This is a genomic window from Actinomadura miaoliensis (assembly GCF_039536785.1).
Taxonomy (GTDB): Bacteria; Actinomycetota; Actinomycetes; order Streptosporangiales; family Streptosporangiaceae; genus Spirillospora; species Spirillospora miaoliensis.
On the sequence record NZ_BAAAZG010000047.1, the window covers coordinates 1 to 115,336 of the forward strand.

Annotated in this window: 87 protein-coding genes; 56 read left to right on the plus strand and 31 right to left on the minus strand. The window is 72.5% G+C overall.

Going from position 1 to position 115,336, the window contains the following annotated elements; genetic code table 11:
* Positions 1-193: 193 nt before the first annotated feature.
* The 3 genes from wecB to ABD811_RS29435 are packed head-to-tail and all read left to right on the plus strand — an operon-like array spanning position 194 to position 4,207.
* Positions 194-1,273 carry a non-hydrolyzing UDP-N-acetylglucosamine 2-epimerase gene (gene wecB / locus ABD811_RS29425; protein WP_344954965.1) on the plus strand — a complete coding sequence of 360 codons (1,080 nt, stop codon included), beginning with the start codon at positions 194-196 and terminating at the stop codon, positions 1,271-1,273.
* Complete coding sequence (locus tag ABD811_RS29430) at positions 1,257-1,949, plus strand: hypothetical protein (RefSeq protein WP_344954270.1); 693 nt, start codon at positions 1,257-1,259, stop codon at positions 1,947-1,949. Before wecB ends, ABD811_RS29430 begins: the two co-directional genes overlap by 17 nt.
* A gap of 23 nt (positions 1,950-1,972) precedes the next feature.
* A complete protein-coding gene (locus ABD811_RS29435) occupies positions 1,973-4,207 on the plus strand; it encodes a glycosyltransferase (protein WP_425549474.1) in 2,235 nt (744 codons plus the stop codon).
* Here the strand turns inward: ABD811_RS29435 and ABD811_RS29440 are convergent.
* Complete coding sequence (locus tag ABD811_RS29440) at positions 4,204-7,629, minus strand: bifunctional glycosyltransferase/CDP-glycerol:glycerophosphate glycerophosphotransferase (protein ID WP_344954969.1); 3,426 nt, start codon at positions 7,627-7,629, stop codon at positions 4,204-4,206. The two genes, ABD811_RS29435 and ABD811_RS29440, sit on opposite strands and share 4 nt — an antisense overlap.
* Positions 7,630-7,682: 53 nt before the next feature.
* A complete protein-coding gene (locus tag ABD811_RS29445; RefSeq protein WP_344954272.1) occupies positions 7,683-9,941 on the minus strand; it encodes a bifunctional glycosyltransferase/CDP-glycerol:glycerophosphate glycerophosphotransferase in 2,259 nt (752 codons plus the stop codon).
* Between the two features lie 223 nt (positions 9,942-10,164).
* On the opposite strand from ABD811_RS29445, the gene ABD811_RS29450 reads away from it, so the two are divergent.
* Both ABD811_RS29450 and ABD811_RS29455 read left to right on the plus strand, forming a co-directional pair.
* Positions 10,165-11,565 (plus strand): hypothetical protein, encoded by a 1,401-nt coding sequence (locus ABD811_RS29450; protein WP_344954274.1) that lies wholly within the window; start codon positions 10,165-10,167, stop codon positions 11,563-11,565.
* A gap of 66 nt (positions 11,566-11,631) precedes the next feature.
* Positions 11,632-13,542 carry a glycosyltransferase family 2 protein gene (locus ABD811_RS29455; RefSeq protein ID WP_344954276.1) on the plus strand — a complete coding sequence of 637 codons (1,911 nt, stop codon included), beginning with the start codon at positions 11,632-11,634 and terminating at the stop codon, positions 13,540-13,542.
* Here the strand turns inward: ABD811_RS29455 and ABD811_RS29460 are convergent.
* Positions 13,484-15,073, minus strand: a complete 1,590-nt coding sequence (locus ABD811_RS29460; RefSeq protein WP_344954278.1) for a glycosyltransferase family 39 protein — start codon at positions 15,071-15,073, stop codon at positions 13,484-13,486. The genes ABD811_RS29455 and ABD811_RS29460 overlap by 59 nt on opposite strands.
* A gap of 162 nt (positions 15,074-15,235) precedes the next feature.
* Here ABD811_RS29460 and ABD811_RS29465 point away from each other — a divergent pair, with 162 nt between their 5' ends.
* Positions 15,236-16,789, plus strand: a complete 1,554-nt coding sequence (locus ABD811_RS29465) for a hypothetical protein (RefSeq protein WP_344954280.1) — start codon at positions 15,236-15,238, stop codon at positions 16,787-16,789.
* Positions 16,790-17,029: 240 nt separating this feature from the next.
* A complete protein-coding gene (locus ABD811_RS29470) occupies positions 17,030-17,509 on the plus strand; it encodes a hypothetical protein (protein WP_344954282.1) in 480 nt (159 codons plus the stop codon).
* A gap of 455 nt (positions 17,510-17,964) precedes the next feature.
* On the opposite strand, the gene ABD811_RS29475 is transcribed toward ABD811_RS29470, so the two are convergent.
* Entirely contained in the window at positions 17,965-18,630 is a 666-nt protein-coding gene (locus tag ABD811_RS29475; protein ID WP_344954284.1) for a hypothetical protein, read from the minus strand.
* Positions 18,620-20,005, minus strand: coding sequence for a protein kinase domain-containing protein (locus ABD811_RS29480; RefSeq protein WP_344954286.1), 1,386 nt, complete (start codon positions 20,003-20,005; stop codon positions 18,620-18,622). Before ABD811_RS29480 ends, ABD811_RS29475 begins: the two co-directional genes overlap by 11 nt.
* A gap of 596 nt (positions 20,006-20,601) precedes the next feature.
* On the opposite strand from ABD811_RS29480, the gene ABD811_RS29485 reads away from it, so the two are divergent.
* Entirely contained in the window at positions 20,602-20,853 is a 252-nt protein-coding gene (locus ABD811_RS29485) for a hypothetical protein (protein ID WP_344954288.1), read from the plus strand.
* A 119-nt stretch (positions 20,854-20,972) separates the two neighbouring features.
* Here ABD811_RS29485 and ABD811_RS29490 read toward each other — a convergent pair whose 3' ends face one another.
* The 5 genes from ABD811_RS29490 to ABD811_RS29510 all read right to left on the minus strand — a co-directional run bounded on the left by ABD811_RS29490 (position 20,973) and on the right by ABD811_RS29510 (position 30,548).
* Entirely contained in the window at positions 20,973-21,986 is a 1,014-nt protein-coding gene (locus ABD811_RS29490; RefSeq protein WP_344954290.1) for a CDP-alcohol phosphatidyltransferase family protein, read from the minus strand.
* Between the two features lie 296 nt (positions 21,987-22,282).
* Positions 22,283-25,768, minus strand: coding sequence for a CDP-glycerol glycerophosphotransferase family protein (locus ABD811_RS29495; RefSeq protein WP_344954292.1), 3,486 nt, complete (start codon positions 25,766-25,768; stop codon positions 22,283-22,285).
* Positions 25,769-25,886: 118 nt separating this feature from the next.
* Complete coding sequence (locus ABD811_RS29500) at positions 25,887-27,137, minus strand: acyltransferase family protein (RefSeq protein ID WP_344954294.1); 1,251 nt, start codon at positions 27,135-27,137, stop codon at positions 25,887-25,889.
* A 1,082-nt stretch (positions 27,138-28,219) separates the two neighbouring features.
* Complete coding sequence (locus ABD811_RS29505; protein ID WP_344954296.1) at positions 28,220-29,662, minus strand: LCP family protein; 1,443 nt, start codon at positions 29,660-29,662, stop codon at positions 28,220-28,222.
* Between the two features lie 58 nt (positions 29,663-29,720).
* Positions 29,721-30,548, minus strand: coding sequence for a TIGR03089 family protein (locus tag ABD811_RS29510; RefSeq protein WP_344954298.1), 828 nt, complete (start codon positions 30,546-30,548; stop codon positions 29,721-29,723).
* A gap of 134 nt (positions 30,549-30,682) precedes the next feature.
* Here ABD811_RS29510 and ABD811_RS29515 point away from each other — a divergent pair, with 134 nt between their 5' ends.
* The 3 genes from ABD811_RS29515 to ABD811_RS29525 are packed head-to-tail and all read left to right on the plus strand — an operon-like array spanning position 30,683 to position 34,826.
* Positions 30,683-32,701: a hypothetical protein gene (locus ABD811_RS29515; RefSeq protein ID WP_344954300.1), complete on the plus strand. Its 2,019-nt coding sequence runs from the start codon at positions 30,683-30,685 to the stop codon at positions 32,699-32,701.
* Between the two features lie 43 nt (positions 32,702-32,744).
* Entirely contained in the window at positions 32,745-33,689 is a 945-nt protein-coding gene (locus ABD811_RS29520) for a glycosyltransferase family 2 protein (RefSeq protein ID WP_344954302.1), read from the plus strand.
* Positions 33,690-33,743: 54 nt separating this feature from the next.
* Positions 33,744-34,826: a glycosyltransferase family 4 protein gene (locus tag ABD811_RS29525; RefSeq protein WP_344954304.1), complete on the plus strand. Its 1,083-nt coding sequence runs from the start codon at positions 33,744-33,746 to the stop codon at positions 34,824-34,826.
* A gap of 4 nt (positions 34,827-34,830) precedes the next feature.
* Here ABD811_RS29525 and trxA read toward each other — a convergent pair whose 3' ends face one another.
* Positions 34,831-35,154, minus strand: a complete 324-nt coding sequence (trxA, locus tag ABD811_RS29530) for a thioredoxin (RefSeq protein ID WP_344954306.1) — start codon at positions 35,152-35,154, stop codon at positions 34,831-34,833.
* Between the two features lie 2 nt (positions 35,155-35,156).
* Positions 35,157-36,188 (minus strand): lysylphosphatidylglycerol synthase transmembrane domain-containing protein, encoded by a 1,032-nt coding sequence (locus tag ABD811_RS29535; protein WP_344954308.1) that lies wholly within the window; start codon positions 36,186-36,188, stop codon positions 35,157-35,159.
* Positions 36,189-36,348: 160 nt separating this feature from the next.
* On the opposite strand from ABD811_RS29535, the gene ABD811_RS29540 reads away from it, so the two are divergent.
* From ABD811_RS29540 to ABD811_RS29565, 6 genes are all read left to right on the plus strand, one after another.
* Complete coding sequence (locus tag ABD811_RS29540; protein WP_344954310.1) at positions 36,349-37,053, plus strand: class I SAM-dependent methyltransferase; 705 nt, start codon at positions 36,349-36,351, stop codon at positions 37,051-37,053.
* A 217-nt stretch (positions 37,054-37,270) separates the two neighbouring features.
* Positions 37,271-38,428, plus strand: a complete 1,158-nt coding sequence (locus tag ABD811_RS29545) for a glycosyltransferase family 4 protein (protein ID WP_344954312.1) — start codon at positions 37,271-37,273, stop codon at positions 38,426-38,428.
* A 101-nt stretch (positions 38,429-38,529) separates the two neighbouring features.
* Complete coding sequence (gene manB / locus ABD811_RS29550; protein ID WP_344954314.1) at positions 38,530-39,597, plus strand: mannose-1-phosphate guanylyltransferase; 1,068 nt, start codon at positions 38,530-38,532, stop codon at positions 39,595-39,597.
* 43 nt (positions 39,598-39,640) lie between these two features.
* Positions 39,641-40,528 carry a DNA-3-methyladenine glycosylase family protein gene (locus ABD811_RS29555; protein WP_344954316.1) on the plus strand — a complete coding sequence of 296 codons (888 nt, stop codon included), beginning with the start codon at positions 39,641-39,643 and terminating at the stop codon, positions 40,526-40,528.
* A gap of 337 nt (positions 40,529-40,865) precedes the next feature.
* Positions 40,866-41,837 (plus strand): LysR family transcriptional regulator, encoded by a 972-nt coding sequence (locus tag ABD811_RS29560; protein WP_344954318.1) that lies wholly within the window; start codon positions 40,866-40,868, stop codon positions 41,835-41,837.
* Positions 41,838-41,960: 123 nt separating this feature from the next.
* Entirely contained in the window at positions 41,961-44,519 is a 2,559-nt protein-coding gene (locus tag ABD811_RS29565) for a bifunctional FO biosynthesis protein CofGH (RefSeq protein ID WP_344954320.1), read from the plus strand.
* 45 nt (positions 44,520-44,564) lie between these two features.
* Here the strand turns inward: ABD811_RS29565 and ABD811_RS29570 are convergent, their stop codons facing one another.
* Entirely contained in the window at positions 44,565-47,429 is a 2,865-nt protein-coding gene (locus ABD811_RS29570) for an ATP-binding protein (RefSeq protein ID WP_344954322.1), read from the minus strand.
* Between the two features lie 256 nt (positions 47,430-47,685).
* Between ABD811_RS29570 and ABD811_RS29575 the strand changes: the two genes are divergently transcribed.
* The 6 genes from ABD811_RS29575 (at position 47,686) to ABD811_RS29600 (ending at position 53,313) form a co-directional block, all read left to right on the plus strand.
* On the plus strand, positions 47,686-49,845 hold the full coding sequence (locus ABD811_RS29575; protein WP_344954324.1) for a hypothetical protein: 2,160 nt from the start codon (positions 47,686-47,688) through the stop codon (positions 49,843-49,845).
* Positions 49,846-49,847: 2 nt separating this feature from the next.
* The gene (locus tag ABD811_RS29580; protein WP_344954326.1) at positions 49,848-51,557 is read left to right on the plus strand and encodes a hypothetical protein; all 1,710 of its coding nucleotides are present in this window, start codon (positions 49,848-49,850) and stop codon (positions 51,555-51,557) included.
* A 2-nt stretch (positions 51,558-51,559) separates the two neighbouring features.
* A complete protein-coding gene (locus ABD811_RS29585) occupies positions 51,560-52,006 on the plus strand; it encodes a hypothetical protein (RefSeq protein WP_344954328.1) in 447 nt (148 codons plus the stop codon).
* Positions 52,007-52,016: 10 nt separating this feature from the next.
* On the plus strand, positions 52,017-52,466 hold the full coding sequence (locus tag ABD811_RS29590) for a hypothetical protein (RefSeq protein ID WP_344954330.1): 450 nt from the start codon (positions 52,017-52,019) through the stop codon (positions 52,464-52,466).
* Positions 52,463-52,822, plus strand: a complete 360-nt coding sequence (locus ABD811_RS29595; RefSeq protein WP_344954332.1) for a hypothetical protein — start codon at positions 52,463-52,465, stop codon at positions 52,820-52,822. Before ABD811_RS29590 ends, ABD811_RS29595 begins: the two co-directional genes overlap by 4 nt.
* 128 nt (positions 52,823-52,950) lie before the next feature.
* On the plus strand, positions 52,951-53,313 hold the full coding sequence (locus ABD811_RS29600) for a hypothetical protein (RefSeq protein ID WP_344954334.1): 363 nt from the start codon (positions 52,951-52,953) through the stop codon (positions 53,311-53,313).
* Between the two features lie 32 nt (positions 53,314-53,345).
* On the opposite strand, the gene ABD811_RS29605 is transcribed toward ABD811_RS29600, so the two are convergent.
* From ABD811_RS29605 to cofD, 4 genes are all read right to left on the minus strand, one after another.
* Positions 53,346-54,275, minus strand: a complete 930-nt coding sequence (locus ABD811_RS29605; RefSeq protein WP_344954336.1) for a hypothetical protein — start codon at positions 54,273-54,275, stop codon at positions 53,346-53,348.
* A gap of 668 nt (positions 54,276-54,943) precedes the next feature.
* A complete protein-coding gene (locus ABD811_RS29610) occupies positions 54,944-56,083 on the minus strand; it encodes a M48 family metalloprotease (protein ID WP_344954338.1) in 1,140 nt (379 codons plus the stop codon).
* A gap of 68 nt (positions 56,084-56,151) precedes the next feature.
* On the minus strand, positions 56,152-57,438 hold the full coding sequence (locus ABD811_RS29615; protein WP_344954340.1) for a coenzyme F420-0:L-glutamate ligase: 1,287 nt from the start codon (positions 57,436-57,438) through the stop codon (positions 56,152-56,154).
* The gene (gene cofD / locus ABD811_RS29620; RefSeq protein WP_344954342.1) at positions 57,435-58,385 is read right to left on the minus strand and encodes a 2-phospho-L-lactate transferase; all 951 of its coding nucleotides are present in this window, start codon (positions 58,383-58,385) and stop codon (positions 57,435-57,437) included. The genes ABD811_RS29615 and cofD overlap by 4 nt, the downstream gene beginning before the upstream one ends.
* Positions 58,386-58,512: 127 nt before the next feature.
* Between cofD and ABD811_RS29625 the strand changes: the two genes are divergently transcribed.
* From ABD811_RS29625 to ABD811_RS29640, 4 genes are all read left to right on the plus strand, one after another.
* Entirely contained in the window at positions 58,513-59,466 is a 954-nt protein-coding gene (locus ABD811_RS29625; RefSeq protein WP_344954344.1) for a hypothetical protein, read from the plus strand.
* Between the two features lie 207 nt (positions 59,467-59,673).
* A complete protein-coding gene (locus tag ABD811_RS29630) occupies positions 59,674-59,937 on the plus strand; it encodes a WhiB family transcriptional regulator (protein ID WP_067907771.1) in 264 nt (87 codons plus the stop codon).
* A gap of 184 nt (positions 59,938-60,121) precedes the next feature.
* Positions 60,122-64,012, plus strand: a complete 3,891-nt coding sequence (locus ABD811_RS29635; protein WP_344954350.1) for a glycosyltransferase — start codon at positions 60,122-60,124, stop codon at positions 64,010-64,012.
* Positions 64,013-64,014: 2 nt separating this feature from the next.
* A complete protein-coding gene (locus ABD811_RS29640) occupies positions 64,015-65,457 on the plus strand; it encodes a DUF5719 family protein (RefSeq protein ID WP_344954971.1) in 1,443 nt (480 codons plus the stop codon).
* A gap of 14 nt (positions 65,458-65,471) precedes the next feature.
* Here ABD811_RS29640 and ABD811_RS29645 read toward each other — a convergent pair whose 3' ends face one another.
* Positions 65,472-65,900 (minus strand): metallopeptidase family protein, encoded by a 429-nt coding sequence (locus tag ABD811_RS29645; RefSeq protein WP_344954352.1) that lies wholly within the window; start codon positions 65,898-65,900, stop codon positions 65,472-65,474.
* Positions 65,901-66,059: 159 nt separating this feature from the next.
* Between ABD811_RS29645 and ABD811_RS29650 the strand changes: the two genes are divergently transcribed.
* The 9 genes from ABD811_RS29650 to ABD811_RS29690 all read left to right on the plus strand — a co-directional run bounded on the left by ABD811_RS29650 (position 66,060) and on the right by ABD811_RS29690 (position 75,618).
* Positions 66,060-67,340 carry a sensor histidine kinase gene (locus ABD811_RS29650; RefSeq protein ID WP_344954354.1) on the plus strand — a complete coding sequence of 427 codons (1,281 nt, stop codon included), beginning with the start codon at positions 66,060-66,062 and terminating at the stop codon, positions 67,338-67,340.
* Positions 67,337-68,023 (plus strand): response regulator, encoded by a 687-nt coding sequence (locus ABD811_RS29655; RefSeq protein WP_344954356.1) that lies wholly within the window; start codon positions 67,337-67,339, stop codon positions 68,021-68,023. Before ABD811_RS29650 ends, ABD811_RS29655 begins: the two co-directional genes overlap by 4 nt.
* A 136-nt stretch (positions 68,024-68,159) precedes the next feature.
* The gene (locus ABD811_RS29660) at positions 68,160-68,546 is read left to right on the plus strand and encodes a DUF3499 domain-containing protein (protein ID WP_344954358.1); all 387 of its coding nucleotides are present in this window, start codon (positions 68,160-68,162) and stop codon (positions 68,544-68,546) included.
* Positions 68,547-68,740: 194 nt separating this feature from the next.
* Positions 68,741-70,090 (plus strand): phosphomannomutase/phosphoglucomutase, encoded by a 1,350-nt coding sequence (locus ABD811_RS29665; RefSeq protein ID WP_344954360.1) that lies wholly within the window; start codon positions 68,741-68,743, stop codon positions 70,088-70,090.
* Positions 70,087-70,269 carry a Trm112 family protein gene (locus ABD811_RS29670; protein ID WP_344954973.1) on the plus strand — a complete coding sequence of 61 codons (183 nt, stop codon included), beginning with the start codon at positions 70,087-70,089 and terminating at the stop codon, positions 70,267-70,269. Before ABD811_RS29665 ends, ABD811_RS29670 begins: the two co-directional genes overlap by 4 nt.
* 413 nt (positions 70,270-70,682) lie before the next feature.
* Positions 70,683-71,819, plus strand: coding sequence for a bifunctional phosphoglucose/phosphomannose isomerase (locus ABD811_RS29675; RefSeq protein WP_344954362.1), 1,137 nt, complete (start codon positions 70,683-70,685; stop codon positions 71,817-71,819).
* Positions 71,820-71,862: 43 nt separating this feature from the next.
* Positions 71,863-72,834, plus strand: a complete 972-nt coding sequence (locus tag ABD811_RS29680; RefSeq protein WP_344954364.1) for a cation diffusion facilitator family transporter — start codon at positions 71,863-71,865, stop codon at positions 72,832-72,834.
* A 439-nt stretch (positions 72,835-73,273) separates the two neighbouring features.
* Positions 73,274-74,845, plus strand: a complete 1,572-nt coding sequence (locus ABD811_RS29685) for a sensor histidine kinase (protein ID WP_344954366.1) — start codon at positions 73,274-73,276, stop codon at positions 74,843-74,845.
* 92 nt (positions 74,846-74,937) lie between these two features.
* Positions 74,938-75,618, plus strand: coding sequence for a response regulator transcription factor (locus ABD811_RS29690; RefSeq protein ID WP_344954368.1), 681 nt, complete (start codon positions 74,938-74,940; stop codon positions 75,616-75,618).
* 47 nt (positions 75,619-75,665) lie between these two features.
* Here ABD811_RS29690 and ABD811_RS29695 read toward each other — a convergent pair whose 3' ends face one another.
* Positions 75,666-76,121 carry a MerR family DNA-binding transcriptional regulator gene (locus ABD811_RS29695; protein WP_344954370.1) on the minus strand — a complete coding sequence of 152 codons (456 nt, stop codon included), beginning with the start codon at positions 76,119-76,121 and terminating at the stop codon, positions 75,666-75,668.
* A gap of 213 nt (positions 76,122-76,334) precedes the next feature.
* Between ABD811_RS29695 and ahcY (ABD811_RS29700) the strand changes: the two genes are divergently transcribed.
* From ahcY (ABD811_RS29700) to ABD811_RS29715, 4 genes are all read left to right on the plus strand, one after another.
* Positions 76,335-77,765, plus strand: a complete 1,431-nt coding sequence (gene ahcY, locus ABD811_RS29700) for an adenosylhomocysteinase (RefSeq protein ID WP_344954372.1) — start codon at positions 76,335-76,337, stop codon at positions 77,763-77,765.
* A gap of 490 nt (positions 77,766-78,255) precedes the next feature.
* Positions 78,256-79,509 carry an adenosylhomocysteinase gene (gene ahcY / locus ABD811_RS29705; RefSeq protein WP_344954374.1) on the plus strand — a complete coding sequence of 418 codons (1,254 nt, stop codon included), beginning with the start codon at positions 78,256-78,258 and terminating at the stop codon, positions 79,507-79,509.
* Between the two features lie 21 nt (positions 79,510-79,530).
* Entirely contained in the window at positions 79,531-80,133 is a 603-nt protein-coding gene (locus ABD811_RS29710; protein ID WP_344954376.1) for a hypothetical protein, read from the plus strand.
* Positions 80,134-80,416: 283 nt separating this feature from the next.
* Positions 80,417-81,703 carry a M14 family metallopeptidase gene (locus ABD811_RS29715; RefSeq protein WP_344954378.1) on the plus strand — a complete coding sequence of 429 codons (1,287 nt, stop codon included), beginning with the start codon at positions 80,417-80,419 and terminating at the stop codon, positions 81,701-81,703.
* A 202-nt stretch (positions 81,704-81,905) separates the two neighbouring features.
* Here ABD811_RS29715 and ABD811_RS29720 read toward each other — a convergent pair whose 3' ends face one another.
* Positions 81,906-83,186, minus strand: a complete 1,281-nt coding sequence (locus ABD811_RS29720; RefSeq protein WP_344954380.1) for an RDD family protein — start codon at positions 83,184-83,186, stop codon at positions 81,906-81,908.
* An 81-nt stretch (positions 83,187-83,267) separates the two neighbouring features.
* Here ABD811_RS29720 and ABD811_RS29725 point away from each other — a divergent pair, with 81 nt between their 5' ends.
* Positions 83,268-84,263, plus strand: coding sequence for a stage II sporulation protein M (locus ABD811_RS29725; protein WP_344954382.1), 996 nt, complete (start codon positions 83,268-83,270; stop codon positions 84,261-84,263).
* Here the strand turns inward: ABD811_RS29725 and ABD811_RS29730 are convergent, their stop codons facing one another.
* The 6 genes from ABD811_RS29730 to ABD811_RS29755 form a co-directional block, all read right to left on the minus strand.
* Complete coding sequence (locus ABD811_RS29730; RefSeq protein WP_344954384.1) at positions 84,264-84,839, minus strand: Uma2 family endonuclease; 576 nt, start codon at positions 84,837-84,839, stop codon at positions 84,264-84,266.
* A gap of 293 nt (positions 84,840-85,132) precedes the next feature.
* Positions 85,133-86,425: a DUF58 domain-containing protein gene (locus ABD811_RS29735; protein ID WP_344954386.1), complete on the minus strand. Its 1,293-nt coding sequence runs from the start codon at positions 86,423-86,425 to the stop codon at positions 85,133-85,135.
* Positions 86,426-86,498: 73 nt separating this feature from the next.
* Positions 86,499-87,500: an AAA family ATPase gene (locus ABD811_RS29740; RefSeq protein ID WP_344954388.1), complete on the minus strand. Its 1,002-nt coding sequence runs from the start codon at positions 87,498-87,500 to the stop codon at positions 86,499-86,501.
* A complete protein-coding gene (locus ABD811_RS29745) occupies positions 87,497-88,804 on the minus strand; it encodes a DUF4350 domain-containing protein (protein ID WP_344954390.1) in 1,308 nt (435 codons plus the stop codon). Before ABD811_RS29745 ends, ABD811_RS29740 begins: the two co-directional genes overlap by 4 nt.
* A complete protein-coding gene (locus ABD811_RS29750; RefSeq protein ID WP_344954392.1) occupies positions 88,801-89,577 on the minus strand; it encodes a DUF4129 domain-containing protein in 777 nt (258 codons plus the stop codon). Before ABD811_RS29750 ends, ABD811_RS29745 begins: the two co-directional genes overlap by 4 nt.
* On the minus strand, positions 89,574-90,596 hold the full coding sequence (locus ABD811_RS29755) for a hypothetical protein (protein ID WP_344954394.1): 1,023 nt from the start codon (positions 90,594-90,596) through the stop codon (positions 89,574-89,576). Before ABD811_RS29755 ends, ABD811_RS29750 begins: the two co-directional genes overlap by 4 nt.
* Positions 90,597-91,454: 858 nt before the next feature.
* Between ABD811_RS29755 and mtrA the strand changes: the two genes are divergently transcribed.
* From mtrA to ABD811_RS29785, 6 genes are all read left to right on the plus strand, one after another.
* Positions 91,455-92,132 carry an MtrAB system response regulator MtrA gene (gene mtrA / locus ABD811_RS29760; protein ID WP_344954396.1) on the plus strand — a complete coding sequence of 226 codons (678 nt, stop codon included), beginning with the start codon at positions 91,455-91,457 and terminating at the stop codon, positions 92,130-92,132.
* A gap of 155 nt (positions 92,133-92,287) precedes the next feature.
* Positions 92,288-93,913, plus strand: coding sequence for an MtrAB system histidine kinase MtrB (gene mtrB / locus ABD811_RS29765; RefSeq protein WP_344954398.1), 1,626 nt, complete (start codon positions 92,288-92,290; stop codon positions 93,911-93,913).
* Between the two features lie 56 nt (positions 93,914-93,969).
* Positions 93,970-95,751 carry an LpqB family beta-propeller domain-containing protein gene (locus ABD811_RS29770; protein WP_344954400.1) on the plus strand — a complete coding sequence of 594 codons (1,782 nt, stop codon included), beginning with the start codon at positions 93,970-93,972 and terminating at the stop codon, positions 95,749-95,751.
* A gap of 89 nt (positions 95,752-95,840) precedes the next feature.
* Complete coding sequence (locus tag ABD811_RS29775) at positions 95,841-96,533, plus strand: ComF family protein (protein WP_344954402.1); 693 nt, start codon at positions 95,841-95,843, stop codon at positions 96,531-96,533.
* 896 nt (positions 96,534-97,429) lie between these two features.
* On the plus strand, positions 97,430-98,095 hold the full coding sequence (hpf, locus tag ABD811_RS29780; protein ID WP_344954404.1) for a ribosome hibernation-promoting factor, HPF/YfiA family: 666 nt from the start codon (positions 97,430-97,432) through the stop codon (positions 98,093-98,095).
* 237 nt (positions 98,096-98,332) lie between these two features.
* On the plus strand, positions 98,333-99,085 hold the full coding sequence (locus ABD811_RS29785) for a response regulator (protein WP_425549475.1): 753 nt from the start codon (positions 98,333-98,335) through the stop codon (positions 99,083-99,085).
* Positions 99,086-99,632: 547 nt separating this feature from the next.
* Here ABD811_RS29785 and ABD811_RS29790 read toward each other — a convergent pair.
* The gene (locus ABD811_RS29790; RefSeq protein WP_344954406.1) at positions 99,633-100,010 is read right to left on the minus strand and encodes a hypothetical protein; all 378 of its coding nucleotides are present in this window, start codon (positions 100,008-100,010) and stop codon (positions 99,633-99,635) included.
* 777 nt (positions 100,011-100,787) lie between these two features.
* Here ABD811_RS29790 and ABD811_RS29795 point away from each other — a divergent pair.
* Entirely contained in the window at positions 100,788-101,966 is a 1,179-nt protein-coding gene (locus ABD811_RS29795; RefSeq protein ID WP_344954408.1) for a winged helix-turn-helix domain-containing protein, read from the plus strand.
* A gap of 26 nt (positions 101,967-101,992) precedes the next feature.
* On the opposite strand, the gene ABD811_RS29800 is transcribed toward ABD811_RS29795, so the two are convergent.
* A complete protein-coding gene (locus ABD811_RS29800) occupies positions 101,993-102,343 on the minus strand; it encodes an HGxxPAAW family protein (protein ID WP_344954410.1) in 351 nt (116 codons plus the stop codon).
* 183 nt (positions 102,344-102,526) lie between these two features.
* On the opposite strand from ABD811_RS29800, the gene secA reads away from it, so the two are divergent.
* The gene (gene secA / locus ABD811_RS29805) at positions 102,527-105,391 is read left to right on the plus strand and encodes a preprotein translocase subunit SecA (RefSeq protein WP_344954977.1); all 2,865 of its coding nucleotides are present in this window, start codon (positions 102,527-102,529) and stop codon (positions 105,389-105,391) included.
* A gap of 668 nt (positions 105,392-106,059) precedes the next feature.
* Here secA and ABD811_RS29810 read toward each other — a convergent pair.
* From ABD811_RS29810 to ABD811_RS29820, 3 genes are all read right to left on the minus strand, one after another.
* Positions 106,060-106,656 (minus strand): Rv3235 family protein, encoded by a 597-nt coding sequence (locus ABD811_RS29810; RefSeq protein ID WP_344954413.1) that lies wholly within the window; start codon positions 106,654-106,656, stop codon positions 106,060-106,062.
* A 403-nt stretch (positions 106,657-107,059) separates the two neighbouring features.
* Positions 107,060-108,475, minus strand: a complete 1,416-nt coding sequence (locus ABD811_RS29815; RefSeq protein WP_344954415.1) for a PTS transporter subunit EIIC — start codon at positions 108,473-108,475, stop codon at positions 107,060-107,062.
* 30 nt (positions 108,476-108,505) lie between these two features.
* Complete coding sequence (locus ABD811_RS29820) at positions 108,506-109,246, minus strand: GntR family transcriptional regulator (protein WP_344954417.1); 741 nt, start codon at positions 109,244-109,246, stop codon at positions 108,506-108,508.
* A gap of 343 nt (positions 109,247-109,589) precedes the next feature.
* On the opposite strand from ABD811_RS29820, the gene nagA reads away from it, so the two are divergent.
* From nagA to ptsP, 7 genes are read left to right on the plus strand one after another with little or no spacing between them, the layout of a single operon-like run.
* Complete coding sequence (gene nagA / locus ABD811_RS29825; protein WP_344954419.1) at positions 109,590-110,771, plus strand: N-acetylglucosamine-6-phosphate deacetylase; 1,182 nt, start codon at positions 109,590-109,592, stop codon at positions 110,769-110,771.
* Positions 110,768-111,811: an SIS domain-containing protein gene (locus ABD811_RS29830; RefSeq protein ID WP_344954421.1), complete on the plus strand. Its 1,044-nt coding sequence runs from the start codon at positions 110,768-110,770 to the stop codon at positions 111,809-111,811. The genes nagA and ABD811_RS29830 overlap by 4 nt, the downstream gene beginning before the upstream one ends.
* A gap of 58 nt (positions 111,812-111,869) precedes the next feature.
* Positions 111,870-112,103, plus strand: a complete 234-nt coding sequence (locus ABD811_RS29835; protein ID WP_344954423.1) for a PTS sugar transporter subunit IIB — start codon at positions 111,870-111,872, stop codon at positions 112,101-112,103.
* Positions 112,104-112,120: 17 nt separating this feature from the next.
* Positions 112,121-112,570 carry a PTS sugar transporter subunit IIA gene (locus ABD811_RS29840; protein WP_344954425.1) on the plus strand — a complete coding sequence of 150 codons (450 nt, stop codon included), beginning with the start codon at positions 112,121-112,123 and terminating at the stop codon, positions 112,568-112,570.
* Entirely contained in the window at positions 112,561-113,316 is a 756-nt protein-coding gene (locus tag ABD811_RS29845) for an HAD family hydrolase (RefSeq protein WP_344954427.1), read from the plus strand. The genes ABD811_RS29840 and ABD811_RS29845 overlap by 10 nt, the downstream gene beginning before the upstream one ends.
* A gap of 2 nt (positions 113,317-113,318) precedes the next feature.
* Positions 113,319-113,591, plus strand: a complete 273-nt coding sequence (locus ABD811_RS29850; RefSeq protein WP_344954429.1) for an HPr family phosphocarrier protein — start codon at positions 113,319-113,321, stop codon at positions 113,589-113,591.
* Positions 113,584-115,299, plus strand: a complete 1,716-nt coding sequence (ptsP, locus tag ABD811_RS29855) for a phosphoenolpyruvate--protein phosphotransferase (RefSeq protein WP_344954431.1) — start codon at positions 113,584-113,586, stop codon at positions 115,297-115,299. Before ABD811_RS29850 ends, ptsP begins: the two co-directional genes overlap by 8 nt.
* The last annotated feature ends 37 nt before the right edge of the window (positions 115,300-115,336 follow it).

Sequence of the window (115,336 nt, forward strand, 5' to 3'; positions counted from 1 at the left end):
CGGCGCGCAGCGCGGGCAGCAGCAGCCGCACGGCCAGCCGGGGCGCCCGGCGCGGGTCGGCGCGCAGCTGCCGCCAGGCGAGCCCGGGCAGGTAGACCGCCGCTTTCAGCGGCGGGAGCAGGGGATTTCGGATGAGCACGGCGGGCGAGCGTAAGCAACCCGGATGAACAGAAGGGAAATTGTGTTGGGGTCGATCGTTCATGTCCTGGGGGCCCGGCCGAACTTCGTCAAGGCCGCCCCGGTGATCGGGGCGCTGCGCGCGGCGAACGCCGAGCAGGCCGTGGTGCACACGGGCCAGCACTACGACGAGCGGATGTCGGAGATCTTCTTCCACGAGCTGGGCCTGCCGGAGCCCGACGTCAACCTCGGCGTCGGCTCGGGCAGCCACGCGGCGCAGACCGCCGCGCTGCTCACCGGACTGGAGGGGGAGTTCACGAGCCGTTCACCCGCGCTCGTCATCGTGTACGGCGACGTGAACTCGACGATCGCCGCCGCCCTCGTCGCGGCCAAGCTGCACATCCCGGTCGCCCACGTGGAGGCGGGGCTGCGCAGCTTCGACATGACCATGCCGGAGGAGGTGAACCGGCGCCTCACCGACCAGCTGTCGGACCTGTGCTTCGCCACCAGCCCCGAGGCCGTCGGGCACCTGGCCCGCGAGGGCGTCCCGGTGGAGCGGGTGCACCTGGTCGGCAACCCGATGATCGACACCCTGCTGGCCAACCTCGACAAGTTCGACACCGCCAGGGTGCGGGCCGAGCACGGGCTGCCCGAGCGGTACGTGCTGGCCACCATGCACCGCCCCGCCAACGTGGACGCGCCGGAGACGGCCGCCGCGCTGGTCCGGCACCTGCACGGCGTCGCCGACCTGGCCGACCTGGTCATCCCGGTGCACCCGCGCGGCCGCGCCAACCTGCTGGCCGCCGGGCTGGACGACCACCCGGGCGTGCACGTGCTGGAGCCGCTGGGCTACATCGACTTCGTCGCGGCGGTGCGCGGCGCGGCGGCGGTCGTCACCGACTCCGGCGGCCTCCAGGAGGAGACCACGATCCTCGGGGTGCCGTGCCTGACCGTCCGGCCCAACACCGAACGGCCGATCACGATCACCCACGGCACCAACCGGCTGGTCGGCTTCGAGGAGCTCGTCCCCGCCGCGCGGAAGGTGCTGGAGGCGGGGCACGTCGACGCCTCGCGCAAGCCGCCGCTGTGGGACGGCCAGGCCGGACCCCGCATCGCCGACGTGATCATGGAGTATCTCGGTGACCAACCCGCGTGACGCCAAAGCCAACCGCCAGGTGGCCCGCCTCCGTGCCCAGCTGCGCGAGAGCCAGGCCCGCGTGCAGGAACTGGAGCAGCGGCTGACCGCCCTGGAGACCTCGGCGGCGCTGCAGTTCGGGCGGCTCGTCGCCGGCGCGGCCCGCAACCCGCGGCGCCGCGCGCCGCGCCTGCCGCGCGAGCTGTACCGGCTGTGGAAGAAGCGCAACGCGCCCACGGCCGCCTCGGCGACCGCCACCGACGCCAAGGACCGCGTCCAGCTCGACCATGTCGACCGGGCCGAGGACCGGCTGCTGGTGGCGGCCCCCTACGACGGCCCGCTGATCGCCGGGATCCTCGGCCGGCCCGCCGCCGCGGCGCTGGCCGGGCACGCCAAGATCGTCCCGCTGTACCCGCACGACGCCGTCACCGCGCTGGAGACCGCCGACGTCGACATGCTCGTGGTGGACGCGGCGGCGGGCGAGCCCGGCGGCCCGTGGGCCTACCTGGGCACGCCCGGCATGTACGACCGCGAACGCGTCCTGCACGACGCGCGCGAGCTGGCCCGCGTCCGCGGCCTGCCGCTGGTGCTGTGGGGCGAGGCGCCGCCGCCGGGCCTGGCGATCCTGGAGTGGGACGCCACCGTCACCGCGCCCGCGCGGCTCGCCGAGCTGGTCCCGACGTTCGAGCCCGCCTGACCGAAACGCAACGCCCGAAAGGAATGCCCGTGCGACCACGCGCGCTCGTGTACGGCGACGTCGATCTCAACCTGATCGACGGCTCGGCGATCTGGGCCCAGGGAATGGTGCAGTCGCTGGCCCGCGCCGGCTGCGCGGTGACCCTGGTGCTCAAGGCCCCGGTCCGCACCGGACGGCTGGTCGACCCGCTGCGCGCCCTGCCCGGTGTGACCGTGCGCAGCCCGCACGCCGAGGGACGGGTCGAGGGCGACCGCGGCATGCCCGCCAAGCAGGCCGCCGTCGTCCTGACCGAGATCGACGCCGAGGACCCGTTCGACCTGGTGGTGGTGCGGGGACGGCGCCTGGCCGGCAAGCTGGCGGCCGGGCCGCTGGCGGGACGGCTGTGGACGTACCTGACCGACGTGCCGCAGTCGGCGGGCGAGTTCGACCGGGCGGCCAAGGGCGAGCTGCGCCGCATCGCCGACGCCTCCCGGATGCTGCTGTGCCAGACCGAGGAGCTGCGCTCGTTCCTGGAGAGCGCCGTTCCGGCCACGGCGGGCAAGAGCGTGCTGTTCCCGCCCGTGGTCGTCCTGCCGGACGGGCTGACGCCGCGCGGCGGGGAGCCGCCGCGGGGCCGGGCGCTGCGGCTGGTCTACACGGGCAAGTTCGCGCCGCGCTGGAACACCTACGAGATGACGGGGCTGCCGCGCATGCTGGCGCTGCGCGGCGTGGACGCCGAGCTGCACATGGTCGGCGACAAGATCCACGACGACCCGAAGGACCCGGGGTTCTCCACCCGCATGCGCACCGCCCTGGAGAGCGCGCAGGGCGTGGTGTGGCACGGCGGCCACCCGCGCGCCGAGGCGATGCGGCTGACCGCCGAGTGCGACGTGGGCCTGTCGTGGCGGCACCCGGAGATGGACGCCAGCCTGGAACTGTCCACCAAGGTGCTGGAGTGCGGCGCGCTGGGCGTGCCGGTGCTGCTCAACCGCACCCCCATGCACGAGCGGCTGTTCGGCGCCGACTACCCGCTGTTCGTGGCGTCCGAGACCGACGTGGTCGACGCGCTGACGCTCATCGGCAAGAACCCCGACCTGTACGCGCTGGCCGCCGAGCGCTGCCGGGCCGCCGCGCGCGACTACACGCTCGACGCGGCCGCCGAACGGCTCGGCGCCTACCTGGCGCAGGCGTTCCCGGACCCGTCGGAGGCCGTCCTCGCCGCCGCCCGTCAGGCCGCCGCGCACGGCGCGGGCGCCGCCCCGGCGGGCGCCACCGGCGAGCGGAAGCTGCGCGTGGGCGTCGCCGGGCACGACCTGAAGTTCTTCACCCGGCTGCTGGACTACCTCCGGTCGCGCCCCGACATGGAGGTGCGCGTCGACCACTGGGCCGCGCTGAAGGTGCACGACCCCGAGCGCAGCCAGGAACTCGTCGAGTGGGCCGACGTGGTCGTGTGCGAATGGTGCGGGCCCAACGCGCTGTGGTACGCCAAGCACAAGCGGCCCGGCCAGCGCCTGCTGGTGCGCCTGCACCGGTTCGAGCTGTACGCCCGGTGGCCGCAGCACCTGGACATCGACGCGGTCGACCAGGTGATCTGCGTCAGCCCGCACTACGCCCGGCTGACCCGCGAGACCACCGGCTGGCCCGCCCACAAGGTCACCGTCGTCCCGAACTGGGTGGACGACCGGCAGCTCGACCGGCCCAAGCTGGCCGGCGCCGAGCACCACCTCGGCATGATCGGCATCGCGCCGTCCCGCAAGCGGCTCGACCTGGCGCTGGACGCCCTGGAGGAGCTGCGCCGCGACGATCCCCGGTTCACGCTGTTCGTCAAGTCCAAGCTGCCGTGGGAGTACTGGTGGATCTGGCAGCGCGACGAGGAGCGCGCCCACTACGAGCAGGTGTTCCGCCGCATCCGCCGCTCCCCGCTGCTGGCGGGCGGCGTGGTGTTCGACACCTACGGCCGGGACGTGGCCGCGTGGCTGCGCCGCATCGGGTTCGTCCTGTCCACCAGCGACGACGAGAGCTTCCACCTGGCCCCGGCCGAGGGCATGGCGTCCGGCGCGATCCCCGTGCTGCTGGGCTGGCCCGGCGCCGACACCATCTACGACACCCGCTGGATCCACGCCGACGCGTCCGCGATGGCCGCGTCGATCGCCACGACGGTGCGCGACGGCCACTGGGAGGCCGACCGGCAGGTGGCCCGCGAGCAGGTCACCCGCGCCTACGGCCTGGCCGAGGTCTGCCGCCAGTGGACCGAACTGCTGGCGGGCGCCCGCCCCTAGGAGCCGGGGAAAAGGTGATCGACGACGCGGGCGGCGGCCCTGCCGTCGTCCAGCGGGCAGAACCGCTCGACGAACGCGTCGTAGTTGTGCCGGTACTCCTTGGCGATCGGCTCGATGTCGCGGATCGCCTCGATCACCGCGTCGGAGGTCTCCAGCAGCGGACCCGGCGCCTCGGCCTGGAAGTCCAGGTAGAAGCCGCGCAGCCGGTCGCGGTAGTCGGCCAGGTCGTAGGTGAAGAACAGCATCGGCCGCCGGGTGTTGGCGTAGTCGAACATGACCGACGAGTAGTCCGTGATCAGCACGTCGGCGATCAGGTACAGGTCGGTGATGTCGGGGTAGAGCGAGACGTCCATGACGAACTCGCCGTCCTCGGGCACCCCGTCCACGACGTTGCTGTGCAGCCGGACCAGCAGCACGTGGTCCTCGCCGAGCGCGGCCCGCGCCCGCTCCAGGTCCAGGCGCAGGTCGAACTTGTAGCGGCCCCGGCTGTAGTACTGGTCGTCGCGCCAGGTCGGCGCGTACAGCACGACCCGCTTGCCCGCCGGCACGCCGAGCCGGGCCCGCACCTGCGCCGCGACCCGGTCGGCCTCGGGGTGGTACAGCAGGTCGTTGCGCGGATACCCGGCCTCGATGATCTCGCCCTTGAACGAGAACGCACGGCGGAAGATCTCGGTGCTGAACGGGTTGGGCGACAGCAGGTGGGTCCACTCCGGCAGTGCCGGCGCGGCCTGCGCCTCCTCGCCCTTGCCCTTCCCGCCCTTCGCCAGGGAGCGGTATGCCTGCTTCATGCCGGGCGCGTAGGCGAAGTGCGCCTCCTTGACGTCCCGGCCGACCTTCTTCAGCGGCGTGCCGTGCCAGGTCTGCAGCACCACCTGGTCGGGGTGGCGCTGGAACCAGTCGCCGAGCCGGTGGTTGGTGATGATGTACCGGGAGCTCGCGATCGCCTCGTGCCACTCGCGGCCGTTGAGCCGCACCGGCGTGAGCGTGCCGGGCAGCTCCACCTGCGCGTCGTTGACGACCCACAGCTGCTCCAGGTCGCCCGCCAGGCCGCGCGCCACCATCTCCTGGTGGATGGCCTTGGGGCTGTCGGAGTACTGGCGTCCGTTGAAGCAGGAGAACACCACCGCGTCGCGCAGCCCCTCCTTGGCCACGCGCTGGCGCGCCTCGGACCGCAGCGTCGTCGCGGCCGAACGCTCCTCGGGCGGGACGTCGCCGGACACCCGCACCACCAGGCCGACGCGCTGCAGCTCCAGCGCGTAGCCGCGCCGCGCGACCTCCAGGGCCGGGGGCAGCGCGGACGACACCGCCGGGTCGGTGCGCACGGCCAGGGCACGGCCGCCCGGGGAACGGAACAGCACGTCCCACTGGCCCGCGCGCAGCGGCAGCACGCCCGCCACGCTCGGCACCGCCGCGGCCGGGACCTCGGCGCGCAGCACGCCGTCGTCGCCGCGGGTCACGCCGAACGCGTACTCCTTGCGGCGGCCCCGGCTGCGCAGCACGATCTCGCCGGTGTCGCTCGCCCGGTGCGTCCCGGCCAGGACCAGGGTGCCGTCCGGACGCCACGCGCACTCGGTGACCGTCAGCCGCGCCGTGCGCGACTGGACCCGCAGGTAGCCGGACGCGTCGCGGCCGGCGAACAGCTCCCGGCCGCCGGTGAGCCGCTCGATGCCGTCGACGCCCTCGGCCAGCACCAGGGGACGCCCGTCGATCAGCACGGCCCAGTCGCAGGTGTCGTCGACGGCCCGCGGATCGGTCACCTCGTTCGGCTCGGGCAGCGGGACGCGCGCCACGAACCGGGTGCCGACCACCGTGACCGGCACCGGGACGACCTCGTCGCCCACCGCCAGCGCCAGCGCGGCCTCGCCGGCGCAGGCGCCCTCGACCGCCAGCTCGTCGCCGTCCCAGCGCAGCGACGTCGCCTTGGCGGTGACGGTCTCCACGTCGATGCGCAGGGTGCCGTCCACCACCTGCGGGACGATCCGCACGTCGGCGTCGACGTAGTGGTACGGCGGACGGGCCGCGCTGCCGCTGGTGCCGCCGCGCAGCCGCGCCGAACGCAGCACGCCCGCGTTGAACACCACGGCCTCCACGTCCCAGGACCCGTCGGCCCAGGCACCGCCGCGCCGCAGCTTCTTGGGGTCGAGGACGAACTCGAAGCCGGTCCACGGCCCGGAGTTCTTGCCGGGCTTGCGGGTCTGCCGGGCCCGCAGCACCACGCGCCGCCGCCCCGACCGCAGCACCACGCTCTTCACCGACGTCCAGCGGCGCCGCATGCTGACCGAGTTGATGTACGCCTCGCCGGACACGAACAGCCGCCCGTCCCGCCAGGCCACCTCGTGGGTGCGGCTGCGCAGCGCCACCTCGGTGCGCGCCAGGTACACCTCGTCGGGGATGGCGAGGTTGTCGTCCTTCCAGTACGGGTGGACGACGTAGCGGCGCAGCCCGCTGCGCACGATGCTGGGGTGCGGCTTGCCGCGCGCGTACCGCACCACCTTGACCAGTTCGGTGCGGCGTTCGCGGCTGGCCAGGTGCCACTTCAGGCGGGTGATCGACGGCAGGTCGGCGAGCGTCTCGGGCTCCAGCCAGGACGCGTGCGCCGCCGCCTGCTCCACCACGGCGGCGCGCTCGTCGTCGGTGGCGTCGGGCAGGGCGTCCAGGAACGCCCGCAGCTCGCCGTTCAGCACCGACGCCAGGAAGTCGCGGCGGTCGCGGGGCGTCCAGCGGCCCTCCAGCGCGTCCAGCGCGGCGGCGACGGCGGTGAAGCCGTCGGCGACGGCCTGCGGCTCGGCGGTCGGCTGGGGCGCGGTGGGACGGGCGCGGCGCAGCACCACCTCGGGCAGCACGTCCACCGCCTCGGCCAGGAAGTGCGCCTGCACCGCCACCGCCAGGTCGTCGTCCCGGTTGATGTCCGGGAAGGTCAGGGCGTGCCGGTCCCAGAACGCGCGGCGGAACAGCTTGGCGGTGACCAGCCGGTCGTCCAGCAGCGCCGGGTGCCGGCGCACGTGGGTGCGTGACAGGGCCGACGCGAACGCCTCGCGGTGCCGCCGCGACGGCTGCGACCCCTGTTCCCGCCGGACGGCCACGTTGCCGGCCGCGAAGTCCGATCCGCTGGTGGTGAGCGCGGAGTGCAGCGCGGCCAGGGCCCCCTCGGGCAGCACGTCGCCGTCGTCGGCGAACGCCAGGAACTCGCCGCCGGCCTCGGCGACGCCGATGCCGCGGGCCGCGCCGCGGCTCGGCGCCCCCCGGCGGATCACCCGGAACCGCTCGTCGGGCAGGTCGGCCTCGGCCGCCGCCCCGGTCCCGCCGTCGACCACCAGGACCTCCAGCGAGCCGTACGACTGCACGGCCAGTGACCGCAGCGTCTCGTTCAGCTCCGTGGCGGTCCCGTGCGCGAGGACGACGACGCTGATCCGGTGTGGCACCAAGGCGATCTCCTTCTGCCGGGGGGGTGGCGGGAGCCTGGGTGGCGGGGAGTCTAGGGGGCTTCGGGCGGGTTGGGCACCTGTTCGCCGAGGAATATGCGGCGCACCGCCCGCTCGGCGGCGTGCCCGTCGTCCCACGGGCAGAACCGGGCGCGGAACGCGGCGCGGGCCCGCGTCACCGCCTCGTCCTGCCAGGGCGCGCCCGACCGGAACGTCTTGATCAGTTCCTCTTCGTCGTGGGCGACGGCGCCGGGCGGGAAGGCGGTGACGTCGAAGTTGGTGCCCCGGGTGAGCTGGTAGGTCTCCCAGTCGGGCACGAACAGCACGATCGGCCGGTCGGGCAGCACCGCGTAGTCGAACATGATCGAGGAATAGTCGGTGAGCAGCGCGTCGGAGGCGATGCACAGCTCCTCGACCGAGCGGTGCCCCGACACGTCGATGACCCGCTCGGGGTCCCACTGGCCGGCGCCCGGCTTGTAGAAGTAGTGGGCGCGCATCAGCAGCACGTACTCGTCGCCGAGTTCGCGGGCGAACCGCCGGATGTCGAACGTGGGCCGGAACGAGCGCTGGTACTCGCGGTGCGTCGGCGTGTAGAGGACGGCCTTCTTGCCCTCGGGGATGCCCAGCTTCTTGCGGAGCTCGGCCTTCTCGGCGTCGGTGGCGCGCGCCAGCCGGTCGTTGCGCGGGTAGCCGACCTCCAGCATCTCGTACTTGCAGGGGAAGCCGCGCTCCCACGCCTCGGTGGACAGCGGGTTGGACGACACCACGAAGTCCCACCGGTCCGCCCGGGAGATCATCAGCTTGAAGTCCATGCCCTTGGCGCTGGCCGGGTACTTCATCTGGTCCAGGCCCATGCTCTTGAGCGGGGTGCCGTGGTGGGTCATCACGTGCACCTGGCCGGGCCGCTTGACGATGTCGTCGACCCAGTTGACGTTGTTGACGAAGTACTTGCCGCGGGCCATGACGCGCCAGAAGTCCTTCGACCCGCGCACCACGTAGTCCACGCCCTTGGGCACGGACTTGACGTTCTCGCGCTTGACCACCCACACGCCGTGGATGTCCGGCGCCAGCTCCCTGAGCTTCTCGTAGATGGCGGCGGGGTTGCAGGAGTAGCCGCGGTGCCAGTACGCGGCGAACACCGCCAGGTTCTCGTCGATGGGCATGCGCAGCTGCGCCTTGTAGTACTGGCGCAGGCCGGTGCGCTTGGCGACGTTGACGGCGGCGCGCTTGCGCTTGCGGAACATCGACGTCGCGGCCTTGGCCGGCTTGCGGGACGGCGGCTTGCGGGCCAGCAGCCGCTGGTAGCCCCTGTAGTCGTTCTTCTCGATGAGCTGGTACTTCTTGGCCGCCTGCTCCCCGTCGGGAAGCTCGTGCCCCGCGGGCCGGTACCTGGCGTAGGTCTGCGCCATGCGCTCGAAGTAGCGCGGGGCGTCCTCCTCGTGCACCCGGTCGCCGCGCTCCAGGATGAGCTGCATGTGCCACATCGCGCGGTCGAACATCGGCGCCCGGAACCGCTCGCCGTCCGCGCCCATCGCGTCGATGAACGCGAACACCCGGTCGTACTGGTCGAAGACGTCGAAGTGCTTGGCGCTGGCGGTACGGGTGACCGCACCGCGCCGCCGCTGCCGGTAGATGTAGCAGACCTGGTCGAGCAGGCTGATCCGCTCGGCCGCCAGCAGCACCGGGTAGGTGACGTTGACGTCCTCGTAATAGCCGGCGCCGAACCGCAGCCCGAGGTCCACCAGGTACTGGCGGCGGATCGCCCGGTTCCAGGCCGTCATCATCATCTTCAGCACCGACGGCCGCTCGGCGCAGGTGAACACCTCGGGCGCGGGCGGGTCGCGGAACAGGTCGTTGCCGGTGCCGCGCTTGACCTTGCCGTGCCAGTACTCGCGGGCGTGGTCGAACAGCAGCACGTCCGGGCGGGTCTCGGCCAGCCGCTCCAGGACCGCGGGGACCGCGTCGGGCGTGAGGTAGTCGTCGCTGTCGACGAACCACACGTAGTCGCCGGTGGCCATGTCCAGGCCGATGTTGCGGGCCTCGCCCAGCCCGACGTTCCGCTCCAGGTGGCGGACCCGCACCCGCGGGTCGCGGGCGGCGTACTCGTCGAGGATCTGCCCGCAGTGGTCGGGGGAGGCGTCGTCCACCGCGACCACTTCGAGGTTCGGCACGTCCGGCACCAGGATCGAGTCCAGGCACTGGCGCAGGTACCCCTGCACCAGGTGCACGGGGACGACGACGCTGAGCGATACGGGCGCGCCCGGGCGCGGGGCGGTCTGTCCGTCTCCGGTGTGAGCGGGGGTGTCTGCCATGGCTCCGAAAGGGTCTCGTCCTGCGGTCGGCCTGTAGAGGGGCTGTACGGACTTTAGTCGTTGTTTACCGGGCATACGCCGCTGATTCGATAGGACGCCGCCCACATCACCGGCCCCCTCCCGTCGCTGCCCACCGTCGCGCCGCGGTTACGGTGGGACATGTTTGGCATATAAGGGATGTCCGACATGCGGGTGTCAGAGGGAGGCAAGCGGGACGTTGGTTGTGGTCGACCACAGACTCAAGATCGGTGAACGTCTGGGAAGACCGGGGGCAAGGGCCACGGCGGCGCACGCGCCGTTCGCGGTGGTCCTGACGGCGGGGATCGCGCTGCGGGTGCTGGCGGTGCTGGGCTACCCGTCGGTGCTGTGGTTCGGGGACTCGGAGGGCTACCTGCGGGGCGCGCTGCGCCCGGAACCCTCCGAACTGAGGCCGAGCGGCTATTCGCTGATGCTGTGGCTGCTCAAGCCGTTCGGCGATTTCACGCTCGTGGTGGCCGTCCAGCACCTCATGGGCGTGGCGGTCGGGGTGATGCTGTACGCGGTGGCGTGGCGCGCGGCCCGCGCCGCATGGCCGGACCGCGCCCTGGCACCGGGCCTGGTCGGGGCGGCCGTGGCGGCACCGTCGCTGCTGGACGCCTACCAGATCGAACTCGAACACCTGCTGATGTCGGACACGGCGTTCACCTTCCTGGTGACGGCGGCGCTGACCGTGCTGCTGTGGCGTCCGGGGCTGACCTGGCGGACGGGCGCGGCGGCCGGGCTGATGCTCGGTGCTGCTGCGCTGACCCGTTCGGTGGGGCTGCCGCTGATCGCCGTGGTCGTGGTGTGCCTGGCCCTGCGCCGGGTGTCGTGGCGGGCGGTGGCCGCGTCGGTGGCGGCGTTCGCGATGTGCGTCGGCGCGTACGCGGGCTGGTACCGGGCCGTGCACGGGGAGTTCGCGCTGTCCAGCTCCAACGGGGCGTTCCTGTACGGACGCACCGCCGCGTTCGCCGACTGCCGGGAGATCCGTCCGCCGGCCGACCTGAGGGTGCTGTGCCGGGAGCAGACACGTCACGTCCCCGGGGTGGCACCCGCCTTCGCCGCCCTGTGGACGAAGTATTCGCCGTTCCGCGACCTGCCGGGCGGGGTGACGGGCCGGTACGCCAACGAACTGGCCACCCGTTTCGCCCTGCGCGCGGTGAGGGCGCAGCCCGCCGACTACGCGTGGACCGTGGCGCGCGACACCTCCCGGTCGTTCGCCTGGACCCGTAGCGACTACCCCCGCAGGTGGACGGCCTCGCAATACCGCTTCCCCGAACACGGGTGGATGCCGAAGAAGGCCGTCCCGGAGGCGCGGGCATACGGCCGCGACTCGGCCGATCCGCGCGTCGTGGAGCCCTACGCGGGCTGGATGCGCGCCTACCAGAAATGGGGCTACCTGCCCGGGACGCTCCTGGGCGTCATCCTGGCGGCGGGCCTCGCCGGCATGGCCGTCAGGCGGCGTCCCTGGGGAGGGGCGGCGCTGCTGCCCCGGACCCGCGTCGCGGAGCCGCATCGAGCACGCACGGCGGAGCCGCCCCGGACCCACGCCACGGACGCAGACGACCCCGGCAAAGGCGACGCGGCAGTGCGGGGCGACAGATAGCCTGGTGAAGTTCTGCAGGTGACCGATTTGCGGACACGCGGGGTGGGTGTGGAACAAAGGCCGAAAGTGACCGTCGTCATGCCGGTCTACAACTGCCGGGCATCGCTGGGGCGGGCGCTGGAGTCGGTGTACGAGCAGTCGCTGGGCCGCTCGGCCGGCGCGGGCGCGATCGAGATCATCGCGGTCGACGACGGATCGACCGACGGCAGCGGCGAGGAACTGGACCGGATGGCGGCCGCGCGGCTCGGGCTGACGGTGGTGCACCAGCCCAACTCCGGCGGTCCGGGCGCGCCGCGCAACACCGGCATCGACCGGGCGTCCGGCGAGTACGTGTTCTTCCTCGACGCCGACGACCACCTGGCGCCCGAGGCGCTGGAGCGCATGTGCGCGATGGCCGACGCCAACGGCACCGACGTGGTCGTCGGCCAGTACGTCGGCGTGGGCCGCCAGGCGCCGGTGTTCCCGCGCGACCTGCCGCGCACCACCGTCGCCGAGACGCCGCTGCTCTACAACACCCTGTCGCCGCTGAAGCTGTTCCGCCGGTCGCTGCTGGAACGGCTGGGGCTGCGGTTCGTGGAGAACCTGTTCTCGCACGAGGACATGCTGTTCACCGCCCAGGCCTACTTCGGCGCCGACGGCATCTCGGTCGTGGCGAGCTACGACTGCTACTACTGGATCGACCGGGAGGACGGCACCAGCAGCCTCCAGCAGGGCGGCGCGCCCGCCGAGCAGTACTTCCCGGCCATCTCCGAGGTGATGAGCTTCCTGGCGGGACGGGTCGAGCCGGGCCCGCTGCGCGACCGGCTGATGCTGCGGCACTTCCGGCACGAGATCGCCACCCGGTTCGGCGCGCGCTACCGCGAACTGCCGGAGGAGGAGCAGGCGCTCACCCGCGTCGGCGCCCGCCGGCTCGTCGACGCCTGGTACACGCCCGGCGTCGAGACCGGGCTGTGGCCCCGGTCCCGGCTGGTGATGCACTGCCTGCGGTACCGGCTGGACGACGTGCTCGCCGAGATCGTGGCGACCGACCCCGACGGCCCGCCGCCGCCCACCGTCGTGGAGAAGGACAAGGCGTTCCAGGCGTTCCCCCGCTTCCGCGACCCCGCCACGGCCCTGCCCGACCACCTGTACGACATCACCGACCGGATCGGCACCGAGAACCGGCTGACCGAGGTGTCCTGGACGCCGTCCGGCCTGCGCGTCATCGGCCGTGCCGCGCTGTCGGGCGTCACCGAGCGGCAGGAGACGACGCTGCTGCTCAGGCGCCGGGGCGAGCCGTCCGCCGAGCGCCGCCTGCCCGCCCGCGCGCTGCCCCCCGACAGGTTCCGCGCCGACATCGACCTGGTCGCCGACGAGACGCTGGACGACGGCGCCTGGGACCTGTACGTGGAGATGCGGGTGCAGGAGCTGACCGTGGTCCGGCAGCTCAGGCCGGCCGACGACCTGGAACCGCCGGAGCGGCGGCTGGTGCGCGGCGGGCGCGCGGCCGTGCCGGCTCGTCGCGGGCAGGGCCTGGAACTGCGGGTGACCGCCGCGCAGCCCGGTGTCGTGATGACGCTGGAGAGCGCCGACTGGGCGGCGGACGGGGTGCTGCGGATCACCGGTCACGTGCCGAGCGCGCTGCCGTCCGGTCACCCGGTGGAGGCCTCCGCCGAGCTGCTGCGCCGCCAGGACGGCACGGTGGTGCCGGCGAAGGCGCGGGCGTCGTGCGTTCCCGAGGCGCTGAACCTGACCGCCGAGTTCGACCTGCGCGGCTGCGACCCGGGCCGGTGGACGCCCTGGGTGCGGTTCACCGTCGACGGCGTCACGATCCGGGTGCGCCCCCCGGCGCCGCCCTCGCCGCCGCGGCCCGGCCCGGCGGGCAGGCTGCGGCAGGCCACGCCGTACCGCACCGAACGCGGCGGGCTGTCGGTGAAGATCACACCGGCGCGGGCCGCGCAGGCCGCGCGGCGCTTCGCCCGCCGCCTGCGGGGCTGAGCGCCTTCGGGACGGCGGCGGCGCTCCGTGCGCCGCCGTCTCCGTCTCCGGGCACGGTGCCGGGACGCAGGTTCTCGTACAGGGTCACGGTGCCGCCCTTGAAACGCCAGCGCTTCACCTTGCGGAAGGCGCCGGACCGGCGGACGAGCCGTTCCTTGGCGCGGTCGGGGGCGTCCGGCGCCTTGGCGTTCCGGTGGACGTACCAGAGGCGCTCGACATCGGCCAGGCGTCGCGCCAGTTCGGCCGAGGGGACCTCCTCGCCGTCGATGGTGCCCGACCGCGTGCCCGTCCGTCCCAGGGCGATGTCGCGCAGCCCCGCGTAGGCGTCGGCGTAGGCGCCCATGGCGCGCCGGTAGTACTGCTGGTGGAACAGCAGCGCGTCGCCGGGCCGCTTGCCGGTTCGGATGATCGTGCTGAGCGTCCGCAGGTCGTCGGCGCGCGCGTCGGGCTCGCGGACCTGCCGGTGCGCCGGGACCAGCGCCACGACGAGCACCGCCAGCACGGCCGCCGCGGCCCACGCGGGCAGCCGCCGCAGGCCCAGCGCGACGAGCAGCGCCAACGCCGGGAAGCAGAACAGCACGTAGCGGAACAGGTACGTCGGCACGACGAGCGAGGCCGCCAGCAACGCGACGGGCGGAACCACCAGCCACGCCAGCAGTCCCCAGCGCGTGTCGTCTCCCGCGCCCTCGCCGGGACGCGTGGATGGGCGCCAGAGCGCGACGACCACCAGGGCGAGGGTCGGCAGGATCAGCCAGTGCGTGCCCGCCAGCATGTCGAGCAGGTACCACAGGTCGTCGCGGCCGGGCCTGGTGATCCAGTTGACCTGCGCCCGCTGCGTGACCGACAGGAGCGCCAGCGGCAGCACCGCCGCCAGCGCGCAGCCCGCCGCCACCGCCCAGCGCCGCAGGTCGCGCCGCGCCGCCACCGCGTGCGGCAGCACCAGCAGCAGCGCGAACATGTGCAGCCAGCCCATCAGCGCGACCACCGCGCCGTAGGCGGCCCACTCCCGCCGTCCGCCGCCGTCGCCCCGCCGCTCCAGGGCGCGGAGCAGCAGCAGCGTCGCCGCCACCGCCAGTGCCGTCACCCACGTGTACTGGCGGGCCTCCTGGGCGTACCGCGACATCGCGGGCGACACCGCGACCAGCAGCCCGGCGACCAGCCCGGTCCGCGCGTCCGCCAGCCGCATCCCGAGCCACGCGGTGAGCCCGGCCGCGGCCGCGGCGCCCAGCACCGACGGCAGCCGCACGGCCGTCTCGCCCGCGCCGAACACCGCCACCACCGGATGCATGACCAGGTAGTACAGGCCGTGTACGGCGTCGATGTCGGACAGCAGCCGCAGCGCGTCCCACGGCGAACGCCGCGCCACCCCGATCGTGACGGCCTCGTCCCGCCACAGCGCCGGCCTCGCCAGCGCCCACAGGCCCACCGCGAACGACAGCGCCACCGGGATCGTCACCGTGAGCGCGCCGGCCCCGCGAAAACCCCCGGCGGCTCTCCCGATCGCGCGCACCGACAGGACGCGCCTCGGCATGAAGACCCCCGTCCCCGCACAAAGGTGGATGTTTCGATCCTAGGTGGAATTGCGCATTTGATCTCAGCCGTCCGCGGGCGGGCTATGCTTCGCGGGGGCGGTGCCGGGGGGTTCGCGTACATGGCCGGATGCGGCCGCATGGACGGAGAGCGCGGAGCTGGAGTGAGCGACGAGGCCACCAACGTGCAGGGCTCGAGCCGATCGACGCGTGGCCTGGCGCGTGGGCTGATGGGCGGCCTGAGCAGGTTTCTTCTCGGGCACGGCCTGTTCCTGGTCGTGCTGGCCGGAGCGGTCGTGACCCGCTGGATCGCGGTGCGGGGTTTCCCTTCGGTGCTGTGGTTCGGCGACTCCAACACCTACCTGGAAGGCGCGCTGCACTTCGAGCCGTCCCCGCTGCGGCCCGGCGGCTACTCGATCTTCCTGTGGCTGCTCAAGCCGTTCCACAGCTTCCTGGTCGTGCTGGCGGCGCAGCACGCGATGGGCGTGCTCACCGGGGTCATGGTGTACGCGCTGGTGTGGCGGGGGATCCGCGCCGCCTGGCCGCGCCGCGGCGTGTGGCTGCCGGGCCTGGTCGCGTCCCTGCTGTCGGTGCCGGTGCTGTACGACGCGTACCAGATCCAGCTTGAGCACATGCTCGTCTCGGACGAGCTGTTCACCTTCCTGCTCGCCGCCGGCGTCACCGCGGTGCTCTGGAAGCCCCGCCGGATGAGCTGGTGGGTCGGTGCCCTGGCGGGCCTGCTGATCTCCTCTGCGGCCATGGTGCGGTCGGTGGGGCTGCCCATGCTGATCGTGGTGCTGGTGTGCATGCTCGTGATGCGCTCGGGCTGGCGGGCCATGGCCGCGACGGTCGTGGCGGCCGTCATCCCCGTCGCGCTCTACATGTCGTGGTTCCACTCCGCGCACGGCAAGTACGCCATCACCACCACCGACCGCATCTGGCTGTACGGCCGCACCGCCGACTTCGCCCGCTGCGACATCATCAAGCCCGACCCCGACGTCGCCATCCTGTGCCGGGACCACCTGACGCCCGTGCCCGGGACGGCGCCGGCCTTCCAGGCCCTGTGGGGCGACGACTCGGGCTTCAAGAAGGTGCCCGGCTGGATGTACAACCCCAAGGCCAACGAACTCGCCGGGGAGTTCGCCATGGCCGCGATCACCAAGCAGCCCGGCGACTACGCCCGCGTGGTCGTGCGCGACACGTTCCGCTCCTTCGAGTGGGAGCGCAAGCCCTACCCGCGCAAGAGCACCGTCGAGGAGTACGAGTTCCCGGTGGGCGCGTCACTGCGGGACGACCACGCTCTGCGCGCCTACCCGTACGGCGGCAAGACGGCCCAGGCGCGCGTCGTCGAGCCCTACGGCGACTGGATGCGCGACTACCAGGACTGGGCGTTCGTGCGCGGCCCGTACCTGGGCGTCCTGATGGCGGTGGGACTGCTGGGCGTCCTGGTACGGGTGCGGCGGCTCGGCGGCGAGGTGCTGCTGCCGTGGTCGATCTCGCTGGCCCTGCTGGTCGTCCCGGCCGCCACCGCCGACTTCGACTACCGCTACGTCCTGCCCGCCATCCCGTTCGCCGCGCTCGCCGCGGGCCTGACCTTCGCCCGCCGCCCCCGCCCCGCCGTCGCGCCCCCGGCCGCCGCCGAGCCGTCGTCCCCCGAGCCCGGCGAACTGTCCGACGACTCCGAACCGACGGAGAACCGCGAAAAAGTCGGCCGGTAAACGCCTCTCGGCGGCACGGCCACTTTCCGGCGATTACTGAAAGTGTTCAAATGAACACTCTCCGCTGTCGTTGTATGGCTGAACATCAGTCTTGCCGACATCGATCAGAATCGCGGTAATCTTGCTTCTCTTTGCTGATCTGGAGGTATTCGCACAAGAAGGCTCGGGCATCTCCTCATTTGGCGAGAAAACGGAAATTCCCGTCTCTCGCCACGGTCGAAAACCCAGATGGGGGGAGACATGCGAATCGACATTCGCACGGGAGCTGCCCTGGGCATCTCCGGGCTCGTGCTGAGCGGCGCGGCCGTGCTCACGCCCGCCGCCCAGGCGTCCACCGTCGCCAACAACACCACCGCCGTCACCGGCCAGGCGACCTCGACCACCGCGGCGATTCCCGTCCGGTGCGCCGCCAAGAAGGGCTGCAAGCGCATCGGCCGCCAGGGGCGCAAGGACTGGGGCTGGGGCTGGGGTCGCCGCGGCTTCCGCCACCACCGCTTCTTCCGCCACCACCGCTTCCACCACCACCGCTTCCACCACCACCGCAAGTTCGGCCACGGCCGCGGCGGCGGCTACGGAGGCAACTTCGGCGGCGGCTACGGAGGCAACTTCGGCGGCGGGGGCTTCGGCGGCGGCCAGGGCTTCGGCGGCGGGGGCTTTGGTGGCGGCCAGGGCTTCGGCGGCGGGGGCTTTGGTGGCGGCGGCTTCGGTGGCGGCCGGTAGGGCCTCGGGCGCGACGGCCTTGGCTGCGGTCGGGGCCTAGGCCTACCAGCGGGCCTCGGTCCGTGACCACCGCACACGGGCGTCTCCTGTCAAACGGCAGGGGACGCCCGTCCCATGCGCGGCCTCGGCCGACACCTATCCGCCCGCTACTGCGTGCCCTTCTCGACGCGAGTGCCCAGCCAGCCCTGGAGATCACGTACGTAGGCGGCGGCAGGCCAATCACCTCCGTTCGGCGGCATTATCGACCTCCTCCAAAGGGGCTAATTCTCCACCCCTTGGGGGACCCGGTTCTCCACCCGAATAACGTGCCACCGGCCAAAAACAATTGCGCCCCGGCCCGGCGGTTGCCCACCAGTCCGCGCCACTCCGCGTCACCGCGGCGAAAGGCCGTCCCCGCACAGGGACTGACCGGGGCGTACGGACGCCGGGACCGAACCGTGCGCTCAGCGTGCCGTCTAGTACTGGGCGTCGGCGTCGTCCAGGAGGCGGTGCAGACGCTGGGCGCGTCCGCCGGTGATGGTGTCCTCGCGGGTGCGGGTGACGACCTTGGCGCGGAGCTGGTCGATGCGGACGTTCACGAGGCGGCGCTCGCCCTCGCGGGCCTCCCGGATCGCGGCGTCGATGAGGTTGGTCAGGTCAAGGCCCACGTCGGAGCGGATCTCGTGGGCGCGCACGCCGTTCTCGACCGACGTGCGCAGGATCCGGAGCACGTCGCCGCGCCCGGGGGTGCGGCGATTCGGCGGCGGGGCGGGCGGCGGCGCCTTGCCGGTGGACGGCGGGTCCGGGACGGGCGTGGTGGCCGGGGCGGACCCGGTCGCGGGCAGCCGGGACGAGGTGTTGGGAGTTCCGGGCGCCGAGGCGCGGGGCGGGGCCAGGGTGGGCCGGTCGTCCAGGGGCGTCATGTCGATCCCGGCGTACAGGATCGTCGCGGCGGTGGCGGTCGACGCCAGGCTGCCCGCGACCGGCCAGAGGATCCGCAGCCCGCGGCGGCCGTGCGGACGGGGTGCGGCCGGACGACCGGTGGCCTGCGGACGCGCGGCGCGGTCGCCGAGAGGGTCGACGATCTCGTCGGCCGGCGTCCCGCGCCGGCCGTCGCCCCGGAGGTCCGGCTCACCCGCCATGCTGGTCCAGGACACCGGTCAGCTCGGCGGCCGCGTCCGCGGTCAGCGCGCGTTCCCGGAGCCGCGTGTCGATCTTGCGGCGCAGCTCGGCGACCCGGGCGTCCACGTCGACGGCGCGGCCCGTGGCGAGTTCGCCGCGAAGGTTGTTGATCAGGTTGGTGAGGTCGACGGCCACGTCGGACCGGATCCGGCCGCTGGCCCGGCCGCCGTCCACGAGCGGTTGCAGCCGTCCGAGGACGCCCAGGGTGCTGGTGTCCACGGCCCGGCGGGTGGCAGTGGGCCTGGACGGCGCGGCGTCGGTGGGCTCGGGGGCCGGAGCGGACGGTTCGGTGGGCGTGGTGGTGGCCGGGGGCGGTTGCGGGGCGGCGACCTCCCCGGACGGGGGCGGCGGGCGGTTCAGCGCGACGAGCACCGCTGTGATCACCGCGGCGGCCGCGATGACGACGGCCGTGACGAGGACGGGCCGCCGGTCAGGGGGCGGTTCCTCCGGCGGGGGAGGGGCGGGCAGGAACTCCGTCCGCCCGTCGTCGTGTAGCGAGTCGGGGTCCGGGTCCGGCGGGGCGGGGTCGTCGCCGCCGAACAGGCTCGCCAGGGTCATCTCGTTCCGGGCGGACGCGGACGGTGCCGTCACGCGGGCGAGCACGTCGGCGACGCGGCTCATGGGCGGCCGGTCCAGGGGATCGGACGCGCGGCACTCGTAGCCCAGGATCGTCACCTCGTCCGGCACGCGCGCGGCCGTCGCGCCCGCGTCCAGGCAGGCGGTGAGCAGCGCGCCGAACGCCAGGACGTCACCGGCCCTGTCGATGGCCAGGCGGTCGGACGGTGTGGCGGGCGCGGCGTCGGCGGCCCGACCGGGCGGCTCGGAGGTGGGGCCCGCCGCGGCGGCGCGCAGCACCGCCCCGATGCCCACATCTACGATCTTGACGCCGCCGGGCGTGAGGAAGATCCGGCGAGGCGTCAGGTCGCCGTGCGCCACGCCGTCGCGGTGCGCGACAGCCAGCGCGGTGGCGACCCGGGCGCAGATCTCCAGGGCCTCGGCGGTGGGCAGCGGGGCCCGGTCGACGCGCGCGGCCAGCGTCTCGCCCTCCAGGTACTCGGTGACCAGGTAGGGAGTGGCGCGTCCGGCGGAGTCGCGGGTCTGGTCGCAGTCGTAGATGGCGGCGAAGGCGGCGTGCCGCAGGCCCGCGGCGCGGCTCGCCAGCTCGTGGAACGCCCGGCCGCGGACGGTGTCCGCCAGCCGGGACGGGTCGGGCAGCTTGACGGCGACGGACCGGCTCAGCGCCTCGTCCCAGGCCCGCCACACCTCCATGGCGTCCCCGTCGTCCAGGCGCTCCATCAGCCGGTAGCGCTCGGTGAGCCGCAGGCCCGGCCTCACCGGACCGGCCTTCCGCGCGTGCGGGCCGTACATCCAGGCACGTCCAGCAGTACGCGGCACACCACCCCGAGGGTTCGACGCCGTGCGGCGGCCTCGGCTGCGGCGCCGTTGGCAGATGGAAACGCCGTCGTTGCCGGAGAGGTTTCCGCAAACGGCGGTGTTCACGAAAAGGCGGGCGCCCGCCCGGCTGCGCGCACGCCGGATCCCGCCGGAATTCCCCGAGGGTTCGTCCCGCGCGCCCTCCGGCCGTCGTCATCTCCGACGCCTACGGCGGGATACGTAATGCCACTATTGGGACTCTTCCGGCAAAGCCCATCATTTCACCCGCTGGAGTTCATGGCGTCTATCGGCGATAGCCGCCATCCCCGTCGAATCCGGAGGAATCCCTGGGGGAATATCCCTGCCACCACCCCTCGTACGGCCACCGCCCCCACTGCGGCTGCTGCCGGTCCTGTGGAGACTGCCACGACCGCCACGGGTGGTAGGGGTAGGGGTATCCGGGCATCGGTGTCAGCGGGCCCGCCATCCAGCTCGGCGGGGCGATCCCCAGCCTCGGCGCGGCGTGCGGGGCGGGCTCGGACGGCTCCGGCAGGGCGATGGGCCGCTCCGACGGCGGCGTGGACGGTCTCGACGGCGCGGACGGCTCCTGCCCGCCGGGCTCGCCGGGCTTTTCGGGCTGGTCGGCGGGCGTGCCGGGAGACTTCGCCGGTGCCGTCTCCGGCCGCTCGGCCGACGGCTCAGGACGCGGCGTCCGCTACGCTCACCGGCCGATCACCGTCAAGAGGAATCGGAGGACTATTTCGATGCGCTTCGACCCGCGCGGCCGCCGGGCGGTGAACGGCGAATGAACGCGCGCCCGCGCACCCGCCGGTTCGATCACGTCCTGATCACCGGACATGGAAAAGCCCGTCCGCGTTGACGCGGACGGGCGGTGCGAAACGCGCCGGGTGAGCGGCGCGCCCGCCGGTCAGACCCGGTCGGCGACCGTCACCTGCTCGGGAAACCGGGCCCGGTGCTCGGCGATCTTGCGCTCCAGCTTGGTCAGCGTGCGGCTGTAGTCGCGGCTGGACAGCCAGAACTTGTAGATGATCACCAGCTCGAAGGCCAGCATCCCGGCGGCGGCGAGGGCGGTCACCGGAATGATCGCGCCCGGCACCGCGGCCGCGACCAGCGGGGCGACGATGAACACGCCCATCTGGAACTCGATGCCGCTGACCAGGTGCGGGCGGATCCGGCCGCGCAGCAGCGCGTTGCGGATCCGGGCGTACCAGGGGAAGCGCCGGTTGAACTCCTGCTGCATGGCCAGGTTGGCCTGCTGGTCGGGGTTGTCGCCGACGACCCGCTCCTCCATGTCGGCCTCCGGGTCGGGACGCAGCGCGCCCGCCGCCGACCGCAGGTCGTCGCCCATCTGCGCGGCCTCGGCCCCGCCGTCGGCGCGCCGCGCGGCCTCCTCCAGGGTCCGCGCCTCCTCCTGCATCTGCCGCAGCTTGTTGCGCATCTGCGAACGCACCTTGTAGATCTCCAGGGCGTCCATGTAGCGCAGCATGTCCAGGAACACCACGGCCAGCGCCGTCCACACGTACGCGACGTTGCCGGTGGCCGCGTACTGCCCGCCCATCAGCGCGATCGCGCAGGCCAGCACCCGCACCCGGTCGAAGATGTAGTCCAGCCAGGCGCCGAACACCGATCCGGTGCCCTTCAACCGGGCGATCTTGCCGTCCATGCAGTCGAGCGTGAACGACAGGTGGTACAGCAGCGCGCCCACCAGCAGGTACGGCCACTCGGCCACCGCGAAGCAGGCCCCCGCGCCCAGCCCCAGGATCAGCGCCCCCACGGTGAGCTGGTTGGGCGTGATGTTGGTGCGGTTGGCCGTGAAACGCACCAGACGGGATGCCAGCGGGTCGACCAGCAGCACGGTCCACCATGCGTCACGCGCCTTGTACGTCCGTTCTCGAACGTCCGCGAGCGTGAAGTTCGCCATGGAGAGCTGTCCTTTCAACTTTGTGGCTGGAGGCTTCCCGCCGTCGCTGGGCACGAACCCACGAGGACGCCGCGGTTCGCGGTCCTGGTGGCTCGCCCTGGCGGCTCCGAGCGCCGTCGGCCGCGGGACTCGGGCGCGCGCGCCCGTCGGCCGAGAGGCTCGATGCTACCGCTCCAACACGGGGTGTCCGCCGGGTGAACGCGCGATTTGTCATCTTATGGTGATCAAGTCGGCCCCGTGCGCACCCGGCGCGTCCCCCCGGAGCACCTGGACGGACCCGGGGGGACCCGGAACGATCAGCGCGACAGCAGCCGGTCGACGACCCGGGCGGCGGCCTGCCCGTCGTCCATCGGGCAGTACTTGTCGCGGAAGGTCCGGTAGGCGGCGGCGTGCTCGACGGCGAGGGAGTCGACGCGGCGCAGCGCGTCCACCACCTCGTCCGGCTCGGTCAGCAGCGGCCCCGGCGCCTCCTCGGCCAGGTCGAAGTACACGCCGCGCAGCTCGTCCCGGTAGAAGTCCAGGTCGGGGGTGTAGAACAGGATCGGCCGCCCGGTCGCGGTGAAGTCGAACATGGCCGACGAGTAGTCGGTGACCAGCACGTCCGCGACCAGGAACAGCTCGGCGACGTTCGGGTAGTCCGTGACGTCCACCACCTGGTCCCCGATGCCGATCGTGCGGTCGGCCACCATGTGGTGCTGGCGGACCAGCACCACGTGGTCGTCGCCGAGGGCGGTGGCGAGCCGCCCGGTGTCCAGCACCAGCTCGGCCTGCCGGCCGCCGGTCTGCCACACGTCCTCCCGCCACGTCGGCGCGTACAGCACCACGCGGCGCCCGGCCGGCAGCCCGAGCCGCTCGCGCACCCGCAGCGCCCGCTCGTGCCGGTCCTCGGCGAACAGCAGGTCGTTGCGCGGGTAGCCGGTCTCCATCACGTCGCCGTCGTAGCGGAACGCGCCGCGCAGAACCTCCGTGACGTGCGGCCCGGACGACAGCAGGTGGTCCCAGAACGGCACGTCCTCCACGAACCGGCCGAGCGTCGCGATGCCGCCCGCGATCCGGCCGCCCCGCAGCAGGTCGTAGCCGACGTGCTTGTAGGGCGTGCCGTGCCAGGTCTGCAGGTACACCTGGCCGGGACGCTTCTCGTACCCCTGCATCTGCGGGCCGTTGTTGACGACGAACCGCGCCGCCGCCGTCAGCTCGTAGTACTCGCGGCTGCCGCGCAGCACCGCCCTGCCGCCGTCCGGCACCCGGAACTGCCCGTCGGAGGTGCACCACACCAGCTCCAGGCCCAGGTCGCGGCGCTTGAGCTCCTCGTAGATCGCCTGCGGGTTGCACGCGTACTTGCGGCCCGAGTAGCTCTCGAACACCACCAGGTCGCGCAGCGGCGCGGTGTTCGACGACGAGAAGTGCCGCCGCTGCAACGTGCGCTGGGCGTAGGGGCCGCGCTCGTCGTCCGACAGCGCCGTGCGCACCCACAGGTGCAGCAGGTCCCGGTTGACCTGCAGCGCCAGCTCGTGGACACCGACGAACCGCGGCTCGGGCAGCGCGGCGCGGGTCTGCCGGTCGATGCCGACGGCCACGTCCCCGTTCGGGCCCGGCGCGTACAGGTCCCACCGGCCGCTCGGCAGCGGCAGCGCCCCCTCGAACGACTCCCACCGGGCGTCCAGCAGCGCGGTGAACTCGGGCCCGTCCCACGTCAGCGGCACCTCGTGCCTGCTGGTCGTGCGGCGCCGCCGCATGACGAGCCGGTCCGGCCGGGTCTCGGGGTCGGCGCACGCGCCGGTCAGCTCGATCGTGGCGCCCTCCAGCCAGCGCACGCCCGTCACCACCAGCCGCGGCGCCCGCTCCACCAGCGTCAGGTTGCCGTACTTGGTGCTGATGACGTCGTACTCGCGGCCCGCCACGGTCTCGCGCAGCCCCAGCAGGTCGGCCTCCACGCCCAGGCGCAGCTTGCCGCGCCCCTTGGCCTTCAGCGACACGTCCCAGTCGATGCTGTCGCCGGTCACCGTCGCCTCGGCCGAGCCGGTCTGCTCGGCGAGCTTGGCCAGCTCGATGGACGCGGTGAACTCCACCCGCCCCCCGGTGCCCGACCCGGTGTGCTTCACCGGGAACTTCACCGTGGTCTTGCCCTGCCGGAACGACGCCAGCAGCTGCCCGCCGGTCACGTACACCGCGTCCTCGCGCCGCACCCACCCGGTCAGTTTGACCGTGCCCTTGCCGCCGCGCACGTCGGTGACCTGCGCGCGGATCGGCTGCACGCCGATGAGCAGCTCGCGCGCCTGCGTGTACTTGGGCTTGACCTGGCGGCCCGGCGCCACCTCGTGCGCCGGGGGCCACCACCCGGCGCCCTTGGGACCGGCGAGCCTCGCGCGCCGCTTCTCCCCGTGCGTGGTCACGGTGACGTACACGTGCCAGTTGCCGTGCCCCGAGCCCAGCTTGGCCGGGTCCAGCTCGAACGCGAACCCCGACCAGTCCAGGTCGGCGGTGGCCTGCCCGCTGCCCGCCGTCACGTCCGGGCGCCGCACCCGCTCCACCTTGGGACGGATCACCTTGGGGAACAGCCGCAGCATCCGGCGGCGCAGCTCGATCTCGATCACCGAGTCCTCGGCGGACGCCACGTTCAGCCGGTCGACGTAGGCGTGGCCCTCGATGCGCAGCCGCCCGTCGCGCCACAGCACCTCGTCGATGCCGGTCTTCAGCTCCAGCTCCTTCTCCGACAGCTCGAACAGCCGGTCGGGGAAGCGCGGGTCGCCCAGGAACGGGTAGTCGCCGTACCAGCCGGACGCGCCGTCGCGGCGGATCGCGCTGGTGCGCTCGGGATGCCGCTTGGAGAACGACACGATCTCCACCAGCTCGGGCATCATCCGCTGCCGCACCGCGTGGAACTTCAGCCGGTCGATGGCGGGCAGGTCGTCGTACAGCTTCGGGTCGACGGTGTCGAGGAACTCGTTGACGATGTCGAAGAACGTCTCGCGGTACTGGTCGTCGCCCTGGTCGACGATGTTGACGTAGATGCGGATGTCGTCGCGCAGCGTCGAGGCGTCGTAGCGGTCCTTCAGGTCCGGCGCGTGCTCGGCCAGGAACTCCGACGCCGACCGCACCGAGCGGATGCGGTCGCCCAGGTTGCCCGGCTCGGTGCGCCGCTGCGTGATGGACCGGGCGCCGGTCTCGCGCACGCGCCAGTGGTAGACGACCTCGTGCAGCACGTCCACCCGCTTGGCCAGCACGTGCGCGGGGATCGTCACCGGCGCGTCCTCGTACAGGCCGGCCGGGAACTTGAAGTCGTGCTGGTTCCAGAACGAACGGCGGAAGACCTTGTTCCACGCCGTGCGGTCGCGCAGCAGCTCGGGGAACTCGCGGACGTGGGTGCGCTTGCGCTCCACCGGGAAGATCTTCATGTGGACGCCCGAGTGCGTCAGCCCGTCCACCCCGAACCGCCGCACCGCGCCGGCCGCGATGTCCGATCCGGTCTCCTCCAGGGACGACACCATCAGGTCGTAGGCGTAGCGGGGAATGATGTCGTCGCTGTCGGCGAACGCCAGGTACTTGCCGGAGGCGTGCGGGACGCCCGCGTTGCGCGCCGGGCCCAGCCCCTGGTTCTCCTGCTGGACGAGCCGGAACCGCGCGTCGCGCTCGGCGAAGTCCTTGGCGATCGTCGCGCTGCCGTCGGTCGACCCGTCGTCGACCATGATGACCTCAAGGTCGCGCAGGGTCTGCCCCGCGATCGACTCCAGGCAGGGCCGCAGGTACATCTCGACGTTGTAGAACGGAACGACGACGCTCAACAGTGGTGACAAGGTTCTCTCGGCTTTCCCGACGAAGGTGCGCCCGACGCTGGACGCGGAGGGATGACCCGGGCCGGAGGAACGGCGCACGGGGACTTTGGCAGCGTAGCCAACCGGGCTAACGAACGACCGGTTCGGCGGGTTTCGCGTCCGGCGCCGCGAAGCCCGCCGGGCTCGGCGGACCCTGCGGGCCGTGCGGGCCCTGCGGCGGCCGCGGCGCTCTGCCCTTGGCCTTGGCGGCGGCCCCGCCCAGGCGGCGGAACCGCGTGAACGCCCACGTCATCTTGGGCTCCAGTGCCCAGCTCATGCACCGCACCACTGGCTTGGTGCACAGCAGCGTGCCCACCACCAGCCCGAACACGATCACCGCCAGCACGCCCGGGGTGGTGTTCATCCAGTCCAGGTCCCACCAGCCGAGGAAACTCAGCAGCCGCGTGTAGAAGCCGTGCAGCAGGTAGGCGTACAGGGTGTAGGCGCCGAGCTTGGTGAACCACGTCCGGCGCCGCGGCACGATCGCCAGGAAGGCGAACACCAGCACCATCGCACAGGCGAACATGGCCAGCCGCATGGCGGTGCCGGTGACGTTGTCCACCCCCAGCTTGTCGTGGGGGTCCTTCCAGTAGAGCCACTTGCGGGACATGTGGTCCATGGCCAGGTAGGCGCAGCCGAGCCCGCCCGCCAGCACGAACAGGCCCACCACCCGCGACACCGGCCGCTTGACTATCTCGAAGTGCTCGGGCCGCAGCATCAGCCCCAGCACGTAGAACGGCAGCAGCCCGATCACCCGGTGGATGTCGAACGTGCCGCCCATCGGGCTCATGTACGACATCAGCGAGAAGCCCACCGCCACCGCCAGCGGCCAGCGGATCTGCTGCCACACCGGGGTGGACAGCCGCCACATGAACAGCGCGCACAGGAACCAGGTCAGGTAGTACGGGTTGAGCAGGCTGATCTCCAGCTCGTTGCGCCCGACCAGCCAGTCGTAGGTGGAGTAGGCCGTCTCGAACACGACATATGGCACGCCGACGTTGGTGATGAGCTTGCGCGCCTTGCCCGGCGAGGCCGACCAGTTCCGCGAGAAGTAGCCGGTGATCACGATGAACAACGGCATGTGGAACATGTAGATGAAGACGTACAGCGCCTTGGCCAGCGGCACGTCCATCAGGCCCGCGATCGAGTGGCCGACCACCACCAGCAGGATCGCCAGGAACTTGGCGTTGTCGAAGAACGGGTCGCGCTCCTTGCGGCGCGGCGCCGCCCCCGTCTTGCCCCCGCCCGGCGCACCGGCCGCGTCCGCGGACACCACCGCGTGACCGCCCGTGGACACCACCGGGTACCCGCCCGAGGACGCGGCGTCCCGTGAGGCCACGCCACCATACCCACCGGCCTGGGCGAACGCCCCGTGCCGGCCGCCGCCCGCGCCCTGGTCAGAAGGCGCAGGATAGGCCCCGGAGGAATCCTCGACCGCGGTCTGTCCGAACGCCGCCCGTGGTGTCGTGCCTGTGTGTGGCGTTGCGGGGGTGGTGGTGTCGCGGTGCCGGCCGCCGCCCAGGGGCTGTTCGGAAACCGCGGGATGGGCTCCGGAGGAATCCTCGACCGCGGTCTGCCCGAATGCCGCCCGTGGTGTCGTGCCTGCGTGTGGCGTTGCGGGGGCGTTGGCGGTGTCCCGGTGTCGGCCGCCGCCGGGGGTCTGTTCGGAGAGTGCGGTATGGGCTCCGGAGGAGTCCTCGACCGCGGTCTGTCCGAACGCCGCCCGTGGTGTCGTGCCCGCGTGTGGCGTTGCGGGGGTGGTGGTGTCGCGGTGTCGGCCGCCGCCTGCGGTCTGGTCGGAAAGCGTGGGATGAGCCCCGGAGAAGCCGTCCTGTGTGGTCTGAGCGGACGCCGCCGCGCCGCCACGTCGCAGCGTCGCGCCTGCGTGGGTGAACCCCTCGTATTCGCCACCTGCCGGGGCCTGCTCAGCGCTCGTGGGTGCGTGTTCGCCACCCGCAGCGGTCTGGTCGGAGACCGTGGGGAGAGGGCTGGAGGCGATGTCCGCCGTGGTCTGGGGAGACGTCTGCGGACCACCGTGTGAGGTACCGGCGGCGTGGGCGAAGGCCACGTCCGGTGGGAGCTCGACCGTACGGTCGGGGGCCGCCGGGGGAGCGGTCGCTGTGGGCGGGGCCATTTGGAGCGGTCCCGTGGCCTCGGTCGGCGTCGCGGCGGAGGCGGGCGCGTCGGCGCCGGCGGGGGGCGTGCCGTACGGGGGCGTGTGGCCGGTCACAGGTGGCACGGCGTGACCGGGCGGGGTGCCCGGCGCGTCGGACGTCGCGTCGCCGAACTGGCCGGGCGCGGGCGGGCCGCCCCCGGTGTCCGGTGTCGCGGTCGGGTCGGGGTCGGTCTGCGGAGCTGCGCTCGGCCTGGTCGGATCAGTCATGAGCCGGGGTGCGGGGTCTCCCTAGTACCGTGCGGAGGTCATTCCTTGCAGATGTCGTCGGTCGCCCGGACCTCGCCCTGCTGGCGCGGGATGCCGGTCTGGACGCCCTGGGCGGTCTTCAGCGCCTCCCAGTCCGAACCGACCACCAGGTCGACCACGCCGGGAACGGCGCCGCTGGTGCGCGGGCCGGGCTTGGGGTTGGTGGCGATGAGGCCCGCCACCGTCTGGGCCTGCTGGTCGGCACCGGAACCGTACAGCACCTTGGTGGTGCGCGAGGTCGTCTCGTTGCCGCCCACGCTGACCTGGAAGCCCTGTTCCTCCAGGTCGTCGGCGACTCGGCGGGCCTGGCCGTCGATGCCGCTGGCGTTGTAGACGCGCACCCGGATCTGGCTCGGCGGGATCTTGGGCGCGGCGGAGGGCTGCTTGCGCTGCTGGGTCGGCACGGTCTTGTCGTTGCGCAGCGCGCTGAACAGCTGGTTGGCGGCGGGCTGGCTGAGCGCCAGCCGGTTGGGGTCGGGCGCGTACGCGCCGGACGGCACGGTGACGAAGCGCAGCTTGCCGGACGTCATGCCCTGCATGCCCTGCGCGATCTGCATCATCACCTGCGGGGTCAGGTCGCTGTCGGTGGTCAGCGACTTGGTGCTCGCGCTGATCAGCGACCACAGCCGGCTCGGGTTGGTGAGCACGCCCGCGCTCATCGCCTTGTTGGCCAGCGAGCCCATGAACTTCTGCTGGCGCTTGATGCGGTCGGTGTCGGAGCCGTTGCCGAGGCTGTAGCGGGCGCGCACGTACGCCAGCGCGTCCTCGCCCTGGATGGTCTGCTTGCCCGCGGGCAGCCGGAGCTTGGCCTTGGGGTCGTTGACGGCCTTGGGCAGGCACACCTCGACGCCGCCGACGGCCTTGGTGATGGCCTTGAATCCGTTGAAGTCGACCTGCACGAAGTGGTCGATGTGGATTTTGGTGAAGTGCTCGATGGTCTTCACCGTGCAGGACGCGCCGCCGAAGGTGAAGGAGGAGTTGATCTGCCCGATCGACTGGGCCGGGGTCGTCTGGCCGTCCTTGGTCTTGCAGGACGGAATGGGGATCATCAGGTCGCGGGGGAAGCTCACCCCGATCGCCTGGCCGCCGCCCGGTGACAGGTGCAGCAGGATCATGGTGTCCGAGCGCGGCGGCTCCTTCTGCATGCTGCGGCCGTACTTGGCGTTGGCGCCCTCGCGGGTGTCCGACCCGAGCAGCAGGATGTTCATCGCGTTGTTGAGCTTCTTCGGCCTGTTCGGGCCGACCAGCGCGTCGGTGTCCTCGTGCGCGATGTTGCCGAACGCCTTGCGGTAGAAGCCGTACGCGGTCAGGCTTCCGACGACCATGGCCACCGACATTCCGATGGACACCCAGCCCAGGACGCGCCAGCCGCGTCGACGCGCCGGCTCGGGCTGCAGCTCGGCGTCGTCGACGTACTCCATGTACATCGGGTTGCTGTTCATCGGCTCCGTGGTGGGGCTCTGCCGCCCCTCAGGGGTCGGAAACTAGGGAGAGGTTAGGTCAAAGGAGGCGGCGTACGGACCCGGTTGCGTCATTCCATCCGGAGAGGCCGGCCACCGCCGTCACATGCTCCAGGATCACTCGGCGATCTACGGCTGCTTCGTCGAAGTTTCGTTGGATTATGACGGAAGCACCCGAGGCTAGTGGGGCGACCAGCCCGCACAGAACCCCCTGCAGTGTGGTGAAGGGCATGTCAACCAGGATCCTGTCGCCCGCGTCGAGCCCCCATTTCTCCGCCGCCGCCAGCGCCTCGTATGTCACGCCTGCCCCACTGAGTGTGGTTTTTGTCACACGCCTCCCGGGTATGGTGAGTGCCGGGTGGTCAGGAGTGACCGACGGGTCAGGCGTGAACCGGTCGCCGTACGCGCGCACCTCGACCGCGTAGTCGAGCACGCCGGGCGGGCAGTCGGCCAGCGGGCCGCCGAGCGCGTGCAGCGACAGCCCGACGATCTCCTCGGCGTCCGTGTCGTCGAGCACCTCCCCGGCGGCCACCAGGATGTACGGCCCGGACGGGGCGGCCGGTTCGGCGTCCGGCGGTTCGGCCCCCGGCATCGGGACCGGCTCGGCCACCACGCCCGCCGACCAGCACGCCATCAGCCACACGGCGGTCTGCCAGTGCGCCGGCAGCATCAGCACCGCGCGGTCGCCCGGCTGCGCGCCCAGCCCGTCGACCAGCAGGTTCGCGGTCTTGGCGACCCAGTTGTCGAACGTGCGGGCCGACAGTTCGACGCGCTCGCCGGTGCCGTCGTCGTAAAAGGTCACCAGGGGACGCGACGGGTCGTCGTCCACGCGCCGCCGGAGGAGTTCCACGGGTCCGATCTCGGTCATGTGACCCGAGCGTAGAACCAGCGGCGCCGAACACCCGGCTGTTCGGTGATCACGGCGTGCCCGTCCGGTTCGTTCCGCCCCGGTACGACCGCCCCGCTACGCTCCGCTCCGATGAACCCACCAAGGAGAACCCGATGAGCGCCGGCCGCGTCCTTGCGCGGGTCAGCGTGGTCCCGGCGCTGCTGGTCGTGGCCTGGCTGGCGGTGTCCCTGCCGTTGCTGCTGGCGGGGATCTTCCGTCCGGTACCGGCCATCGCGCTGTTCGCGGCGGCCGCGGCGGCGGTGCTGTGGTTCGGCCTGCGCGCGCCTCACGAAGAGACGGACGAGGCGCGCCCGGTGTCCTGGTGGGCGGCCGGGGGCGTGCTCGCGGTCGGCGTCGTCTTCCTGGTCTTCCAGATCGTCATGAACGCCGAGCAGATCATCGTGCGCCGCGACCCCGCGTCGTACGTGCAGTTCGCGACCTGGCTGAAGGACCACGGGTCCCTGCCGATCCCGCAGATGCGGTGGGCGTTCGGCGGGGGAGACCCCGCGCTGCGCTACGACAGCCCCGCCTTCTACCAGAGGGGCGACGACGTCGTCCCTCAGTTCATGGCGGGCCTGCCGTTGATCCTGGCGCTGGGCGGCTGGATCGCCGGGACGCACGGGATGCTGCTTATGGCCCCCCTTCTCGGCGCCTGCGCGGTGGTGGCGTTCGGGGGGCTGACGGCCCGTCTGGTGGGGCCGAACTGGGCGCCGCTGGGCGCGGCGGCGCTCGCGTTGAGCCTGCCCATGCTGTGGGTGTCGCGCTCCACCTACAGCGAGCTTCCCGCCCTGGTGCTGCTGCTCGGCGGCCTGGCGCTGCTGCACGACGCGCGGCGCCGCCAGGTGCGGACGCAGGCGTTCCTTGCCGGGCTGGCGTTCGGTCTCATCGTGCTGGTGCGCATCGACGCGCTGCGGGACGTGCTGCCGGTGGTCGTGTTCGCCGGGCTGCTGATGGGCTGCGCGCGCCGCACCGGATGGCCGCTGGGGCTGGGGCTGCTCGCCGGGGTCGGCGCGGGGCTCGTCGAAGGGTTCGTCCTGTCCCGCCCCTACCTGAAGTACCTGCACGCGTCGCTGAACCCGCTGCTGTTGATGGCGACGGCGCTGGTGGGCGCCACCCTGCTCATGGTCGTCGCGCTGCGCTGGGACGTCACCGGCCGCCGGCTGCGGCACGCCGGCGCGGCGGTGGCGCGCGGACGGCTGCCGGACGCCGCCGCCGTGCTCACCGTCCTGGTCGTGGTCGCGTTCGCCGCCCGCCCGCTGTTCCAGACCGTCCGCCGCGAGCCGCGCAACGCCGACGACCGGCTGAACGTCCACTTCATCGAGCAGGTGCAGCGCATCAACCACCTGCCCATCGACGGCACCCGCCAGTACTCCGAGCTGTCCTACCACTGGGTCGTCTGGTACATCGGCGTGCCCGCGGCGCTGCTGGCCGCCTTCGGCGCGGCCCTGCTGGTCCGCCGCCTGCTGCGGGGGCGTTCGCCCGAGTGGGTGCTGCCGTTCGCGGTCCTGGCGTGGACGACCGTGACGACGCTGCTGCGTCCCGCCATCACCCCCGACCATCCGTGGGCGTCGCGGCGTCTCATCGCCGTCGTCATCCCCGGGATGCTGCTGCTCGCGCTGTGGGCGGCCGCCTGGGGGCTGCGCCGCGTCCGCCGCGTCGGATACGGGCCGCGCGCCGTCCGGGCGTTCGCCGCGGGGACGGCGGTGCTCGTTCTCGCCCCCATCGTGATCATGTCGGCGGGGTACATGGTGGCGCGCACCGAGCAGGGCGAGGTGGCGGCCGTGCGCGGGATGTGCGAGCGGATCGGCCCGGGACGCTCGGTGGTGATCGTCGAACGCGCCACCGCCGACCGTTTCTCGCAGGTCGTCCGCGGCATGTGCGGGCTGCCCACCGCGCGGACGGTGCCCGACGCCGGTCCGGGCGACGTCGCCCGCGTCGTGCGGAAGATCTACGACGCGGGACGGCGGCCGGTGGTCATCGGCGGCGAGGCCGCGAACGTGACGCCGTACGGGCAGGCGGTCCACGTGCTGGAACTGCGCACCCGCCAGGACCAACGCACCCTGACGCGGGGGCCGACGGGCACCTGGGGCCTGACCGTCAACGTGTGGATGGCCGTGCCGGACCGGCCGTGACGGCGGTGCCGCGCACACGCGTGATGGCCGCCGCGCACCGCCCATGGGAGTATCCTCGCCCTGCGTGAGCACCGAGCCCGAGCCCACGGTCCCTCCCGAACGCGTCCACGTGACGATCGTCCTGCCGTGTTACAACGAGCAGGACCACGTCATCGACGAGGTCGAACGCATCTGCAAGGCGATGGACAACAGCGGCCAGTCCTACGAGCTGCTGGCCGTCGACGACTGCTCCACCGACGCGACCCTGGAACGCCTGCGGGAGGCCGAGCCCCGCTTCCCGAACATGCGCATCATGGCGTTCCAGCACAACAGCGGCTCGGGCACCGTGCGGCGCATCGGCACCCAGCAGGCGCGCGGCGACATCGTGGTGTGGACCGACGCCGACATGTCCTACCCGAACGAGCGCATCCCCGAGCTGGTCGAGATCCTCGACTCCGACCCGGCCGTCGACCAGGTGGTCGGCGCCCGCAAGACCGAGGAGGGCACGCACAAGCTGCTGCGCGTGCCCGCCAAGTGGTTCATCCGCAAGGTCGCCGAGCGGCTCACCAACACGAAGATCCCCGATCTGAACTCGGGGCTGCGGGCGTTCCGCCGCGAGGTGTCGCTGCCCTACCTGCGGCTGCTGCCGCCCGGGTTCTCCTGCGTCACCACGATCACGATCGCGTTCCTGTCGAACCAGCACCCGGTGCGGTACGTGCCGATCGACTACGCCAAGCGGGCCGGCAAGTCCAAGTTCCACTTCACCAAGGACGCCTACCGCTACATCCTGCAGGTGCTGCGGATGGTGATGTACTTCAACCCGCTGAAGGTGCTGATGCCGCCCGCGCTGTGGCTGCTGGGCATCGGCTTCGTCAAGGGCGTGTTCGACATGGTCGTGCACTTCGGGTACTTCGCCAACAACACCGTGATGATTTTCATCACCGGGTTGCTCATCGCCTCGCTGGCGCTGCTGGCCGACCTGATCGTGCGTTCGCGCGGCGACACCTGAGAGCGGCGGCGCATGAGGACCGGCGCGTGAGGATCGGCGCATGAGGATCGCCATATGAGGATCGCCATCGTGGGGCCCGCGTTCCCCTACAAGGGGGGCGGCGCCCACCACACCACCGAGCTGGCGCACCGGCTGTCCGCGGCCGGGCACTCGGTCGTCATCGAGTCGTGGCGCGCGCAGTACCCGGCGTTCCTGTACCCGGGGCAGCAGACGATTTCCGAGCCCGAGGGCGAGCCGTTCCCCGGCACGCGCCGCCGTCTCGACTGGCGGCGCCCCGACGGCTGGTGGCGTACGGGCCGGACCCTGCGTGCCTGCGACCTGGTGGTGCTGGCCGTGCTGAGCCCCGTGCAGGTGCCGTCGTACCTGGGCATCCTCAAGGGTCTGCGGGGGCGGGCGCGTGTGGTGGCGTTGTGCCACAACGTGCTGCCGCACGAGCGCAAGCCCTACGACCGTCCACTGATGAAGGCGTTGCTGCGCCGTGTGGACGGGGTGCTCGTCCACTCCGAGCAGCAGGGGGTGCTGGCGCGTGAGCTGGCGTCCCGTCCCGTGCGCGTGGCGGAGATGCCCGCGCACCTGCCCACGCCCACGGTCGCGGTCGCGCAGGACGACGGCGTGCGCCGCCGGTTGCTGTTCTTCGGGATCGTCCGTCCCTACAAGGGCCTGGACGTGCTGCTGAGGGCGCTCGCCAACGGCCCGGACGACGTGTCGCTGACCGTGGCCGGGGAGTTCTGGGGCGGGCTGGAGGAGACCCGTGCGCTCATCACCGAACTGGGGTTGAGCGGGCGGGTGGAGCTGCGTCCCGGGTACGTGCCCGCCGCGGACGTACCGGCCCTGTTCGCCGCGTCCGACGCGCTCGTCCTGCCCTACCGGTCGGCAACGGCGTCGCAGAACGTGTGGATGGCCTACGAGCACGGCGTCCCCGTCATCGCCACGCGCGTGGGCGGTTTCGCCGACCAGGTACGCGACGGTGTGGACGGGCTCGTCTGCGAACCCGACGACCCGGGCTCCCTGGCCGACGCCCTCAAACGCTTCTACGCGCCGGGGGAGCCGGAGCGGTTGCGCTCCGGCGTCCGCCCGGTCGACCACGAACCCGTGTGGGCCGCCTACCTGGAGACGCTCACGGGCACGTGGTCCTGAGCCCTCACAGGTGCGGGTCGATGGCCTTCAGCAGCGCGCGCTTGGGCTTGGCGCCGACGATCTGCTCGACGACCTCGCCGTTCTTGTAGAGGTTGAGCGTCGGCAGGCTCATCACGCCGTACTTGATCCCGGTCTGCGGGTTGGCGTCGGCGTCGATCTTGGCGATCGTCAGCCGGCCGGCGTACTCCTTGGCGATCTCGTCCAGCACGGGAGCGACCATCTTGCACGGACCGCACCAGTCGGCCCAGAAGTCCACCAGCACGGGCAGGTCGCTCTTGAGGACCTTCTCCTCGAACGTGTCGTCGGTGACGGTGATGGGCGCGGTCACGATCACTCCTTAGTCGGTTGCGTACCCGGCACAAGACGCTCCGGGCGAGATTCATTCCCGTTACCTCCGTCACGCGGAGGGATGTGCGGCCGCTCCTCGGCGGCCGCGGCCGACCCCGCGGCCGGACCCGCCGCCGGACGGGCCAGCAGCAGCGCGACACCGGCGTTCACCAGGTCGGCGACGGTCAGCAGCACCCGGGACGCGATCGCCACCACGATCGGCGCCCCGGCGGGCAGCGACGACGACAGCGCCAGCACCAGCGCGGCCTCGCGGGCGCCGATGCCGCCCGGCGCGATGAAGACCAGGAACCCGGCCACGAACGCCAGCGCGTAGGCGCCCGTCGCCGCGAACGGCAGGCCCGCCCCGTCGCCGCCCACGGCCGCGCACAGCAGCCAGGTGTGCACGCCGAACAGGGCCCAGGCCAGCATCGTCCAGGCGATGGCGCGCAGCGTCACGCCCAGGCTGACCGGGTGCTCCAGCGGCGGCCTGCGCACCAGGCGCAAAGCCGTGTTCAGGCACCAGGTGACGATGCGCGGGTGCAGCGCGCCCAGCAGCACGGGCGCCAGCAGGAACAGCCACCAGTAGCGGTCGCGCGCCGCCTGCGAGGTCAGCGGAAGCGTCACCGACGCGACGGCCAGGCCGCACGCGCACGTCGTGGCGACCGCCAGCAGCACGGAACTGAAGTTGCGCAGCCGCGGCACCTGGTAGGCCCGGCCCATCTCCACCTGGGTGACGATCGCCCACACCTTGCCCGGCACGTACTTGCCGAGCTGGGACACGGCGTTGATGCGGAAGGCCGCCCGCAGCGGCAGCGGCGACCCCAGCCCGCCCAGCAGCGCCCGCCAGGCCACCATCCAGGCGAACAACCCGGCCAGGCCGACCGCGAACGCGCCCGCCAGCGTCGCCCACGACATCTGCCGGAACGCCTGTACGGTCTCGTCCCACCGGGAGACGAGGCTGTACGCGCAGAAGCCCAGGGCGAGCAGCACGAGCAGGACCCGCACCACCCGCGTCGCGGCGGCCTTCACATTCACCCGGCCCAGATTAGGCGAACCGGGCGGCGGACCCGACGGGTCCGCGCTCGCGGGCGCGTTCCCACGAAACCCTTGGGCGACCGGAGTCTGTGCTGGCCGCCAGCGCGTTTCTCCTGGCCGCACCCCGGGCGCCGCCGAGGCGCCCTATTGTGGGCTGACGATGAAACTCTCCGATGTGGTCGCCTTCATGGGGCACCAGGTGCACGTGTGCCGGTACCGCGAGGCGGGGACGCTGCTCGACTGGATGGGCGGCGACCTGCGCGGCAGGCGCGTCCTGGACGTGGCCGGCGGTGACGGCTACTGGGCCGGACGGGCCCGCAGGCGCGGCGCCCAGGCCGTGTCGATCGACCTGTCCCGCAAGAAGATGCTGTACGGGCGGACCCTCGCCGACGCCCCCGCGCTCGTCGAGTGCGACGCGCTGCGGCTGCCGTTCGGCGACGGCACCTTCGACGCGGTCCTGTCCGTCTGCGCCATCGAGCACTTCGACGACGGCGGGACGTCCCTGGACGAGATGGCCCGGGTGCTCAAGCCCGGCGGCGAGATCTTCATGTCCGCCGACGTGCTCAGCCGCGCCGACGCCTGGCCCAAGCTGCGCGACGCGCACAAGGCCAAATACCACGTCCAGCACACCTACACCCACGACACGCTGCGCCGCCTGATGGACGAGCGCGGCCTGGACCTGGTGCGGCACTCCTACCAGTTCCGCACCGCCGCCGCCGAGCGGCTGTACCTGTCGCTGTCGGCCTACGGCGGCCGCGTGGGCTTCAACGCCGCCGCGCCGCTGGCCCCGCTGGTGGCCCTGGCCGACCGGCGCGCCCCCAACGAGCGCGGCAGCATCGTGCTGATCCACGCGCGCAAGCGCTGATCCGCCCCGGGTCCGCGCTACGTTGATCCATGAGGGCGTGGTGAACCGGCCGGTCGCTCCCGGCGTCGGAGAGGGAAGCCGGGACCGGTGCGGTGCGCCGGGCCCGCGACGGATGTCCACAGGCGGCGTGGGAGCCGTCCCGCGCCGCGGTGGGCGTAGGCTTTCGGGGGAGGAGTGATCCCCGTCACTTCCACCGAACCGGAATAGGGGTGGACCCGTGACGCATCGGATTCTGCTCGACGCCACCGCAGTGCCCGCGGACCGCGGCGCGCTCAGCCGGTACGTCGACGGCCTGCTCGGGGCGCTGCACACGCTCGGCGCCGATCTCGCGGTGGCCTGCCAGCGCGCCGACGAGCGCCGCTACGCCGAGCTGGTGCCCGGCGCCCGCATCGTGCCCGGGCCCGCGGCGCTGGCGCACCGGGCGTCCCGCCTGGCCTGGGAGCAGAGCGGCCTGCCGTACGTGGCGCGGCAGGTGGAGGCCGACGTGCTGCACGTCCCGGCCTACACCATTCCCATGTCGGCGGGCCTGCCGACGGTGGTGACCATCCACGACGTGACGCTGTTCGCCGAGCCGGGCGTGGACGACCCGATCCGCGCCACCTACATCAAGTCGGCGACCCGCACGGCGGCCAAGCGTGCCACCCGGCTGGTCGTGCCGTCCCGCGCCACCCGTGACGAGCTGGTGCGGGTGCTGGACGCCGACCCGTCCCACATCGACGTGGCCTACCACGGCGTCGACCACGAGCTGTTCCACCGCCCGTCGGAGCAGGAGACCAAGCAGGTCTCCGACCGGCTCGGCCTGCACGGCCGCCCGTACGTCGCCTACCTGGGCGCGCTGGAGCCGCGCAAGAACGTGCCGAACCTGATCCGCGGCTGGGTCAAGGCGTGCGCCGACCGCGAGGAGCCGCCCGCGCTGGTGCTGGCGGGCAGCGGCGGCTGGGACGACGAGGTGGACGCCGCCCTGGCCACGGTCCCGCAGCACCTCAAGCTCGTCCGCCCGGGGTATCTGCCGTGGTCGGCGCTGCCGGGGTTCTTCGGCGGCGCGCTGGCGGTGGCCCTGCCCAGCCGCGGCGAGGGCTTCGGCCTGCCGGTGCTGGAGGCCATGGCCTGCGGCGCGCCGGTCCTGACGACGCGGCGCGGCCCGCTGCCCGAGGTCGGCGGCGACGCCGTCGCCTACACCGAGCCCGACGCCGACGGCATCGCCGAGGCGCTGGCCGCGCTGATCGACGACCCGGCGGGCCGCGCCTCCCTGGCCGAGGCCGCGTTCGCGCGCGCCCGCCGCTTCACCTGGATCTCCTCCGCCGAGGCCCACCTGGCGTGCTACCGGCGCGCCGTCGAGCAGTACGCCGACGCCCGGGGCGCCTCCTCCACGTGAAAATGCCGACCTCGCCCTTCGCGCGCGGTGCCACTAGGCTCGCTCGGACCTGACGCCGTGGGAGCCGGGACGCGGAACCGGCCTGTTTGGGGAGGAGCCTGTTGGAAGCCATTCTGCTGGTCGGGGGGCAGGGCACCCGGCTGCGTCCGCTGACCATCTCCACGCCGAAGCCGCTGCTTCCCACGGCCGGGGTGCCGTTCCTCGCCCACCAGCTCGCCCGCGCGCACGCGGCGGGCGTCGAGCGGATCGTGTTCGCCACCTCCTACCGCGCGGAGATGTTCGAGGCCGCGTTCGGGCACCGCGCCCACGGCGTCGACCTGGTCTACGTCAGCGAGGACGAGCCGCTGGGCACGGGCGGGGCGATCCGCAACGCGGCGCGGGCGCTGACGTGCGGGCCCGGCGATCCCGTGCTGATCCTCAACGGCGACATCCTGTCCGGGCACGACATGCGGGCGCAGGTCCAGCTGCACGAGAAGACCGACGCCGTCGTCACGCTGCACCTGACCGAGGTCGACGACCCGTCCCGGTTCGGGTGCGTGCCCACCGACGACGAAGGCCGGGTCACCGCGTTCCTGGAGAAGACCCCGCATCCGGTGACGAACCGGGTCAACGCGGGCTGCTACGTGTTCCGCCGCTCGGCGATCGACACCATCCCGGCCGACACCGTGGTGTCGGTGGAGCGCGAGACGTTCCCCGGCCTCATCGCGTCCGGGGCCGTGGTCATGGGCTACGTCGAGCCCGGCTACTGGCTGGACGTCGGCACGCCCCAGGCGTTCGTGCAGGGCTCGTGCGACCTGGTGCTAGGGCGCATGGCCTCGTCCGCCATGCCGGGCGCGCCGGGCGAGCGGCTCGTCCTCGACCGGGCGGTCGTGTCGCCGGGCGCGGTGGTGCGCGGCGGCACCACCGTGGGGCGCGGCGCGGTGGTGGAGGCGGGCGCCACGGTGTCCGGCAGCGTCCTGCTGGACGAGGCCTTCGTCGCCGAGGGCGCCACGGTGCGCGACTCGGTGCTCAGCCGCGGCGCGCGGGTCGGGCCGGGCGCGGTGCTGGACGGCGTCGTCCTCGGCGACGGCGCCGTCGTCGGGCCGGGCAACGAGCTGCGCGGCGGCCTGCGGGTCTGGCCGGGCATCGAGCTGCCGCCCACCGCGGTCCGCTTCTCCACCGACGCCTGAGCCGGTGGTTGCGCGTGCCCCGGCCGGGGCGTTGGCTGGAAGGGTGCGTCACTGGCGGCCGCCGTGGCCGCTCGACCTGCGGACGACGCTGGATCCGCTCCGGCGCGGCCCGCACGACCCCGCGTTCCGCGTCGACGCGGACGGCGCGGTCTGGCGCGCCTCACTGACCCCTGACGGGCCGGGCACGCTGCGCCTGCGCATGCGGCACGGCGTCGTCGACGCCACGGCCTGGGGGCCGGGCGCGGGATGGCTGCTCGACGGCGTGCCCGACCTGCTCGGGGCGGGCGACGTCACCGAAGGGTTCGAGGCCCGGCACCCGGTGGTGCGGGAGGCGGTCCGGCTCCGGCCGGGGCTGCGCATCGGCCGGACGGGACGGGTGTTCGAGGCGCTCGTCCCGGCGGTGCTGGAGCAGAAGGTGCTGGCCGCCGAGGCGTGGCGGGCCTGGGGCTACCTGCTGCGGCGGTTCGGGGAGCCCGCGCCCGCCACCGAGGGGCTGCCGGGCGGGCCCATGCGCGTCCCGCCGCCGCCGGAGGTCTGGGCCCGGATCCCGTCGTGGGAGTGGCACCGCTCCGGCGCCGAGCCGGTCCGCGCCCGGACGATCATCGGGGCCGCCCGCGTCGCCGCCCGGCTGGAGGAGGACCCCGCCGAGCGGCGGCTGTGCTCCCTGCCGGGCATCGGGCCGTGGACGGCCGCCGAGGTGCGCCAGCGCGCCGTGGGCGACGCCGACGCCGTCTCGGTCGGCGACTACCACCTGCCCGGGCTGGTGGGCCGGGCCCTGACGGGCCGCGAGGTCGACGACGCCGGCATGCTCGAACTGCTGGAACCGTACGCGGGGCACCGCCATCGCGTCACCCGGCTGCTGGCGCCGTTCGGCGGCGGTCGGCCGCGACGCGGTCCCCGTCTGCCCGTACGGGACTACCGGCGGTTCTGAGGGCGCGGGCGGTGCGGCGCCGCCGCAGCCAGAAGTTGTCCGGGGCCCAGTCGAGCCCGTCCCTGCTGTCGGCGCCGAACCGCGAGCCGGCCACTCCCAGGACGGCGATGGCGATGAACACGTAGAGCATCGGAAGACCCTTCGATCGTTGCGGGGGGATACGTGGGCCCTGGCCGGGGGCTCGTTCGCGCGCAGGCCCGGGTGGACGGGGTCGGCCGTCCCAGCGGTTCCGGTGGCGGGTCTCGCCGTCCTTTCCGGGCGCACCATCAGTTTGACTGAGTCCAACATTCAGGTCCAGCGACTATTTCTGCAGCGTTTATGTAAGAATCTCTTCACTATGTTGGATCTGGGGCGGCTGCGGGTGCTGCGGGAGCTCAAGCTGCGCGGGACCGTCAGCGCGGTCGCCGACGCCCTCGGCTACAGCCCGTCCGCGGTGTCCCAGCAGCTCGCGCAGCTGCAGCGCGAGGTGGGCGTGCCCGTGGTGGAACGGGCCGGACGGCGGCTGCGGCTGACCGAGGCGGGCGAGGTCCTGGCCGGGCACGCCGAGACGCTGCTGGCCAGCGCGCAGCGCGCCGAGGAGGAGGCCCTGGCCGCCAGCGGCCGGGTCGCGGGCACCGTGCGCGCCGTGGCGTTCCAGACGGCGCTGCTGCACGTCGTCGCCCCCGTCCTGCCGCGCCTGGCCGCCGACCATCCCGAGCTGATCGTCGAGGTGGTCGACGAGGAGTTCGCGCGGGTGCTGCAGGCGCTGGTGCTGCGCGAGATCGACCTGGTGCTGACCGACGAGTACACCCACCTGCCCCGGCCCCGCCGCCCCGAGCTGAACGCCGAGGTGCTGGTCAGCGAGCCGATGCGGATCGCGCTGCCCGCCGGGCACCCGCTGGCGGCCCGTCCCGGCCCGGTGCGCATGGCCGAGCTCACCGAGCAGGTGTGGGCGACCGGTCACGTCGGCACCAACCACGCCGACCTGCTGGAACGCACCTGCGTGGAGCTCGGCGGCTACCGGCCGGTGGTGCGGTACCGGTCCAACGACCTGCTGGTGATCTTCGCGGTGATCGCGCACGGCGGCGCGGCGGCGATCGTGCCCGACCTGGCGCTGGCCGAGGACCAGGCGGGCATCGTGGTGCGCGACATCGCCGACGCCCGGGTGAGCCGCCGCATGGTGATGTGGACGCGCGTCGGCGCGGACGTGCGACCCTCGGTGCGGGCCGTCCTGGCGGCGCTGCGGGATTCGGCGGACGCGCTGGTCGCGGGCCGTCCCGGGCTGGTGCGCGGCGTCCCGGACGCCGATTCCGCGCCCGCGGCGCCCTGACCGCCGCCGGATCGTCGCGGCGGGCGGGAATAAGCGCGGGCCCCGCGGGGCTGCCCACTTCGTCGCGTCTTTTCGCCCCGCCCCCATGGGCGTGAAATATGACGATTGGCATAGAGTGCCTGCATGGACGCTGGTGCTGTAACGGACTCCGCGCTCCGCCGGGCCCTCGCCCGGGCACGCGACGGCAAGACGCTCGACCTCGACGAGGCCACCACCCTGCTGCACGCCCGTGGCGCGCGGCTCGACGACCTGCTCGACCACGCCTCCCGGACCCGCGACGCCGGCCTGGCCGCCGCCGGACGGCCCGGGATCATCACCTACAGCCGCAAGGTCTTCATCCCGCTGACCCGCCTGTGCCGGGACCGCTGCGGCTACTGCACGTTCGCCACCGTGCCGCACCGGCTGGACGCCCCGTACCTCAGCCCCGACGAGGTGCTGGAGATCGCCCGCCAGGGCGCCGCGCTCGGCTGCAAGGAGGCCCTGTTCACCCTCGGCGACAAGCCCGAGGACCGCTGGCGGCAGGCCCGCGAGTGGCTCGACGCGCACGGCTACGACGACACCCTGTCGTACGTGCGGGCGATGGCCATCCGGGTCCTGGAGGAGACCGGGCTGCTGCCCCACCTCAACCCCGGGGTGATGTCCTGGCGCGACTTCCAGCGGCTCAAGCCGGTCGCGCCGTCCATGGGCATGATGCTGGAGACCACCGCGACACGGCTGTTCAGCGAGAAGGGCGGCCCGCACTTCGGGTCCCCGGACAAGGACCCCGCCGTGCGGCTGCGCGTGCTGGAGGACGCCGGCCGCACCAACGTGCCGTTCACCACCGGGATCCTCATCGGCATCGGCGAGACGCCCGCCGAACGCGTCGACGCGATCTTCGCGATCCGCCGGACGATGCGCGAGTACGGGGCGATCCAGGAGGTGATCGTCCAGAACTTCCGCGCCAAGCCCGACACCAAGATGCGCGGCACGCCCGACGCCGAGCTGGAGGAGCTGGCCGCCACCATCGCGGTCACCCGGCTCGTCCTCGGGCCCAAGGCGCGCATCCAGGCGCCGCCCAACCTGGTCGACGACCAGTACGCGCTGATGCTGCGCGCGGGCATCGACGACTGGGGCGGCGTGTCACCGCTCACGCCCGACCACGTCAACCCCGAGCGTCCCTGGCCGCAGATCGACGAGCTGGCCGCCAGGACCGCCGCCGCGGGCTTCGAGCTGCGCGAACGCCTGACCATCTACCCCGAGTACCTCAAGCGCGGCGAACCGTGGCTCGACCCCCGCCTGAGCGCGCACGTCGCCGCCCTCGCCGACCCCGCGACCGGCCTGGCCCGCGAGGACGCGGTGCTCCAGGGCCGTCCCTGGCAGGAACCCGACGGCGGGCTGGAGTCGTCCGGCCGCACCGACCTGCACGTGGAGATCGACACCACCGGCCGCACCGGCGACCGCCGCGAGGACTTCGACTCGGTCTACGGCGACTGGGACGCCCTGCGCGAGCGCATGAACGCCCCGCAGCGCTTCGACGCCGACGTCAAGGCCGCGCTCGCCGCCGCCGAGACCGACCCCGCCGGCCTGTCGGACGACGAGGCCCTCGCCCTCCTGCACGCCGACGGCCCCGAACTGGACGCGCTGCAGAAACTCGCCGACGACCTGCGCCGCGAGGCGGTCGGCGACGACGTCACCTACGTCGTCACCCGCAACATCAACTTCACCAACGTCTGCTACACCGGCTGCCGGTTCTGCGCGTTCGCCCAGCGCCGCACCGACGCCGACGCCTACACGCTGTCGCTGGCGCAGGTCGGCGACCGCGTCGACCAGGCGTGGGAGGCCGGCGCCACCGAGATCTGCATGCAGGGCGGCATCCACCCCGACATGCCCGGCACCGCGTACTTCGACCTCGCCCGCGAGGTCAAGCGCCGTGCCCCCGGCATCCACCTGCACTCCTACAGCCCGATGGAGGTCGTCAACGGGGCGTCCCGCACCGACATGTCGATCCGCGAGTGGCTCCAGGAGGCCAAGGCCGCCGGGGTCGACTCGCTGCCCGGCACCGCCGCCGAGATCCTGGACGACGACGTCCGCTGGGTGCTCACCAAGGGCAAGCTGCCCACCGACCAGTGGATCGAGGTCGTCACCACCGCCCACGAGATCGGCCTGCCGACGACGTCCACGATGATGTACGGCCACGTCGACACGCCCGCGCACTGGGTGGCCCACATCAAGCTGATCCGTTCCATCCAGGAACGGACGGGCGGCTTCACCGAGTTCGTGCTGCTGCCGTTCGTCCACCACAACTCGCCCATCTACCTGGCCGGGCTCGCCCGTCCCGGCCCCACCGCCCGCGAGAACGTCGCGGTGCACGCGCTGGCCCGCATCCTGCTGCACGGCGCCATCCCCAACATCCAGACCTCCTGGGTGAAACTGGGCGACGAGCTGTGCACCCGCGTCCTGCAAGGCGGCGTCAACGACCTGGGCGGCACCCTCATGGAGGAGACCATCAGCCGCATGGCCGGCTCCGAGAACGGCTCCTTCAAGACCATCAGCTCCCTGGAGGCCATCGCCGCCCAGGCGGGCCGCCCCGCCCGCCAGCGCACCACCCTGTACGGCGAGGTCCCCGAAGAACGCATCGAGGCCGCCCGCCGCACCGACGGCGTAGGCCACTTCGGCAAGGGCCTCCCCCTCATCGGCGCCTGACCAGTCCGGCCGGGGGCGCCCTTGGACGGCGCCCCCGGCCGGAGGTCAGGACACGTCGCCGGCCTCCGGCACGGGGGGCGGAAGATACGACCCGAGCAGACCGTCGGCGTTGCTCAGCGCGGCGGTGGCCTCCCGTAGCCGCTCGGCCCAGTCGGCGTCGTCGCGGCGGGCGCCCACGGCGGTCTCGATCGCCGACGGCGTGGTCGTGCCCCACAGCGCGGCGGCGCGGGTGGCCTGGTCGCGCTGGTCGCGGTTCCACCAGGCGGTGACGTGTCCGAGCTGCTCGGCGAGCGTCGCGCCGGGGACGGCCCGTCCGTAGACGGCCTCCCATTCGTCACTGCGGGGATGGCGCCCGGCGCCGGGTGACCGGCGGTGGGCGCGCTCAAGGTCCTCCAGCACCACGCACCACCGGTACGGGGTGGCGAAGTACTCGGCCTCCTCACCGACGCAGACGCTCTTGCCGTCCAGACGGCCGCGCAGCACCTCCGCCAGGTGATCGGCGAACCCGCGCGGGTCGCACGTCGGCGGGATCGCCGTGGAGCGGGCGGCGATGGCGGCGTCGACGGCGTGGGAGATCGCGCAGTCGCGCACGCGCGCGGGCAGCGCCCGCAACGCGCCCAGGGCGGCGGCGTCGGGAACGGGACACCCCCACCCGGTCAGGTGCGCCGCCGTCGCCAGCTCCGCCCACAGCACGTAGTCCGGTCGATCGCCCAGGACGCGCTGGGCGGTCCGCATGTCCCGCAGCGTGCAGGGAGAGTCGCGGCAGTCGGCCCCGCACGTACCACTACGAGGAGACACCAGCACCCCGGGCGAGGCCGCCGTCGCCGTGGACGTGCTCTCCAGGCGCGTGCCGTCCGGCATGCGGACCAGATGCGGGTAGTCCATGCCGTCGGTGAACACCGCGCCCTCCCCGGGCGTGAGGGTGACCAGGAACTGCGACTGCCGTTCGGTGATGTTCATGGTGGCGCCGACCGCGTCCCGGTCGTCCTGGGCGGGCAGCCGATGCACGATCTTGACGGCGGTGTTCTTGATGACGTCGGGGACGAGCTTGGACGGGATCTGCTCGGCGATCACCAGTCCCTCCCCGTAGGCGCGGATCTCGGCCAGCAGGCTGGCGAACGTCTCCACCGCGTGGGCGGCCGGCCCCGCCTGCTCGCTGCGGCGCAGCAGCCGGTGCGCCTCCTCGAAGACGCTCAGATGCCGCAACCCCCCGGCGGCGACGCCGTCATGCCGCTGCCGCAACCGCAGATGCTCCACCAGACGCACCAGGACCGTCCCCATGAGGAACGCCTTGTCACGGTCGTCCCCGACGTCCTCGATCTCCAGCACCACGTTGCGCGCCAGCAGCCGGTCGAAGTCGATCGGATGGCCGCCCTCGAAGAACCGCCCGGTGGTGCCCAGCCGCAGGCTCGACAGCCGGACACGGATGAAGCCGCGGACGTTGTCGGTGATCTCCTGCCCGTAGCCGATCTCGTCCACCACCTGCTCCGCGACGGCCTGCAGGTCGGCCAGCGTCGGATAGCGGGGCCGCGTGCCCGGGACGACCGGCTCGCCCAGCGCCAGATCCCAGCCGAGCCGCTCGTAGCAGCGGGTCAGCGCGGCCGACAGAACCTGGGGAAAGGGCTCGTCGGCCTCGAACGCCGCCAGGAACAGCGCGCGCACCAGATCGGCATGGGTCTGCAAGGGAAAGGGCCGCCCGTCGGGCCCGGCCGCGGGCTCCAGCGGATTGATCCCCGCCGCGATCGCCTCGGCGTCGCCGGGCCGGATCGCCACGACCTCCGCCTCCCCGGCCAGCCGGGCGGCCATCAGCCGGTACTCGGCCTTGGCGGGCTCCACCACCAGCCAGGGCAGCCCGGCCAGGCTCGCGGCCGTCAGCAACGCCCGCACGGTCTGGGACTTACCGGCACCGGTGGCACCGCACACGAAAGTGTGCCTGTTCAGGCTCGTCAAAGGCAGGACCAACGGCCCCACTTCGCGGCGATTGCGGTCCAGCACCTGCCCCAGCCGCACCGCGGCCGCCGGGTCGGGCACGGATTCGGGCGTGACGTCGAATTCCGGCCGCATGACGAACCGGACCCCCGCGATTTCCCTGATCGGAGGACGCGCCAACGCCGCCACCAATTGCGTGCTCGCCTCGAACGGGAAAACCGCCGCGTCGTCCGCGGGCTCCGGCACCAGCGCATAAGGAAGCCGGTCAAGGTCGGCGGACGCGCACACCAATGCCGCCACCCGCGCGGCGTCCCGCGCCGTAGCGGCCCCCGCCATCAGATGAACCCGCCACAGACCCGACGTGACGGCCTGCCGCAGCTCGCGGTGCCGGCGCTCCAGCCGATCGGCCGCCACCGCGTTCTCGGGCGACATGTCCGCCATCGAACGGGCATGCTGCTGCCGGTCGGCCAGATCATCGGCCAGGCTCGCCGCCTCCACCGGACCCACCGGTTCGGCCACCATCATCCAGGCGAACGGCCGCATCCAGACCGACAGCAGCCCTTCCTCCAACGACGGCCGCGCCGACTCACCCAGGCCCGGCACGGCGGCGTCCGCCAGCAGCCCGTCGGCGATGCCGCCGATCCGGACCCAGTACGGCAGGGCGCCCATCGCGGCGTCGACGGCCCCGTCCGGCAGCATGACGCCGCGTCCACCCGCCGGCAGGCTGAGCGTCACCGAACCGGCCGGAGCCTCCGCGCCGGCCTGGCCCGCGATCAGCGCGTCCCCGCCGACGAACACCTCGGTCGGCCCGAACGCCTGCGCACGCCGCCACCCCAGCAGCACCGCACCGTCCCCCGAGTGGTAGGCCGACACCAGCGCCGCCACCCGCTGATCCCGCCATTCGTCACGTCCCTCGGCCTCGGGCTCGTCACCGGACCGCCGCGGCACCTCCAGCAGCCGGCACACCGGCAAGCCCCGCACGACATCCCAAACCGACCCACCGGTCATCGCTGCCTGGATCCTCCTTCGGTCGTCGCGGCCCGGTCAGGCTATTGAGCAAGGATTCCAATGTGAACCCCCGTTTCTGATCGGGCGTGGTGACAAGTTCCGTGTCAATCTGCTTGGGTTGTTTGCGGTAATCGCTCCCGAAGCCGGAGCAACGCCGCGTGATCGAGACGGGAGAACGGGGAAACGGGGGCTCAGCGTGGTGACCGGCGAACCGATCGATCATCAGCGCGTGCTGACCCGCCGCGCCGCACTCTTCCATCCCGACCCCCGCCTGGGCTGGGTGTTCCGGGACCGCTGGTGGTTTCTGCGGCCCTTTTCCGAACCCCCGCCGCAACAGCGTCACCTGCCCGAATACCTGAAACGCCGGGTCGCCGAGACCGAGCGGCTCGCGCGTCGCCGGCTGCGCCGCACCCTGCCGCTCGGCCTTCTCGGCGCGGCGGTCCTGGCGTCGCTCTCCGCCGTCATGGGCGGCTCCACGACGCTGTGGGTGCTCGCCCTGCTGGCCGCGATCCCCTGGCCGGCCCTGACCCTGCTCGCCGTCCGGCAACGCGAACAGGCACGTCAGGCCTACGAGCTGGCCCAACACCAGACCACCGGCGGCTACCAGGCCGAAGCCCGGCAGTGGCGGGAACGCAAGCAGGCGCACGAGGCCGCCGAACAAGCCCGCGTCAACGCCCTGCCGGAATGGAGCGCGGTCCCTCGCCCCTCCCGCCGCCTGGACGTGTTCGGCGGCACACTCTGGTCCTGGGAGGCCCTGCTCACCACGTACGGCGCGTCCGCCCTCGCCACCCAACCCCTCCTGGTGCTCGACCTGTCCCGCGAACTGGTCAGCGGGGAACTGGTCGCACTCGCCGAAGAGGGCGGGATCGACGTGGACGCCCAACTGCTCCCCAGCCGCCAGGCGTCCTCCACGTTGCTGTCCGGCCTGCCGCCCCGGGACCTCGTGGACGCGATCGTGGAATCCATGCACGGCGGCACCCCGGACGCCGCCCGCGCCGACCGCAGCATGGACGACCGCATCCTGACCAAGGTCTGCGACGCCCTCGGCGACCAGGTCACCCTCGGCCGGATGGCCGCGGCGCTCCGCGTCCTGATGGGCGAACCCGAAACCTCCGAGACCCTCACCCGCGACGAACGCCGGCGCATCGCCGGCGAGCTGTTCTCGGTGGAGTACCGGCGCCAGGCGCACACGAACCTGTCAAGGATCGAGTCCTACATCCACCCCCTGGAGAACCTCGGCACCGAGGCCCGCTCTGGCTCGACGCGGGCCGACTCGGGGCGGGCCGGCTCGGCGCGGGCCGGCTCGGGGCGGGCCGGCTACCTCACCTGCATCGCCCTAGACAGCCAGGCCCGCAACGTCCGCGCCGACCTGCTGACCGACCTGATCGTCCAGTGGGTCACCCAGCGCATCACCGCCTCCCACGACTCCACCCCGGCACTCGTCGTCGCGGGCGCCGACGAACTGGCCCGCCGCCACCTGGAACGCCTGTCGGACGCCTGCGAACGCCGCGGCGTGCCGCTGACCTTCATGTTCCGGCGCCTGCGCGAGACGTCCGCGGAGCTGATCGGCGGCGGCGCGGTGGCGTTCATGCGGCTGGGCAACCACGAGGACGCCACCCGCGCCGCCGACTTCATCGGCCGCGACCACCGCTTCGTCCTCTCCCAGATCACCAAGAACGTCGGCGGCAACGAGTCCCACACCACCACCGACACCACCGGCGAAGGCGACTCCGACAGCCACAGCACCAGCCACACCACCGGAACCTCCACCAGTTGGGGCACGTCCCGCTCGTCCGGCGCCAACTACTCCGGCGGCGGACTGTTCCCCGACCGCTCCACCTCCCGCGGCAAGGGCAGCAACCGAGGCGGCTCCACCAGCCACAGCGACACCGAGGGACGCACCGTCTCCACCTCCCGCAACTGGTCCGCCGCCTACGCCTACGCGGAGGGCACCAACTGGAGCGACTCCGACAGCATCCAACGCGTCTACGAGTACGCCGTCGAACCGGTCACACTGCAGCACCTCCCCGACCACGCCCTCCTCCTGGTGGAGTCCGCCCCAGGCGGCGGCCGCACCCTCACCCCCGTCGAGTGCGACCCGGCCATCATCACCCTCGACCGCGTAAGCACAGCCCCGCTCCCGCCTCCCCAGCAGGCCATCACCCCGTCCGCCGCCGCCCCAACCCCCCAGTGGCTGACCCCACCCACCCCAGCCGCTCCCAGACCACCCCTGCCCTACGCGCCAGGCCCCCCGCCCGGCTACCAAACCGGCCCACGCCAGCAAGACGACCACTCAAGCCAGGCGCGACCGACACCCCCTCGCCGACAGCCACCCGGCGAAACCCCACCACGCCAAGGCCCCCCACCCCTGTTCGGCGGAAAGGAATAAGCATGGCCGTCGAGCACACCAACAACGACACCCGCCCCGAAACCACCGAGGCCCCACGCACCCCCGAAAAGCCTCCACCGCCCCCACCCGACAGGCCGGGCGCCCCAGGCCAACCCTCCCGAGCCGAAAGCCGCGCCGCCGCCCAGGCTCCTGAAACCGCCCAACGCGACGACAAGCCGTCCGTGGACAAGCCCCGCCCCACACCGCAAGAAAAACCGACCACCGCACCGGAGCAACCCACCGACTGGAGCCCCCGCCGCGCCTCCAGAGAAGCCACCACCCAGCCCCAAGACAAGCCGTCCACCACCCCTGCGGACGAGCACACCCCCACCCCAACCGACTGGAGCCCCCGCCGCACCTCCCGAGAAGCCACCACCCGCCCCCAGGACACCGCCACCCCCGAACGCGCCCCGAGCACCAAGGACGACGAAGGCACGGGTAAGCAGCCTCCAGAGGTGACGGACCTGGGCCCACGCCGCGCGTCCGAGGAAGCCGCCACTTCGGAACCACGAGCCGAGGGCGGCAAGGAGGCCACCCGCGGCCGGGAGTCCCAGCGCGTCCGCGAAACGAACACGGAAGGCACCACGTCCAAGCCTCAGTCACCCGAGACAACGGACCGACACTCCAGCGCCGAAGGAGGCGAGACCAAACCAGACCGCACCCCGCCGGCAGAAGGCACCACCCACCGCCCGTCCGAGGCCACTGACACAGCTCTCCTCGACGATCCAGCCAAGGCCGCCAAGGACCCCACCTCCACCAGCGACGCCCCCTCCGGCAAAGCTCCTGCCGACCAACCACCCCGCCAAGACCAGCGGCAACCCCCCACCCTCGCCGTCGCCGACAGCCCCCAGGCCACAACCCCGAATGCCTCACCCGACGCCCCTTCAAAGGCACCCGGCCCCACCGACCAGCCACCGCCGCCCGAGCCCGTCGCCGCCGCCAAAGCCCCGGACTCCCCGTTCGACGCTCCTCCCACCACCGAACCTTCGAAGCCCAACGCCGACCAGCCGACCAACAACACCGGCGAGTTGGACACGAATGCACCGGCCCAGTCGCGCGACGCCACCGACCCAGGCAAGACTGGCCCCAATGAAGTCGCCACAGCCGAGGACCCCACCGACCGCGCGGACACCCAGCCGCCAGTCGGCGATGCCGACGCGCCCGAACCCGAGGGTGACGCACCAACTCCGGTCATCGAGCCCGCCCGCCAACAACCCGAGCCCGCAACAGCCGAGGCCCTACCAGCGCCCGTCACCGAGCAGGCCCCGGCGTCAAACGACGCCTCCACGCGCTTCCAACTCACGATCAATGGCCGTCCCCTTCGGGAGTACCTCGACCCCGCCGGTGCATACGGCGGTTGGGGAGATGTCGGTGATCCAGTTCCGGACCCCACTGACCGGACAGGGGACCGGATTGCGAAGCTGGAGAATGAGAAACAATCTCGAAGTGAAGCCTTCCGCAGAGGTTTCCATCGAGAAGGCGAACGACTGGTTGATCGTGCGGGCAAGACGGCTGGCAAAATACAGGACGTGCTCAAAGGTCGCCCCCCGACAGGCAAGGCTGAGACGCGGACTGGCGCTGACATCGCCCCTGCACCCCATCAGGGGCTTGATGCTGGGAACGTGGTGACTTCAGCTCTGGTTACGGGTGTGCTGGCAGGTGAGGGTGTCCGATGGCTTCGGCGAAAAGTGCGTAGTAGAAAGGGTGGATGACAATGGCTGTTACCGACCAGGAGGTCGCGGTTCTTCGTGCCCATCTGGCGAGGGACTTTGAAGAATACGAGCGTCTGTGGCCCCAGCTTGATCGAGGTGCCGCCGCTAGGGGCTATACCGCCTTGATCGCCGCTGCATTCTTCGAGGCAGTCGATCGACGATTCTCTGGGCAGCTCAACAAGGCCGACGTGGTCGAATATGTTGGCGAGGTGCGTGCACGTTTCGACGAGCAAGGGACGGAGATCGACCCGCTTGCTGCCGAGGTCATGATACGAGCTGCACTCGGTGATGAGGTCGATGCAGACCTCGACGACGAGACCGTAATCAGCACTCAACTTTTCGTGCTTACCGCATTGGTTCTCGACGAGGAACTCGATGGCGCAGCGCTGGACGAGTTTCTCGCCGAAGCGCGTAAGACGGCTGACCATTGGCTCAGTCAGCCCTCTTGACATGTCGAGCATGCAAGTGACCGATGAGCACGTCAAGGCATTGCGGTCCTATCTCTTGGAGGAACCCGAAGTATGGATTCCGTTGCACAAGAGGCTGCTGGAATCCGGGCGGGCCCAAGGGTATGAGTTGCTGATCTGGGCCGCGTTCGTCCTGCTGGTTCGCAGGATGTTTTCGCCGACCTGGTCGCTCGACAAGGTGATTCGGTACGTGGCCGGCGTGCGTGCCTCATTTGGTGAACAAGCTGGTCTGATCGATGCCCGAGTGGCCGAGAGCCTGATGCGTCGCGCGCTCGGCGACGAGGCGAACACCGGCGAGGCGCTCGACAGGGCGGGCGACGAGTCAAAGGCGCATGCCCAACTCATGATGCTGATGGCGTTGGCTTCAGACGCGAATTTTGACGACTCCGCGCTGGATGATCTCTTGAACTCTGCTCGGGAATTGGCTGAACAGTGTCAGTGACCTACGAGGAGGCTCAAGAGGTCGTCCGCGAACGCTTCGAGCGTGGATGGGCTCATGGCACCTTCTGCCTGGACGATCGGGTGATCGTCGAGAACGAGGAGTTCTACGTCTTCAGTATCGGCGCACGAGAGTTCATTATTGACGGCGACGATTCATATGCGATAGTGGGCGGAGTTCCCATCGCGTATAAGAAAGGCGGGCAGATCGGGTCGCGGCCGTCCGTCGGGATTGCCACCGACCCTTCCATTCGAAGCAGGCCTGACCTGATCCGACTCTACAGCTCTGACCCCTGGCCAGACGGTTCAGGCTTTATACAGCGCCGTCGGTGCGACTGGGGGTCTCGATCCAGCGGCTGACTGGCGTTCAGGTGGCGGAAACGACAAAAGGGGCGCCTCGTGGCCTGCGATTATGGGCTTGTCCAAGATCCAGCAACGCAGAACGGCGAGGCATGCCGTAAGTGCAATCCCCTCACGCGGCACCGGCGGTGGCCGCTGCCTTTGATGAACCGAACCTGATCGCCGATGCCGGGCTGGTGCCGGCGGTGTGCCTGGCTGAGCGGATGGGACTGCCCGAGCTGACTACCGGGGCGCTGCGCATCACCGATGCGGGCAACAGCGGGGGCGCCAATCCGGCCATGAAGGTGATGTCACTGATGGCGGCGGTGCATGCGGGCGCCGACACCAGCGATGGCGCCGACCGGCTGCGGGGCGCGTGCATGCCAGTGGCGTTCGGGCGGGTCCGGGCGCGCTGGGCGCGTTCCTGCGGGCGGCTACGCCCTAACGCGGTGCACCGCCGCCTGCTGGGGCGCTGGCGGCGCGGAAGCTGGTTCGGTGCATCTGTGTGGTGATTCCAACAGGCGGGGTGCTGTTCGAGGTGGTGCTATCGCTGTGGAGGAGCAGGAGGCAAGGCGCTTCGTCTGAATACTGGGAACGGGAAGTGGAGGCCGGGGAGTGAGCTCTTCGTTCCCAGGTGGACCGAGACTGGGATGCCGTCGGTTCGGGTGGTCGGAAGTTCGCCCGGCCGGGCGTGGCGGGAAAGATACGCCAGGCCCTGTCTGAGGTGGGCGCGCGGCCCGGGATCGAGGTGGCCGGCCCAGCTGGGCTCTGTTTCGTGGCGCAGCCAGGCGTAGCAGGCCATCGCGTAGCCGAACTCGGGTTCTCTGAGGTAGCCGATCCGTGCATAGCCGTCGTTGCGGACGGCGTTGAGTGTGCGCTCGTCCAGATAGCCCATTGGCTGGACGGAGAAGCCACGCGTGGCCTTTCCGTATCTCAGCGCGGCGTTGGTGCTGAAGATTCCGAATCCGAGATAGACGGTGAGGAGATCGGTCAGCCGCTCGTGGTCGCTGCGCTCGGCGGTGATACGACCTTCACCCAGAAGTCGGACGTGGCACAGTTCGTGGGCGATGATCGCCGTCAGATAGTCCGCGTCGGACGCCTCGCTCACGTCCAGTCCGATGACGGGTCGGCCGTCACGGACGTAGTAATGCCCCACGGCGCGCTTCTCCTCTCGCACCTGCGAATCGTCCTCGTCTCGCAGGTCGAAGAACTCCACGGTGAGGTCGGACGGGTTCAGCGACATCAACGTGCACACGGCGGCGATCAAGCGGTTGATCTGCCGCGGCGTCCCGGTGTATCCGGAAAACAGATTCGGGCCCGGGAGTACGATCCCGTTGTTCAGCGGTTCCCGGCCGAATTCACCCGCGAACCACTTCAAGGACGCCTCGATCCATACCTGCTGGGCTTCACTGACAGGGCAGTCGTCGCTCACTGTCTGTACCCAGGGACGCGGTTCTGCGGGGTTCTCGTCCATGCTTCTCCCGGCGGTCTTGTCCGAACGACGGCCATGCAGCGGCCTGTTCTCGTCTTCGTCTGAAGAAAAGCATAGCTCTGCGACGCGGTCAGGAGAGACACGGATGGCGAGGTGCGCGAGCCATGGTCGTGGCGCGGGTAATCCGGAAAGGCTCTGCACGGCGGTGATCAATTGGAGTAGACAATGGCTGGATACTCGGCGAAGTGATCAGGTTCGTGGTCAACGGGTGGTCTGCGTCGGCGGAGAAACCCGCCAGTTGATGCCTGGGAGGTCGTAAGTCTGATCTCTGTAGCCGATGAGGAGCCGCCTGACAAGGTTGGTCGCGGAAAGCGCGTGCACAGCTCAGGTTGCCGACCGCTTGCTTCTCTGATCGGCCTCTCGATGACGCAGAGCCGTGGGTCTCGACCTCCGTCCGGAAACCAGTCGAACAGTGGCAGCGTCCTACCTGCTCCGAGCAGATGATCGAACTCAGGTAGGCGACATTCCGGCACGTCAGGAGATCGGTAGTGACCGTGCACCCCTGCATGACCGAGAAGTCGGCTGAATGCGGAGGTGATCCCGTGGAGAAGGCGGGACTCGATCGCTACGAGCTTGCTTATCTGTGTGGTGGGGCGAGCGGGTGGCGACGGTTGACTTGGGTGAGGTGTGATTAGTTGCGGGGGAATTGATCAGGTAGGGGGCAGGGTGCGGCGGAGGTGTTGGGCGCGTTGGACGAGGGGGAGGGGGAGTGCGGCGGAGGGGGCGGTGTTCTCGATGTGGGTTTCTACTGCGGTCAGTAGTTCGGGGCCCAGGCCCAGGTGGACGGCGAGGCGGTCTGCTTCGGAGTCCGCGGGGGCTTTCGACAGCCGGGTGAGGGTTGTGGCGGCGTAGGCAATGACGGCCGGGAGTGCCGCGAGCAGGGTGACGGTCGTGGCGACGGCGGCCAGGAGGAAGACCATGAGGAAGCCGATCGGGCGGTGCCAGGCGACGGCCCGCTTCCACATGGGGACGACTGGCGACCACAGTGTTCGTAGCGTCCACCTCAGTGTTCGGCTCGGCAGCGTGAGGTGGGTGGTGACGAACGCGGGCAGGGACTGCAGGCCGCGCTTGTGGCCCAGTTCGTGAGCGAGGACGGCCTCCAGGTGCGGTGTGGGCAGTGATGCGGCGTGGGTGGTGACCGTCACGATTCGTCGGGCCGGTGTGCAGGCGTTCAGGTCGTCCGAATCGGTGACCATGAGCCGGTACTGCCGGTCACGGAGGCCGGCGCGGTGCAGGAGGGCGCGCCACGGCCGTTCGAGGCGGGAGCGCTCGGAGGCGGTCGGTTCGCGGCAGCCGTGGGTTCGTGCGCTCCATGACTGAGCCGCCGGTAGGAAGGTGAACAGCGCGAGCCCGCACCAGGCGGCGAACGGGACCAGCGCGCCCCACGACGGCCAGGCCAGGTGCGCCGCGTAGGCGAGCGGGACGATGATCGCGGCCTCGCCGGCGAGGACCGCGACCACGGTGACCAAGGTCACCGTGGTCGGCCACATTCCCGGACGGTGTGAGCCCTTCGCGGGGGGCGTTGCCGGCTGGGGGCGCAGGCTCAGCGCCTTCGCCGGCGGTGTCTCGCGCGCCGGCACGTTCGCGGGCCCCCGGGCCCGGGTCAACGCCTTGCGGGCGGGACGGCGGGTGGCCGGGGGTGCGACGTGCTCGGTCATGGCGGCGGCCTTGCCGGTCCACGGGCGTGACTGGTCCGTCCAGGTCTGCCCGTCCCAGTACCTTTCGCGCCCCATCCATTGCGGATCTGGGTACCACCCGGGTGGTGCGCTCACCGAGCCCTGCCTCCCCACAACAGGGATTGATCAGCAGACAGTAGGCTGACGCACCACGCGATGCAGCGTCAACGCCCTTGTGGAACTCAGCGGACCTCGATGAAGGTGTCGGGGGAGCGGGGCGGGCGTTCGCGGGGCGGGGCGGCGGCGTGGCCGATGCCCACGGCGCCCATCGGGTCCCAGTCGGCGGGCAGGTCCAGGGTCTTGCGGACGACGTCGCGGCAGAACATCGTGCTGGACACCCAGCAGGAGCCCAGGCCCTCCACGGCCAGGGCGACGAGGAGGTTCTGCACTCCGGCGCCCGTGGCGACGACGAACATCTCGCGTTCGGCCTGGGAGCGGCGCTCGTCGGGGTAGTCGTGCGAGCCGTCCATCACCAGGCACGGCACCACGAGGTAGGGGGCGCGGCGCAGCACGTCGCCGCGGCGCAGGCGCTTGGCGATCGACTCGTCGGAGAAGCCGTCGCGGCGCAGGTCCGCCTCCCAGGCGTCGCGCATGGCGTCCAGCAGGCGCACCCGGGATTCGGGTGACTCCAGCAGGACGAAGCGCCACGGCGTGGTGTGGTGGGGGGCGGGGGCGGTGATGGCCGCTGCCACCGCCCGGCGCACGGCGGCCGGATCCACGGGGTCGGCGGTGAACTCGCGGACGGTGCGCCGGGCGTAGAGCACGTCGGCGGAGCCGTACCGGAACATGTCCTCGGAGGCGGGGCGCACCAGCGCGCGGGCGCCCGGGCCGTCGTCGTCGGTGACCAGGCCGTCCAGGCCCCGGACGACGGCGATCGGCACGCCGTCGAGCTTGCCCTTGACCAGTTCGGCCGCGGAGGCGAGTTCGTCGGCGACGGCGGTGATCGTCGCGTCGAGGCGGTTGCCGTACGCGTCGTCGCGGCCGCGCAGGTCGTGCAGCGGCGCCAGGCCGGCCGCGCCGATCGCCACGTCGGTCAGGCCGTTGCGCCACGGACGCCCGAACGTGTCGGACACGATGACGCCCACGTTCAGCCCCGTGCGTTCCCGGACGCCCGCACGGATGCGGCGGGCGGAGGCGTCCGGGTCCTCGGGGAGCAGCAGGACCGTGCCGGGGGCGGTGTTGGACGCGTCGACCCCGGCGGCGGCCAGCACCAGCCCCTGCCGGGTCTCGACGATGCGGGTCTCGCCGCCCGGGTGGCGGCGACGGGCCACCACGCGGACGGTCTCGGCGTCGATCGCCTTCTCCCGGTCGTCGGCGACCAGCACGCGTCCCTCGGCCTTGCTGACGATCTTGGACGTGACGACGAGGACGTCGCCGTCGGCGATGGCGTCGGCGGGCAGCAGGGCCGCGATGTCGGTGCCCTCGGTGACCTCCGGCAGGCCCGGGACGCCGAAAATCTCCAGTTTCATTCGGCGTCCTTCGTCAGCTCGCGGGCCAGGTCGAGGGCGGCGCCGGCGATGTCGGCGGCGGCGCGTTCGTCGGTCATCAGCAGCGGCCGGGAGCGCACGGCGATGCCCGGCACCTCCACGTCGGTGTCGGTCTCGTCCACCAGCCAGCCGTCCAGCAGGTCCGGGCCGTAGTGGGCGGCCACCGCCGCGGCCGAGGTCTCCACCCCGATCGCGGTCAGGCAGGCGTCGGCCATGCCCCGCACGGGGGCCCCGCCGATGATCGGCGACACGCCGACGACGGTGCGGGCCGCCACCGCGTCGCGGATGCCGGGGACCGACAGGATCGTCCCGATGCTCACCACCGGGTTGGACGGCGGGAACAGCACCACGTCGGCGTCCTGGATCGCGTCGAGGACCCCGGGCGCCGGCTTGGCGTCGTCCGCGCCCACCGGCGCGATCGACCGGGCCGGGACGGACGCCCGCAGCCGCACCCACCACTCCTGGAAGTGGATCGCGCGGCGGCCCTTCTCGGGGTCGTCGATGACGACGTGGGTCTCGACCTGGTCGTCGGTCATCGGGATCAGCCGCACGCCCGGCTTCCACCGGTCGCACAGGGCCTCGGTGACCGCCGACAGCGGGTAGCCCGCGGCCAGCATCTGGGTGCGCACGATGTGGGTGGCGAAATCGCGGTCGCCCAGACCGAACCAGCCCGGCCCCACCCCGTAGGCGGCCAGTTCCTCCTTGACCGTAAAGGTCTCGTCAGCGCGGCCCCAGCCCTGCTCCTCGTTGATGCCGCCACCGAGCGTGTACATCACCGTGTCCAGGTCGGGACAGACCCGTAGCCCGAACAGCGATATGTCGTCCCCGGTGTTGCCGATGACGGTGATCTCCGCGTCCGGGGCCGCCAGCCGCAGCCCGCGCAGGAAGCGGGCTCCACCGATGCCGCCCGCCAGCGCCACGATCCTCATGCGCCCAGCCTAGGGCGCCCCGGAGGCGGCCCTCGCCGCAGGGCCGGGGCGGTTTCCGGATGAGACGACGGGGCACGCGATGTGCAAAGCTTTGCGGAACAACCCATTGCGTACGTCTGGAGAGGTCGTGGTGAACACCGAAGCCGTCCGACGTCTGCGTGAACCGGTCGCCTGGATATTGGTCGCCGCAGCCGGACTGCAATTGCTCGCGGGCATCATCATGTTGTTCATCGGCGGGGGTGACGGCTTCAAGTACCGGGCGTACGCCGAAGCCGGCGACGGCTTCTTCACGCACGTGACCGTGGTGGCGCTGGCGGCGCTGGCGGTCGCGCTGGTGACCTGGGGCCCGGCGCCCACTCCGCAGGCCCGCACCATCACCATGGGCGCGCTGGGCGTGCTCGGCGGCGTCGCGCTGTTCGGCGTCATCGCGCTGCTGGGTTCGCTGTTCGTGGACTCCCAGTACGCGAGCGCGGGCTCCAAGCTGGCCATCTTCCTGTACTGCGCGGCCAAGCTCGCGGTGGTCGGCGCGGGCGGCTGGTTCGTGTTGACGGTGTTCCAGGGCATGCAGCCCGCCCGTCCCCAGGGGGTGGCGCAGATGCCTCCGGGGTACCCCGACTTCGGCTACCAGCAGGGGCAGGGCGTCCCGCCCGGCCAGCCGGGACAGCCCGGTCAGCCCGGTCAGCAGCCGTACGCCCAGCCGTACCAGCAGCCCTACCAGCAGCCGCAGCCGGGCTACCCGCAGCAGTACGGGCAGCCTCAGGGCTACCAGCAGCCGGGGGCCGCGCAGCCGGGGCCGGGGCAGCCCGGTGCGCCGGGCCAGGCCCAGCCGGGGCAGGCGCAATTCGGACAAGGGCAGTTTGGACAGGCTCAGCCTGGGCAACAGCAGTACGGCCAGGGCGGCGGCGCCCAGCAGCAGGACTCGGACGGCGACGACGTCGGCGACTGGACGCGCGCGTACGGCGGCGGCGGTTCGGGTCAGGAGGGCCAGTCGCCGGCTCAGCCCGGCTATGGTTCGCAGCAGGGCGAGCAACGGTCCGATGAGGGCGGCGACTGGTACCGCGACAACCGCCCCTCACAGTGACCTACGGCGCGTTTATCTGATCTCCGTGCCAAAGCCGATCGCGGCGATACCCAAAAAACCCTCTTTGTCCCCTCGGAAACTGGTTCCGCTTGACGGACCGGGCGCTACACGCGTGTAATTTCGTGGGTGTAGTTCTATGCCTTCTCGGGGGATGGAGCTCGAGGGAAGGCAGTGACCAGGGGGGCTCCACGGGCTAGGAGGTGCGCTGTGAGCGAGGTGGTCATCCCGCTGGCGCACGGCACAGAGGGCGAAGAGTTGGGCTGGCAGGAGCGTGCACTGTGCGCGCAGACGGACCCGGAGGCATTTTTTCCGGAGAAGGGCGGCTCCACTCGCGAAGCCAAGAAGGTGTGCCGCGCATGCGAGGTTCGGGCCGAGTGCCTGGAGTACGCGCTGCAGCATGACGAACGTTTCGGTATTTGGGGGGGACTGTCGGAACGGGAGCGTCGCAAGCTGAAGCGTCAGGCCGTCTGACCGAACGGCCCTCCCCGTGACCCCGGAGCCGGGGAGGGCCGAAGGCGGCGCCGCGCGCAATTCGTCGCGCCGCCGATCCGGGGAGATCCCGGACGCGTCCGCTACGGCGCGCGTACAGTTGTCAGCCGTGTCGGCCCCCGGCCGGCACGGCTGCTGACTGTCGACCCACAGATCGAGCGGACCCTTGTCGCCCACTGTCGATCGCCACGTCGTCACGGCGGTCCTCGTCGCCCATGACGGCGCGCGCTGGCTTCCGGAGACGCTGAAGGCGCTGCTGACACAGACGCGGCCGGTGCAACGCCTCGTCGCCGTGGACACCGGGAGCCGCGACCGCGGCCCGGCCGTGCTGGCCGAGGTCGCCGGCACCGGCAACGTGCTGACCCTGCCCCGCGCCACCGGCTACGGGCAGGCCATCGCCGAGGCCCTGCGCCACCCCGCCGCGTCCCTCCCCGTCCCCGACGACCGGCCCGGCGAGCCCCGCACCGAATGGGTGTGGCTGTTGCACGACGACTCCGCCCCCGCGCCCGACGCGCTCGCGCTGCTGCTGCGCGTCGCCGACGCCGACCCCCGCGCCGCGGTGCTCGGCGTCAAGGCCCGCGACTGGTACGACCGCCGCACGTTGCTGGAACTGGGCGTGTCCATGGACGGCGCGGGCCGCCGCGAGACCGGCCTGGACCGTCACGAGCTGGACCAGGGACAGCGCGACGGCGTCCGCGACGTGCTGGCCGTCGGCAGCGCCGGGATGCTGGTGCGCCGCGACGTGTGGGACCGGCTCGGCGGCTTCGACGCCGACTTCGGGTTGTTCCGCGACGACATCGACTTCTGCTGGCGCGCGCACGCCGCCGGGCACCGCGTCCTCGTCGTCAGCGACGCCGTCGTCCACCACGCGCAGGCGTCCCACAGGGGACTGCGCGAGATCGGCATGTTCGCCGAGTCCCGGCGCCGCCGCGACCGGCGCAACGCCCTCTACACGCTCCTGGCGAACGTGCCGGTGGGGGCCGCGTCGCGAATTCTCCTACGCAACCTCCTCGTCGCCCTGACGCGGGCGCTCTACCTGACGATCCTCAAACGGCCGCAGGACGCACGCGACGAGCTGGCGGCGCTGGCCGACGTGCTACGCGCGCCTGGACGGCTCCGCAGGGCGCGCAAGGCGCGGGCCGAGGGACGCAGACACGTCTACCGCAGTGTGCGCCGCCTCATGCCCCGCCGTGTCGCGCCCCGCCGCCTCTACGAGAACGTCCTCAACCGCCTGTCCGCACGCGACGACGAGGACGAGACACCCGCCCCCGAGGGCCCCGGCCGTCTGCGCCGTGTGCTGACCCGCCCCGGCGTCATGCTCGTGCTCGCCCTCACCGCCGTGACACTGGCCGCGGAACGCTCACTGCTCACCGCGGGCGGACGTCTCGGCGGGGGCGCGCTGGTGCCCGCCTCGGGGGGAGCCGGCGACCTGTGGGCGCAGTACGTCTCCGGCTGGCATCCCGTGGGGCTGGGCTCGGACGCCGGCAGCCCCCCGTACGTGGCGGTGCTGGCCGCGTTGTCCACGGTGCTGTTCGGCAAGCCCTGGCTGGCGATGGCCCTGCTTCTCCTGGCGAGCGTGCCGTTGGCGGGGCTGACGGCCTACTACGCGTCGCGCACCCTGATGGTGCAACTGCCGCGCATAGGCCGCAGGGCGCGCGGACGGCGCGTGCCCGGCGCCGCGGTGCGGGTGTGGTTCGCCGCCTCCTACGCGCTGCTGCCGTCCGCCACAGGGGCGGTCTCCAGCGGACGGTTCGGCACGTCCGTCGTCATTGTGCTGCTGCCGCTCATCGCCGTCCAAGCCGTGCGCCTCTACGGCCTGCCGCGCAGGAGCACCGACGCCCGCCGCGCCGACCGCGCCGCCTGGGCGGTGGCCTTCCTGCTGACGATCGCGATGGCGTTCGTACCGCTGACGTGGCTGCTGGCCCTCGCCGCCGGGGCGCTGTCATGGGTGCTGCTCGGCGGGCCCCGCGTACGCACCCGCCTGGTCATCGCCCTGGGCGTACCGCCGTTGCTGCTCCTGCCGTGGACGGTCGGCCTCCTGCTGCACCCGTCCCGCTTCCTGCTGGAGGCGGGCCTGCACGGCGCCACCCCGCCCCTGCCGACCGCCCACGACCTGCTGACGCTGAACCCCGGCGGTCCGGGCGTCCCCGCCCGCTGGACCATGTACGGCCTCGTGCTGGCCGCGCTGTGCGCCCTCCTGCTGCGGGGCCGCCGCACCGTCGTCGCGGCGGGCTGGGCGGTGGGCATCCTGGGGCTGCTCACCGCGATCCTCATCAGCGCCGCCACCGTCACCAAGGGGGCCGACAGCGCCCCCGCCTGGCCCGGCGTGGCGCTGACCTTCGCCGCCGCCGGAATCCTGCTCGCGGCCGCCGTCGCCGTACGGCGCGCCGCGGAAGTCCTCGGCCGACACCTCGTCGCCACCGCCGCCGGCGGCCTCATCGGGGTCGCCGCCGTGGCGACACCCCTGCTCGCCGCAGGGGCCTGGGTTCTGAACGGCGCCGAGGGGCCTGTCGGCCACGTCCCCCACACCGTTCCGCTCTTCGTCAACGCCCCGACAGGCCCGCGCACCCTGGTCCTGCACCGCGAAGACGACGGACGCGTCTCCTACACCGTCCTACGCGGCACCGAGCCGAGCCTGGGCGAGAACGAGACCCCCGGCCCCGACCACCTCCAGGACCTCGTGGCCGCAATGGCCGCAGGCCGCGTGGGGGACGGCCCCAGGCTCACCCGTATGGGCATCCAGTACGTCCTGGTTCCGCGCCCCGCCCGCGACGCCCTCACGCCAGTCCTGGACGCCAACCCCGAACTCACCCGCCTCAACCGCACCGGCGCCTACGGCGTCTGGCGCCTGCAGCCCTCGGCCGGCCGCCTCATGCTCCTGGACGGCCGGAACATCACCCCGCTGCCCTCCGACCACACCAACGCCCGCGTCCGCATTCCCCCGGGCAACGGCCCCCGGACCCTCCTGCTGGCCGAACCCGCCGACGGCGGCTGGCGCGCCACCCTCGACGGACGCGACCTCAAGGGCAAGACCGTGGACGGCTGGGCCCAGGCCTACGACATCCCCGCCTCCGGCGGAATGTTCGACCTCTCCCGCAGCATGATCCTGCGCCACACTTGGGTCGCCCTCCAGGCCGTCGCCGTCCTGGTGGTGGCCGCCCTGGCCCTCCCAGGCACCCCCGAGGCCCCCACCCCCGGGTACCGCCGCCGCCCCCGCCGCCGAGTCCCCGCGGACCTCGCCGCCGCCTCGGACAAGACCCCCGCCGACGCCCCCGCAGAGGACAGCCGCGCAGCCACCCCGGACGGCGAGAGCACCCCCCAACAGGAGCCCTACCCCCTCACCCCCAAGGGCCCGTCCTCACACGAGACACCCCCGTACGGCCTCCCCACGCCCACGAGCACCCCGAGACACCCCGCTGAGGCCACCTCACCCAACCCCACTGCCACCGCCAGCCCGGCCCACCGGGGAGAGACCACCACCCCCGATGGGCACCTGACACGCGACGGTGAGCCCCGCACAGACACGGCGGCCGCGCCCGTCGTCCCCCCGAGCCACGCCCAAAGCGCCCCGGCCTCCCCGCCGGCCACAAAGCCACGCGCCGAGGTGAACGCTGGGCGCAGCGGAGTCTTTTCCCGCGCCGCCAAGGCCGCCTCGTTCGCCGAGCGCTTCCCACGCCGCAAGGGCCTGGCCCTCCCGGCCGACCCCGTCCAGCACAACGCGAACCCCACTACGAAGCCGACCCTCGACGACACTCAGGAGGACCCGGCCGCCGGACGCGGCGAGCAGTCTTCTGACGCTGTTGGGGATGCCTCGCGTCCTGCGGCCGAGCCCTTCCGGGACGGTGCGGCTTCCAAGCCTTTTGTAGAGCCTTCGTCGCATGGTGAGGCGGCCGGGCCCGGTGCCGAGGCCGGCTCCCCTCGTCGTGCGGGCTCTCGTCGTGGGGGCGGCTTGGCAGGGGACGGCGCGGAGTTCTCCTCCGCTGGGGAAGCGGGTGCCCTTGGCGGTGAGCGGGGTGCGGAGTCGCGGGACGCGGGTGTGGCGGAGGAGCGGCGGTGAGCATGGACAGGGTTCTGCGGTTCCTCGGGTTCCGGTACGCGACGGCCGGGCTCGTGGCGTTGGCGTTGGTGGCCCTGTACGGGGTGGCGTCGTTGTCGCGGCCCGGGGGGTCGGCTGGGGCGGTCAAGGCGGTTTCCGCGCCTGTCACGTCTGCCGTGGTGGTGTGCCCGGCGGGGGAGAGCGGCCGGTTGAGTCTTCTGTCGGCGTCCCGTGCGCGGTCGGCTGGGCGCGTCGATGTGGTGGAGACGCGGGACGGGACCGGGGTGGCCTCGGTGGGGTCGCCCGGGGCGTTCTGGATGAAGGACGGTCTGAAGAGCGACCAGGGGTCGTACACGGCGCGGGCCTCCGGGGCGCTGGCGCCCGGACTTGAGGCGGAGCGCACCACACATTGGCCGGGGGGAGCCGACCGTGGCCTGGCGGGCACGCGGTGCGAGCGGCCTGGCACGGACCTGTGGTTCGTGGGGCCGGGCCCCGTGGCCGCCGAACGCATCGAGCTGTACCTCACCAACGTGGACGCCCAGCCCGCCTCCGTGGACGTCACCGGGCTGTCCGGGGAGGGGCCGCTCGACACCACCGACGGCAGGGGCGTCCCCGTCGAGCCGTACAGCACCAAGGTCGTGCGCATAGGCGACGCGGGGGACGGGCTGGGGGACGTGGTCGCCTCGGCCCGGGATCTCTCCCTGCGGGTGCGTGCCACCACCGGGCGGGTCGCGGCGGCCGTGCGGGTGCGGATCGACGAGGGCAAGGGCATCGAGTGGCTGCCGCAGGCGCAGCCGCCTGCCACGTCGCTGGTCGTACCGGGGCTGCCCGGTGGGGACGGGCGAAGGCAGCTACTTGTGGCCGTTCCAGGGGAGGAGGACGCCCGCGTACGGGTGCGGGTGGTCACCGCCAAGGGGTCGTTCGCCCCGCAGGGGCAGGACGTGCTCGACGCCCCCGCCGAGACGGTCACGGCCCTGGATCTCGACCGTGCCCTGTCGGGAAAGCCTGCCGCCGTACGGCTGGAGTCCGATCGGCCCATCGTCGCGGGGTTCGCGGCCGAGCGCGGTGCCGACGTGGCCTACGGGGCGGCGGTGCTTCCCCTGGGCGCGGACGGCGGTGCGGTGGCCGACAACCGGTTCGATGCCTCGCTGATCCTGACCGCCCCCGAGGCGGGGGCAACCGTACGTGTCACGCCCGTCGGCCCGTCGGGGCCGGGCAGTGCGCAGGAGGTGAAGGTTCCGGCCGGGGGGACGGCCGAGGCGAAGCTCACCGCGCCCAAGGGGGCTGAGGACGGGTTCGGGGTGCTGCTCGCACCGAGTTCAGGCTCCGGCCCCGTCTACGCGGCCCGGGTTCTTGCCACGGGCAAGGGCGATGACGGCTTGTTCACCGTCCTGCCGGTCGATCCGGCCTGGACGACCATGCGGATGCCCCCTGCCGCCGACTCCCAGCGGGCCCTGATCCCCTAGCAGCAGGCCCCAGGTCAGTCGTCGGGGGAGTCGTAGCTGGGATCGACCGATTCGGGGGAGAGGCCCAGAAGGTCGGCCACCTCCTCGACGAGGACGTCCCGGACGATCTGGGACGTCTCCCGTTCGCCGCCGCCGCGGGCCTCCACCGGGCGCCGGAACACCACGATGCGCACGGGACGTCCTGCCGTGCCGGGGCGGGTCTGGGCGAGCGGCACCGGGCCGTCGAACCACGGTTCGACCTCGGGGACCTCTTCGACGGCGAACTCCACCCGGGCCAGTTCCCGGCCCCAGCGCTGCCCGAGACGGCGCACCTCGTCGGCGACGAGGTCGTCGAAGCGTTCGGCGCGGGTACGAGAGAGGGGCGCCTGCGGGGGCGCCAGAGGGCCGCGGAGGCCACGACCGTGCCGGTCGCGGCGCCGTACGCCTGCCACACGGGATCGCACGTCACCAAGACTACCTCTCCGCCCGCGACGGGCTCCCGCCCCAGGCGCGCAGGGCCGCGCGACCGCGGCGACGGCCTTCCGGGGCCGCCGCGACGCGCCCATGAATATCGGGCGCTTCATGTACCTCTGTTGCGAATTCAGTGGTTAAAGTTACTGAGCGTGGCACACAGACCCACGTGGCCGATGGTGCGGGGATCCGCCTGGTCGCGGCTGGGGGTGACCTTCCAGCTGCTCATGTTGTTCCGGGGCCTGTTGCTGGCGATGGCGCTGGTCCTCATGCCCGCCGCCCGCCTGGACCCGGGGCTCGCGCTCGCCGTGGCCGCGCTGGCCGCCGAGACCGCGCTCGCGGCGGCGGCCTGGCGCACCGTCCTGCCCTGGCTGCGGCGCTGGCCCGTGCTGTGCTGCCTGGACGGTCTGCTGGTGTACGGAGTGCTCGCCCAGGGCGGTGTCTACGGGGAGTTCTTCCTGCTGACCGTCATGACGTCGGGCATCGCGGGCGTGCTGTACCCGTGGCGGCGGGCGCTGCTGGTGTGCGCCGCGCAGGTCGCGTTGTGCTGCCTGGCCATGGCGTCCGAGCCCGCGCACGGGACGGACGCGCTGCTGGGCCTGCCCGTCTTCTACCCGGTGACCGCCTGCGCCGGGGCCATGCTGCGCCGCCTGTTCGCCCAGTACGCGGCGGCCGAGGAGGAGAGGCGCCGGATCGAGACGGCGGTGGCCGCGGCGGCCGAGCGCACCCGGCTGGCCCGGGAGATGCACGACTCGCTGGCCAAGACCCTTCAGGGCATGGTGATGTCGGCGGCGGCGCTGCCGGTGTGGATCCGCAAGTCCCCCGACCGCGCCGAACGCGACGCCCGCCATCTGGTGTCCGCGCTGGAGACGGCCACCCGCGAGGCCCGCGGGCTGATCGCCGACCTGCGGGAGGAGGCGTACGGGCTGCCGCTGCCGCTGGCCGTCCGGCGGGTCGTCGTCGAGTGGAGCCGCTCCAGCGACGTCACCGCGCGCACCGACCTGGCCGGGGCCGCCGGGGCGATGGACGCGCCCACGGTGGTGCGTTACGAGGTCGTCTCGGTGCTCAAGGAGGCCCTCACCAACGTCGACCGGCACGCCCGCGCCGACTCCGTGGAGGTGCGCCTGCGGTGCGCCGCCGGACGTCTGGAGCTGACGGTGCGGGACGACGGGGCGGGCTTCGCGCCCCCGCCCGACGGCGCCGTCCACCTGCTCGCGCGCAAGGGGCACTACGGGCTCGTCGGCATGGCCGAACGCGCCCGCCGGGTCGGCGGCGCGCTCACCGTGGACTCCGCCCCCGGCGAGGGCACCACCGTGACGATGACGCTTCCCTGGCCGTGCGGCTCCGCCGACCCCGAAGTCTGGACGCGCTGGGCCACGGCGGACGCACCCGCCCTGTCCGCGGGGGCCTCGCCCGTACGGGAGCGGCGGTGAGCGGCGCCGGCATCCGCCGCGTACGCGCGCTCGTGGTGGACGACAACCCCGTCGTGCGCGCAGGGCTCGTCGCCCTGCTGGAGGCGGGGGACGTGCACGTCGTCGGCGAGGCCGTGGACGGGGACCACGCCCTGGAGGAGGCCAAGCGGCTGCGTCCCGACATCGTCCTGCTGGACGTGCGCATGCCCGGCGTCGACGGGCTGGCCGCCGTCGCCCCGCTCAGCGCCCTGGCCAAGGTGCTCATGCTGTCGTACGACACCGACGCCGAGGTGATCGGCACGGCGATCCGCGACGGCGCGTCCGGGTACCTGGTGCACGGGTCGTTCGCCGCGGAGGAGCTGGTGGCCGCCGTCCACGACACGGTCGCGGGACGGGCCAGCCCGCTGTCGCCGGCGGCGAGCAAGGCCGTGGTGGAGGCGCTGCGCCGCGCGACCGGCGGCGCGGCGGCCGAACCGGCCCCCGACCGGCACGCCCTGGGCCTGTCCCCGCGTGAGGCCGAGGTCATGGAGCTGATCGCGCGCGGCCACGCCAACCGGGAGATCGCCCTGGCGCTGGTCGTCTCGGAGAACACCGTCAAGAACCACGTCAACCGGATCTTCGCCAAGATGGGCGTGCGGACCCGCGGAGCGGCCATCGCGCGCTGGCTCGGCACCGCCGGTTCCCCGCCGTCCGCCCACCGCTGACCACCTCCGCGGGGTGATGCTCCTCGCACCGGCGGGTGCACGGAATGTAGTTGTTCTCGCGTAATTGGGCCGGTAACGGCGACACGTGCCGTCGGGTGGTGGCGGAGGCGGCGGGAGCGGGGTACGGTCGGCCATCGTGAGCCCCGTCCGCATCTGCTCCCGCACCGCCTGCAAGGCGCCCGCAGTTTTCACGCTCACGTACGTCTACCGCGACTCCACCGCGGTCCTGGGGCCGCTCGCAACGTACGCGGAGCCGCACTGCTACGACCTGTGCGCCGAGCACTCCGAGCGGCTCACCGCCCCCATGGGCTGGGAACTGGTGCGGCTTCCGGTGGAGGAGCAGACCGAGCCCAGCGCCGACGACCTGGAGGCCCTGGCCGACGCGGTGCGCGAGGCCGCCAAGCCCGTCCCGGGAGGGCGACAGGAACCTGTCGGGCAGGGTACCGAGATCGGCCGCCGAGGGCATCTCCGGGTCCTGCGTTCCGAACCCTCCGAAACCCACCAGAAGACAGGTCAGGACTGACCGCCGGCCCCGCCGTGCCGCACCCGGATGTGTGATTCGTCCTGGTCGGCGGCTAATCGACGTATCCCGGGTATGCGGTGGGGGTGAGCGCTGCGGGGCGGCACGGTTCCGCCCGGTAGGCTCGTGGCCTGGTGCCGGGAGCCAGGGATCGTCCCCCTGGGGGGCGAGCACAGCGATTCGGACAGGGAGCAGGAGTGGGCGATCTCGCCAAGATCTTCAAGGCGTACGACATCCGGGGCGTCGTACCGGAGGAGCTCGACGCCGAGACCGCCGAGGCGGTGGGCGCGGCCTTCGTCCGGGTGACGGGCGCGAACGCCGTGGTCACCGCGCACGACATGCGGGCCTCCTCGGTGCCGCTCGCCGAGGCGTTCGCGCGCGGGGCCACCGCCCAGGGCGCCGACGTCATCGAGGCCGGGCTGGGCTCGACCGACATGCTCTACTACGCCAGCGGCAGCCTCGACCTGCCCGGCGCGATGTTCACCGCCAGCCACAACCCGGCCAAGTACAACGGGCTCAAGCTGTGCCGGGCCGGCGCCAAGCCGGTCGGCCGCGACACCGGGCTCACCGAGATCCGCGAGCTGGTGGAGAAGGGCGTCCCCGCCCACGACGGGCCGCGCGGCACCGTCTCCTCGCGCGACCTGCTCAAGGGGTACGCCGACCACCTCAAGACGCTGGTGGACCTGTCGGGCGTCCGGCCGCTCAAGGTCGTCGTGGACGCGGGCAACGGCATGGGCGGGCACACCGTTCCGGTGGTGTTCGAGGGCCTGCCGTTCGACCTGGTGCCGCTGTACTTCGAGCTGGACGGCACGTTCCCCAACCACGAGGCCAACCCCATCGAGCCGGAGAACCTGCGCGACCTGCAGGCCAAGGTCCGCGAGACCGGCGCCGACATCGGGCTGGCCTTCGACGGAGACGCCGACCGGTGCTTCGCGGTGGACGAGCGCGGCGAGATCGTCTCGCCGTCGGCGATCACCGCGCTGGTGGCCGTGCGGGAGCTGGCCAAGCACCCCGGCGCGTCCATCGTGCACAACCTGATCACGTCCAAGGCCGTGCCGGAGATCGTCACCGAGCACGGCGGCACCCCGGTGCGCACCCGCGTCGGCCACTCGTTCATCAAGCAGACGATGGCCGAGACCGGCGCGGTGTTCGGCGGGGAGCACTCGGCGCACTTCTACTTCCGCGACTTCTGGTTCGCCGACTCGGGGATGCTGGCCGCGCTGCACGTGCTGGCCGCCCTCGGCCAGTCGGACCGGACGCTGTCGCAGCTGCTGGCCGAGTACGGCCGCTACCCGTCGTCCGGCGAGATCAACAGCGAGGTGGCCGACCAGGCCGCGGCCACCGCCCGGGTCCGGAAGGCGTTCGAGGGACGGCCCGGCGTCACCATCGACGAGCTCGACGGCCTCACCGTCGGCACCGACGACTGGTGGTTCAACCTGCGGCCGTCCAACACCGAGCCGCTGCTGCGCCTGAACGCCGAGGCGTCCGACGAGCGGACCATGGCCGAGATCCGCGACGAGGTGCTGGCGATCGTGAGGGGAAACTGACTGTGAAGCTCGACGCCTGGCTGCTGGAGATCCTGGCCTGCCCCAACTGCAAGGGCCCGCTGCGTCCCGACGACGAGGCCGCCGAGCTGGTGTGCGGCGGCGACTGCGGCTACGCCTACCCGGTCCGCGACGACATCCCGGTGCTGCTGGTCGACGAGGCCCGCGCCCCCGCGTCCTGACGTCGCGCAACACCCCCGCCGTACGCGACCGCCCTGCGAACCCGGCGCGTGCGCGGCCTCGACGCGTGGTCCTGACGCACCCTTTCGGTCTGCGCGGCCGACGCGCAGACAGACGCGCCCTTCCGGCTTGTGGACCGGCGCGCCCTGTCGGCGTGCGGAGCCGAAGTGCGCTGGCGGCGGGCGGAGTTCTGGCGCGGGGAGCCGGCCTTCGGGACGGACGCGCGTGACTCGTGACGTGAGGCGGCGCGGGCGGACGGTCGTACAGTGATCGCGTTTGCGAATCTTGACGCTTTCGCCCGGAACGTGACGGCGGGCGTGCGCGTCCGGAATGTAGGCGGCCGCGGCGAGGCCCGGACGCCGGTACAGGGTGGGGACGGCGCCCAAGGGGCGTCGCGGAGTCGAGCGGAGACCAGATGAGCGACCCGGACGGGGCGGGCGGGCTGGAGGATCCGTCCGCGATCGAGGCCGCCGACCCGGGCGGGATGCTGCGGCAGGTCGCCTCGTCGGCCGCGCAGATCCGGGAGGCGCGGCGGCTGGCCGTCGAGGCGGGCGTGGCGCGGCTGGCCGAGGAGGGGCGCCCGCGCGCGGTGGTGGTCACCGGCATGGGCGGCTCGGGCATCTCCGGGGACGTGCTGGCGGCGGTGTGCGGCACCGGCTGCCCGGTCCCGGTGGTGACGGTGCGCGGCTACCGGCTGCCCGGCTGGGTGGGCGCCGCGGACCTGGTGATCGCGGTGTCGTGCTCGGGCGGCACGGAGGAGACCCTCGCCGTCGCGGCCGAGGCGGCCCGGCGCGGCTGCCGCCTGATGTTCGTGGGCGGCGCCGACTCGCCGCTGGCCGACCTGGCCGTGCGGACGCGCGCGCTGTTCGTGCCGGTGCGGTCGGTGGGGCAGCCCAGGGCGACGCTCTGGGGCCTGACGGTCCCGTTGCTGGTGGCGGCGCGGGAGCTGGGCCTGGCGGACGTGCCGGACGCGCTGCTGGAGACGACGGCGGAACGGCTGGAGGACGTGGCGCACCGGTGCCGTCCCGACAGCGAGCCGTTCGTCAACCCGGCCAAGCGGACGGCGCTGGACCTCATGGGCGACGTCCCGCTGGTGTGGGGCACGTCCCCCCTCGCGGGCACCGCCGCCTACCGGCTGTGCTGCCAGCTCAACGAGAACGCCAAGTACCCGGGCGTGTACGGGGAGCTGCCGGAGGCCGACCACAACCAGGTGATGGCGTTCGACGGCTACTTCGCCCGTCCCCCCGCCGACCCGGGCGACTTCTTCCGCGACCGCGTCGAGGAGGCCGAGCACGGCATTCACCTGGTGCTGCTGCGCGACGTGGACGAGCATCCGCAGGTGCGCAAGCGCCGTGAGGTGTCGGCCGAGCTCGCCGCGGCGCGGGGCGTGCCGGTCACCGAGATCGTCGCCGAGGGCGCCCACCCGCTGGAGAGAATCGCGACTCTCATCGCGCTTGCGGACTACGTCACGGTTTACTTGGCTATCGCGCTGGGCGTCGACCCCACGCCCGTGCCGGCCATCCAAGATCTCAAAGCGAGGATTGTGGAATGAGAGCTGTGCGGTCCGCGACCCCGGCCAAGGCGGGAGGCGCCCGGTGAGCGCGGAGGGCGGAACCAAGGCGATCGTCGCCGCGCTGGCCGCCAACCTCGGCATCGCGGCCTCCAAGTTCGTGGCGTTCGTGTTCACCGGCTCGTCGTCGATGCTGGCCGAGTCGATCCACTCGGTGGCGGACTCGGGCAACCAGGGCCTGCTGCTGGTGGGCCGCAAGCGCTCCCAGCGCGCCCGCACCCCCCAGCACCCGTTCGGGTACGGCCGCGAGCGCTATTTCTACGCGTTCGTGGTCGCCGTGGTGCTGTTCACGGTCGGCGCGGCGTTCTCGCTGTACGAGGGCGTCCACAAGATCAGCGATCCGCACGAGGTGGAGTCGCCGGCCTGGGCGTTCGGCGTGCTGATCGCGGCGATCGTCATGGAGGGCTTCTCCTTCCGCACCGCGATCAAGGAGTCCAACCATCTGCGCGGCGACAAGTCGTGGGTGCAGTTCATCCGGCACGCCAAGGCGCCCGAGCTGCCGGTGGTGCTGCTGGAGGACCTCGGCGCCCTGGTCGGCCTCATCCTCGCGCTGTTCGGCGTGACGATGGCCGTCGTGACCGGCGACGGCGTGTGGGACGGCGTGGGCACGGTCTGCATCGGCGTGCTGCTCGGCGCCATCGCGATCATCCTGGCCATCGAGACCAAGAGCCTGCTGATCGGCGAGGGCGCCGGCCCCGAGGTCGAGCAGCGGATCATCGACGCGCTGGAGTCGGTGGACGAGGTCGACCACGTCATGCACCTCCGCACCCAGTACGTCGGCCCCGAGGAGATGCTGATCGCCGCCAAGATCGCCGTTCACCACGACGACACGGCCGCCGAGGTGGCCCGCGGCATCGACGCGGCCGAGGCGAAGGTCCGCGCGGAGTTCCCGCACGCCCGCCTGATCTACCTGGAGCCCGCCCTGGACGAGGCGCACCGCAAGCAGGACCAGACGTCCACGCAGGCGGCCGGGACGGAGAGCGCGGCTTCCTCCTGAGGCATGTTCCGACCGGAACGGCCCGTCACGTCCCCACGGACGCGGCGGGCCGTGCAGAACCAGTGGGCGCGCCATCTTCCTATGGGGGCAGCTTCCCTCGCCGGCCGGCCGAGGCCGTGCCGGTCGACCCCAGCCCAGGCATGACCGGCCGCGCCTCCGCAGAGACACTCCACGGCCGAACCGGCGAGGGCGCCTTCCCATGCGTCCGCCCGGACCCCTGAAACCGGACGGTCTGGTGTGACCCGCGGCAGCCCCGCCGAACCCCCTACGTCGGCAGGTCTGCCGCCTGCGGTCACGGTTATGACACTACGGTCCGCCGCGTCCTCCGCACGTCGTCCCAGAGGAGGGAACCGGAGTCGTCCTCCAGGGGGATCCGGGCGGTCGGCATAACACCGCACGGTGAGGTGTGCCGAGCCGGGCAACGGCCAGTATGGAGAACGTGACCAGTGACCACCGACCACCGAACGCACCGCCGACCCGCATCGGCCCGACGCTCGCCCACCATGCGTGGCGGCTGTCCGGACGCGTCGTGGCGGGACTGGGTCAGCTGCTGCTGTGGGCCCTGACCGGCATCGGCCGCCTGCTGCGTCCGCTGGCCGCCCGCATCGGCGCCAAGCTGTACGGAACCGCGCGCCGCACCCCGCCCGGACCGCCCGGGAGCCCGGGGGCGCGGGACGGCCGCACCCGCGTCACGGCGCCGGGCGACGTGACCGCCCCGCTGCCCCGCTGGATCAACGCGTGGGCCGAGTTCAGCCGGGCCTGGTACTTCGCCCCGCTCACCGGCCTGGCCCTCACCGTCGCGGCGCTGGCCGAGCTGGCGCCCCGGACCGACTCGCCGATCAGCGTGGCCGGCGGGTTCGCGGTCGCCGCGACGCTGCCGCTGGGGTGGCGCGAGGAGTTCCTGCGGCCGGTGGCGGCGATGGTCCTCGGCGCGTACGCCGCCGGGCTGCTCACCGGGCAGACGCTGCTGGTCACCACGACGTTCGCCGCGCTCTACACCCTGTACGCGCTGGGCCGCCGGCTGCCCCGGCAGTCCACCGGCGTGCTGGCGGTCGGCAGCGTGGTCACCGTCGCCGTCGTGTACCTGGCCACCGACACCCTGGACCACGTCCCGTGGCCCGCCGCCGTGCTCGCCGTGGTGGCCGCCATCGGCCTCGGCGACGCCCGGCGCACCCTGGAGACCGCCGGACGCACCCAGGCGGAGGCGGACGAGCGCACCAGCGAGACCCTGACCCGGCTCACCGCCGTGCAGCGCGAGCAGGCGGTGATGCGCGAACGGGCCCGCATCGCCCGCGAGCTGCACGACGTGGTCGCCCACTCCGTCTCCATGATCGCCGTGCAGGCCGAGACCGCCCCGTACACGATGCGGGAGCTGTCCCCCGAGGCCCGCGACGGCTACGCCGAGATCGCCCGCACCGCGCGGGAGGCGCTGGTGGAGATGCGCCGCCTGCTCAGCGTGCTGCGCGCCGACGCCAAGGCCGAACCCGAGTCGGCGCCGCAGCCGCGCCTGGAGGAGCTGCCCGGCCTGATCGAACAGCACCGCGGCGCCGGGGGCAGGGTCGACCTGGCCGTCCGGGGGGAGCCGCGGACGCTGTCCACGACGGTCGAGCTGTCGGCGTACCGGATCGTCCAGGAGGCCCTCACCAACGCACGCCGCCACGCGCCCGGCGCCGAGGTCAAGGTGGAACTGACCTATCTGCCCGACAGGCTGGCCGTCCGGGTGCTGGACGACGGGGGCTCGGCGCCCACCATGGTGCTGAACCGGGACGGGTCGCCGGCCCGTACCGCAGTACTGGATCCCGAGGCCGCCGGGACCGGCCCGTCCGGGCCCACCCGCCTGGAGGAGGCGCCTCCGGCGGAATCGGGCGGCGGACACGGTCTCGTCGGGATGCGGGAACGTGCGACCATGCTGGGCGGGAGGTTCTCCGCCGGCCCCGCCGATCACGGCGGCTTCGTGGTGGAGGCCGAACTGCCGGTCTCTTCGGTGGAGGGGGGACGCGGCTCGGGATGAGCGAGAGGGGCGGCTGATGCGGGACGGCGGAAGGCGCGGCGGAGCGGGCGGGACGCGTCCGTGATCGCCGCCGGCACCCCGGGGAGGTCGCGTTGATCAAAGTGCTGATCGTCGACGACCAGACGATCGTGCGCGCCGGGTTCGCCGCGCTGCTGGCCGCCCAGCCCGACATCTCGGTGGTCGGGGAGGCCGGCGACGGCCGCGAGGCGGTGCGGCTGGCCGAGCTGCACCGCCCCGACGTGGTGGTCATGGACATCCGGATGCCCGGCATGGACGGCATCGAGGCCACCCGCCGCATCCTGGCGCGGCCGGGCGCCGAGGCCGTGCGGGTGCTGGTGCTGACCACCTTCGACGTCGACGAGTACGTCTACGAGGCGCTGGCGGTGGGCGCGAGCGGGTTCCTGCTCAAGGACGCCACCGCCGACGAGCTGGTGTCGGCCGTCCGGGTGGTCGCGCGCGGCGACTCGCTGCTGGCCCCGCAGGTGACCGGGCGGCTGATCCGCGAGTTCACCCGCCAGCGCCGCAGCCGTCCGCGGGCCCCAGCCGAGCTGTCCACGCTCACCGCTCGTGAGACCGAGGTGCTGACGTTGATCGCGGGCGGCCTGTCGAACAGCGAGATCGCCGCACGGCTGGTCGTCAGCGAGCACACCGTCAAGACCCACGTGGCCCGCGTGTTCACCAAGCTCGGCGTGCGCGACCGCGCCCAGGCGGTCATGCTCGCCTACGAGTCCGGCGTCGTCGTCCCCGGCGAGAACGACCTGCGCCATACCTGACCCGGTGCGCGGCGCCGGTGGTGCCGGGCGCGGACGGGGCGGGGTCCTCAGCGGCGGCGCTGGAGGAGGCGCAGGGCCTTCTCCTTCTCGAAGTCGAGGGCGCGGGTGGGCGGTGCCGACAGGCGGCCGATGCGTTCGCCGAGTTCGCGGACGCGTGCCTGCACGTCCGGCTCGGCCAGCACGCGCAGCCCGAAGGCCAGCTCGGCCGGGCCGATGTCGTAGCGTTTCTCCAGTTCGAGGGCGAGTGCCACGGCCCGCAGTTCGGCCTCGCCGAACTGCCGGTGGCCGCCGCCGCGCCGCACGTCCCGTCCCGACGCGGCCCGTCCGCTCACCGGGGCCGACGTCGCCGGGGCCTGCGGAGCGCGGGCCGGCGCGCCGTCAGGGGCCGAGACGGGACGGCGGGGCGCGGAGTCGCGGGTGGCGGGCAGCAGGCCCAGGCTCTCCCGGTAGCGCAGCATCCGGGGGGACGTGCCGAGCCGCCGGGCGGCCTCCGTGATACGCATGGCTCGATTCTGACAAATCAGTGTCAGAAAGTCGCCCCCGGCCGTGCCTCCAGCCCGTGGCCGCGCCTAGACTCGCGGTCAGACCGGACCGACGCTCCTTGATCGACCGTCCACGCCCGCTCCCGCCGGCGGCGAGCCGGGCCCGAGGGCGACGCCCGATCACCCGGCGCGGCGGACCCGGTTTCCCGAGTCACCAAAAGGAGCTACGAAAGCATGGACTACAAGGTCGCCGATCTGTCGCTGGCCGAGTTCGGGCGCAAGGAGATCCGGCTCGCCGAGCACGAGATGCCCGGCCTGATGGCGGTGCGCGAGGAGTACGCCGCCGCCAAGCCGCTGCGCGGCGCCAAGATCATGGGCTCGCTGCACATGACGATCCAGACCGCCGTGCTCATCGAGACGCTCGTCGAGCTCGGGGCCGACGTCCGCTGGGTGAGCTGCAACATCTTCTCCACCCAGGACCACGCCGCGGCCGCCGTCGTCGTGGGCCCGAACGGCACCGTCGACGACCCCAAGGGCGTGCCGGTGTTCGCCTGGAAGGGCGAGACCCTGGAGGAGTACTGGTGGTGCACCGACCAGGCGCTCCAGTGGCCCGACGGCACCGGCCCGAACATGATCCTGGACGACGGCGGCGACGCCACCCTGCTGGTGCACAAGGGCGCCGAGTACGAGAAGGCGGGCGCCGTGCCCACCGCGTCCGAGGACGACCCCGAGGAATGGGCCATCATCCTCGACACGCTGCGCCGCACCATCGCCGAGAAGCCGGGCCGCTGGACCGCCACCGCCGAGGGCATCAAGGGCGTCACCGAGGAGACCACCACGGGCGTGCACCGCCTGTACGACATGGCCAAGAACGGCACCCTGCTGTTCCCGGCCATCAACGTCAACGACTCGGTCACCAAGTCCAAGTTCGACAACAAGTACGGCTGCCGGCACAGCGTGGTGGACGGCCTCAACCGCGCCACCGACGTGCTCATCGGCGGCAAGGTCGCGGTCGTGTGCGGCTACGGCGACGTGGGCAAGGGCTGCGCCGAGGCGCTGCGCGGCCAGGGCGCCCGCGTGATCGTCACCGAGATCGACCCGATCTGCGCGCTGCAGGCCGCCATGGACGGCTACCAGGTCACCACCCTGGACGACGTGATCGGCATCGCCGACATCTTCGTCACCGCCACCGGCAACAAGGACATCATCCGCGCCGACCACATGGAGCGGATGAAGCACCAGGCGATCGTGTCCAACATCGGGCACTTCGACAACGAGATCGACATGGCCGGGCTGGCCCGCATCCCCGGCATCGAGAAGATCGAGATCAAGCCGCAGGTGCACGAGTGGCGCTTCCCGGACGGCCACTCGATCATCGTGCTGGCCGAGGGCCGCCTGATGAACCTGGGCTGCGCCACCGGCCACCCGTCGTTCGTGATGTCCAACTCGTTCACCAACCAGGTCATCGCGCAGATCGAGCTGTTCACCAAGACCGACGACTACCCGATCGGCGTCTACACGCTGCCCAAGCACCTGGACGAGAAGGTCGCCCGCCTGCACCTGGACGCGCTCGGCGTCAAGCTGACCAAGCTCACCAAGGAGCAGGCCGAGTACATCGGCGTCGACGTCGAGGGCCCCTACAAGTCCGACCACTACCGGTACTGAGCGGCCGTCTGGGGGCGGACTCCCTCCGCCCCCAGACCCCGTCGAGCACCGGCGTCGCCGGCTCGCGTGCCTGGCTGTCGGGCCGCGAAGGCTCGGCGACACCAGGCCGCGCCGCCACCCGCCTGCCGCACGGGCGCGGACGGACACCGGCGCCTCAGGGGGCGCAGCGGCCCGGCCCGGTACGCGGATGGTCTTCACGGCGCGTCGGTGAGGCGCGCCCACCGCGCCGCGTCGGCCAGGCGAAGACCGGTGCGGCGGTGAGTGACGGCGCCGAGCACGCTGCGCGCTTCGGCGGTGGCAGGAGGCGAAGGCGGGCTCGGTGAACGCGCGGCGTGCGGCGGCTTCTGCGGCGGGGGCGGGCGCCGCGTCGCCCCGCCGGGACGCCCTGCATGGGGGACGCCTCGGCAAGGCGTGACGTGGGCGGGACGCGAGGCGTGTGAAGATCGTTCTGGTTGTGCGGGTGCGGGTGGGTTGACGGGGAGGTGGGCGGATGAGTGACATCGCCGACGAGTCGCTGGCGTATGAGGGCGTCAAGCGGATCGAGTGGGCGGACCGGGCGATGCCCGTGCTGCGGCAGATCCGCGAGCGTTTCGCCGTCGAGCGGCCGCTGGCGGGGATGCGGGTCGCCGCGTGCATGCACGTCACCACCGAGACGGCGGGACTCATCCGCACCCTGCAGGCGGGCGGCGCGAGCGTGGCGCTGGCGGCGTCCAACCCGCTGTCCACCCAGGACGACACCGCCGCCGCCCTGGTGCGCGAGTACGGGGCGGAGGTGTTCGCCCGCGCCGGGACGGACCGCGAGGGCTACTACCGGCACATCCACCAGGCGCTGGAGACCGGCCCGGACCTGGTGCTGGACGACGGCTGCGACCTCGTCAACACCCTGCACACCGACCGGACGGACCTGATCGGCACCGTCCGCGCCGGATGCGAGCAGACCACGACCGGCGTGATCCGCCTGCACCAGATGGCCCTGGAGGGCGCGCTGCGGTTCCCGATGGTGGCGGTCAACGACACCGACACCAAGCACATGTTCGACAACCGGTACGGCACCGGGCAGTCGACGCTGGACGGCATCGTCCGGGCGACGAACACGCTGCTGGCGGGCAAGACCGTGGTGATCGCCGGGTTCGGGTACTGCGGACGCGGCCTGGCCGAGCGGGCCCGAGGGCTGGGCGCGCGCGTCGTCGTCACCGAGATCGACCCGGTCAAGGCGCTGGACGCGGCGCTGCAGGGCTTCGCGGTGCAGCCGATGGCGCGGGCCGCCGAACACGGCGACGTGTTCATCACCGCGACCGGCAACCGGGACGTGGTGGCCGCCGAGCATCTGGCGGTCATGAAGGACGGCGCGATCCTGGCCAACTCCGGCCACTTCGACGTCGAGATCGACGTGCGGGCGCTGCAGGACCTGGCGGTCGAGGTGCACCGCGTCCGTCCGCAGGCCGACGAGTACGTGCTGGCCGACGGCCGCCGCCTCGTCCTGCTGGCCGAGGGACGCCTGGTGAACCTGGCGGCCGCGGAGGGGCACCCCGCCGCCGTCATGGACATGTCGTTCGCCGACCAGGCGCTGACCTGCGCGTGGCTGGCCACCGCGCACGCCACTCTGGACGCGGCCGTCCACCAGGTGCCCAAGGAGATCGACACCGAGGTGGCGCGGCTGAAGCTGGCGTCCATGACGATCGAGATCGACACGCTGACCGCCGAGCAGGAGGAGTACCTGCACTCCTGGCGCCTGGGCTCCTGAGCGCCGGGTAGCGTTCTGGACGTGCCGCGCGGAACGTACCTGCACGTCGAGGAAGAGGTCGAGGAGCGCTTCCAGTGCGCCCCGGGGCCGGGCGGCTGGCGGTACGTGGGCGAACGCTCCGACGGCCGCCGTATAGACGTGGTCGTGGACGCGCGGTGGCGGCAGATCCGGGTCGAGGTGCTGGCCCCCGACTGGTGGGTCCGCGGCGGCGTCACCGGCTACCAGCTGGCCTGGGTGCGCGGGGCCAGGCAGGCGGAGACCGGCGACGAGGCGGCCGAACACGACGCCCGCGCCCACGGATTCCTGGGGGAGTCGCCGAGCTTCCTGGTGACGGTCGCACGGTCCCTGCGCCTCGCCGAGGGGGAGCAGGCCGACGTGGGCCTCGTCCGGCTCGCCGGCCCCGCCCTGTCGGCGCTGACGGTGGCGCAACGCTGGCGGCTCGCCGAGGTCACCGCCTACGAGACCGACACCGAGCCGCTGCCCGTCGCGCGGTACGAGGTCGCCGACCTGGCCACGGGTGAGATCGACGAGATCCACATCGCCGGCGACGTGGTCGTCGCGGCGCCCGGCGTCGAGCTGACCGACCTGGAGTCCCCGCCCAACCTCGGCGACCTCGGCCTGTGAGATCGCATTTCAGTCGGCCCGACTGAAATTTCACCTCCCGCATCGAACGCGACTGAAAGCCGCCCCGCGACGTCTGCCGCGACCTGCGCGAACGCCGTTGCGGGGCCGGGCCGCCGCAGGTGCGCGCCGCCATTGTCAAAACCGGTGCCGACGGTCATCGTGTCGGCATCGCGAGCGCTCGTGACCGTCCCGACAACCCCCGAACCCCCTGCCGCGCCGGGCGAACCCCGCCCCCGCCCGGGTCCCGGCGCGTGCCGTCGACGAACGGTCAGGAGTGCCCCCCATGGTCATCCCCCGAAGGTCCCCGCGGCCGCGCGTGCTCGGCGCGGTGCTGGCCGCGCTGGTCCTCGTCCTCGTCGCCCTGCCGACCGCCGCCGGCGCGTCCGCCCCCGCACCCGGCGGCGCCGCGTCCGACCGGTACGTGGTCACCGGGGCGCGCACGGCCGAGCAGCGCACCCAGGTCGCCCGTACCGGCGCGGCCATCGACACCGTGCGGCCGGACGGCGCGCTGGAGGTCAGCGCCCTCCCAGCCGAGATCGCCGCCGTCCGGCGGCTCGGCCTGCGGGTCACCGCGCTGACCACGCCCGAGCCGGGCCCGACCGCCGCCGCCACCTCCTACCACACCTACGCCGAGACGCTGGCGGAGATCGACTCGGTGGTGGCCGCCTACCCGCAGATCGCCCGCAAGTTCGTGGCCGGACGCTCCTACCAGGGCCGCGACATCGTCGGCGTGAAGATCAGCGACAACGTGGCCACGGACGAGAACGAGCCCGAGGTGCTCTACATCGCCAACATCCACGCGCGCGAGCGGCTGACCAACGAGCAGGCGCTGTACCTCATCGGCGTTCTGACCAGGGAGTACGGCTCCACCAGCCGCATCACCAACCTGGTGAACTCCCGGGAGATCTGGATCATCCCGATCACCAACCCGGACGGCCAGGTCTACGACATGACCAGCGACACCTCCTCCGGCCGCGGCTGGCGCAAGAACCGCCAGCCCAACCCGACCTCGACCGGCACCGACCTGAACCGCAACTTCGCCTACCGGTGGGGCTGCTGCGGCGGCTCGTCCCCCACCGGCTCCAGCGAGACCTACCGCGGCACCGCGGCCGAGTCGGCCCCCGAGACCAAGGTGATCGCCGACTTCGTCCGCAGCCGCCGGGTGGGCGGCGTTCAGCAGATCAAGGTCTTCCTGGACATCCACTCCTACGGCGGGCTGGTGCTGTGGCCGTTCGGCTACACCTACTCCGACACGGTGGCGGGCGCCATGTCGGCTGACGAGGAGGCCACCCACCGCACCATCGGCCGCCAGCTGGCCGCGTCCAACGGCTACACCCCGCAGCAGTCCAGCGACCTGTACATCACCGACGGCACCACGGACGACTGGACGTGGGGCGACCAGCGCATCTTCTCGTTCACCTTCGAGTTGGCGGGCGGCAGCTTCTACCCGTCCCCGGCCAACATCGAGACGCTGACGCAACGCAACCGCGAGGCCCTGCTGACGCTCACCGAGTACGCCGACTGCCCGTACCGCGCCATCGGCAAGCAGACCCAGTACTGCGGCGCGTGACACCCCCGGTGCGGGCCGGCCCCCCACCCGGCCCGCACCGCCCCCCACGGCGGCACACCACCCCAACAACCACGAGCCCCCACACAGCCGCCCCGCCCGCCGCCCACAGGTGCCTACGAGGCACCAGGGGAGACCTGCGAGCTACCCAGGAGATACGCGAAGCGCCAGGGGGGGCCGCCTGTGGGCGGCCCACTGGAGCCGCCTACGAAGCACCCGCAGGCGGGGTGTGCGGGCCACCTGCCGGAGGCACCTGGGGAACGTCACTCGACGGCGCCTGCGGGACGCCAGGCGGAGGGGCTTGAGGCGCGCCCGCCGGAGGCATCAGCGAGGCCCCTGCCGGAGGCATCTGCGGGACGCCCGCGAAAGGACTCTGAGGGGAGCCTCCCGCAGGCATTTGCGGGACGCCCGCCGGAGGGACTTGAGGAACGCCCGGAGGCGCCTGCGGCACGCCTGCCGGGACCGCTTGAGGGGCACCGACCATGGCGGGGCCCTGTGAGGCGCCGTAGGCGGGGCCGTACGGGGCGTCCTGCCGGTGCAGCACGTCCTGATAGGGCCCAGAGCCGTAGTCGGACGGAGGAAGGAACTGAGGCTGCCCAGGCCCCGGCGCGCTGAACGCAGGCGGCTGAGGCGGCCCCTGCGGGACGGCCGCGGCCGGAGGCGGCCCGGCCATCGCCATCGCCGGCTCGCCGGGCCACGCCGAGGCGGGGACGGTCATGCGCATGCGGCGGGCGCGGCGCTGGGCGAGGCGCCACTCGTCGCGGCGGCGGCGTTCGGCCAGTACCGCCGACAGGACGATCTCAGGCCGAACCCCCGCCGGAGGGGGCGGGCTCACCACGGCGAACACCTGCTCGGTGATCCGCTCGCCGAGCGCGTCGCGCACCTCCGGCAGCAGCTCCCAGAACCGGGCCAGGTACTGGCGGGCCGCCAGCGCCAGCCCGTCGGACAGCAGCGACAGCTCCAGCCGCTGCGCCCACCCGGCGAGCTGCGGCGGCATCACCGCGACCGGTCCGAACATCGGCCCGTGCGGCACCCGCTCCTGGATGACGATCGTCCCGGCGAACAGGTCCCCCAGACGCTTGCCGCGCCGGTTGCCCAGCGAGGTCAGCAGCGCGGGGGCGCCCGTCAGCGACCAGAGCTCCACCGCCCCCGCCAGCCCCCGCACCAGCGCCTGCCGGAACCGCACCGGCCCGCCGTCGTCGGCCACCACGCGCAGGCCCAGCGCCAGCTTTCCGAGCGTGCGGCCGCGGGTGAGCGTCTCGCACAGGCACGGATAGCCCACCACGACCGCGGCCATCGTCGCGATGCTCAGCCCGGCGGTCCACGCCTCGTCGGCGACCAGCGAGGTCATGCCCACCAGCGACAGGCCGAAGTTGAGGATCGTCACCTGGAAGAACACGTCCAGCAGGAAGGCGCAGCCCCGGCTGGCCAGCCGTGCCACCCGGATGTCGAGCGCGACGGCCTCACCGGTGACGAGTTCGGCCATGTCCGGTCCTCCAGGGTGGGGGCAGGGATCCCCATTCTGCCCGTTCCGCACGGGTGGCCGGGCAGGCGTTAGTCTCGCCGGGTGGACGTCGATGCCTACGTGGCCGCCCATAACGCCGAGTGGCGCCGTCTGGAGCAGCTCATCAACAAGAGCCGCAAGCTGACCGGGGCGGAGGTGGACGAACTGGTCGAGCTGTACCAGCGCACCGCCACCCACCTGTCCGTGGTGCGCTCCAGCGCGCCCGATCCGATGCTGGTCGGGCGGTTGTCGTCGCTGGTGGCGCGGGGCCGGGCGGCCGTGGGCGGGGCGCAGGCGCCGCTGTGGCGCGACGTCGGGAACTTCGCCACCCGCTCGTTCCCCGCCGTCGCCTACCGGCTCAAGTGGTGGTGGCTCGGCAACGCCCTGCTGGGCAACCTGCTGGCCCTGGTGCTCGGCGTGTGGGTCGCGCGCAACCCCGAGGTGCAGGCGTCGATCGCGACCCCGTACCAGATCCGCGAGCTGGTCGAACACGACTTCGCCAACTACTACGTCGAGCACTCGGCGGCCTCGTTCGCCTTCCAGGTGTGGATCAACAACGCCTGGGTCTCGGCGGTCGCGCTGATCTTCGGGATCCTGCTGGGCATCCCCACCCTGTACGTGCTGCTGCTCAACCAGCTGAATCTCGGCGTCACGGGCGGGCTGATGTTCGCCTACGGCAAGGGCGACATCTTCTTCGGCCTGATCCTGCCGCACGGCCTGCTGGAGCTGACCGCCGTCTACCTGGCGTGCGGCGCCGGCCTCAAGCTCGGCTGGACGATCATCGATCCGGGGCCGCGGCGGCGCGGCCAGGCCCTGGCCGAGGAGGGCCGGGCGTGCGTGGCGGTCGCCATCGGCCTGGTCGGGGTGCTGCTGGTGTCCGGGCTCATCGAGGGCTTCGTGACGGGCTGGGTGCACATCACCTGGCTGCGCGTCGGCATCGGCGTCGTCGCCGAGGCCGCCTTCCTGGCCTACGTCATCGTCCTGGGCCGCCGCGCCACCCGCCAGGGCGACACCGGCGACGCCGACCTCACCCCCGACACCGCCCCCACCTCCGGCTGATCACCCGGTTGTTGCCAATGCCGCGAGATCGATTTCTGCCGGGAACGGTTCCGCGATCCTGATGGCACCGGGATGGACGCCGGTCAGCAGGTATCTGCGTGTGGGGCGGTCGAGACGGTACGTAAAAAGGATCAGGTCGTCCTCGTGTTGCTCGACACGCCAGAAATGGGGGATTTTCGCGTGCGCGTACTCCGCGGGCTTGTCGAACTTGTCGGTCGTCATGCTCACCATGCCCATGACCTCGACGATCAGCAACACATCCGCGGGGAGAACGGGGATCTTCCGACGATCTCCCCGGTACACCATGACGTCCGGTCTGCGGTTGGTCAGCGGAACCTCTGAAAGGCGGAGGTCCACGCCGCCGGTGACGTCCCAAGGAGGAGGAAGCGACCTCTCCAGAGCCATGCCGAGTCCATGTGCGATGCCATTGTGCCGGGGCGTGTCGGAGGGAGACACGATGGGCCGCCCGTCCACCACCTCAATGCGTCGGCATACCTCTACCGGCATTCGGTCATAGTCCGCGGCGGTGATGCCATTGGGGGGGAGCGACAGGTTCTGTTCCGCGAAGGAGATCAATCATTCCTCCCCGATATGCGCGTATGGTGCGAAGTCATGCGACACGGCTCGCGGTGAAGGTCGCCGCCTGACCGCTTCCACTGGGCTGTCGGCGCGACACCTGGCCACGGGCTTTCATCGTTGTCCATGTAGATCGGTAGGCCGTGCGCCATTTCGCCGCCGCCCATCCCGTGCCGAAAGCGACATCTTCCTCGGGTGCATCGCATACAGACCGGCGGCAACGTCGGTCTGTATGCGGTCGATCACAACTCCGAGCCTATCCCTGGCGATTCCGCAATATCGCCGTTTTGGATTCAGAGGCGGCCGGCGGCTTTGAGGGCTAGGTAGGCGTCGGCCAGGGCGGGGGCGATGTCGGCGGGTGGGGCGTCGACGACCTCGACGCCGTAGCCGCGCAGTTCGGCGGTCAGGCGGCGGCGTTCGGCGCGGGCGCGTTCGGCGGCCGCGGCGTCGTAGACGGCGGCCAGGTCGCCGCGGGCGGCGGCCATCTCGCCGACGCGCGGGTCGGCCACGGCGGCGATCATGACCAGGTGGCGGGCGGTGAGCTGCGGCAGCAGCGGCAGCAGGCCCTCCTCGATCGCGGCGGAGTTCAGCTCGGTGAGCAGCACCACCAGGCAGCGCTGCCGCACCCGCGACATCAGGGTGGACACCATTCCGGCCGCGTCGGACTCGATGAGCTCGGGCTCCAGCGGCGCCATGGCGCGCACCATCGCCGGGAGCAGGTCCGTACGGGACGCGCCCTCCACACGGGCCCGCACGCGCCGGTCGTAGGCGAGCAGGTCGACGCGGTCGCCCGCGCGGGAGGCCAGCGCGCCCAGCAGCAGCGCGGCGTCCATCGAGCAGTCCAGGCGCGGGATGTCGCCGACGCGTCCGGCGGAGGTGCGCCCGGTGTCGAGCACCAGGTAGATGCGGCGGTCGCGTTCGGGCCGCCAGGTGCGCACGACCACGTCGCGGCGGCGCGCGGTGGCCCGCCAGTCGATGGAGCGCACGTCGTCGCCGTCCACGTACTCGCGCAGCGAGTCGAACTCGGTGCCCTGCCCGCGGATCAGCGCCACGTGCTGGCCGGTCAGCTCGCGCAGCTTGGCCAGCTTGCCGGGCAGGTGACGGCGGGACGGGAAGGCGGGCAGCACCCGCACCGTCCACGGGGCGCGGCGCGACAGCTGCCGGGCGGCGAGCCCGAGCGGGCCGGACGAGCGGATCGTCACCGTCACCGCCTGCCGGTCGCCGCGCCGGGTCGGGACGAGCGTGGTCTCGACGCGGCGGCGTTCACCGGCGGGCACGTCCAGCTTCACCACGCGGGGTCCGGCGGCGGCGCTCGGCGGCCACACGTCGCGCAGCCTGCCCTTCACGCGGCGGCGCCCGGTGTTCTCCACGATCAGCGACACCCGCGCAGTCTCGCCGAGGCGGACGCTGGTGTCGCCCTCGCGGTGCAGGCGCAGCGCCCGCACGTTGCCGGCGAGCGTCAGGTCGACCGCCACCGCGGCCAGCAGCACCCCCCACAGGGCCGCCAGCGTCCACCAGCTCGGCAGGACGATCGGCACGACCGCGCCGAGCAGCGCCAGCAGCCCAAGCCGTCCGGTCAGTGCCATGCCGTGCTCCCCGCCGGCCTGCGGGACGCGCTCACGGCGCCGCGTCCCCGCGGCTCGTTCATCGCATGCCTCCTCAGCGGGGGGCCGGGACGTGGGCGAGGATGCCGTCCAGCACGCCGTCGGCGGTGGCGCCCTCAAGCTCGGCCTCGGGACGGAGCTGGACGCGGTGGCGCAGCGTGGGACGGGCCAGCGCCTTCACGTCGTCGGGCGTGACGTAGTCGCGGCCCGACAGCCACGCCCAGGCGCGCGAGGTGGCCAGCAGCGCGGTCGCGCCGCGGGGGGACACGCCCAGCTGCAGGGACGGCGACTGGCGGGTGGCGCGGCACAGGTCGACGACGTACGCGGCGACCTTCGGGTCCAGGCGCACCGCGCCCACGGCGGCGCGTCCCGCGGCCAGGTCGGACGCCCCGGCGACGGCCCGCACGCGCGACAGGTCGCGGGGGTCGAACCCGGACGCGTGCCGCTCCAGCATCGCGATCTCCTCCTCGCGGGACGGCACCGGCACGGTCAGCTTCAGCAGGAACCGGTCGAGCTGGGCCTCCGGCAGCGGGTAGGTGCCCTCGTACTCGATCGGGTTCTGCGTGGCGCACACCACGAACGGGTCGGGCAGCGCGCGCGCCGCGCCCTCCACCGACACCTGCCGCTCCTCCATCGCCTCCAGCAACGACGCCTGCGTCTTGGGCGGCGTGCGGTTGATCTCGTCGGCGAGCAGCAGGTTGGTGAACACCGGGCCCTCGCGGAACTCGAACTCCGCGGTTCGGTTGTCGTAGATCAGCGAGCCGGTCACGTCGCCGGGCATCAGGTCCGGGGTGAACTGGACGCGCTTGAAGTCCAGGTCCAGGGCGTGCGAGAGGGTCTTGACCAGCAGCGTCTTGGCGGTGCCTGGCACGCCCTCCAGCAGCACGTGGCCCCGGCACAGCAGCGCGATGACCAGGCCGGTGACCACCGAGTCCTGGCCGACGACCGTCTTGGCCACCTCGCCGCGCAGCGCGGTCAGAGCCTGCCGGACCTGCTGGGCCTGCTCGGTGTCGACGCCTGGGGCGCCGTCCTTGGCGAGCGGGACGGGGTGGTTCACGATTGCCGTACCTGCCTTTCCAGGTCGTCGAGAACGTCGGACAGCCACACGAGTCCGGCGTCGTCCGCAGGTTCAGGACCGTACAGGGCCGCGCCGATCGTCGCCTCGTCGTAGAGCAGGCGGCCGTCCGGGCCGGTGCTGAACGTTCCGGTCTGGGCGGCGCCGGGGGGTGCTCCCGCCCCGGCCGCGCGCACCCTCTGGGCGACCGCGGTGACGATCTCCTGGGCGGCGTTCGGGTCCTGCGCGGCACTGCGCGGCAGGCCCAGCAGGGGGACGAGGCGGTCGCGCGCCCCCGCCCGCAGGGCGTCGGCGGCCCGGTCACGGGCGTGGTGCGCGCGGTAGAGGCGGGCGCGGCCCTCGACGGTCTCGGCCGAACGCACCACCACCGGCAGCGCTTCGGCCACGACCGGCCCCAGCCTGCGTGCCCGCCACATGGCGACGACCGCCACGGCGAGCACCAGCTGCAGGAAGAACAGCTTCACCCCGAACGGCACCAGGTCGCCCAGTGTCTGGTCGCCGCTGGCGCTGCCCGGATCCGGAAGGTCCGGGATGAGCCACACGACCGAGGAACGCGCCCCCGCCAGGTTCATCGCCAGCGCCGCGTTGCCCTCGTCGCCCAGGTACTCGTTGGTGAGCGGACGGGGCGACCCCAGCACCGTCACCGTACGGGCGCCGTCGAGCCTCAGCTGCACGAGCCGGGGGAAGGCCTCGGCGTGGTAGCACGCCGTGGTGCCGGGCGGCACCTCGTAGGTGTCGGACTGGCCGAAGGTCACGCTCCCCGCCAGCGTGGCCGCCTGGAGCGTGCAGCCGGGGACGTCGGTGTCCTCGAAACTGCTGCTGGCGACCTGCACCCCGGGGGCCAGCCCGGTGAGGACCCTCCGGGACGGCGCCACGAGCAGCAGGTCGCCGGGGGCGCGCCGCAGCCGGTCGATGTCGGACTGCGTGAGCCGTTCCGAACGGGTGATGACGGTGACAGACGTGGAGGTGGCCCGTTCGGCGGCGTCGCCGGCGCTGCGCGAGACCGCCACGGGCGTGCCCCGCTGCCGCAGGATCTCGGCGAGCGCGCGCGTGCCGCCCGGGCTCGCCGACTGCGGGTCGAGGTTCTGCCGCGAGGTCTCGGGACGCAGCGCCGCCAGGATCACCGCGATCACGACGAGGCCCAGCACGGCCGCGAGCACGCCGCGCGAGGCCCGCCACCGCCGCCTGGCGACCTGCCCGGCGGTCGGCTCGCCGCCTTCCGCAGCGGACGGCGCGGACGGCGCGCCGGTGGTGTCCGGGGGGCCGGGGGTGAGCGTCGACGTCACCGGCCATCACCACCGTGGGACGCGCCGCTCCCGCCGCCTAGGCCGCCTTCGCCGCCGGGACTCGGGGCGACTCCGGCCAGGTCCGGAATTCCGGACTCATTGGGCCGCTCGGTGGCCGCGCCGTCGTCGTCCATCGGGCGCGGCCTGGTGGCCTGCACCCGTTCGTCCAGGTCGCGCAGTCGCGCGTAGCCCTCGGGGGTGCCGGGGCGTCCGCCGTACCAGACGTCGTCGAAGATCCGCACGCCCGCCCGTAGGTCCGCCGCCACGTCCGGCAGCGCCCGGCCCGCCTCGGCCGCCAGCTCGTCGGCGGTGCGGCCCGGGCGCGGTCCGAGCACCGCCCGTTCCTCCAAGTCGCGGGCGATGGCCCGCAGCCGCTCGCGGATCGCCTCGGCCCAGCGTCCGGCCGCGGCGTGCTCCTCGGCGTTCTGGCGGTGGTCGCGCGGCGTGGACGGCGCGTCGTCCAGCAGGGCGCGGCGCGTGCCCCGGGTGTTGCGGCGGCCCCACATCAGCCACGCGACCAGGCCGATCACCACCGCCACGATGATCGCGATCACGATCCAGGAGATCCAGCCGCCGCTGCCGTGCGCGTTCGGCTGCGCCGACCGGTCGGTCAGCTCGCGCAGCCAGTCGCCGATCCGGTCCAGCAGCCGCTCCAGCCAGGACGGCTGGTCGCGGTGGTAGATCGGTTTGTCCAGCTCGCGGCGGGCCAGGTCGCGGGCCTCGTCCCGGCCGATCGGATCGGCGATCAGGGCGGTGAGCACGGCAGTGATCATGTCGATGTCCAGGTCTGCGGCGACTGCGGCACGGGCGGCTGCTGCGGTACTGGCTGCTGCGGCACGGGCGGCTGGTGCGGTACCGGCGGCTGGTGCGGCGGCTGCTGCGGCTGCGGTCGGACGGCGAGCGGGTCGGGCCGCCACAGTTCGAAGAAGCCGTCGTCCGTCGTCCCTCGGCCGTCGGGCGCGTCCGCTGTCCCGTTGCCCGCCGGCGCGCCGCCGCCCGGGGCGGACGCGGGTCGCGTGCGGGTCCGCAGGTCCAGGTCGAAGCCCTCCCGGCGCATCCGCCGGTCAACGTACAGCAAGGCGATGACACCGGCGTCGAACGGCAGCACCACCGACCAGCTCACGATGCGTCCCAGCGTGTCGACGGCCAGCGCGCCGACCGACGCCCCGGTGCCCTCGGCGTCGCCGAAGACCGCCAGCTGCACGAGCAGGAACGGCGCGCGCAGCGCGAACAGCCCCATGAACACAGTGATCAGCAGGGCGAGCAGCAGCGTGCCGCAGGTGCGCCACCAGCGACCGCGCGACAGCGTGCGGGCCCGGCGCAGCGCGCCGGCGACGCTCTCGCGCTCCATCACGACCGCGGGCACGGCCGGCACGAGCAGCACGTACACCCAGACCATCGCCGCCAGCCCGAGGGGGACGCCGAACACGCCGGCGATGATGATCGCCTCGACGGGCCCCTCGGCGGCGATCAGCATGAGCAGCGGCGCGTTCGGCAGCACCAGCGCGGTCAGCGAACCCGTCATGATCAGCGCGGAGACGGCCGCGAGCCGCCCCATCCGGGGCCGCGCGTCCCGCCACGCCTGGCGCGGCGAGGTCGGCAGCCCCAGCAGCCCGCGTCCGATCAGCGGCGCGAGCAGCCCAGCCACCAGCAGGATCCCGTACGCCGACAGCACCAGCCCGATCGCTCCCAGGATGAACTGGGTGCCGATCGAGCGGACCAGGAGACCCGGCGTGAATTCCTCACGGGCCTCGGGGCCGATGAAGTAGTACGCCAGAAGCGACCCCAGCACCTGGATGACGGTTGAGACGGCTATGGACAGGCCCAAAGTCGCCCTTGGGTGACGCCGAATGCTCGCGATGGCCGCGTCCAGCATCTCCGAAATCGACAGCGGCCGGAACGGAATGTCGCCCCCGAGAAGGTCCGCGTCCGCCAAGGAAACCCGCGCAGAGGCGGGCTCGGACATAGGCGCCCCTGGCGACGTGGCGTCCAGCGCAGGCGCGGACGGTGCCTTAGGCGGGAACGCGGAATCGGCCGGGGGCGGGAAGGCGGCGTCAGACGAGGGCGCGGACGCGGGGTCGGCCGGGGACGGAAACGCGGCGTCAGACGAGGGTGGGGACATGGGGTCAGACGAGGGCGGCGACGTGGGGTCAGGCGCGAACGCGGCGTTGGGCGGGGGCGTGGGGGCAGCGGGGGACACGGGCGCGCCGTCTCGGTCGCCCGAAGCGTCCCAGCCGTTCGGTCCCGGCATCTCCAGCTCCCCGTGCCCCGTGTCCTGTGCCCGTTTCGTGAGGCCTGCCCCCATGACGGCCCGTCCGGCCATCCTGTCACGGCCGAGGTCCCGCGATTGCCTCCTCTTGACGGTCCGCCCACGATGGATTCGATCGGCCGGTTTAGGCCGGGCCACGGGTTGGTCGGCGAAGCGGTGTCTAGAATCCGTTCCTTTGGACGCGGCCAGGCGCACGCCACCTCATCGCCGGTTGGGAGGAGTCATGGCGGAGGCAAACGCAGGTAACCTTGCCTGCCAAGGCATTTCTCTCCCTGGCGAGGTGGGGCCGGGCCATCGTCCGGGGCACGACGGGGGCGTCGATGACGTGCGCGACGCGCTTGCCGTATCCCACCAAACCCCGACTTTGTAGCGATGAGGGCCATGAGAGGACGTGTACTGGTCGTCGACGACGACCTCGCTCTCGCCGAGATGCTCGGCATCGTGCTGAGGGGCGAGGGGTTCGAGCCATCCTTCGTCCACGACGGCGACAAGGCGCTTGAGGCGTTCCGGGAGACCCGGCCCGACCTCGTGCTGCTCGACCTGATGCTGCCCGGCGCCGACGGCATCGACGTGTGCCGTCAGATCCGCGCCGAGTCCGGCGTCCCGATCGTCATGCTGACGGCCAAGAGCGACACCGTCGACGTGGTGCTCGGCCTGGAGTCCGGCGCCGACGACTACATCGTCAAGCCGTTCAAGCCCAAGGAGCTGGTCGCGCGGGTGCGCGCCCGGCTGCGCCGCACCGACGAGCCCGCCCCCGAGACGCTGCAGATCGGCGACATCACCATCGACGTGGCGGGGCACTCGGTCAAACGCGGCGACCGCGCCATCCCGCTCACCCCCCTGGAGTTCGACCTGCTGGTCGCGCTGGCCCGCAAGCCGCGCCAGGTCTTCACCCGCGAGGTGCTGCTGGAACAGGTGTGGGGCTACCGGCACGCGGCCGACACCCGCCTGGTCAACGTGCACGTCCAGCGGCTGCGCGCCAAGATCGAGAAGGACCCGGAGCGGCCGGAGATCGTCGTCACGGTGCGCGGCGTCGGCTACAAGGCCGGTCCCGCCTGAACCGCCCCGCGTGACGGCGAGAACGGCGGCCCCATGAACGCTCCCCCCGCGACGCCCGAGGTCCCGGTGACCCCCCGGGCCCGCAACCGTCACCGCGCCGCGATGACGCACGCCCCGGGGGCGACGCGGCGTCCCGCCGGGGGAGTGGTGCGGTGATGAACGCGGCCAAGCGTGTCGCGCGGCGCGGGCTGAGGGCGTCCCGGCGGGTCCTGCGCCGTGGGGTCGGACGGGCCTACACCCGCTGGCGCCGTTCCATCCAGATCCGGGTGGTCACGTCCACGCTGCTGATCTCGGCGGTCGTGGTGGCGATCCTGGGCGCGTTCCTGCAGCAGCAGATCTCCGCCGCCCTGATGGAGGGCAAGATCAAGGCGGCGATGCTCCAGCTCGACGAGGGCCTCGGGATGGTGCAGCGCGACCTGGGCGGCCCCGCCACCGACGACGGCGGCCGGCTGGAGAGCGTCGTCAACGCCCTCAAGGCCCGCAGCGGGCCGTCCGGGCTGTACGAGATCTATATCCGCGACGCCAAGAATCCCTACTACGACGGTTACGCCACCAACGAGCTGCGCCAGGAGAGCGTCCCCCCGCGGCTGCGCGAGGAGCTGCGCCGCGGGCCGACCGGGGCGCGCGACTACACCTTCGGCAGGCTGTCCTATATCGGCCGCGACCGCGAGCCCGGTCTCATCGTCGGCGGCAAGACCGGCCAGTTCGAGCTGTACTACCTGTTCCCGCTCACCCAGGAGGAGCGCACCCTCACCCGGGTGGCCTGGTCGCTGCTGGCCGTGGGCGCGGTGCTGGTGCTGCTGCTGGCCGCCATCGCCTCGCTCGTCACGCGGCAGGTCGTCATCCCGGTGCGGCTCGCGGCCCAGGGCGCGCAACGGCTGGCCGCCGGACGGCTCGAAGAACGCATGCGGGTGCGCGGCGAGGACGACCTGGCGCGCCTGGCCACCTCGTTCAACGAGATGGCCGCCAACCTCCAGGAGAAGATCGGCGAGCTGGAGGACCTGTCGCAGGTGCAGCGGCAGTTCGTGTCGGACGTCTCGCACGAGCTGCGCACCCCGCTGACCACCATCCGCATCGCCGCCGACATGCTCTACGAGTACCGCGACACCTTCGCCGACCCGGCCGTCGGACGCTCCGCCGAGCTGCTGCAGAGCCAGCTGGAGCGGTTCGAGGCGCTGCTGGCCGACCTGCTGGAGATCAGCCGCCACGACGCGGGCGCCGCCACCCTGGACGCCGAGTCGCTCGACATGCGCGACCTGGTGCTGCGCGCCGTCGGCGACATCCAGGGCCTGGCCGAACGCAAGGGCAGCAAGGTCGTCCTGCAGCTGCCCGGCGAGCCGTGCATGGCCGAGGTGGACCGCCGCCGCGTCGAGCGCATCCTGCGCAACCTGCTCGTCAACGCCGTCGAGCACGGCGAGGGTGAGGACATCATCGTCTCCGTCGCCGCCGACCGCGACGCGGTCGCCGTGGCGGTGCGCGACCACGGCGTGGGCCTCAAACCCGGCGAGAGCCAGATGGTGTTCGACCGGTTCTGGCGGGCCGACCCCGCCCGGGCCCGCACCACCGGCGGCACCGGGCTCGGCCTGTCGATCTCGCGGGAGGACGCCCAGCTGCACGGCGGCTGGCTGCAGGCGTGGGGCGAACCCGGCAAGGGCTCGCAGTTCCGGCTGTCGCTGCCGCGTGTGGCGGGCGCCGAACTGCGCGGCTCCCCGCTGCCCCTCGTCCCGCCGGGAGCCCGCGACGCCCGGGCCGTCTTCGCCGAACTGGAGGCGGGGGATTGATCGCGCGGCTCGGCCGGGAGGGCCGCAGAGACCGGGGAGGCCGGGGATTGATCCGGGTGAGGCCGCCGCGGGGCGCGCTGGCCGCCGCGCTGTCGCTGCTGATGGTCACCGGCTGCGCCACCGTGCCCACCGGGGGACGCGTCGTGTCCGGGCGTCCGGTCGACCGGTCCGAGCAGGTCGACGACCCGTACGTGCGGCTCGTCCCGGTACGGCCCCGCGCCGAATGGGGCCCGGCCGAGATCGTGTCGGGGTTCCTGGCCGCCTCGGCGAGCTTCGACGACGACCAGAAGGTGGCGCGCGAGTACGTCTCCCCGGCCACCGGCTGGCGGCCCGGCCTGCGCCCCGCCGTCACCGTCTTCCAGAACCGCGACCAGCCCATCGTCGTCAAGGAGAGCGGCGCGCAGGCCACCGTCCGGCTGGAGGGCGACCAGCTCGGCACCATCGGGCCGGACGGCCAGTACACCGCCGACCCCAAGCACGTCGAGGTCACCTTCCAGCTGGGCAAGACCCAGCAGGGGCTGTGGCGCATCACCGAGCTGCCCACCGAGGTACGCGGCGGGCTGCTGCTCACCAAGGCCGACGTGGACCGCGCCTTCCGCACCGTCAACCTGTACTTCTTCGGGCCGGACGGGCGCACCCTCGTCCCCAACGCCATCTTCCTGCCGCTGGCCAACCGGCAGGACCTGCCCAACCGGCTCGTCCAGGCCCTGCTCGTCGGCCCCACCTCGTGGCTGGCGCCGGCCGTCCGCAGCGCCTTCCCGCCCGGCACGCGGCTGCGCGGCGGCATCACGATCAGCAAGGACGTGGCGACCGTCGACCTGACCCGGCAGGCCCGCTCCGGCAGCCCCGAACGAATGTCCGCCCAGCTCGGCTGGACGCTGCGGCAGCTGTCGGAGGTCAAGCAGTTCAAGCTGCAGATCGAGGGCGAGACCGTCACGCCCGAGGGTGTCAGCGCCACCCAGCCCGTCCGCGCGTGGGCGGCCAACGCACCCGACGGCGAGTCGTCCGAGGAACGCTCCGACCCCCAGAGCGCCTATCTCATCGGCGCCGCGGGCCACCTGAGCCAGCTCGCCGGGGACCTGCCGCAGCCCATCGTCACCGGAGCGGCCGGGCGCCTGGTCCGTCCCGCCGTCACCCCCGACTACCAGGAGGTCGCCGGGCTCAGCCCCGACTCCGGCCAGGTGCTGGCCGGAACCCTGGTCGCCGGATCCACCGACATCCAGCCCCTGCTGACCCGCAGCGACCCGGATGCCCGCTTCACCGCCCCGTCCTTCGACCGCAACGGCGTGCTCTGGACGGTCGAGACCACCAAGGACCGCTCCACGCTCTGGCTACGGCAACGCGGCCGCGCCCCCGTGCGCGCCGCCCACTGGGGCCTGGGCGGACGCCAGGTCCTGGCCCTGCGCGTGGCCCGCGACGGCGTCCGCGTGGCCGCCATCGTGAAAATGGACCGCCGCGCCCAGGTCCACATAGGCCGCATCGTCCGCCGCCCTGACGGCGGCGTCGAGGTCGGTTCCTTCCTCCCGGTCAGCTCCGAACTCCAGGACGCCATCGACCTGTCCTGGCGCGACTACGGCACCCTGGCCGTCCTCGGGCGCGCCAAGTCCGACTCCCAACCGCTGCCCTACCTCGTCCCGGTGAGCGGCGGCGCCATCAGCTCCCTCGGAGTCGGCGCCCTGGGCATGCCCCGGACGATCGCCGCCGCCCCCAAGTCGCCGGTCCTCGTCGGTACCCGCTCGTCCCACGAGACCCGCGTCTGCCGCCAGCGCTCCCACCGCGACCAGTTCAGCGAATGGGTCTGCGCCATCCCCGGCAGCGACCCCACCTACGCCCAGTGACCCGCACTCAAGATCACCCTCGCCGCGAAGTTATCCACAATCTCGACGCTCCCTGTTGAGGGCGACGGCTCGCCCGGCATCGTCGAGCCATGCGATTCCTCAACGACCTGCTCGACCTCGTCCTGACGGAACTGTGCGCCGGTTGCGGCGTCGCCGCCGGCCTGCTGTGCCGGCGCTGCGCGACCTGGCTGGAAACCCCCGCCCGCCGCGTGACGTGGCCGACGTCCCTTCCGCCCGGCCTGCCGTGCCCGTGGACGGTGGCGGCCTACGAGGGCCCCGTCCGCTCGATGCTGGTCGCCCACAAGGAACGCGGCAGGACGGAGCTCGCCCGCCCCCTGGGCGCCGCACTGGCCCGCGCCGTCCAGGCCGCCCTGTCCGAGCCGGGCAGCCCGCGAGATCCGCCTACGGCCCTCGTCCCGGTGCCCTCGGCACGATCAGCCGTCCGGCAGCGAGGCCACGACCCCACCCGCCGCATGACCGACGCGGCCCTCCGCGAACTGCGCACCACAGGACTCGTCCGCCTGGACGCCCTGCGCCACCGTCGCCGAGTGGCCGACCAGGCCGGACTGACCGCCGCCGAACGCGCCACCAACCTCAAGGACGCCCTCGAACCCAGACGCCCGCTCCCCGGCCACCGCGTCGTCCTCGTGGACGACGTCATCACCACCGGCGCCACCCTGACCGAAGCCGCCCGCGCCCTCACCGAAGCAGGCGCCACCGTAATAGCCACCGCCACCCTAGCCACCACCCCCCGCCGAACCCACCCTCCCCCCACCCCCTAACAACCACCCCCACCCAGCAAGCACACCCCAACCAACCCCCCCGAGGCCAACGCCCCCCCGAGGCCAACGCCCCACCCGAGGCCAACGCCCCACCCGAGGCCAACGCCCCACCCGAGGCCGTGGTGAATGTCCCGAGCGCTGGCAGCTTGTTGCGAGTAGTGGCCCGGGGAGGGCGGTCGGGGATTAGTGGACGCTGGGGGAGCGGTCGAGTGTGTATGGGGGCTTGTGGGGCGGGGGTGGTGAGAATCTTCGTGAGGTGGGTTGAACCGGTTGGTAGTTGCCGAGCGTAACTAGGGATGGTTCGGCTTGGCGTTGGTGGCCGGATTGTTTGGGTTATTTGGGTCACATCGAGTTGCGGGATGGGGACGGTCTTTGAAGTCTCACCGTCCCGTCAGGTCGGCGTGACCTGCTCGATCGGATCGGGGCGGAGGCCCTGTGGGGTCGGCGGATCACGGGTCGTGAGCGCTCCCCGCGGGCGTTCGCGCACGCCGGAAGGAGGTCCCGCGATGACGCACCGTGAGTATTTCCTGCCGCCACCCCCCTGACATTCGTGGCGTAAGGGGTTAGCGTTCCTGACATGGCACCCGCCCGGGTCCGTGGTTGCGTCGGACCGCGGTGCTCGTCGCGAGCACGTCCGCCGGTCCGGCTAGCCGATGCCAGGCGCAGGCGAAACGGCCCACGTAAGGCGACTTCTCGTCGACCGATCACGGTGCGCCTTAGAGGTAAGTCCTGCCCCGTCGGGGGGTCCGACATCCCCCGAGCAGGGAGAAGGGGAGTAGTGGCGAGAGCGCCGCGAGACCCTCAGCAGGCGGATGTGGGGACGAAGACCAGGTCGGCCGGGCGGGTGCGACCCCGACAACGCGAGTCCGTCATCTCCGGGAGAAGGGGGGTCCCGCGTGGACATCATCGTCAGGGGCCGTCATACCGATGTCGACGACAGGTTCCGACGGCATGTCGACGGCAAGCTGGCCAAGATCGAGCGACTGAACCAGAAGGTCATCCGGGTGGACGTGGAGGTCTCCCAGGAGCGCAACCCGCGCCTGGCCGACCAGCGTGAGCGGGTCGAACTCACGATCCGGTCCCGGGGGCCTGTCATCCGCGCCGAGGCCGCGGCCGAGGACCGTTACGGAGCCCTCGACGTGGCCATGGACAAGCTGGAGAACCGGCTGCGCCGGCAGAGCGACCGGCGCAAGGTGCACCACGGCAGCCGCGCCCCCGCGAAGCTCGCCAAGATGGAGCCGCTGCCCGAGCCGGCGGGCCCGCCGCTCGCCGAACCAGGGTCCGTCGCCACCACGGCGGCCGCCGAGCTCGAGACGCGCCGGGAGGAGCCGGCCGAATCACACGAGAACCTTGTCCCGATCCCCATGGAGGGCGACGGCCCGCTCATCGTGCGCGAGAAGTTCCACCGGGCCGAACCGATGGGCATCGAGCAGGCCCTGTTCGAGATGGAGTTGGTGGGGCACGACTTCTACCTCTTCCGCGACAAGTCCACCGGCCACCCCTCCGTGGTCTATCGGCGGCGCGGCTGGGACTACGGAGTCATCCGCCTTGTCGAAGAGTGATGCGGCACTTGCGGCACGTCACCGGCCAGGGCATGTCATGATCTAGAAAGGCGTAACTCAGCAAGCCGCGGACGCGGTGGTCCGGGGCGAAGGGCACGCGCGCCACGCGTGCCCGCTGCGCGTGGCTCGCGCCCCGCGCCGCATCGCCCGGGGCCACCGCCCCGCGTAACCCTCCGGAAGACCAGATCGCTGACAGTGAAGGGGGGAAGCGGCGTTCTCCTGCACGCCGCGACTCAGGTGAGCGAGAATCCCGAGGCTCGCGGCGCCGCCGCGGTGCCCCGTCAGGCCGCGGGCGGCGGCGGCAGGGGCGACGCGCAGGGCCCCGCCGACCCCATCCGCGTGCTCATCGTGGACGATCACGCGTTGTTCCGGCGCGGCCTGGAGATGGTGCTGCAGGACGAGCCCGACATCGAGGTCATCGGCGAGGGCGGGGACGGTCACGAGGCGGTCGAGATGGCCGGCGACCTGCTGCCCGACGTCGTCCTGATGGACATCCGCATGCCCCGCCGCAGCGGCATCGAGGCGTGCACGGCGATCAAGGACGCGGCGCCCAGCGCGAAGATCGTGATGCTGACCATCAGCGACGAGGAGGAGGACCTCTTCGAGGCGATCAAGGCCGGGGCCACCGGTTACCTGCTCAAGGAGATCTCCATCGACGAGGTCCCCCAGGCGGTGCGCGCGGTGCACGGCGGCCAGTCGCTGATCAGCCCGTCCATGGCCTCCAAGCTGATCACCGAGTTCGCGGCGCTCGCCAAGCGCAGCGAGGAGCGGCAGCAGCAGGTCCCCGCACCCCGGCTCACCGACCGCGAGATGGAGGTGCTGCGGCTGGTCGCCCGCGGCCTCGGCAACCGGGAGATCGCCCGCGAGCTGTACATCTCGGAGAACACCGTCAAGAACCACGTCCGCAACATCCTGGAGAAACTGCAACTGCACTCCCGCATGGAAGCGGTCGTCTACGCCGTACGGGAAAAACTCCTGGAAATCACCTGAGGCAGGCCCGCGCCCACGGACGGACCAAGGTCAGCCAGCGGCAGCATGCCGTCAGCCCGCAGGGCCAGGTCAGCCGGCGGCGGCCAGGTCAGTCGGCGGCGGCCAGATCAGTCCGCTAGGGCAAGTCAGTCGGCAGGGCAGGTCAGTCCGCTGGGGCAGTCAGTCGGCAGGGCGCACTTCCCGGCCGAGGCCGACACATCCCGTTGAAGACCCGAAGCCAGTCAGTCGCTGGGGCAGACCCCGCCGAGAGACGGCTCATCTACATCATCACCGTCAGTAGGTGTTTGCCAGGTCAGTCGGCGGGGGCGTGCAGTCAGTTCGCAGGGCTAGGTCAACCGGCTGTGGCTATGTCAGCCGGTGATGGTGTGCAGGTCTCTGCGCAGGGCCGGGTCGGCTGGCGGCGTGCAGGTCAGTCGGCGGAGGCGTGCAGTCAGTCGGCGGGGGCGTGCAGTCAGTTCGCAGGGCTAGGTCAACCGGCTGTGGCTATGTCAGCCGGTGATGGTGTGCAGGTCTCTGCGCAGGGCCGGGTCGGTCGGCGGCGTGCTGGTCAGTCGGCGGCGGCGTGCAGGTCTCTCCGCAGGGCCAGGAGGCCCAGGGTTGCGTAGCCGCCTGTGATCGCCGCCAGGCCCGCCGCCGATCGGCGCGGCACGTCCCCGCGAACCAGGTGGGCGACCCCGGCCGCGGTGTCGCAGACGTCCACCACCAGGCAGAGCCTGCGCCAGCGTCGCCGTGCCGGCGGATCGCTCAGCAGGTAACCCAGACCGAGCGCGAGGGCCCTGCTGCCGAAGACCCGGATCATGTACCTGAGCTCAGGCGTCTCCCGGTCGCCCATTCCCGCCAGCTTCACGTTGAGACCGGGTGCGGCCAACGCCAGCGCTCCCCAGACGACGCGGCCGCTCGCAGCCGCTTCCAGTACGCGTTCCATGCCGCGACCCTGCCAGCCACGCGGCCGTAGATCGATTACGCGAGACGTAATGCGCCGCGCGACCGAAAGATCCGTGCGCACGGCACCATCCCGTCGATCGCGGCGCTGCCCGCCCCCACCGGGAGCCTGCAGGCAGAGGGTCCGCGCACCCGCGCTGCCCGGCCACAGAGGACGGCCGCTGACGAGACGACGCGCGGGTCCGGCCGCGCCTCCGTCGGACGGTGCGGCGGATGACGCGCGGGTCCGGCCAGCGCCCCCGTGTGGCCGAGCTTCCGTTGGGCGGCGGTGTGGCGGGGTGACGTGTGGGGACGGTCTGTGGCCGCCGTGCGGCCGGGCCTGCGTTGGGCGGCGGTGTGGCGGGATGGCGGCCGGGTTCCGGCCAGTGCCCCCGTGTGGCCGAGCTTCCGTTGGGCGGCGGTGTGGCGGGATGGCGGCCGGGTCCGGCCAGTGCCCCCGTCCGGCCGAGCTTCCGTTGGGTGATGGTGTGGCGGGATGGCGGGTGGGGGGCGGTCTGTGGCCGCCGTGCGGCCGGGCCTGCGTTGGGTGATGGTGTGGCGGGATGGCGGGTGGGGGGCGGTCTGTGGCCCCCGTGCGGCCGGGCCTGCGTTGGGCGGCGGTGTGGCGGGACGGCGGCCGGGTCCGGCCAGTCTCCCCGTGCGGCCGAGCCTCTGCTTGTGGGTTGCTGGGGCCTGGGGCTAGCGGGGTGGGGCGGGGGTCGGGGTGGGGAGGGTCACCAGCTATCTGGGTTTGTCGGTGTTTGGGGTTAGCATCGGGCGGGTGACGGACATCGACATCAGTGCGGACGAGGTGCGGCGGCTGCAGCTTCGGGCGCAAGGGCTGCTCGGGACGGACGGCAGGCGCGGCGGTGTGCCGGGGGTTCTGCGGCGGCTGGGGGCCGTCCAGCTGGACACGATCTCCGTGCTCGCGCGCTCCCACGAGCTGGTGCCCTACGCGCGCCTCGGACCGGTCGGGAGGACGGCGGTCGAGGAGGCGTACTGGGGCGACGGCACCGGATTCGAGTACTGGGCGCATGCGGCGTCCGTGCTGCCGATGTCGGAGTGGCCGTTCTTCGCCTTCAGGCGGCGTGCGTTCCGCCGCCGGGGGTGGCGGTGGCACAAGGTGCCCGAGGGCGTGTGCGACGACGTGCTCAAGCGGTTGCGCGTCGACGGGCCGCTCACCACGAAGGAGCTGGGCGGCGCCAAGTCGGGCGGGGACTGGTGGCAGTGGAGCGACCACAAGATCGCCATTGAGTGGCTGCTGGACATCGGCGAGGTCGTGTGCGTGCGGCGGGTCGGCTGGCGGCGGGTGTACGACCTGGCCGAACGCGCCGTCCCCGCCGACCTGCTGGCCGAGGAGCCGGACGACGAGACGTGCCTGACCCGGCTGGTCGCGCACGCCGGGCGGGCCCTGGGCGTGGCGACCCGCGCGGACCTGGCCGACTACTTCCGGATCAAGGCCGAGCAGGTCGACGCGGTGGTCGAGGCGGCCGGACTGGTGCCGGTGCGCGTGGCGGGATGGCGGAACGGCGCCTGGGCCGACCCCGAGGCGCTCTCCGCCCCGGCGCGCGGACGGCACGTCACGACGCTGCTGTCCCCGTTCGACTCACTGGTCTGGGACCGGGCCCGCACGTCCCGCGTGTTCGGCTTCGACCACCGGCTGGAGGCCTATGTGCCGAAGGCCAAGCGGGTCCACGGCTACTTCACCATGCCCGTGCTGGCCGGGGGACGGCTCATCGGGCGCGTCGATCCGGCCCGCGAAGGCACGACCCTGGTGGTCCGTCAGGCGTCGCTGGAGCCATGGGCGACACGGACGGCCGCCCGTACGGAGTCGTCCGTCGCCGCTCTGTGCACGGCGCTGTGGAACGCGGCGGACTGGGTCGGCTGCGACGCCGTACGCGTCGAACGCATGAACCCAACGGAACTTCTCGGTAACGTCAACGCCGGCCTGGCGCGGTAGGCGCGCCGGGTAAAAATTCGCGCCGGTCAGCCGTGGGGGGTGCGCTGGCTGTCGCTGCGGACGGGCTTGTCCAGGGTCTCGCCGGCCAGCCCGCCGCGGCGCTTGTCGGTGCGGGTGCCGAAGACGGAGTAGTCGACGATCTCCGGGATGACCCGGGGCGCGTCCACCACCACGTCGGAGAAGATGTGCACCATCCCGCCGACGATGAAGCCGACCACCACGATGCCCACGCCGACCCAGAACCCGACCCAGGCCGGGCCCATGCACAGGGCGAATCCGCCGACCAGGAACCCGGTGATCATAATGCCGACCGCGACCCACGAACTGGGCCGTCCGGCGTGCGAGCCGTGCCCCTCCTGCGGTTGTCCTTCCGTCATCGAACGCCTCCCCTCGGGTATGCCGAGACACCTTCCTCGGGACGGAAAGGTCAAACGGAGTGCGCGCTGGATTGCGTCGTGGAGTGACCTAGACCATCCTGAGACTCGCCTACGATGGCATCGTACGTGTGGTGTGCGTGCCGCCGAGCGGCGGTGACCCACGATCTGCAAGGAGCCTTGAGAGTGCCACCGGTCATCGACAAGATTCTTCGTGCGGGCGAAGGTAAAACCCTGCGCAAGCTCAAGAAGCTCGCGGATCAGGTCAACTCCATCGAGGAGGACTTCCTCGAGATGAGTGACGCCGAGCTGCGCGAGCTGACCGACAAGTATCGGGAGCGCATCGCAGACGGCGAGTCCCTGGACAACCTGCTGCCGGAGGCGTTCGCCACCGCCCGTGAGGCGGCCCGCCGCGTGCTCGGCCAGCGGCACTTCGACGTGCAGGTCATGGGCGGCGCCGCGTTGCACCTGGGCAACATCGCCGAGATGCGGACCGGTGAGGGCAAGACGCTCACCGCGGTGCTGCCGGCGTACCTGAACGCGCTGTCCGGCGACGGGGTGCACGTCGTCACCGTCAACGACTACCTGGCCAAGCGCGACGCCGAGTGGATGGGGCGCGTGCACCAGTTCCTCGGCCTGGAGGTCGGCGTCATCCTCCCGCAGATGACGCCCGAGGAGCGGCGCGCCGCCTACAACGCCGACATCACCTACGGCACCAACAACGAGTTCGGCTTCGACTACCTGCGCGACAACATGGCCTGGAGCCTGGAGGAGTGCGTCCAGCGCGGCCACAACTTCGCGATCGTGGACGAGGTCGACTCGATCCTGATCGACGAGGCCCGGACCCCGCTGATCATTTCGGGGCCGGCCGAGCAGAACTCCAAGTGGTACACGGAGTTCGCCAAGATCGTGCCGCGGCTCAAGCGCGCCGAGCCGATTCCCGGCGAGGTGGACAAGTACGGCCCGGGCGACTACGAGGTCAACGAGAAGAAGCGCACGGTCGGCATCACCGAGTCCGGCGTGGAGAAGGTCGAGGACTGGCTCGGCATCGACAACCTCTACGACTCGGTCAACACCCCGCTGGTCAGCTTCCTCAACAACGCGCTGAAGGCCAAGGAGCTGTTCAAGCGCGACAAGGACTACGTCGTGATGAACGGCGAGGTCCTGATCGTGGACGAGTTCACCGGCCGCATCCTGCACGGCCGCCGGTACAACGAGGGCATGCACCAGGCCATCGAGGCCAAGGAGGGCGTGCCGATCAAGGACGAGAACCAGACCCTCGCCACGATCACGCTGCAGAACTACTTCCGCCTGTACAACAAGCTGTCCGGGATGACCGGTACCGCCATGACCGAGGCGGCCGAGTTCAACAAGACCTACAAGATCGGGGTCGTGCCGATCCCGACCAACAAGCCGATGGTCCGCAAGGACGTCCCGGACGTGGTCTACAAGACCGAGCAGGCCAAGTTCGAGGCGGTCGTCGACGACATCGCCGAGCGGCACGAGAAGGGCCAGCCGGTGCTGGTCGGCACCACCTCGGTGGAGAAGTCCGAGCGGCTGAGCAAGATGCTCAAGCGGCGCGGCATCCCGCACCAGGTGCTGAACGCCAAGCACCACGAGCAGGAGTCGGCGATCGTCGCCGAGGCGGGCCGCAAGGGCGCGGTCACCGTGGCCACCAACATGGCCGGTCGCGGTACCGACATCATGCTCGGCGGCAACCCCGACTTCCGCGCCGACCTGGAGCTGCACCAGCGCGGCCTGTCGCCGCTGGAGACGCCCGAGGAGTACGAGGCGGCCTGGCCGGAGGCGTTGGAGAAGGCCAAGGAGGCCGTCAAGGGCGAGCACGAGGAGGTCGTCGAGAGCGGCGGCCTGTACGTGCTGGGCACCGAGCGGCACGAGTCGCGGCGCATCGACAACCAGCTGCGCGGCCGGTCCGGACGGCAGGGCGACCCGGGCGAGTCCCGGTTCTACCTGTCGCTGGAGGACGACCTGATGCGGCTGTTCAACTCGGCCCGGGTCGAGGCGATCATGACGCGCCTGAACATCCCGGACGACGTGCCGATCGAGTCCAAGATCGTGTCCAACGCGATCAAGTCGGCGCAGGGCCAGGTCGAGCAGCAGAACTTCGAGATGCGCAAGAACGTCTTGAAGTACGACGAGGTGCTCAACCGGCAGCGGCAGGTCATCTACGCCGAGCGCCGCAAGGTGCTGGAGGGCGCCGACCTGCACGAGCAGGTCCGCAACATGATCGACGAGGTCGTCGAGGGCTATGTCGCGGGCGCCACCGGCGAGGGCTTCGCCGAGGAGTGGGACCTCGACAAGCTGTGGAAGGCGTTCAAGCAGCTGTATCCGATCTCGTTCAGCGTCGAGGACCTGACCGAGGAGATCGGCGGCGACATCTCCAACCTGGACGCCGAGACGCTGGCCGAGCGGGTCCGCAAGGACGCCCAGGCCGCCTACGACGCCCGCGAGGAGGAGCTCGGCGCGGAGGTCATGCGCGAGCTGGAGCGCCGCGTCGTGCTGTCGGTGCTCGACCGCAAGTGGCGCGAGCACCTGTACGAGATGGACTACCTGCAGGAGGGCATCGGACTGCGGGCCATGGCGCAGCGCGACCCGCTGGTGGAGTACCAGCGGGAGGGCTACGACATGTTCAACGCGATGCTCGACGGCATCAAGGAGGAGTCGGTCGGCTACCTGTTCAACCTCGAGGTCGAGGTCGAGGAGCAGCCGCAGGCGCCCAAGGTCGGCGCCGCCCCGGTCGAGGTGTCCAAGACCGCCCCGGCCGAGGGCGCCGAGGAGGAGGCCCCGGCGGCCGAGGAGGGCGAGGAGGGCGAGCACGAGGCGCCCGCCATCCGCGCCAAGGGCCTGGAGAAGCCGCAGCGTCCCAAGAAGCTGGACTACTCCGCGCCCACCGTCGACGGCGAGGGCGGCGTGGAGCACCACAGCGAGGAGGCCGCGGACCCGTACGAGGGCGTCGGCCGCAACGACCCGTGCCCGTGCGGCTCGGGCAAGAAGTTCAAGCGCTGCCACGGCGACCCGCGCAACAAGTAGCCCGCACGACCTGACAGCGGCCTCCCAGGCACCGCCCGGGAGGCCGCTTCGCGTTCTCGGCACTCCCGAGCGCGGCCGGGAAGCCACCTCGGGCCTCACCACTCCCTTCCCACGCCGGACGCGGCGGACGCGCAGGTGACCGAGGTGGACGCGCTCGGCCGCCGCGACGAGCCGGAGATGCCGTGACATCGTGCGTCCCGCGGGCGGCCGGCCACGTCCGGTCCCGCCACCCCGTCGTCCGGCACGTCACGCACGCTTCGGCCGCCCCCGTCCGGCGGCCGCCGCGCCCACGCCATCGGCCTGACTTCGCTACTCGCTCCCAGAGCGTCTAACCGGGGCACGCGACCAGGCCGGTCGGCGAGGCCGGCCGAGTGGACGCCGCTCCCGGGCGGCGGCTGGACGCGCCAGCGCTGTTTGCTACGCGGTCCCAGAGCGTCTGGCCGGGGCGTGTGGTCAGGTCGGTCAGCGATGTTGGCCGGGTGGACGTCGCTGCCGGGCGGCGGCTGGGCGCGCCGGCGCCGTCGGCCTGGCTTTGCTACATGCCCCTGAGAGCGTCTGGCCGGGGCGTGTGGTCAGGCCGGTCGGGGACGTTGGCCGGGTGGACGCTGGTTGCGGGTGGTCCGGATGGCGCGGGTGGGACGGGCCATTCGGGCGATGGCCGGTTGCGGTCAGGTGTCGCGGCGACGGGGCGGATTCGCGGCGCGCGGCTGCGGTCTCTTCGAGGGGCGCGGACGCGGCGTCGGCGGTGAAACCGGCGCAGGAGGCCGCGGGCGCGAGGTGGTGGACCGTCCCGCGTGTTGGGGCGGGGTGGTCGTCTCCAGGGCGGTGCATCGCCAGCGGCCCCGGTGGCGTTCGAGGCGGAGGGCGAGGGCCTGGACGTGGCCGGCGAGGACGACCACGGCGCCGGTCTCGGCGACGTCCGGGGCGGGTTCCTGGAGCCAGGTCGTCAGGACGCGCGGTGGCGCGGTGCGGGCGCCGGAGGCGAGCGGGAGCGGGTGGGCGGCCAGCACGTGGCAGACCTCCGGGGCGGCGCGGCGGGACAGGTGGTGCAGGGTGCGCGTCCCCGCCAGGACCTCGGTGACCAGGTGGACGATGGCGGTGGCCGCGCCGCGCAACTCTTCCTGGGGCGAGCGTTCGGCCAGGTGGAGGGGTGCCCGGTCGCGGCCGCGAGCCGGGGGCGCGACGGCGCGTACGGGACGTGGCCCGGGCTCGTGAGTCCAGCGGAGGGCCAGGGCGCCGTCGGTGGGGCGGAACTGCTCGCGCATGGTGCTCTCCTCGTGTCGGGGCGCCCGGAGGGGAAGGGCGCCGACTACAAGGAGCCGCGGACGGTCCGTCTGATACGTGCTGGCCGGATGCGGTCAAGGGGCCAGCCCCGGGCGGCGCCCTCGGCCTCGCCGCGCTCCGCGACCTACCGCCCGCGAGCCTTGGCGCGAGCGGGTGCCCCCAGGAGGGGCGGGCGGCATGCGAGACGGCGCGTGAACGACAGAAGGCCGCATGGGGGGCGGCGCGTGAACGAGAAAGGCCGTGTGGGGGACGGTGTGGGAACGAGAAAGGCCGCGTGGGGGACGGTGTGGGAACGAGAAAGGCCGCGGCGGCGGGCTGTCGAGCCCGCCGCCGCGGCCGGAGTCCTCCTGAGGGCGGGAGGTGGGAGGACTCGTCAGAAGGTGACTACGACGTGCTGGTCTCCGCGGCGTCGCCCTTCTTCGAGCGGCCCGCCTTCTTGCCCGAGCCGGCCAGTTCCGGGGAGGCGGCGGGGTCGGCCGCGGCCGACTCCTCGCCCTCCGGTTCGCGGCCGGGGGTGGGGATGTTCATCTTGCGGATCAGGAAGCTGAACAGCAGGTAGTAGATCGCCGCGTAGACCAGCCCCATGATGATCAACGCGAGCAGGTTGTGGGTGTTGTCCTTCGAGCCGTTGATCAGCATGTCGATGCCGCCGGCGGAGAAGCTGAAGCCCAGTTTCATGTCGAGCGCGTCCGCGACGGCCATGGAGATGCCGGTGAGCACGGCGTGCACGCCGAACAGGACCGGCGCCACGAAGATGAACGCGAACTCGATGGGCTCGGTGATGCCGGTGACGAACGCGGTCAGCGCGGCGGAGAACATGATGCCGCCGACGGCCGAGCGGCGGTGCGGCGGCGCGGCGCGCCACATGGCCAGCGCGGCGGCGGGCAGCGCGAACATCAGGACCGGGAAGTAGCCGGTCATCGACCAGCCCGCCCCGTCGGCGCCGTTGAGGTAGCAGTTCAGGTCGCCGGCGTAGGTCTTGCCGTTGACGGTGCACTCGGGGATCTGCGTCCAGACGACGTTGTTGGGGATGTGGTGCAGGCCGAGCGGCAGCAGCAGCCGGTTGATCACGCCGTAGACGCCCGCGCCGATCGTGCTGTTGTCGGCCATCCACTCGCCGAAGTTGGTGAGCCACTTGCCGAGCACCGGCCAGACGAAGCCGAACACCACGCCGAGGATCATCGCGGTGAACGCGGTGATGATCGGGACGAACCGGCGGCCGCCGAAGAACGCCAGCCAGGTCGGCAGCTTGATCCGGTAGAAGCGCTGGTAGAGCAGGGCGGTGACGAGCCCGATGAGGATGCCGCCGAGCACCCGGGTGGGGTTCTGGGCGGCCAGGTCCAGCACCAGGTTGGGCTTGCCCGGGTTGTCCGGATCGAACAGCTGCTTACCGATCTTGGCCTTGAGGTCGTCGTCGAACCGGACGAAGAAGACGTTCATGCTGACGTAGTGGAAGACCAGGTAGCCGACGACGGCGGCCAGCCCGGTCGAGCCGTCGGACTTCTTGGCGAAGCCCACGGCGACGCCCACCGCGAACAGCAGCGGCATCCAGTCGAACAGCGCGCCCCCGGCGCCGGAGAAGACCTGCGCGACCCGGTCGGCGCCGGAGAAGCTGATCCACGGGTCGGCCGCCTTGTCGGTGCCGATCACGTCCGGCTGGCCGAGGCGCAGGAGCAGGCCGGCCGCGGGCAGGACGGCGATCGGCAGCATCAGGCTGCGGCCGATGCGCTGGAGGACGGCCAGGGCGGCCGACCCGCGGCCTGGTGCCGCGGTCCCGCCCACTGCGGTTGTGGAACTCATCGGGTTTTCCTCCTTGTAGCCGGGGGAGTGCTACGTGCGCGATGGCGGGTTTCCGAGGGACGTGCGGATCTGGTAGCGGTCGGCCCGGTAGGTCGACACGCCCAGTTCCGCGCACACGCCACCGGTGTAGGAGCGTCGCCGCAGGAGCAGGACGGCGCTGCCGCGGGGTATCTGCAGATGACGGGCCTCCGTGGCGTCGGCCACGGCGGCGTCGATGGTCTGGTCTCCGGCGTCGAACACCACGCCGTAGACCGCCTCCAGGACGCCGTACAGGGAACGGTCGGCCAGCCGCCGGTCGAGCAGGTCGGGAGCGAGCGAGGCCAGGATGTGCGCCCGCTCCAGCGCCATCGGCTGGCCGTCGGCGGTGCGCAGCCGTTCGATGACGTGGACGCGGGTCCCGGGCTCGACGTTGAACAGCCGCGCCAGGTGGGCGTCGGCGGCGATCGTGCGCCGGTCCAGGTCGACCGCGCCCGGCCGCAGCCCGCGGGCCAGCATGTCCTCGGTGAACGAGACCAGCCGCAGCGGCATCTCGATCTTGGGTCGGGCGACGAAGGTGCCCTTGCCCGGCACCCGGTACAGCCGCCCCTCGGAGACGAGCTGGTCGACGCCCTGCCGGACGGTCATCCGGGACAGCCCGTACCGGACGCACAGCTCGCGCTCGGACGGGATCGGCGTGTCCACCGGCAGCTCCGCCGACTCGATCAGGTCGAGCAGGATCGCCCGGAGCTGGAAGTACTTCGGGACGGGACTGTGCGGGTCGATGGCTGTCACGTGGTCGTCGTCCTCGGGGTCCGGAGCCGGATACCTAGGTACGTACTGGTCTAGGCCGGACTAGACCACAGCATTAAACGTCATGTCAATGCACAGATGGATAACGGCCGGATTAAGCCAGAACATTGCGAAACTGCAGGTCAGCCACCATGGCGGCAGTCGCCGGGCGATCTTGGTGGGCCCGTCCGGGGCGGCGGCTCGTCCGGGAGAGCGGCGGGGTCCGTTCCCGGAGACTTGCCCCCGGCATCTTCGCTCTGTCCGTTTGGTGGAGTATGGTGACGACTGGTCTAGTCCGGACTAGACCAGTCCAGAGCGCCGTCACCTCCGCACGGAGAGCACCCCCATGGCAGCACTGCTCCTCGCCGCGAAGAACCTGATCGCCGCCCCCGACGGCGACGGTCCCACCCGCCTGCTGTCCCCGGGATACGTCCGCGTGGCGGACGGGGTGATCACCGAGGTCGGCGAGGGCGCCCCGCCCGCACCGCCGGACGTGGACCTGCCCGCCGGCACGCTCGCCCCCGGCCTGGTCGACCTTCAGGTGAACGGCTACTTCGGCCACGACCTGGCGGACGCGGACGAGGCCGGCTGGCACGAGATCGTCCGGCGGCTCCCCGAGACGGGCGTCACCGCGTTCCTGCCCACGTTCATCACCGCGCCGGTCGCGACGCAGGCCGAGGCGCTGCGCCGCGCCCGCGACCTGTTGCCCGCCCTGCCGGACGGAGCCCGCGTGCTGGGCGTCCACCTCGAAGGGCCGTTCCTGTCGGCCGAGCGCAAGGGCGCGCACAACGCCGACTGGCTCGCCGACCCCACGCCCGAGGCGGTCGCGACCCTCCTGGAGACCGGCCTGGTCAAGCTGGTCACCCTCGCGCCCGAACGGGACGGCGCGATCGAGGCGATCGGGACGCTCGTCGAGCACGGCGTGCTGGTCAGCGTCGGGCACAGCGACGCGACCGCCGAGCAGGTCGCGCGGGCCGCCGACGCGGGCGCCCGCAAGGTCACCCACATCTTCAACGCTCAGAGCGGCGTCCACCACCGCGAACCCGGCGTCGCCGCGCAGGCGCTGGCCGACCCGCGGCTGCACCCGGGCCTCATCCTCGACCTGCACCACGTGTCGGACGTCGCGGCCCGCGTGGTCTTCGCGGCCGCCGCCGGACGGATCGTGCTGGTCACCGACGCCGCGGCCGCCGCGGGCATGCCGCCGGGCACCTACGACCTGGGCGGCGAGCCGATCGAGCTGCCCGCCGAGGGGCCGCCGCTGCGCGCCGACGGCACGATCGCCGGTTCGGCGCTGCGGCTGGACGCCGCGATCGGCAACGCGATCGCCCTCGGGGTCGACCCGGTCACCGCGGTCGACGCCGCCACCCGCGTCCCGGCCGACCTGCTCGGCCGCCCCGACCTCGGCCGCGTCGCACCCGGCGCGGCCGCCGACCTGGTGTGGCTCGGGCCCGACCACCGGGCGCGTGCCACCTGGGTCAAGGGGCACATCGTTTTCCAAGGGCGCAACGTGTTCCAGGGGGGTTCATGACCACCAGCCGCATGCGGGCCGAGATCGGCGACCAGCCGGACGCCCTGGCCCGCACCATCGAGGCGTTGCTGCCGCGCATGTCCGACGTCGGCCTGCTGGCCCGGGGCACCCGCCAGGTGCTGTTCATCGCGCGCGGGTCGTCCGACAACGCCGCGGTGTACGGGCGGTACCTGGTGGAGTCGCACACCGGACGGCTCGCCACGCTCGCCGCGCCGTCCATCGCCACCGCCTACCGCAGCCGCGTCGACCTGTCCGGCGTGCTGGCCGTGGCGATCAGCCAGTCCGGCAAGACCGAGGAGATCGTCGAGACCCTGGAGTGGGCGGCGTCCTGCGGCGCCCGCACCGTCGCGGTCACCAACGGCGCCGCGTCCCCGCTGGCCGAGGCCGCCGAGGTCGCGCTGGTCACCGAGGCCGGGGACGAGCTCGCCGTCCCGGCCACCAAGACCTACACCACCCAGCTGGCCGCGCTGGCGGTGCTGGCCCTCGGCCTCGGCGCCGAGGTCGACCAGGCCGATCTGCGCCGGGTGCCGGACGAGGTGGCGCGGCTCATCGCGGTGACCGAGGCGGCCGAGGCGCTGCCCGCGATCGTCGCGGAGCTGGCCGCGGTGCAGGGCGCGGTGGTGTCCGGACGCGGCATCGCGTTCGGCACCGCACTGGAACTGGCCCTGAAGATCAAGGAGGCGTGCTACCTGCACGCCATGGGCCTGTCGTACGCCGACCTGCTGCACGGCCCGATCGCGGTGGTGGACGACAGGACGCCCGCCCTGCTGGTCGCCGCCGGTTCCGGGCCGACCCTGGCCGGCACGGTGGCGCTGGCCCGCCGGGTGCGCGGGGCGGGCGCCCAGGCGTACGGAATCGGCGGCGGCGAGGGGCTGGCCGACGCGTGCTCGCGCGCGCTGCCGGGCCCCGACCTGCCCGAATGGGTCGCGCCGCTGGGGCTGATCGTGCCGGGGCAGCTGCTGGTGGAGGCGCTGGCCCGGGCGCTCGGCGTCGACCCCGACGTGCCTCGCGGGCTCAACAAGGTCACCCAGACCGACTAGCGGACTCCCCCCGGGTCCGCCAGGTTTCCCCGGGATCATCCAGGAAAGGGACGAGCGGATGGACAAGGCCGAGGCCATCATCGCCGCGCTGGGCGGCGCCGACAACATCGACGAGATCGAACCGTGCGCCACCCGGCTGCGCACCGTGGTCTCGGACGCGGACCTGGTGAACGAGGCCGGGCTGAAGGCCGCGGGCGCGTTCGGCGTGATGCGCAGCGGAAACGTCGTGCAGGTGGTGGTGGGGCCGGAGGCCGACACCATCGCCAGCGACATCGAAGACCTGCTGGACTGACCCCCGGGAGCCCCGCGATGACGCGAGTTCTGTCACCGGTCGGCGGGCGCGTCGTCGGCCTGGCCGGAGTGCCCGACCCGGTGTTCGCGCAGGCCATGGTCGGCCCCGGCACCGCGGTCGATCCCGAGCGCGCGCCCGGTCAGGCCATCGCCCCGGTGACCGGCACGATCGTCAAGCTGCACCCGCACGCCTACGTCGTCGTCGACGACGAGGGCCACGGCGTGCTGGTGCACCTGGGCGTGGACACCGTCCAGCTCAAGGGCGAGGGGTTCGAGCTGCTGGTCGCCGAGGGCGACGCGGTCGTGGCGGGGCAGCCCGTGGTGGGCTGGAACCCCGCCGTGATCGAGGCGGGCGGCCGGTCGCCGGTGTGCGCGGTGGTGGCGCTGGACGCCGCCGCCGACGCGTTGTCCGACGTGAGGGAGTCCGGAGCCGTCGAGAAGGGGGCCGAGCTGTTCACATGGCGCTGAGCGACGTCCCGCCCGGTGCCGAGGGGCGGCGCGGCCCGGCGGAGGTTCCGCTGCGGGCCGCGGTGTTCGACCTGGACGGCACCCTGGTCGACACCGAGCCGCGCAACCGCGTCATGTGGGCGCGGCTGTTCCAGGCGCACGGCGCCCCCCACGACGAGGCGCTGATCGCCTCGTTCGCGGGGCGGCGCGGCCTGGAGGTGCTGTCCGAGCTGGCGCACCTGTTCCCCGGCCGCACCGTCGACGAGCTGTTCGCGCAGGTGGTGTCGTACGGCGCCGCGCCGGACATGCCGCCGGTGGCGCCGGTGCCGGGCGCGGTCGAGCTCGTCCGGGCCCTGCACGAGGCGGGCGTGCCGATGGCGGTGGTGACCTCCGCGCAGCGCCCGTACGCCGAGGCCCTGCTGGACGACCTCGGCATCCTGGAGCTCCCGGCGGCGACCGTGACCGCCGGGGACGTGGCCACCGGAAAGCCGGACCCGGAGGGCTTTCTGGCCGCGGCCGAGATGCTCGGCGTGCCGCCCGCCGACGCGGTGGCCTTCGAGGACGCCCCGGCGGGGGTGGCCGCGGTGAAGGCCGCGGGCATGACGTGCGTCGGCGTGACGACCACCCAGCCGGCGCGGGCCCTGGACGGGGCCGACCATCTGGTGGCGAACCTGAAGGAAGTGGAGCTCTCGCCGGGACCCGTCCTGCGGGTGTTCGGGGGCCGACCGCGCCGGGAACCACCCGGGCGCGGTGACGATGAGGAGTAGCTGTGAGCCAGCGCAACGTCAAGATCGAGTCCAAGGTGGGGCTGCACGCGCGCCCGGCCGCGCTGTTCGTGCAGACCGCGGCCAAGGCCGATGTCGACGTGACCGTGGCGAAGCCGGGCGGCGAGCCGGTGAACGCCAAGAGCATCCTGGCGGTGCTGGGCCTGGACGCCCGGCACGGCGAGGAGGTCGTCATCCGCGCCGAGGGCGACGGCGCCGAGGAACTGCTCGACACGCTGGAGGCCCTGCTCAAGCAGCCGGAGCCGGAAAGTGCCTGACTCGACGGCGTCCGCGGGCGGCACGCTGCGCGGCGCGGGCGTCAGCCCCGGCGTCGGCGCCGGTCCGGTACGGGTGGTGGCGGGCGCCGTGCCCGAGCCGCCCGCCGGGGCGCGGCACGACGGTGACGCCGAGGCCGAGCGCGCGGCCGCCCTGGCCGCCCTCGAAGCCGTCGCCGCCGACCTGGAGGCGCGGGCCGTCCGCGCGGCCGACGTCGGCAACACCGACGGCCGCGACGTGCTGAACGCGCAGGCGCTGATGGCCCGCGACCCGGGCCTGGCCGACGGTGTCGCCGCCAAGATCGGTGAGGGCACGGCGGCGGCGCGGGCGGTGTACGAGGCGTTCGGCACCTACCGCGAGATGCTCGCCGGGGCCGGGGAGTACCTGGCCGCGCGGGTGGCCGACCTGGACGACATCCGCGACCGCACGGTCGCCCGGCTGCTGGGCGTCCCCATGCCGGGCGTACCGGAGTCCGACGAGCCGTTCGTGCTGGTGGCGCGTGACCTGGCGCCCGCCGACACGGCCGTGCTCGATCCGGCCCTGGTGGTGGCGTTCGTGACCCTGGAGGGCGGCCCGACCAGCCACACCGCGATCCTGGCCCGCACCATGGGCGTGCCGGCCGTGGTGGCGTGCCCGGGCTGCACCGGGATGACCGAGGGCACGCGGGTGCTGGTGGACGGCGCCGCCGGGACGGTGCGCATCGACCCGACCGACGAGGAGGTGCGGGCGGCGCGGGACGCGGCGGCCGCGCGCGCCGCGATCCTGAAGTCGGTGACCGGGCCGGGCGGCACCAAGGACGGGCACCTCGTGCCGCTGCTGGCCAACATCGGCGGCCCGCAGGACCTGGAGGCCGCCGTCGCCAACGGCGCCGAGGGCGTCGGGCTCTACCGCACCGAGTTCCTGTTCCTCGACCGGGCCGCGCCGCCGTCGGCCGCCGAGCAGGAGGAGGCCTACCGCAAGGTCCTGGAGGCGTTTCCCAAAGGCAAGGTGGTGGTGCGCACCCTGGACGCCGGGGCCGACAAGCCGCTGGCGTTCCTGCCGCCGCCCGGCGAGGAGCCCAACCCGGCGCTCGGCGAGCGGGGCCTGCGCATGATGCGCAGCCACCCGGACGTGCTGGCGGAGCAGCTCGGCGCCCTGGCCCGCGCCGCGGCCGGGACCACCGCCAGGCTCGAGGTGATGGCGCCGATGGTGACCGACGCCGAGGAGGCGGCGTTCTTCGCCCAGGCGTGCCGGGACGCCGGGATCGACCACCCCGGCGTCATGATCGAGGTGCCGGCGGCGGCGCTGCGCGCCCGCGACCTGGCCGCCGAGGTGGAGTTCTTCAGCATCGGCACCAACGACCTCACCCAGTACGCCTGCGCCGCCGACCGCCAGATCGGCGGGCTGGCGCACCTGCAGGACCCGTGGCAGCCCGCCGTGCTCGACCTGGTCGCGGTGGCCGCCGGGGCCGCCGCCGACAGCGGCCGGCCGTGCGGTGTCTGCGGTGAGGCCGGGGGCGATCCGGCGCTGGCGTGCGTGCTGGTCGGGCTGGGGGTGACGTCGCTGTCGATGGGCGCGCCGTCGCTGCCGCTCGTCCGTGCCGCGCTGGCCCGGCACACCCTCGACCAGTGCCGTGAGGCCGCGGACGCGGCCCGCCGGGCGCGCACGGCGCAGCTCGCCCGCGAGTCCGCGCGCGCCCTGCTTCCCGGTCTGGCCGAGCTCGGCCTCTAGCAGGCTCAGACAGGACGCCGGCGCGTCACCCGCCGCA

What these genes read in the sequence shown, in the direction of transcription:
- ABD811_RS29715 (WP_344954378.1), top strand. Translation starts at nt 80,417, where the DNA reads ATGGTCATCCCCCGAAGGTCCCCGCGGCCGCGCGTGCTCGGCGCGGTG.
- ABD811_RS29585 (WP_344954328.1), top strand. Translation starts at nt 51,560, where the DNA reads ATGGCTGTTACCGACCAGGAGGTCGCGGTTCTTCGTGCCCATCTGGCG.
- ABD811_RS29590 (WP_344954330.1), top strand. Translation starts at nt 52,017, where the DNA reads ATGCAAGTGACCGATGAGCACGTCAAGGCATTGCGGTCCTATCTCTTG.
- ABD811_RS29835 (WP_344954423.1), top strand. Translation starts at nt 111,870, where the DNA reads ATGGACAAGGCCGAGGCCATCATCGCCGCGCTGGGCGGCGCCGACAAC.
- ABD811_RS29565 (WP_344954320.1), top strand. Translation starts at nt 41,961, where the DNA reads ATGGACGCTGGTGCTGTAACGGACTCCGCGCTCCGCCGGGCCCTCGCC.
- ABD811_RS29525 (WP_344954304.1), top strand. Translation starts at nt 33,744, where the DNA reads ATGAGGATCGCCATCGTGGGGCCCGCGTTCCCCTACAAGGGGGGCGGC.
- ABD811_RS29485 (WP_344954288.1), top strand. Translation starts at nt 20,602, where the DNA reads ATGGGCCGCTCCGACGGCGGCGTGGACGGTCTCGACGGCGCGGACGGC.
- ABD811_RS29460 (WP_344954278.1), bottom strand. Translation starts at nt 15,073, where the DNA reads ATGCCGAGGCGCGTCCTGTCGGTGCGCGCGATCGGGAGAGCCGCCGGG.
- ABD811_RS29505 (WP_344954296.1), bottom strand. Translation starts at nt 29,662, where the DNA reads ATGAACAGCAACCCGATGTACATGGAGTACGTCGACGACGCCGAGCTG.
- ABD811_RS29675 (WP_344954362.1), top strand. Translation starts at nt 70,683, where the DNA reads ATGAGCGACCCGGACGGGGCGGGCGGGCTGGAGGATCCGTCCGCGATC.
- ABD811_RS29815 (WP_344954415.1), bottom strand. Translation starts at nt 108,475, where the DNA reads ATGAGTTCCACAACCGCAGTGGGCGGGACCGCGGCACCAGGCCGCGGG.
- ahcY (WP_344954372.1), top strand. Translation starts at nt 76,335, where the DNA reads ATGGACTACAAGGTCGCCGATCTGTCGCTGGCCGAGTTCGGGCGCAAG.
- ABD811_RS29540 (WP_344954310.1), top strand. Translation starts at nt 36,349, where the DNA reads ATGAAACTCTCCGATGTGGTCGCCTTCATGGGGCACCAGGTGCACGTG.
- ABD811_RS29800 (WP_344954410.1), bottom strand. Translation starts at nt 102,343, where the DNA reads ATGACGGAAGGACAACCGCAGGAGGGGCACGGCTCGCACGCCGGACGG.
- ABD811_RS29640 (WP_344954971.1), top strand. Translation starts at nt 64,015, where the DNA reads ATGGACAGGGTTCTGCGGTTCCTCGGGTTCCGGTACGCGACGGCCGGG.
- ABD811_RS29475 (WP_344954284.1), bottom strand. Translation starts at nt 18,630, where the DNA reads ATGGCGGGTGAGCCGGACCTCCGGGGCGACGGCCGGCGCGGGACGCCG.
- ABD811_RS29560 (WP_344954318.1), top strand. Translation starts at nt 40,866, where the DNA reads ATGTTGGATCTGGGGCGGCTGCGGGTGCTGCGGGAGCTCAAGCTGCGC.
- ABD811_RS29790 (WP_344954406.1), bottom strand. Translation starts at nt 100,010, where the DNA reads ATGGAACGCGTACTGGAAGCGGCTGCGAGCGGCCGCGTCGTCTGGGGA.
- ABD811_RS29695 (WP_344954370.1), bottom strand. Translation starts at nt 76,121, where the DNA reads ATGCGTATCACGGAGGCCGCCCGGCGGCTCGGCACGTCCCCCCGGATG.
- ABD811_RS29840 (WP_344954425.1), top strand. Translation starts at nt 112,121, where the DNA reads ATGACGCGAGTTCTGTCACCGGTCGGCGGGCGCGTCGTCGGCCTGGCC.
- ABD811_RS29750 (WP_344954392.1), bottom strand. Translation starts at nt 89,577, where the DNA reads ATGATCACTGCCGTGCTCACCGCCCTGATCGCCGATCCGATCGGCCGG.
- ABD811_RS29490 (WP_344954290.1), bottom strand. Translation starts at nt 21,986, where the DNA reads ATGGCGAACTTCACGCTCGCGGACGTTCGAGAACGGACGTACAAGGCG.
- ABD811_RS29470 (WP_344954282.1), top strand. Translation starts at nt 17,030, where the DNA reads ATGCGAATCGACATTCGCACGGGAGCTGCCCTGGGCATCTCCGGGCTC.
- ABD811_RS29720 (WP_344954380.1), bottom strand. Translation starts at nt 83,186, where the DNA reads ATGGCCGAACTCGTCACCGGTGAGGCCGTCGCGCTCGACATCCGGGTG.
- nagA (WP_344954419.1), top strand. Translation starts at nt 109,590, where the DNA reads ATGGCAGCACTGCTCCTCGCCGCGAAGAACCTGATCGCCGCCCCCGAC.
- ABD811_RS29830 (WP_344954421.1), top strand. Translation starts at nt 110,768, where the DNA reads ATGACCACCAGCCGCATGCGGGCCGAGATCGGCGACCAGCCGGACGCC.
- ABD811_RS29510 (WP_344954298.1), bottom strand. Translation starts at nt 30,548, where the DNA reads ATGACCGAGATCGGACCCGTGGAACTCCTCCGGCGGCGCGTGGACGAC.
- ABD811_RS29445 (WP_344954272.1), bottom strand. Translation starts at nt 9,941, where the DNA reads ATGGCAGACACCCCCGCTCACACCGGAGACGGACAGACCGCCCCGCGC.
- ABD811_RS29515 (WP_344954300.1), top strand. Translation starts at nt 30,683, where the DNA reads ATGAGCGCCGGCCGCGTCCTTGCGCGGGTCAGCGTGGTCCCGGCGCTG.
- ABD811_RS29605 (WP_344954336.1), bottom strand. Translation starts at nt 54,275, where the DNA reads ATGGACGAGAACCCCGCAGAACCGCGTCCCTGGGTACAGACAGTGAGC.
- ABD811_RS29845 (WP_344954427.1), top strand. Translation starts at nt 112,561, where the DNA reads ATGGCGCTGAGCGACGTCCCGCCCGGTGCCGAGGGGCGGCGCGGCCCG.
- ABD811_RS29775 (WP_344954402.1), top strand. Translation starts at nt 95,841, where the DNA reads ATGCGATTCCTCAACGACCTGCTCGACCTCGTCCTGACGGAACTGTGC.
- ABD811_RS29580 (WP_344954326.1), top strand. Translation starts at nt 49,848, where the DNA reads ATGGCCGTCGAGCACACCAACAACGACACCCGCCCCGAAACCACCGAG.
- ahcY (WP_344954374.1), top strand. Translation starts at nt 78,256, where the DNA reads ATGAGTGACATCGCCGACGAGTCGCTGGCGTATGAGGGCGTCAAGCGG.
- ABD811_RS29435 (WP_425549474.1), top strand. Translation starts at nt 1,973, where the DNA reads ATGCCCGTGCGACCACGCGCGCTCGTGTACGGCGACGTCGATCTCAAC.
- ABD811_RS29735 (WP_344954386.1), bottom strand. Translation starts at nt 86,425, where the DNA reads ATGGCACTGACCGGACGGCTTGGGCTGCTGGCGCTGCTCGGCGCGGTC.
- ABD811_RS29810 (WP_344954413.1), bottom strand. Translation starts at nt 106,656, where the DNA reads ATGCGCGAGCAGTTCCGCCCCACCGACGGCGCCCTGGCCCTCCGCTGG.
- mtrA (WP_344954396.1), top strand. Translation starts at nt 91,455, where the DNA reads ATGAGAGGACGTGTACTGGTCGTCGACGACGACCTCGCTCTCGCCGAG.
- mtrB (WP_344954398.1), top strand. Translation starts at nt 92,288, where the DNA reads ATGAACGCGGCCAAGCGTGTCGCGCGGCGCGGGCTGAGGGCGTCCCGG.
- ABD811_RS29615 (WP_344954340.1), bottom strand. Translation starts at nt 57,438, where the DNA reads ATGAAACTGGAGATTTTCGGCGTCCCGGGCCTGCCGGAGGTCACCGAG.
- cofD (WP_344954342.1), bottom strand. Translation starts at nt 58,385, where the DNA reads ATGAGGATCGTGGCGCTGGCGGGCGGCATCGGTGGAGCCCGCTTCCTG.
- ABD811_RS29520 (WP_344954302.1), top strand. Translation starts at nt 32,745, where the DNA reads ATGGGAGTATCCTCGCCCTGCGTGAGCACCGAGCCCGAGCCCACGGTC.